Annotated in this window: 110 protein-coding genes (2 of these 110 cut by a window edge); 66 read left to right on the forward strand and 44 right to left on the reverse strand. The window is 64.4% G+C overall.

The window, feature by feature from the left end:
• The 5 genes from QQK95_RS02660 to QQK95_RS02680 form a co-directional block, all read right to left on the reverse strand.
• Positions 1-421: the start of a glycosyltransferase family 2 protein gene (locus tag QQK95_RS02660; protein WP_284268617.1), read on the reverse strand. 518 nt of this gene lie to the left of the window's left edge; 421 of the gene's 939 nt are visible here — the first part of the coding sequence; its start codon is at positions 419-421; its stop codon lies beyond the left edge, outside the window.
• A gap of 149 nt (positions 422-570) precedes the next feature.
• Positions 571-1,455 carry a transglutaminase family protein gene (locus QQK95_RS02665; RefSeq protein WP_284268618.1) on the reverse strand — a complete coding sequence of 295 codons (885 nt, stop codon included), beginning with the start codon at positions 1,453-1,455 and terminating at the stop codon, positions 571-573.
• A 67-nt stretch (positions 1,456-1,522) separates the two neighbouring features.
• Positions 1,523-3,934 carry a circularly permuted type 2 ATP-grasp protein gene (locus QQK95_RS02670; protein WP_284268620.1) on the reverse strand — a complete coding sequence of 804 codons (2,412 nt, stop codon included), beginning with the start codon at positions 3,932-3,934 and terminating at the stop codon, positions 1,523-1,525.
• A gap of 6 nt (positions 3,935-3,940) precedes the next feature.
• A complete protein-coding gene (locus tag QQK95_RS02675) occupies positions 3,941-7,300 on the reverse strand; it encodes a transglutaminase family protein (protein ID WP_284268622.1) in 3,360 nt (1,119 codons plus the stop codon).
• 112 nt (positions 7,301-7,412) lie between these two features.
• Positions 7,413-8,609: an acyl-CoA dehydrogenase gene (locus tag QQK95_RS02680; RefSeq protein WP_284268623.1), complete on the reverse strand. Its 1,197-nt coding sequence runs from the start codon at positions 8,607-8,609 to the stop codon at positions 7,413-7,415.
• A gap of 102 nt (positions 8,610-8,711) precedes the next feature.
• On the opposite strand from QQK95_RS02680, the gene QQK95_RS02685 reads away from it, so the two are divergent.
• Positions 8,712-9,623 carry a LysR family transcriptional regulator gene (locus QQK95_RS02685; protein WP_284268624.1) on the forward strand — a complete coding sequence of 304 codons (912 nt, stop codon included), beginning with the start codon at positions 8,712-8,714 and terminating at the stop codon, positions 9,621-9,623.
• On the opposite strand, the gene QQK95_RS02690 is transcribed toward QQK95_RS02685, so the two are convergent.
• The 8 genes from QQK95_RS02690 to QQK95_RS02725 all read right to left on the reverse strand — a co-directional run bounded on the left by QQK95_RS02690 (position 9,624) and on the right by QQK95_RS02725 (position 20,300).
• Positions 9,624-11,948: a Tex family protein gene (locus QQK95_RS02690; RefSeq protein WP_284268626.1), complete on the reverse strand. Its 2,325-nt coding sequence runs from the start codon at positions 11,946-11,948 to the stop codon at positions 9,624-9,626. It lies immediately after the preceding gene.
• Positions 11,949-12,076: 128 nt separating this feature from the next.
• On the reverse strand, positions 12,077-13,258 hold the full coding sequence (locus tag QQK95_RS02695; RefSeq protein ID WP_284268628.1) for a serine hydrolase domain-containing protein: 1,182 nt from the start codon (positions 13,256-13,258) through the stop codon (positions 12,077-12,079).
• A 33-nt stretch (positions 13,259-13,291) separates the two neighbouring features.
• Positions 13,292-14,488 (reverse strand): serine hydrolase domain-containing protein, encoded by a 1,197-nt coding sequence (locus tag QQK95_RS02700; RefSeq protein WP_284268629.1) that lies wholly within the window; start codon positions 14,486-14,488, stop codon positions 13,292-13,294.
• A gap of 127 nt (positions 14,489-14,615) precedes the next feature.
• Entirely contained in the window at positions 14,616-15,650 is a 1,035-nt protein-coding gene (locus QQK95_RS02705) for an ABC transporter substrate-binding protein (protein WP_284268631.1), read from the reverse strand.
• Between the two features lie 23 nt (positions 15,651-15,673).
• Positions 15,674-16,474: an ABC transporter permease gene (locus QQK95_RS02710; protein WP_284268632.1), complete on the reverse strand. Its 801-nt coding sequence runs from the start codon at positions 16,472-16,474 to the stop codon at positions 15,674-15,676.
• The gene (locus QQK95_RS02715) at positions 16,467-17,387 is read right to left on the reverse strand and encodes an ABC transporter permease (protein WP_010911255.1); all 921 of its coding nucleotides are present in this window, start codon (positions 17,385-17,387) and stop codon (positions 16,467-16,469) included. The genes QQK95_RS02710 and QQK95_RS02715 overlap by 8 nt, the downstream gene beginning before the upstream one ends.
• A complete protein-coding gene (locus QQK95_RS02720; protein WP_284268638.1) occupies positions 17,387-18,481 on the reverse strand; it encodes an ABC transporter ATP-binding protein in 1,095 nt (364 codons plus the stop codon). Before QQK95_RS02720 ends, QQK95_RS02715 begins: the two co-directional genes overlap by 1 nt.
• Positions 18,482-18,620: 139 nt before the next feature.
• The gene (locus tag QQK95_RS02725) at positions 18,621-20,300 is read right to left on the reverse strand and encodes an amidohydrolase (protein ID WP_284268640.1); all 1,680 of its coding nucleotides are present in this window, start codon (positions 20,298-20,300) and stop codon (positions 18,621-18,623) included.
• Positions 20,301-20,557: 257 nt separating this feature from the next.
• Here QQK95_RS02725 and QQK95_RS02730 point away from each other — a divergent pair, with 257 nt between their 5' ends.
• Together QQK95_RS02730 and QQK95_RS02735 are read left to right on the forward strand one after the other, a co-directional pair.
• The gene (locus QQK95_RS02730; protein WP_284268642.1) at positions 20,558-21,211 is read left to right on the forward strand and encodes a TetR/AcrR family transcriptional regulator; all 654 of its coding nucleotides are present in this window, start codon (positions 20,558-20,560) and stop codon (positions 21,209-21,211) included.
• 23 nt (positions 21,212-21,234) lie between these two features.
• Entirely contained in the window at positions 21,235-22,266 is a 1,032-nt protein-coding gene (locus QQK95_RS02735; RefSeq protein ID WP_284268644.1) for a histone deacetylase family protein, read from the forward strand.
• Positions 22,267-22,339: 73 nt separating this feature from the next.
• Here the strand turns inward: QQK95_RS02735 and QQK95_RS02740 are convergent, their stop codons facing one another.
• Positions 22,340-23,527: a TMEM43 family protein gene (locus QQK95_RS02740; protein WP_284268646.1), complete on the reverse strand. Its 1,188-nt coding sequence runs from the start codon at positions 23,525-23,527 to the stop codon at positions 22,340-22,342.
• A gap of 507 nt (positions 23,528-24,034) precedes the next feature.
• Here QQK95_RS02740 and QQK95_RS02745 point away from each other — a divergent pair.
• Both QQK95_RS02745 and QQK95_RS02750 read left to right on the forward strand, forming a co-directional pair.
• The gene (locus QQK95_RS02745; protein ID WP_284268648.1) at positions 24,035-24,745 is read left to right on the forward strand and encodes a helix-turn-helix transcriptional regulator; all 711 of its coding nucleotides are present in this window, start codon (positions 24,035-24,037) and stop codon (positions 24,743-24,745) included.
• Positions 24,742-25,512 carry a helix-turn-helix transcriptional regulator gene (locus QQK95_RS02750; RefSeq protein WP_284268649.1) on the forward strand — a complete coding sequence of 257 codons (771 nt, stop codon included), beginning with the start codon at positions 24,742-24,744 and terminating at the stop codon, positions 25,510-25,512. The genes QQK95_RS02745 and QQK95_RS02750 overlap by 4 nt, the downstream gene beginning before the upstream one ends.
• A 17-nt stretch (positions 25,513-25,529) precedes the next feature.
• On the opposite strand, the gene QQK95_RS02755 is transcribed toward QQK95_RS02750, so the two are convergent.
• The 6 genes from QQK95_RS02755 to motA are packed head-to-tail and all read right to left on the reverse strand — an operon-like array spanning position 25,530 to position 30,357.
• Positions 25,530-25,964 carry a hypothetical protein gene (locus QQK95_RS02755; protein ID WP_038649297.1) on the reverse strand — a complete coding sequence of 145 codons (435 nt, stop codon included), beginning with the start codon at positions 25,962-25,964 and terminating at the stop codon, positions 25,530-25,532.
• Positions 25,961-27,043, reverse strand: a complete 1,083-nt coding sequence (gene flhB, locus QQK95_RS02760) for a flagellar biosynthesis protein FlhB (RefSeq protein WP_284268654.1) — start codon at positions 27,041-27,043, stop codon at positions 25,961-25,963. Before flhB ends, QQK95_RS02755 begins: the two co-directional genes overlap by 4 nt.
• 3 nt (positions 27,044-27,046) lie before the next feature.
• Positions 27,047-28,057 (reverse strand): flagellar motor switch protein FliG, encoded by a 1,011-nt coding sequence (locus QQK95_RS02765; protein ID WP_284268656.1) that lies wholly within the window; start codon positions 28,055-28,057, stop codon positions 27,047-27,049.
• A 46-nt stretch (positions 28,058-28,103) separates the two neighbouring features.
• On the reverse strand, positions 28,104-28,490 hold the full coding sequence (fliN, locus tag QQK95_RS02770; protein ID WP_284268659.1) for a flagellar motor switch protein FliN: 387 nt from the start codon (positions 28,488-28,490) through the stop codon (positions 28,104-28,106).
• Between the two features lie 17 nt (positions 28,491-28,507).
• Positions 28,508-29,449: a FliM/FliN family flagellar motor switch protein gene (locus QQK95_RS02775; protein WP_322419373.1), complete on the reverse strand. Its 942-nt coding sequence runs from the start codon at positions 29,447-29,449 to the stop codon at positions 28,508-28,510.
• 32 nt (positions 29,450-29,481) lie between these two features.
• Positions 29,482-30,357, reverse strand: coding sequence for a flagellar motor stator protein MotA (motA, locus tag QQK95_RS02780; RefSeq protein WP_284268662.1), 876 nt, complete (start codon positions 30,355-30,357; stop codon positions 29,482-29,484).
• A 155-nt stretch (positions 30,358-30,512) separates the two neighbouring features.
• Between motA and QQK95_RS02785 the strand changes: the two genes are divergently transcribed.
• The 32 genes from QQK95_RS02785 to QQK95_RS02940 all read left to right on the forward strand — a co-directional run bounded on the left by QQK95_RS02785 (position 30,513) and on the right by QQK95_RS02940 (position 61,327).
• Positions 30,513-32,330, forward strand: coding sequence for a DUF1217 domain-containing protein (locus tag QQK95_RS02785; RefSeq protein ID WP_284268664.1), 1,818 nt, complete (start codon positions 30,513-30,515; stop codon positions 32,328-32,330).
• A gap of 2 nt (positions 32,331-32,332) precedes the next feature.
• A complete protein-coding gene (gene flgF, locus QQK95_RS02790; RefSeq protein ID WP_284268666.1) occupies positions 32,333-33,058 on the forward strand; it encodes a flagellar basal-body rod protein FlgF in 726 nt (241 codons plus the stop codon).
• 1 nt (position 33,059) lies between these two features.
• Positions 33,060-34,460: a flagellar protein export ATPase FliI gene (gene fliI / locus QQK95_RS02795; protein WP_284268668.1), complete on the forward strand. Its 1,401-nt coding sequence runs from the start codon at positions 33,060-33,062 to the stop codon at positions 34,458-34,460.
• On the forward strand, positions 34,441-35,274 hold the full coding sequence (locus tag QQK95_RS02800) for a hypothetical protein (protein WP_284268670.1): 834 nt from the start codon (positions 34,441-34,443) through the stop codon (positions 35,272-35,274). The genes fliI and QQK95_RS02800 overlap by 20 nt, the downstream gene beginning before the upstream one ends.
• 65 nt (positions 35,275-35,339) lie before the next feature.
• On the forward strand, positions 35,340-35,720 hold the full coding sequence (flgB, locus tag QQK95_RS02805) for a flagellar basal body rod protein FlgB (RefSeq protein WP_019860948.1): 381 nt from the start codon (positions 35,340-35,342) through the stop codon (positions 35,718-35,720).
• Between the two features lie 2 nt (positions 35,721-35,722).
• The gene (gene flgC, locus QQK95_RS02810; RefSeq protein ID WP_027045477.1) at positions 35,723-36,139 is read left to right on the forward strand and encodes a flagellar basal body rod protein FlgC; all 417 of its coding nucleotides are present in this window, start codon (positions 35,723-35,725) and stop codon (positions 36,137-36,139) included.
• On the forward strand, positions 36,136-36,459 hold the full coding sequence (locus QQK95_RS02815; RefSeq protein ID WP_284268680.1) for a flagellar hook-basal body complex protein FliE: 324 nt from the start codon (positions 36,136-36,138) through the stop codon (positions 36,457-36,459). Before flgC ends, QQK95_RS02815 begins: the two co-directional genes overlap by 4 nt.
• An 11-nt stretch (positions 36,460-36,470) precedes the next feature.
• Positions 36,471-37,259: a flagellar basal-body rod protein FlgG gene (flgG, locus tag QQK95_RS02820; RefSeq protein WP_284268682.1), complete on the forward strand. Its 789-nt coding sequence runs from the start codon at positions 36,471-36,473 to the stop codon at positions 37,257-37,259.
• Between the two features lie 6 nt (positions 37,260-37,265).
• On the forward strand, positions 37,266-37,802 hold the full coding sequence (gene flgA / locus QQK95_RS02825) for a flagellar basal body P-ring formation chaperone FlgA (protein WP_284268684.1): 537 nt from the start codon (positions 37,266-37,268) through the stop codon (positions 37,800-37,802).
• Complete coding sequence (locus tag QQK95_RS02830) at positions 37,799-39,040, forward strand: flagellar basal body P-ring protein FlgI (protein WP_407660560.1); 1,242 nt, start codon at positions 37,799-37,801, stop codon at positions 39,038-39,040. Before flgA ends, QQK95_RS02830 begins: the two co-directional genes overlap by 4 nt.
• Positions 39,041-39,043: 3 nt before the next feature.
• Positions 39,044-39,631 carry a MotE family protein gene (locus QQK95_RS02835; protein ID WP_284268686.1) on the forward strand — a complete coding sequence of 196 codons (588 nt, stop codon included), beginning with the start codon at positions 39,044-39,046 and terminating at the stop codon, positions 39,629-39,631.
• On the forward strand, positions 39,628-40,335 hold the full coding sequence (gene flgH, locus QQK95_RS02840; RefSeq protein WP_284268688.1) for a flagellar basal body L-ring protein FlgH: 708 nt from the start codon (positions 39,628-39,630) through the stop codon (positions 40,333-40,335). The genes QQK95_RS02835 and flgH overlap by 4 nt, the downstream gene beginning before the upstream one ends.
• Before the next feature lie 20 nt (positions 40,336-40,355).
• Positions 40,356-40,850, forward strand: coding sequence for a flagellar basal body-associated FliL family protein (locus QQK95_RS02845; protein ID WP_284268690.1), 495 nt, complete (start codon positions 40,356-40,358; stop codon positions 40,848-40,850).
• A complete protein-coding gene (gene fliP, locus QQK95_RS02850; RefSeq protein ID WP_019860957.1) occupies positions 40,847-41,578 on the forward strand; it encodes a flagellar type III secretion system pore protein FliP in 732 nt (243 codons plus the stop codon). Before QQK95_RS02845 ends, fliP begins: the two co-directional genes overlap by 4 nt.
• Positions 41,579-41,811: 233 nt before the next feature.
• Positions 41,812-42,798, forward strand: a complete 987-nt coding sequence (locus tag QQK95_RS02855; RefSeq protein ID WP_284268694.1) for a flagellin N-terminal helical domain-containing protein — start codon at positions 41,812-41,814, stop codon at positions 42,796-42,798.
• Between the two features lie 280 nt (positions 42,799-43,078).
• The gene (locus QQK95_RS02860) at positions 43,079-44,149 is read left to right on the forward strand and encodes a flagellin N-terminal helical domain-containing protein (RefSeq protein ID WP_284268697.1); all 1,071 of its coding nucleotides are present in this window, start codon (positions 43,079-43,081) and stop codon (positions 44,147-44,149) included.
• A 131-nt stretch (positions 44,150-44,280) separates the two neighbouring features.
• Entirely contained in the window at positions 44,281-45,930 is a 1,650-nt protein-coding gene (gene fliF / locus QQK95_RS02865) for a flagellar basal-body MS-ring/collar protein FliF (protein WP_284268699.1), read from the forward strand.
• Positions 45,931-45,933: 3 nt separating this feature from the next.
• Positions 45,934-46,554: a hypothetical protein gene (locus QQK95_RS02870; protein ID WP_284268701.1), complete on the forward strand. Its 621-nt coding sequence runs from the start codon at positions 45,934-45,936 to the stop codon at positions 46,552-46,554.
• Positions 46,551-47,960 (forward strand): MotB family protein, encoded by a 1,410-nt coding sequence (locus QQK95_RS02875; protein ID WP_284268703.1) that lies wholly within the window; start codon positions 46,551-46,553, stop codon positions 47,958-47,960. Before QQK95_RS02870 ends, QQK95_RS02875 begins: the two co-directional genes overlap by 4 nt.
• Positions 47,957-49,330: a chemotaxis protein MotC gene (locus tag QQK95_RS02880; protein WP_284268705.1), complete on the forward strand. Its 1,374-nt coding sequence runs from the start codon at positions 47,957-47,959 to the stop codon at positions 49,328-49,330. Before QQK95_RS02875 ends, QQK95_RS02880 begins: the two co-directional genes overlap by 4 nt.
• On the forward strand, positions 49,327-50,700 hold the full coding sequence (gene fliK, locus QQK95_RS02885; protein WP_284268707.1) for a flagellar hook-length control protein FliK: 1,374 nt from the start codon (positions 49,327-49,329) through the stop codon (positions 50,698-50,700). Before QQK95_RS02880 ends, fliK begins: the two co-directional genes overlap by 4 nt.
• A complete protein-coding gene (locus QQK95_RS02890) occupies positions 50,630-51,217 on the forward strand; it encodes a transglycosylase SLT domain-containing protein (protein WP_284268709.1) in 588 nt (195 codons plus the stop codon). The genes fliK and QQK95_RS02890 overlap by 71 nt, the downstream gene beginning before the upstream one ends.
• Before the next feature lie 223 nt (positions 51,218-51,440).
• The gene (locus QQK95_RS02895; protein ID WP_010911291.1) at positions 51,441-52,109 is read left to right on the forward strand and encodes a response regulator transcription factor; all 669 of its coding nucleotides are present in this window, start codon (positions 51,441-51,443) and stop codon (positions 52,107-52,109) included.
• A gap of 79 nt (positions 52,110-52,188) precedes the next feature.
• Positions 52,189-53,445, forward strand: coding sequence for a flagellar hook protein FlgE (locus QQK95_RS02900; RefSeq protein WP_284268713.1), 1,257 nt, complete (start codon positions 52,189-52,191; stop codon positions 53,443-53,445).
• A 27-nt stretch (positions 53,446-53,472) separates the two neighbouring features.
• Positions 53,473-54,927, forward strand: a complete 1,455-nt coding sequence (gene flgK / locus QQK95_RS02905) for a flagellar hook-associated protein FlgK (protein WP_284268715.1) — start codon at positions 53,473-53,475, stop codon at positions 54,925-54,927.
• Between the two features lie 3 nt (positions 54,928-54,930).
• Entirely contained in the window at positions 54,931-55,974 is a 1,044-nt protein-coding gene (locus tag QQK95_RS02910) for a flagellar hook-associated family protein (protein ID WP_284268717.1), read from the forward strand.
• 29 nt (positions 55,975-56,003) lie between these two features.
• A complete protein-coding gene (gene flaF / locus QQK95_RS02915; RefSeq protein ID WP_284268718.1) occupies positions 56,004-56,351 on the forward strand; it encodes a flagellar biosynthesis regulator FlaF in 348 nt (115 codons plus the stop codon).
• Positions 56,348-56,791 (forward strand): flagellar biosynthesis repressor FlbT, encoded by a 444-nt coding sequence (flbT, locus tag QQK95_RS02920; protein WP_010911296.1) that lies wholly within the window; start codon positions 56,348-56,350, stop codon positions 56,789-56,791. Before flaF ends, flbT begins: the two co-directional genes overlap by 4 nt.
• Positions 56,791-57,198: a flagellar hook assembly protein FlgD gene (gene flgD, locus QQK95_RS02925; RefSeq protein WP_010911297.1), complete on the forward strand. Its 408-nt coding sequence runs from the start codon at positions 56,791-56,793 to the stop codon at positions 57,196-57,198. The genes flbT and flgD overlap by 1 nt, the downstream gene beginning before the upstream one ends.
• A gap of 13 nt (positions 57,199-57,211) precedes the next feature.
• The gene (fliQ, locus tag QQK95_RS02930) at positions 57,212-57,478 is read left to right on the forward strand and encodes a flagellar biosynthesis protein FliQ (protein WP_010911298.1); all 267 of its coding nucleotides are present in this window, start codon (positions 57,212-57,214) and stop codon (positions 57,476-57,478) included.
• A 175-nt stretch (positions 57,479-57,653) separates the two neighbouring features.
• Entirely contained in the window at positions 57,654-59,522 is a 1,869-nt protein-coding gene (gene asnB, locus QQK95_RS02935; protein ID WP_284268726.1) for an asparagine synthase (glutamine-hydrolyzing), read from the forward strand.
• A gap of 161 nt (positions 59,523-59,683) precedes the next feature.
• A complete protein-coding gene (locus tag QQK95_RS02940) occupies positions 59,684-61,327 on the forward strand; it encodes an MFS transporter (protein WP_284268728.1) in 1,644 nt (547 codons plus the stop codon).
• Between the two features lie 24 nt (positions 61,328-61,351).
• On the opposite strand, the gene QQK95_RS02945 is transcribed toward QQK95_RS02940, so the two are convergent.
• The 10 genes from QQK95_RS02945 to QQK95_RS02990 form a co-directional block, all read right to left on the reverse strand.
• Positions 61,352-61,720 (reverse strand): cupin domain-containing protein, encoded by a 369-nt coding sequence (locus QQK95_RS02945; protein WP_284268730.1) that lies wholly within the window; start codon positions 61,718-61,720, stop codon positions 61,352-61,354.
• A gap of 3 nt (positions 61,721-61,723) precedes the next feature.
• Positions 61,724-63,109, reverse strand: a complete 1,386-nt coding sequence (locus QQK95_RS02950) for an NAD(P)/FAD-dependent oxidoreductase (protein ID WP_284268731.1) — start codon at positions 63,107-63,109, stop codon at positions 61,724-61,726.
• A 24-nt stretch (positions 63,110-63,133) separates the two neighbouring features.
• Positions 63,134-64,249, reverse strand: a complete 1,116-nt coding sequence (locus QQK95_RS02955) for an ABC transporter ATP-binding protein (RefSeq protein WP_284268733.1) — start codon at positions 64,247-64,249, stop codon at positions 63,134-63,136.
• A complete protein-coding gene (locus QQK95_RS02960) occupies positions 64,246-65,043 on the reverse strand; it encodes an ABC transporter permease (protein WP_284268735.1) in 798 nt (265 codons plus the stop codon). Before QQK95_RS02960 ends, QQK95_RS02955 begins: the two co-directional genes overlap by 4 nt.
• On the reverse strand, positions 65,043-65,927 hold the full coding sequence (locus QQK95_RS02965) for an ABC transporter permease (protein ID WP_284268737.1): 885 nt from the start codon (positions 65,925-65,927) through the stop codon (positions 65,043-65,045). Before QQK95_RS02965 ends, QQK95_RS02960 begins: the two co-directional genes overlap by 1 nt.
• Before the next feature lie 22 nt (positions 65,928-65,949).
• A complete protein-coding gene (locus QQK95_RS02970; RefSeq protein WP_284268739.1) occupies positions 65,950-67,026 on the reverse strand; it encodes a PotD/PotF family extracellular solute-binding protein in 1,077 nt (358 codons plus the stop codon).
• A 40-nt stretch (positions 67,027-67,066) separates the two neighbouring features.
• Positions 67,067-67,726 carry a helix-turn-helix domain-containing protein gene (locus tag QQK95_RS02975; RefSeq protein ID WP_284268741.1) on the reverse strand — a complete coding sequence of 220 codons (660 nt, stop codon included), beginning with the start codon at positions 67,724-67,726 and terminating at the stop codon, positions 67,067-67,069.
• A gap of 163 nt (positions 67,727-67,889) precedes the next feature.
• Positions 67,890-69,671: a chloride channel protein gene (locus QQK95_RS02980; protein WP_284268743.1), complete on the reverse strand. Its 1,782-nt coding sequence runs from the start codon at positions 69,669-69,671 to the stop codon at positions 67,890-67,892.
• 733 nt (positions 69,672-70,404) lie between these two features.
• Positions 70,405-70,917 carry a cupin domain-containing protein gene (locus QQK95_RS02985; protein WP_284268745.1) on the reverse strand — a complete coding sequence of 171 codons (513 nt, stop codon included), beginning with the start codon at positions 70,915-70,917 and terminating at the stop codon, positions 70,405-70,407.
• 16 nt (positions 70,918-70,933) lie between these two features.
• A complete protein-coding gene (locus QQK95_RS02990; RefSeq protein WP_284268747.1) occupies positions 70,934-71,662 on the reverse strand; it encodes an NAD-dependent epimerase/dehydratase family protein in 729 nt (242 codons plus the stop codon).
• Between the two features lie 62 nt (positions 71,663-71,724).
• On the opposite strand from QQK95_RS02990, the gene QQK95_RS02995 reads away from it, so the two are divergent.
• On the forward strand, positions 71,725-72,204 hold the full coding sequence (locus tag QQK95_RS02995) for a MarR family winged helix-turn-helix transcriptional regulator (RefSeq protein ID WP_284268749.1): 480 nt from the start codon (positions 71,725-71,727) through the stop codon (positions 72,202-72,204).
• Positions 72,205-72,243: 39 nt separating this feature from the next.
• Here QQK95_RS02995 and QQK95_RS03000 read toward each other — a convergent pair whose 3' ends face one another.
• A complete protein-coding gene (locus QQK95_RS03000) occupies positions 72,244-72,543 on the reverse strand; it encodes a putative quinol monooxygenase (protein ID WP_284268751.1) in 300 nt (99 codons plus the stop codon).
• Positions 72,544-72,660: 117 nt separating this feature from the next.
• On the opposite strand from QQK95_RS03000, the gene flhA reads away from it, so the two are divergent.
• The 5 genes from flhA (at position 72,661) to QQK95_RS03025 (ending at position 77,728) form a co-directional block, all read left to right on the forward strand.
• The gene (gene flhA / locus QQK95_RS03005; RefSeq protein ID WP_095199360.1) at positions 72,661-74,748 is read left to right on the forward strand and encodes a flagellar biosynthesis protein FlhA; all 2,088 of its coding nucleotides are present in this window, start codon (positions 72,661-72,663) and stop codon (positions 74,746-74,748) included.
• On the forward strand, positions 74,745-75,497 hold the full coding sequence (gene fliR, locus QQK95_RS03010; protein WP_010911311.1) for a flagellar biosynthetic protein FliR: 753 nt from the start codon (positions 74,745-74,747) through the stop codon (positions 75,495-75,497). Before flhA ends, fliR begins: the two co-directional genes overlap by 4 nt.
• 1 nt (position 75,498) lies before the next feature.
• Complete coding sequence (locus QQK95_RS03015) at positions 75,499-75,882, forward strand: hypothetical protein (RefSeq protein WP_284268755.1); 384 nt, start codon at positions 75,499-75,501, stop codon at positions 75,880-75,882.
• Between the two features lie 178 nt (positions 75,883-76,060).
• Positions 76,061-77,047 (forward strand): methyltransferase, encoded by a 987-nt coding sequence (locus QQK95_RS03020; protein WP_284268757.1) that lies wholly within the window; start codon positions 76,061-76,063, stop codon positions 77,045-77,047.
• 111 nt (positions 77,048-77,158) lie between these two features.
• On the forward strand, positions 77,159-77,728 hold the full coding sequence (locus tag QQK95_RS03025; protein ID WP_284268758.1) for a GNAT family N-acetyltransferase: 570 nt from the start codon (positions 77,159-77,161) through the stop codon (positions 77,726-77,728).
• Positions 77,729-77,804: 76 nt separating this feature from the next.
• Here QQK95_RS03025 and QQK95_RS03030 read toward each other — a convergent pair whose 3' ends face one another.
• Positions 77,805-78,845 (reverse strand): aminopeptidase, encoded by a 1,041-nt coding sequence (locus tag QQK95_RS03030; RefSeq protein ID WP_284268840.1) that lies wholly within the window; start codon positions 78,843-78,845, stop codon positions 77,805-77,807.
• Between the two features lie 263 nt (positions 78,846-79,108).
• On the opposite strand from QQK95_RS03030, the gene QQK95_RS03035 reads away from it, so the two are divergent.
• From QQK95_RS03035 to QQK95_RS03050, 4 genes are all read left to right on the forward strand, one after another.
• A complete protein-coding gene (locus tag QQK95_RS03035; protein ID WP_284268760.1) occupies positions 79,109-79,738 on the forward strand; it encodes a rod-binding protein in 630 nt (209 codons plus the stop codon).
• A 13-nt stretch (positions 79,739-79,751) separates the two neighbouring features.
• Positions 79,752-80,177, forward strand: a complete 426-nt coding sequence (locus QQK95_RS03040) for a hypothetical protein (protein WP_284268762.1) — start codon at positions 79,752-79,754, stop codon at positions 80,175-80,177.
• A 130-nt stretch (positions 80,178-80,307) separates the two neighbouring features.
• A complete protein-coding gene (locus QQK95_RS03045) occupies positions 80,308-80,844 on the forward strand; it encodes a hypothetical protein (protein WP_284268764.1) in 537 nt (178 codons plus the stop codon).
• Positions 80,845-81,021: 177 nt separating this feature from the next.
• Positions 81,022-81,306 (forward strand): SCP2 sterol-binding domain-containing protein, encoded by a 285-nt coding sequence (locus tag QQK95_RS03050; RefSeq protein ID WP_064980753.1) that lies wholly within the window; start codon positions 81,022-81,024, stop codon positions 81,304-81,306.
• 89 nt (positions 81,307-81,395) lie between these two features.
• Here QQK95_RS03050 and QQK95_RS03055 read toward each other — a convergent pair whose 3' ends face one another.
• Positions 81,396-81,965, reverse strand: coding sequence for a GNAT family N-acetyltransferase (locus QQK95_RS03055; protein ID WP_284268769.1), 570 nt, complete (start codon positions 81,963-81,965; stop codon positions 81,396-81,398).
• A gap of 140 nt (positions 81,966-82,105) precedes the next feature.
• Positions 82,106-83,239 (reverse strand): ornithine/lysine decarboxylase, encoded by a 1,134-nt coding sequence (gene odc2, locus QQK95_RS03060; protein WP_284268771.1) that lies wholly within the window; start codon positions 83,237-83,239, stop codon positions 82,106-82,108.
• A gap of 542 nt (positions 83,240-83,781) precedes the next feature.
• On the opposite strand from odc2, the gene QQK95_RS03065 reads away from it, so the two are divergent.
• The 4 genes from QQK95_RS03065 to QQK95_RS03080 all read left to right on the forward strand — a co-directional run bounded on the left by QQK95_RS03065 (position 83,782) and on the right by QQK95_RS03080 (position 87,975).
• Positions 83,782-84,978 carry an amidase gene (locus QQK95_RS03065; RefSeq protein WP_284268773.1) on the forward strand — a complete coding sequence of 399 codons (1,197 nt, stop codon included), beginning with the start codon at positions 83,782-83,784 and terminating at the stop codon, positions 84,976-84,978.
• Between the two features lie 3 nt (positions 84,979-84,981).
• Positions 84,982-85,881 carry a LysR family transcriptional regulator gene (locus QQK95_RS03070; RefSeq protein WP_284268776.1) on the forward strand — a complete coding sequence of 300 codons (900 nt, stop codon included), beginning with the start codon at positions 84,982-84,984 and terminating at the stop codon, positions 85,879-85,881.
• A gap of 232 nt (positions 85,882-86,113) precedes the next feature.
• Entirely contained in the window at positions 86,114-86,782 is a 669-nt protein-coding gene (locus tag QQK95_RS03075; RefSeq protein ID WP_284268841.1) for a DUF1007 family protein, read from the forward strand.
• Positions 86,779-87,975: a nickel/cobalt transporter gene (locus QQK95_RS03080; protein ID WP_284268778.1), complete on the forward strand. Its 1,197-nt coding sequence runs from the start codon at positions 86,779-86,781 to the stop codon at positions 87,973-87,975. The genes QQK95_RS03075 and QQK95_RS03080 overlap by 4 nt, the downstream gene beginning before the upstream one ends.
• Before the next feature lie 36 nt (positions 87,976-88,011).
• Here the strand turns inward: QQK95_RS03080 and denD are convergent, their stop codons facing one another.
• The 4 genes from denD to QQK95_RS03100 all read right to left on the reverse strand — a co-directional run bounded on the left by denD (position 88,012) and on the right by QQK95_RS03100 (position 90,988).
• The gene (gene denD, locus QQK95_RS03085; RefSeq protein WP_284268780.1) at positions 88,012-88,989 is read right to left on the reverse strand and encodes a D-erythronate dehydrogenase; all 978 of its coding nucleotides are present in this window, start codon (positions 88,987-88,989) and stop codon (positions 88,012-88,014) included.
• Positions 88,990-89,001: 12 nt separating this feature from the next.
• Positions 89,002-89,214: a hypothetical protein gene (locus QQK95_RS03090; RefSeq protein WP_284268842.1), complete on the reverse strand. Its 213-nt coding sequence runs from the start codon at positions 89,212-89,214 to the stop codon at positions 89,002-89,004.
• 87 nt (positions 89,215-89,301) lie between these two features.
• Positions 89,302-90,273, reverse strand: coding sequence for a cation diffusion facilitator family transporter (locus QQK95_RS03095; protein ID WP_284268782.1), 972 nt, complete (start codon positions 90,271-90,273; stop codon positions 89,302-89,304).
• Between the two features lie 28 nt (positions 90,274-90,301).
• Positions 90,302-90,988, reverse strand: a complete 687-nt coding sequence (locus tag QQK95_RS03100; protein WP_284268784.1) for a GNAT family N-acetyltransferase — start codon at positions 90,986-90,988, stop codon at positions 90,302-90,304.
• An 83-nt stretch (positions 90,989-91,071) separates the two neighbouring features.
• Here QQK95_RS03100 and QQK95_RS03105 point away from each other — a divergent pair, with 83 nt between their 5' ends.
• Positions 91,072-92,256 carry a pyridoxal phosphate-dependent aminotransferase gene (locus QQK95_RS03105; protein ID WP_284268786.1) on the forward strand — a complete coding sequence of 395 codons (1,185 nt, stop codon included), beginning with the start codon at positions 91,072-91,074 and terminating at the stop codon, positions 92,254-92,256.
• Between the two features lie 149 nt (positions 92,257-92,405).
• The gene (locus tag QQK95_RS03110; protein ID WP_284268788.1) at positions 92,406-92,780 is read left to right on the forward strand and encodes a YciI family protein; all 375 of its coding nucleotides are present in this window, start codon (positions 92,406-92,408) and stop codon (positions 92,778-92,780) included.
• 34 nt (positions 92,781-92,814) lie between these two features.
• Here QQK95_RS03110 and QQK95_RS03115 read toward each other — a convergent pair whose 3' ends face one another.
• The 3 genes from QQK95_RS03115 to trhO all read right to left on the reverse strand — a co-directional run bounded on the left by QQK95_RS03115 (position 92,815) and on the right by trhO (position 95,640).
• The gene (locus QQK95_RS03115; RefSeq protein ID WP_284268790.1) at positions 92,815-93,570 is read right to left on the reverse strand and encodes an SDR family oxidoreductase; all 756 of its coding nucleotides are present in this window, start codon (positions 93,568-93,570) and stop codon (positions 92,815-92,817) included.
• A gap of 282 nt (positions 93,571-93,852) precedes the next feature.
• Positions 93,853-94,593 carry a tellurite resistance TerB family protein gene (locus QQK95_RS03120; RefSeq protein ID WP_284268792.1) on the reverse strand — a complete coding sequence of 247 codons (741 nt, stop codon included), beginning with the start codon at positions 94,591-94,593 and terminating at the stop codon, positions 93,853-93,855.
• Between the two features lie 117 nt (positions 94,594-94,710).
• Entirely contained in the window at positions 94,711-95,640 is a 930-nt protein-coding gene (trhO, locus tag QQK95_RS03125; protein ID WP_284268794.1) for an oxygen-dependent tRNA uridine(34) hydroxylase TrhO, read from the reverse strand.
• Between the two features lie 268 nt (positions 95,641-95,908).
• Here trhO and QQK95_RS03130 point away from each other — a divergent pair, with 268 nt between their 5' ends.
• Positions 95,909-96,547, forward strand: coding sequence for a 2-dehydro-3-deoxy-phosphogluconate aldolase (locus QQK95_RS03130; protein WP_284268796.1), 639 nt, complete (start codon positions 95,909-95,911; stop codon positions 96,545-96,547).
• Between the two features lie 12 nt (positions 96,548-96,559).
• Here QQK95_RS03130 and QQK95_RS03135 read toward each other — a convergent pair whose 3' ends face one another.
• Positions 96,560-97,309, reverse strand: a complete 750-nt coding sequence (locus tag QQK95_RS03135; protein ID WP_284268798.1) for an SDR family NAD(P)-dependent oxidoreductase — start codon at positions 97,307-97,309, stop codon at positions 96,560-96,562.
• 131 nt (positions 97,310-97,440) lie between these two features.
• Between QQK95_RS03135 and QQK95_RS03140 the strand changes: the two genes are divergently transcribed.
• Entirely contained in the window at positions 97,441-98,334 is an 894-nt protein-coding gene (locus tag QQK95_RS03140) for an AraC family transcriptional regulator (RefSeq protein WP_284268801.1), read from the forward strand.
• A 317-nt stretch (positions 98,335-98,651) separates the two neighbouring features.
• Here the strand turns inward: QQK95_RS03140 and QQK95_RS03145 are convergent, their stop codons facing one another.
• Together QQK95_RS03145 and QQK95_RS03150 are read right to left on the reverse strand one after the other, a co-directional pair.
• Complete coding sequence (locus QQK95_RS03145) at positions 98,652-100,487, reverse strand: DUF882 domain-containing protein (protein ID WP_284268803.1); 1,836 nt, start codon at positions 100,485-100,487, stop codon at positions 98,652-98,654.
• Between the two features lie 576 nt (positions 100,488-101,063).
• Entirely contained in the window at positions 101,064-102,599 is a 1,536-nt protein-coding gene (locus tag QQK95_RS03150; protein ID WP_284268805.1) for a sigma-54-dependent transcriptional regulator, read from the reverse strand.
• Between the two features lie 172 nt (positions 102,600-102,771).
• On the opposite strand from QQK95_RS03150, the gene QQK95_RS03155 reads away from it, so the two are divergent.
• From QQK95_RS03155 to QQK95_RS03205, 11 genes are all read left to right on the forward strand, one after another.
• Positions 102,772-104,610 (forward strand): M3 family oligoendopeptidase, encoded by a 1,839-nt coding sequence (locus QQK95_RS03155; RefSeq protein WP_284268807.1) that lies wholly within the window; start codon positions 102,772-102,774, stop codon positions 104,608-104,610.
• A gap of 360 nt (positions 104,611-104,970) precedes the next feature.
• The gene (locus QQK95_RS03160; protein ID WP_284268809.1) at positions 104,971-105,774 is read left to right on the forward strand and encodes a proton-conducting membrane transporter; all 804 of its coding nucleotides are present in this window, start codon (positions 104,971-104,973) and stop codon (positions 105,772-105,774) included.
• Between the two features lie 156 nt (positions 105,775-105,930).
• Complete coding sequence (locus QQK95_RS03165; protein WP_407660624.1) at positions 105,931-107,088, forward strand: aminodeoxychorismate synthase component I; 1,158 nt, start codon at positions 105,931-105,933, stop codon at positions 107,086-107,088.
• Positions 107,037-107,699 (forward strand): aminotransferase class IV family protein, encoded by a 663-nt coding sequence (locus QQK95_RS03170; protein ID WP_284268813.1) that lies wholly within the window; start codon positions 107,037-107,039, stop codon positions 107,697-107,699. Before QQK95_RS03165 ends, QQK95_RS03170 begins: the two co-directional genes overlap by 52 nt.
• 13 nt (positions 107,700-107,712) lie before the next feature.
• The gene (locus tag QQK95_RS03175) at positions 107,713-108,000 is read left to right on the forward strand and encodes a YciI family protein (RefSeq protein ID WP_284268815.1); all 288 of its coding nucleotides are present in this window, start codon (positions 107,713-107,715) and stop codon (positions 107,998-108,000) included.
• Positions 107,997-108,935, forward strand: a complete 939-nt coding sequence (locus tag QQK95_RS03180) for a heme-dependent oxidative N-demethylase family protein (protein ID WP_284268817.1) — start codon at positions 107,997-107,999, stop codon at positions 108,933-108,935. Before QQK95_RS03175 ends, QQK95_RS03180 begins: the two co-directional genes overlap by 4 nt.
• 131 nt (positions 108,936-109,066) lie before the next feature.
• Complete coding sequence (locus tag QQK95_RS03185) at positions 109,067-110,512, forward strand: homospermidine synthase (protein WP_027047369.1); 1,446 nt, start codon at positions 109,067-109,069, stop codon at positions 110,510-110,512.
• A 182-nt stretch (positions 110,513-110,694) separates the two neighbouring features.
• The gene (locus QQK95_RS03190; RefSeq protein ID WP_202358008.1) at positions 110,695-111,072 is read left to right on the forward strand and encodes a hypothetical protein; all 378 of its coding nucleotides are present in this window, start codon (positions 110,695-110,697) and stop codon (positions 111,070-111,072) included.
• A gap of 189 nt (positions 111,073-111,261) precedes the next feature.
• Complete coding sequence (locus QQK95_RS03195; RefSeq protein WP_284268821.1) at positions 111,262-113,385, forward strand: 5'-nucleotidase C-terminal domain-containing protein; 2,124 nt, start codon at positions 111,262-111,264, stop codon at positions 113,383-113,385.
• A 145-nt stretch (positions 113,386-113,530) separates the two neighbouring features.
• Complete coding sequence (gene hemH / locus QQK95_RS03200) at positions 113,531-114,595, forward strand: ferrochelatase (RefSeq protein ID WP_284268823.1); 1,065 nt, start codon at positions 113,531-113,533, stop codon at positions 114,593-114,595.
• 52 nt (positions 114,596-114,647) lie between these two features.
• Positions 114,648-114,791: the 5' end (the start) of an NAD(P)/FAD-dependent oxidoreductase gene (locus QQK95_RS03205; RefSeq protein ID WP_284268824.1), read on the forward strand. It continues 1,068 nt past the right edge of the window; the window shows 144 of its 1,212 coding nt (coding positions 1-144); its start codon is at positions 114,648-114,650; its stop codon lies beyond the right edge, outside the window.

The raw sequence follows: 114,791 nt of genomic DNA on the forward strand, positions 1-114,791 counted from the left end.
ACGCGGCCTGATAGCCGTTCGGAATCTTGATCTGCCGATCCTGGCCGTTCACCCGCCGCCGGTAGGCGCCAACGATCATGCCGGCTTTCGGCTGGTTCTCCGCCTGCCGCAACAGCGCGCGCAATCCGCCCTGAAGATGCAAATCGTCGGCATCGATCAGGTACACCCAGGGATGGAGCACTTGCGCCAGCGCCACGTTGCGGGCGGCGCCGGCGTCGCGGCATTCGGCCGGCAGCACGCGCAGCGGCAAAGCCAATTGCGCCGCTGCCTGCCGTGCGACATCAGCCGTGTTATCGATCGATGCATCGTCGACCAGCAGGACTTCGCCGATCACCTCGGCCTCACCGGCGAGTGACGCCAGCGTCGTCGCGATAGTAGCCGCAGCATTGTGGGCAGGAATGACGACGCTGACCGCTTTCAACTACAATACCCCGCGCCCGCGCCCATTGGCAGTATAATGGCTGTCCCTCGAAACGGACGGAGATTAGCGGCCCCTTCGATGTTTGAGAAGTCGCTTCGTCCACCCACAATTGCAATAGCGGAACGCCTCGCGCTTTATCAACCCGCTTTTCATACCTTCTCGAGCACTACCGGAATGACGTCGACGGCCTGCTCGCCGACCTGTCCGCCAGTGGTCTTCAGCACGCCGACGATCGGCGCGACGTCGGAATAGTCGCGGCCGTAGCCGACGGTGATATGGTCGTTGCTGGCGCGCATGCCGTTGGTCGGGTCGAACTCCTGCCAGCCGGCGTCCCGCCCGCACCAGACCTTGACCCAGGCATGCATGGCGTCAGCGCCTTCCAGCCTGGGCTTGCCCTTGGGCGGTATGGTACGCAGGAAGCCGCTGACATAGCCGGCCGGAATGCCGAGCCCGCGCAAGCCCGCGATCATGATGTGTGAAAAATCCTGGCAGACGCCGCGCTTCAGCCGGAAGGCATCGCTTGCCCGGGTCCGCACCGTGGTCGCCTCGCCGTCATAGGTGAAATCGCGATGGATGCGGTTGCACAGATCCATTGCCGTGCCGGCGGCCGAGGTGCCGACACTGTCCTTCGCGTAGGTGGTGATCGCCGCATCGATACCGGAGTGGGCGCTTCCCGCCAGAAAATGGTGCGGCGAGGCAGACGCCAACGACCGCACCGCGGCCAGTTCCTGCCGCAGCCGCCCGATATCGGGCGACACGTCGAGCCCGGGCTCGGGCCGCGACACCGAAACGCGTGCACTCATCCTGATGTCGAGCGCGTCATGCGCGTCGCGAAAAGCGATCGAGGTGACGTTGTTGCCGAAGAAATCCGAGAAATCCGACCGCTCGTTGGGTGCCGGGGCAAAGGACAGCGACGCCGCAATGACGCGCTGCACGCCTGATATCGTCGATGGCAGCACGCGGATCTGGTGGCGGCCGCCGCCCGCCGCCGCTGCATAATCGTAATGGAGATGAAGCCTGATGTCGTAAAGCATGAGCTACTTTTCTTGTTTTGCCGCAGGTTCCTGCCGCAAAACCGTGAGACACTTTTGCAGAACCTGCTTAGCCGAAATAGGCCTTGGCGAGGCTGTTGTAGAGACCGCCGATTTCATAAGCGAGTTCGTCCAGCGCCTTTGCCGTCATGTCCGAAGGCTCCTTGATGGCGATGGCCGTGTTGAGCTGCAGGATCTCCTTGGCCGCTGGCGACATGTGCCCCTCGCCGCCGACCGATGGCAACAGGCCGATCTCGGCCTTCAGCCTTTCCAGCTGGAACAGGATCGAGCGCGGATTGAGCGGGTCGAGCGCCAGAAGATCGATTACCGTGCGCCGGCCGGCCTGCACCGGATATTGCCGGCGATGGGTCATGACGCTGTCGCCGATCTCCAGCATCATGTCGAGCGCGCCGTCCGGCGCCTTGGGGTTGGTCAGCCGGGACAGCGTACGGGCGATCTGGATGCCGCGCTCAAGCCGCCGGCCGATCTCGAGGAACCGCCAGCCGGCGAAGCGGTACATGTTCTCATGCAGCAGGCCGGAGAAACCGGCGAGCTTGCGCAGGATCACGGTCATGGCCCGCGTCGCGTCATCGCCCGGCGCCACCGTCGTCGCGAACTGGTGGATGGTCTTCGACAGGTCCTTGAGTGCCAGCCAGCCATCGGGGGAAAACCGGTCGCGGATCTGGCCCGCGCTGTAGACCGCGCTGTCGAGCGTGCCGATCAGCCCCGACGGGATCGCCGTCTCGACGTCGATGCCGAACGGTTCGAGATAGTCCCTGATGTCGGCCAGCAGCGGCATGTCCGGATCGGATGTCTCGGCCAGCCGCACATGGTAGGCGCGCAGGATGCGCACCGTGTCTTCCGAGCGCTCGATATAGCGGCCGAGCCAGGTCAGGTTCTCGGCCGCGCGGCTCGGCAGGCTGCCAGGCCTGGTACGCGTGAAGCTGTCACCCTCCTGCGGCAGCAGCGTCTCGCGCTCGACGGGCCTGTCGCTGACCACCCAGACGTCCGCCGCCTGGCCGCCGCGCTGCATGGCGATCGCCGTCGGGTCGAGCGACAGGCCGACACGGGCGAACCCGCCCGGCATCACCGTCCAGCCATCGGGCGTGCGCGCCAGGTAGACGCGCAGGCTCGCCGGCCGCGGCTCCAGCCAGCCGCCGACAAAGACCGGTGTCGTCGACAGCGTCACCGCCTCCTGGCCGACGAAGGCGCCGCCATCGCGTTCGATGCGCGCCACCAGTTCGGCCCGCTCGCCGGCCGACAGCGTCGAGCCGAGCGTGGTCTGGCCATCATCCTCGAAGGCAAGTCTCGTCGACAGCGCCGGGCCGACCACCATGCGGTCGATATTGGCAAGCACATGGGCGCGTTCGGTCGCTTGCCCGCACCACCATGTCGCGACGCTCGGCAAAAGCAGCTCCTCGCCGCGCAATTCGCGCGCGATCTTGGGCAGGAAGGCGAGCAGCGCCCGCGTTTCCATCAGCCCTGAGCCCAGCGCATTGACGGTGGCAACCGCGCCCCGGCGGATCGCTTCCACCAGCCCCGGCGTGCCGATCTGCGAATCCGAGCGCAATTCGAGCGGATCGGCAAAAGCCGCGTCGAGACGCCGCCACAGCACGCTGATCGGCATCAGGCCGGAGACGGTGCGCACCATCAGCCTGCCGCCGGAAACGGTCAGGTCCTCGCCTTCCAGCAGCATGATACCGAGATAGCGGGCGATATAGGCGTGTTCGTAGTAGGTTTCGTTGAGCGGCCCCGGCGTCAGAATAGCAACGCGGCCGTCGCTTTCCCTGGCCATGCCGATCAGCGCATCGCGGAAACGGCGGAAGAAGCCGGCCAGGCGATGCACATGCATCTCGCCATAGATGTCGGACAGCGCCCGCGTGGTGGCGACGCGGTTCTCCAGGGCAAAGCCGGCGCCCGACGGCGCCTGTGTGCGGTCGCCCAGCACCCACCACTGGCCGTTAGGCCCACGGCCGAGCTCGAAGGCACAGAAATGCAGGTAATGGCCGCCGGCCGGCGTGGTGCCCACGACAGGCCGCAAATATTCGGGGCTGGCGGCGATCAATCCCGCCGGCAGGATGCCTTTTTCGATCAGCCGGTTGCGCCCATAAATATCGGCGATGGTTTCCTCGAACAGCTCGGCGCGTTGCACGAGCCCAGCGCTGATCGCGGCCCATTCGGCGTCTTCGATGAGCAGCGGCACATGCGCCAGCGGCCATTCGCGTTCATTGGCGCCGGCCTTGTCGTAGACACGGTAGTAGACACCGGCGTCGCGCAGATACTGGTCGGCGCGGGCAAAGCGCTGGCCGAGCTTCTCGGCACCGAGATCGTCGAGCGCCTCGATGAAATGCTTCCACACCGGACGAGGATTGCCTGCGGCGTCGACCATCTCGTCGACCACACCGTCGATCGGCTGGTAGTGCTCCAGCAGGCTGTGGATCTGCGGCTTGCCGCGTACCCTCTTGTGATTCCCCTTTGCCATCGCTGATCAGAGTCTTGCCGGCCGCCTGAGGTCAAGGGTCATCGGGAAATCTTCCGCCGGTTGTTCCTCGCGCGGCACATAGGCCGATGGTGTATGGCCGCGCGGTTCGAAGCGGGCGAGCCGCCGCGCTTCCGCCTCATTGCCGTTGACCGGGAAGGTGTCGTAATTGCGGCCGCCGGGATGAGCGACATGGTAGACGCAGCCGCCGATCGCCCTTCCCGACCAGCGGTCATAGATGTCGAACACCAGCGGCGTGTTGACCGGCAGCGCCGGATGCAGGCCCGAAGCCGGCTGCCAGGCCTTGAAGCGCACGCCGGCCACCGCGACTTCACGGTTATCGGTCACCTTCATTGGCACGATGCGGCCGTTGCAGACGATGGCATGGCGTTCCGGGTTGAGGCCTTCGGTCTTGACCTGCAGCCGCTCGACCGAGGAATCGACGAAGCGCACGGTTCCGCCGATTGCGCCCTGCTCGCCCATGACATGCCATGGTTCCAGCGCCTGACGCAGTTCCAGCTTGATGCCGGCATGCTGGACCTCGCCGCAGAACGGGAAACGGAATTCGAGCTGGGCGTCGAACCATTCGGGACGGAATTCGAAGCCGTTGAGCTTGATATCGTCGAGCACATCGAGAAAGTCCGCCCAGACATGATGCGGCAGCATGAAACGGTCGTGCAGCGAAGTGCCCCAGCGTACGAAGCGGCCGTCGAGCGGGCTCTTCCACGCGCGGGCGATGATCGCCCTGACAAGCAATTGCTGCGCCAGGCTCATGCGCGCATTGGGCGGCATCTCGAAGCCGCGGAACTCGACCAGCCCCAGCCGGCCGGTCGGCCCGTCCGGCGAGAACAGCTTGTCGATGCAGATTTCCGAGCGGTGCGTGTTGCCGGTGACATCGGTCAACAGGTTGCGGAACAGCCGGTCGACCAGCCACGGCAGGGGTGCCGCGCCCTGGTCCGGATGCGGCACCTGCGCCATGGCGATCTCGAGTTCGTAGAGCGAATCGTGGCGCGCCTCGTCGAAGCGCGGCGCCTGGCTGGTCGGGCCGATGAACAGGCCGGAGAACAGGTAGGACAGCGAGGGATGCCGCTGCCATTGCAGCACCAGGCTCTTCAACAGATCGGGCCGGCGCAGGAACGGACTGTCATTGGGCGTAGCACCGCCGACCACGACATGGTTGCCGCCGCCCGTGCCGGTGTGGCGGCCGTCGATCATGAACTTGTCGGCGCCAAGCCGCGTCAGCCGCGCCTCCTCATAGATCGCCGTGGTCGTTGCCACGCAATCCTGCCAGTTGGAAGCCGGGTGGATGTTGACCTCGATGACGCCGGGATCGGGCGCGACACGGATGACGTTGAGGCGCGGATCGTGCGGCGGCCCGTAGCCCTCGATATGCACGGGCAGGCCGATGGCACGCGCCGCATTCTCGGCGGCGGCGACCAGTTCGAGATAATCCTCCAGCGCCTCGACCGGCGGCATGAACACGCACAGCCGGCCGTCGCGCGGCTCGACGGAGAGTGCGGTGCGCACCGCGCCGCCGATCTCGGTGATCTCCTGTTCGACCCGATCCTGCTGGCCGGTCGCCGCGGTGAACGACGCCGCCTGCTGGCGACGCGCCATCTCGTCGGCGCCTTCGAGCTCGGCCGGTGCCGCAGTGGGCAGGATCGCCTCGCGCGGGGGCAATGGGCCGCGCGGCAGCGAGGGATCGACCGGCACGATATAGGGGAACTGCGCCGGCGGCACGTAGGGCAGCGTGCCCAGGGGCAAGCGATAGCCGACCGGTGAATCGCCTGGCACCAGGAACAGCCGCCCGCGCCGCGTCTTCCATTTCTCCGAACGCCAGCGCGGTCCGGAAGCCTGGCTGTTCCAGCGCTGTACCGGCAGCACATAGCCGGACGGCTTGGTCAGCCCGCGCTCGAACACTCTTGCCATGCGGCTGCGCTCTTCCGGGTCTTCCAGCTTCGAATTCGACGGATCGACATTTTCCGGCAGCTTGCCTTCCTTGAGCAGCCATTCGGCCGGATCCTCATAGGCTTCGCTGACCATGGTCTTGTCGATGCCGAGCTCGCCGGCTATCGCCGTGAGCAGGCTTTCGGCCTGCTGCGGACCAACCTTGGCTTCGCTTTTCTCCCGCGCGATCAGCGACGGATCGCTCCACACCGGCTGGCCGTCGGCACGCCAGTAGAGCGAGAAGGTCCAGCGCGGCAGGCTTTCGCCCGGATACCATTTGCCCTGGCCGTAGTGGAGAAAGCCGCCCGGTGCGAAACGCTCGCGCAGCCTGCGGATCAGCGAATCGGCCTTTTCGCGCTTGGTCGGACCGACGGCGGCGGTGTTCCATTCGGCGGATTCGAAATCGTCGATCGACACGAAGGTCGGCTCGCCGCCCATCGTCAGCCGAACGTCGCCTTCGCCAAGTGCTGCATCGACCTTGTTGCCTAGCGCGTCGAGCGCCTGCCAGCTTTCGTCGGAGAATGGCTTGGTGATGCGCGGATGCTCGGCGATGCGGTCGACCCGCATGTCGAAGCCGAACTCGACATTGGCAAAGCTCGCCATGCCGGAAATCGGCACCGCGTTGCGGAAATGCGGGGTTGCGGCAAGCGGCACATGGCTCTCGCCTGTGAGCAGACCCGAGGTCGGGTCGAAGCCGATCCAGCCGGCGCCCGGCAGGTAGACCTCGCACCAGGCGTGCAGATCGGTGAAATCGACGGATGTGCCGGCCGGTCCGTCCAGCGCAATGAGATCAGGCTTCAGCTGGATCAGATAGCCGGACACGAAACGCGCGGCGATGCCGAGATTGCGCAGGATCTGGACCAGCAGCCAGCTCGAATCCCGGCATGAGCCCTTGCCGGCGGCGAGCGTTTCCTCCGGCGAGAACACGCCGGTCTCCATGCGCACGATATAGGCGATCTCGCGCTGCAGGCGCGCATTGAGGTCGACAAGAAAATTGACGGTGTTTTTCGCGCTGGTGTCGATGGTTCGCAGGAAGGCCGAAAGCAGCGGCCCCGACGGCTCCGGTGTCCGGTAGATGGCGAGATCATCCCTGATCTCTTCCGGATATTCGAACGGGAACGTCTCGGCCGACGGCTCGACGAAGAAATCGAACGGATTGTAGACCGTCATGTCGGCGACGAGATCGACCTCGATCTTCAGTTCGCTCACCGGCTCGGGGAAGACGAAGCGGGCGAGGAAGTTGCCGTAGGGATCCTGCTGCAAATTGACGAAATGGTTCGCCGGCTCGACCTTGAGCGAATGGCTCAACACCTTTGTCCGGGAATGCGGCGCCGGCTGCAGCCTGACGATCTGGGGACCGAGAACCACCGGCCGGTCGTATTTGTAATGGGTCAGATGGTAGACGGCTGCCAGAATTGCCATGGGGCCCCGGGGATCGGCGTTTCAAACGAATTCGCCGAACCCTGACACATCTGCTGGCCATTCTCCAAGCACAGATGTTGCGGTGCACCTAATTTAAGCAGCTGAAGCTGCCTCAGAAGAACGCCTGTATCCCGGTCTGCGCCCGTCCCAGGATCAGCGCATGCACGTCATGCGTGCCTTCATAGGTGTTGACCGTCTCCAAATTCTGCGCGTGGCGCATGACGTGGTAGCCGATCTGGATGCCGTTGCCGCCGTGCATGTCGCGGGCCTGGCGGGCGATATCGAGCGCCTTGCCGCAATTGTTGCGCTTGACGATCGAGATCATCTCCGGCGCCATCTTGCCTGCATCGAGCAGCCGCCCGACGCGCAGGGATGCCTGCAGCCCGAGCGCGATCTCGGTCTGCATGTCGGCAAGCTTCTTCTGGTAAAGCTGCGTACCGGCCAGCGGCTTGCCGAACTGCTTGCGGTCCAAGCCATACTGGCGGGCGCGGTGCCAGCAATCTTCCGCAGCGCCCATCGAACCCCACGAGATGCCGTAGCGGGCCCGGTTGAGGCAGCCGAACGGGCCGCCAAGGCCCTTGGCGTTGGGCAGCAGCGCGTCCTCGCCGACCTCGACCCCTTCCATCACCACCTCGCCGGTGATCGACGCGCGCAGCGACAGCTTGCCGCCGATCTTCGGCGCCGACAGCCCCTTCATGCCCTTTTCCAGCACGAAACCACGGATCTCGTCCTTGCCGTTCTCGCCCTTCAGCTTCGCCCAGACGACGAACACATCGGCGATCGGCGCGTTGGAAATCCACATCTTCGAGCCGCTGAGCTTGTAGCCGTTCGCCGTCTTCTCGGCGCGCGTCTTCATGCCGCCAGGGTCCGAGCCTGCATCCGGCTCGGTCAGGCCGAAGCAGCCGATCCACTCGCCGCTGGCGAGCTTGGGCAAGTACTTCTTGCGCTGCTCTTCGGAACCATAGGCGTGGATCGGATACATCACCAGCGACGACTGCACCGACATCATCGAGCGATAGCCGGAATCGACGCGTTCGACCTCCCGCGCGACCAGCCCGTAGGTCACATAGTTGGCGCCGAGGCCGCCATACTCTTCCGGGATGGTAATGCCGAGCAGGCCGGCCTCGCCCATCTCGCGAAAGATGCCGGCATCCGTCTTTTCGTTGAGATAGGCGTCCTCGATGCGTGGCGCCAGCTTGTCGGCGGCGAAGGCAGCCGCGCCGTCGCGCACCATGCGCTCTTCCTCCGAAAGCTGGTCCTCGATCAGGAACGGGTCTTCCCAGACGAATGCATTCTTCTCGGCGGCCATGGCTCTTGGTCCTCAAACGGGATGAAGCCCGGCTTATCGGCTTGCAGCCTGAAAAAATCAAACGAAATTGCTTCACGGATCAATGAGCATTAGGAATGGATCATGAGTGTCCAACGCCGCCTGCTACCCAATATCGGTGCGCTTGCCGCCTTCGAGGCGGTGGCCAGGCTCGGGTCCTTCACCGCCGCCGCGCAGGAGCTGGATCTCACCCAGGGGGCGGTCAGTCGGCAGGTCAAGCTGCTGGAGGAGCAGTTCGGCCGCCGGTTGTTCGAACGCGACAGCCGCAATGTCCGGCTGTCAGCGGCGGGCGAAATCTATGCCGAAGCGGTGCGTTCAGCACTCGGCCAGTTGCGCGACGCAGCCCTTGGACTGATGAGCAATCGGCATAGTGGTATGCTGAACCTCGCCATTTTGCCGACCTTCGGCACGCGCTGGCTGATGCCGATGATCCCCGATTTCGTCGAGAACAATCCAGATATCACCATCAACTTCGTCACCCGCGTCGGCCGCTTCGACTTCGCCCGGGAAAGGCTGGATGCCGCCATCCATTACGGCTTGCCGGACTGGCCGGAGGCGGACTCCACTCTTCTGGTGCGCGAAACGGTGACGCCGGTGGTGTCGCCGGAATTCCTCGCCGGCCGCGCCATCGCCACGCCGACCGATATCGGCCGCCTGCCGCTGCTGCACATGGCGACGCGCCCCGGCGCCTGGACCGAATGGTTCGAGCATCAGGGCTTGAGCGCGCCGGCCGGACCGGGCATGCAGTTCGAACAATTCGGCACCGCCGCCCAGGCCTGCATGGCGGGGCTTGGGGTGGCGCTGTTGCCGCTGCTCCTCATCGCAGGCGAATTGCAGCGCGGCCAGTTGGTGCCGGCGCCCGGCCAGCCCATGCAAAGCCGCAGCGCCTATTACCTCGTCGTCCCGCACGACAAGCGCGACCATCCCCCTGTGGCCAGCTTTCGCGACTGGCTGCTGGAGCAGGTTGAGAAGGAGCCGGCTGTTCTGGCCTGGTAGCTACTTCCGCTTCAGCGCATCCGCCAGCGCCGCGCCGAAGGCCCCTTGCTGGGCCGGCCGTTCCGGCTGGCGTTGCGGCGCTGGCGAGCGCGGCGCCGGCCTGCCGCCGCCATTGTCGCGCGGCCCGCCTTTCGATGCGCCGCCCTCGCCGCTGTCCTTGCGCATGGAGAGCGCAATGCGCTTGCGCTTGATGTCGACGTCGACCACACGCACCTTGACCACATCGCCGGCCTTGACCACCTCATGCGCGTCCTTGATGAAACGGTCGGCCAGTTGCGAGACATGCACCAGCCCGTCCTGGTGCACGCCGATATCGACGAAGGCGCCGAAGGCGGCGACATTGGTCACGGTGCCTTCCAGCAGCATGCCGGGCTTCAGATCCTTGATGTCGTCGACGCCGTCGGCGAAGGTCGCCGTCTTGAAGCCGGGGCGCGGGTCGCGGCCGGGCTTTTCCAGCTCGGCAAGGATGTCGCGCACCGTCGGCAGGCCGAAACGCTCGTCGACGAAGACGCGCGGGTCAAGCGCCTTGAGCGCGGCACTGTCGCCCATCAGCGAGCGCACGTCGCGGCCGCAGGCGGCGACGATCTTCTTGGCCACGCCATAGGCTTCCGGATGCACTGACGAGGCATCGAGCGGCTCGCTGCCATTGGCGACGCGCAGGAAGCCCGCGGATTGTTCGAACGCGCGAGGTCCGAGCCGCGGCACCTTGAGCAGGTCCTTGCGGCTGCCAAAGGGACCGGTCGCATCGCGGTGCGCGACGATGGCGTCGGCGAGCGATGCGCCAAGTCCGGAAACGCGGGCCAGCAGTGGTGCCGAGGCGGTGTTGAGGTCGACGCCAACCGCGTTGACCGCGTCCTCGACCACCGCTTCCAGCGAGCGGCCGAGCCGGTACTGGTCGACATCGTGCTGGTACTGGCCGACGCCGATCGACTTGGGTTCGATCTTGACCAGTTCGGCCAGCGGATCCTGCAGGCGCCGCGCGATCGACACCGCGCCGCGCAACGACACGTCGAGGCCGGGAAATTCCGCCGCCGCCGTCGCCGATGCCGAATAGACCGAGGCGCCCGCCTCGCTGACGATCACCTTCAGCGGCTTCGGCCCACCATCCGAAGGCATGTCGGACAGCATGTCCGCCACCAGCTTCTCCGTCTCGCGGCTGCCTGTGCCGTTGCCGATCGAAATCAGCTCGACCTTGTGCAAGCGGATGAGCTTGGCGAGTTCGGCCTGCGTGCCGCGCACATCGTTCTTCGGCGGGAAGGGATAGACCGTCGTCGTTGCCACCAGCTTGCCGGTGCCGTCGACCACCGCCACCTTGACGCCGGTGCGGATGCCGGGGTCGAGCCCCATGGTCGGCCGCGAACCGGCCGGCGCGGCCAGCAGCAGATCCTTCAGATTGCGGGCGAAGACATGGATCGCCTCTTCCTCGGCCCGCTCGCGCAGATCGCGCATCAGGTCGAGCGTCAGGTGCAGCGACAGCTTGATGCGCCAGGTCCAGCCGGCGACCTCCATCAGCCAGCGGTCGCCGGGCAGGCTGGCACCGATCGCATAGGCGTTGGCGATCATCCGCTCCACCGGTTTCACCGGCGACGCATCGTCGGCATCGACCTCGATGTCGAGCGACAGCACCTCTTCGTTACGGCCGCGCAGCATGGCCAGCGCGCGATGGCTCGGCACGTTGGCCCAGCGCTCGACATGGTCGAAATAGTCGGAGAACTTGGCGCCGGCCTCCTGCTTGCCGTCGACGACCCGGGCGCGCATGAAGGCGCGGTCCTTCATGTAGGTGCGCAGCTTGCCGACCAGATCGGCATTCTCGGCGAACTGTTCCGACAGGATGTCGCGCGCGCCTTCAAGCGCTGCTTTGGTATCGGCCACCTCCTCGGTGACATAGGCCAGTGCCGCCTCGGCGGGCACGAGCGAACGGTTGGCAAGGATGGCCTCCGCCAGCGGCCCCAGCCCACGCTCTCGGGCGATCTCGGCCTTGGTGCGGCGCTTCGGCTTGTAGGGCAGATAGATGTCTTCGAGTTCCGCCTTGGTGGCCGCCGCCGCGATCTTGGCTTCCAGTTCCTCGGTCAGCTTGCCCTGCTCGCGGATCGACCCGAGGATGGTGTCGCGGCGGGCGTCGAGTTCGCGCAGATAAGCCAGCCGCTCGGCAAGGTCGCGCAGCTGCGTGTCATCGAGCCCGCCGGTCACCTCCTTGCGGTAGCGCGCCACGAACGGCACTGTCGCGCCCTCGTCGAGCAATTCGATCGCCGCCGCCGCCTGTTCGGGCCGCGCCTTGATCTCGGCCGCGATGATGGCTGCGATGCGCTTGATGTCGGATGCCATGTCGTTCCTGCTCTCGTCAAAAGAGCGGCGACCATAGGCGCAGACGCCTGTCTCGCCAACCGCGACGTTTTCAACCGTCGCGGGCGGTCCACAGGAAAGCATGCGGCAACGAAGCCGCGCCCGACAGGTCAGACCAGTTGGGTCAGCGCCTCGAAGAAGGCGACGATTTCGAGATCAAGCGGGTCATCGACCGGCTCCGGCTGCGACGACATCTTGGCGATGACCACTTCCGCCTTCGGATCGACATAGAGCCACTGGCCGTGAATGCCGATGCCGCAATAGGCGCCACTCGGCTTGCCTGACTGGTACCATTTGTTGCGGTAGCGGCCTTGCGGGAACAACGGCAGCATGGTGCCGCGCTGCCAGGCTTCGGCGCTGCCGCCAGTGCTGACCGTATCGCGCACCCAGGCCTCCGGCACGATGCGGCGGCCATTGGCGGTCCCGCCTTGCCGCATCATTTCGCCGACCCGCGCCAGGTCGCGCGGCGTCACCGAAATGCCGCCTGCGGTGCGTGCCGTGCCTTCCATGTCGACACCGATCGAAGCTTCGCTCACGGCGCCGAGCGGCAGCCACAATTTCTCGCGCATCAGGTCACTGAAGCGCTGGCCGGATGCGCGCTCCAGCAACAGGCCGAGCAGGTCGGAATTGGGCGAGCGGTAGCGGAAGGTCTGGCCGTGCGGCTCGGCAAGCCGCTGCAGGGACAGGATGAATTCGCGCAGGCTTTCCGTGCCGCCACCCGGGTTCCACAGCGTGGCGCGGCGATAGCGGGCAAAGGCGCTTTCCGGATCGAGATAGGCCTCCTCGAAATCGAGGCTGACACTCATGTCGAGCACATGGCGCGCACTCGCGTCGCCATAGGCCGACCCGGCGGCTTCCGGAATGTAGGCCGTGACCGGCGCTTCCGGATCGAACACCTCCTCGCCTTCCAATATGCCGGCGACGATGGCGGTCGCCGACTTGCTGATCGAGAAGATGATGTGGCGGGCGCCGAAATCCATGTGCGGCGCGAACCAGTCGCCGATTACCTTGCCGCCCTTCATTACCGTCAGCGCGTCGGTGCTGGAGCGCGCGAGGAATTCGGCGACCGTCTCCGGCGCGTTGGCCACCGAAACCTTTTCGCCGAGCAAACCACCGAAATCCTTCGCTTGTGCCTCGGCGCCAGCGGATGCCGTGGCTACGCGTGCCGTCGGCACCAGTTCGCCAAGGTTCTGGAATGACCATCGGTTGAACGGGCTTTCGCGCCAGTTGGAAAGCAGCACCTCGTTGCGGGCGAAGCCGTAGCGGGTCTCGAACGCGGTCTTGCCGGTCATGGCGTTTCCTTCCAGCTCGTTTCTTGTGGGGGCTTAGAGCAGTGCGGCGGCGATGGCGTGCACGGCCTTCAGCGTCGCCGTGGAGTAGGCGAGGTTGCTGAAATCCGGCCAGGTCGAAAGCTTCACCACGACCATTCCCGTGTTCCAGTCGATATGGATCATCTGCCCGAACACGCCCCGGCACATCAGCGCGCGCGAGGCGGGATTCTCGATCCAGAACTGGTTGCGGTAGCTGCCCTGCGGCAGGCTGGGGGAGAAATCCGGCCCGTGCCTGCCATTGCGTGTCGCCTCGATCCATGCGGCCGGCACGATCCCGCCGCCATTGTCGAGGATCATCTGGCCAAAGCGGCCATAGTCACGCAAGGTCGCGTTGAAGCCGCCATCGGCCAGCGCATAGCCGGCGCTGTCGACGGTGAAGCAGGCGCTTTCGTCGGCCCCGAGCTTTTGCCAGAGTTCTTCCGAGACCAGCTGCGCCAGCCGCTTGCCTGTCACCCGCTCCATGACGAAGGCGAGCACATCGGTCTCGATCGAGCGATACTCGAACGCCGCGCCGTGCGGCCGGACCGTGTCCCTCAAACCCAGGATCAGCTCGAACATATGCGAGGGCCAGCGGAAGTTCGGATCGCTGCCCGGCGGCACCGGCTTCCAGCCGGTGGCGACATCGACCTGGCCGATATCGGAATAGCGGTCGGTATACTCTTCGGAAAAACGCACGCCCGTCGTCATGTCGAGCACATGCTGAACGCTGGCGCCGGCCCAGCCGGTGGCGCCGAGTTCCGGCAGGTAATCGGTCACAGGCCTGGCCGGATCGATCAGGCCGCGCCCGGCCAATATGCCGAACACCGAACCGGTGATAGACTTGGCCATCGACTGCGACAGATGCAGCGTGCGCTCGTCCATGCCGTTGAAGTAGCGCTCATAGGCGATCCGGCCGTGCTTGAGCACGAGGAAGCCATCCGTATAGGTCTCGTCGAGCAATCCGGCGAGCGTCGAGGGCCTGCCCTCGCTGTCCGCGACCGGCAGCCCGTCGAGATCGACCTCGGCGCGTTCGAGACGATGGCGGTGGCCATTGCCGCGCCAGACTTCGGCGGTCGGCAGGATTTCCCTGATGTGCTGGAACGCCCAGCGGTTCCATGGCGGCCGGTCCCAGTCGAGCTTCGGTGGCATCATGGCGGGCGGCGAGCCCTGCATGATCGGCGGCCGCGGATCGCTGTTGCGATAGGAGTCCATGAAAGGCATTCCCGGAAAAGAAAAGACCCGGCGGCCCAGGGACGGATGATTTCAGGTCGGTTCGACCTGAAATCTGAATCCGTCTCTAAGTCAGAGAGACAGGACCGCCGGGTCCGTCATGCAGCGATTACTTCTGCAGTTCGGTCCAGATCTTGGTGTAGAGTTCCTGCGTTTCCGGTGCGCACATCTTCTGGAATTCGCCTTTCGGCTTGGCATCGGCCGGAATGACGACTTCCGGCGCGTCCTTCATGTCGGCCGGCATGTATTTATCCGAGCCGGTGATGGCGTTGGCATAGCGGTGGAAGGCCGAGAGGCCAGCCGCGTTTTCCGGATCCATGATGAAGTTCTGGAACAGCTTGGCGTTCTCGACGTTCTTGGCTTCCTTCAGGACGACGACGTTGTCGCTCCACAGGCCAAAGCCTTCCTTCGGATAGTTGTAGTGGATGGCCGCATTGGCCAGACGCTGGCGCAGCGCCGAGCCGTTCCAGTCGCTGGTTGCCTTGAAGTCGCCGGCGCCCATCTTCTCGATGGTGTTGTATTCCATCGCGATCCAGTTCGGCTTGGCCGCCACCAAAAGGTCGCGCACCTTCTTCAGCACCGCCTTGTCGTCGGTGCATTGCTGGCCGCCGACATATTTGATCGCCGCGAAGATGACGTCATTCATCTCGGGAACGACGTTGACCTTGCCCTTCAGCTCGTCGGGCGTGTTGAAGACGATGCCCCACGTATCGGCCGGCCCCTTGTAGGCATCGGTGTTGACGACGACGCCGATCGTGCCCCAGGCCCACGGCACGGAATATTTGCGGCCCGGATCGAATTCGGGATTGGCCCATTCCGGCGCGACGTTCTTGAAGTTCTCCATCTTGCCCGGATCGGTCTCGAGCAGGAGGCCTTCCTTGATCCAAATCGGCACGTAGGTCTGCGACGGCACGGCGATGTCGAAGCCGGTGCCGCCCTGCCGGACCTTGGCGAGCGCGGTGTCGTTGGAATCGTAATCGGTGATCGACACCTTGATGTTGTATTTGGCTTCGAACTTCTTGATCACGTCGGGGCTGGTGTAGTTGCCCCAATTGTAGATGTTGAGCACGCCATCGGCGCGGGCCAGGCCCGTCGAAGCGAGCAGCGCCAACCCCATGGCGGTCGCTGTTGTCTTCCAGTTCATCGTTCTAGCTCCCATTTCAGGTTTCAGTCTCGTTTCCTGCTGACGAAGAAAAACAACGTGACGATCGCGACCGAAAGCAGCAGGAAGGCGGTCGATATCGCGTTGATCTCGGGTGTGACGCCACGGCGGATCTGGCCGAGCATGTAAGTGGGCAGCGTGTCCTGGCCGCCCGATTTGACGAACTCGGTGATGACGACGTCATCGAGCGAGATGACGAAGGCCAGCATCAGGCCGGCCAGGATACCGGGCCACAAAAGCGGCAGCGTGATGCGGCGGAAGGTCTTCCACGGCGTCGCGTAGAGATCGGCCGCGGCGCGTTCCAGCGTCAGGTCCATATTCTCCAGCCGCGCCCGGATCGGCAGATAGGCGAATGGAATGCAGAACGCCGTATGCGCGGCGATCAAATAGCCGAGGCCGGAATAGCCGGTGAAGATCTTGATGCGCGAGAAGAAGATCAGCAGCGCCACGCCGGTGACGATCTCGGGCACCATCAGCGGCTGGTTGATCGCCGCATATTTGAAGGTGAGGCCGGGATAGGCAGCGGTGCGCGTGGTGGCAAGTGCCGCCATGGTGGCGAAGATGGTCGACAGCACCGCCGCGATGGCACCGATCTGGAACGAGCGCAGCGTTGCGTCGATGACCTGCGTGTTCTGGTATGCCGACTGGAACCATCGCAGCGAAAAGCCACCCCATTCCGATGTCGAGCTCGCCGCGTTGAAGGCATAGGCGACCAGCACGATGATGGGCAGATAGAGCACAATGAAGCAGGTCGCCGCGATCGCCGTGAAGCCCGGCTGGTGCTTGATGGAGAAATTGCTAGCCATGACGCACCCCTGACTTGCCGGCGTTGCGCACATAGGCAAGCAGCGCCAGCATGACGATGACCATCACAGTGATCGACAATGCCGAGCCAAGCGGCCAGTTGCGGCCTTGTCCGAACTGCAATTCGATCAGGTTGGACAGCATCATGTTCTTGCCGCCGCCAAGCACGACCGGCGTCACATAGGCGCCGAGAGCCGGGATGAAGACCAGGATCGAGCCGGCAATGACGCCGGGTTTGACCAGCGGGAAAATGATCTTCCGCAACACCTTGAAGCGTGTCGCGTAGAGATCATAACCGGCCTCGACCAGGCGGAAATCGAGCTTCTCCATGCTGGCATAGATCGGCAGCACCATCAGCGGCAGGTAGACATAGGCCATGCCGATCAGGATCGCGGTGTCGGTGTAGAGGATCTGGATCGGCGCCGAGATAATGCCGAGCTTGAGCAGGATCGTATTGATGATGCCTTCGTTGCGGATGATCTGCAGCACCGCGAAGGTGCGGATCAGGAGGTTTGTCCAGAACGGGATGGTGATCAGGAACAGCCAGAGATCCCTGGTCTTCTCGCTGCGCGTGGCCATGAAATAGGCGGTCGGGAACCCGAGCGCCAAAGTGGCCAGCGTCGTCACCACCGCAAGCTTGATCGAGCGCCAGAAGATGGTGACATGCGCCGCCGCGAGCGAAAGCGTATCGTCGAAAATATCCCGTTCCATGAACACCGATATCCAGGCATCGGGCGAAAACTGCCATTTCACGTCGCCATAGGCGCCGGGCGTCAGGAACGAGTAGACGAGCACGATCAGCAACGGGCCGGTCGCGGCGAGCAGGATGACCAGCAGCGCCGGCGCTGACAAAAGCCAGCGGTCACGGACATCACGTCGTTCCGCTGCCTTGGCGACTTCTTCAGCGGTGGCCATCAGTCCCTCAGCACTTGCGCGGCGTCATTGCCGATCAGGATGCCGACCTTGTCGCCGCGCTCGAAACCGCAGCCTGCGCTGCGCGTGTTCTGCTGGCGCACGGTGAAGGCCTCGCCACTGTCGAGCTGGACATGGATATGCGTGTCGGTGCCGAAATAGACGATGTTTTCGACCGTGCCCGACAGGTCGCCCTTGTCCTTGGTCAGCTTGGCATGCTCGGGCCGCACCACCACGGTCGCGTTGTCCTTCGGCTGGAACCCTTCGGCAACGGTCGCCTCGATGGTCGTGCCGGATTTGAGCGTCGCGCGTGTCTTGCCGTTGCTGGTGCCCGATATGGCGGCGGTGAGGAAGTTGGTCTCGCCGATGAAATCGGCGACGAAGCGCTCCGCCGGCTTGTCGTAGATATCCCAGGGCGAGCCGACCTGCAGGATCTTGCCCGACGACATCACCGCGATGCGGTCCGACATGGTCAGCGCTTCTTCCTGGTCATGGGTGACAAAGATGAAGGTGATGCCGGTCTCGTGCTGCAGCCGCTTCAACTCGATCTGCATCTCCTTGCGCAGCTTGTAGTCGAGTGCCGAGAGCGGTTCGTCGAGCAGCAGCACTTTCGGCTGCGGCGCCAGCGCCCTGGCCAGCGCCACACGCTGCTGCTGGCCGCCGGAAATCTGGGCCGTGCGGCGACCGGCCAGCGCTTCCATCTTGACCAGCTTGAGCATCTCGGCGACGCGCGCCTTGATCTCGGCCTTGGGCTTGCCGAGCATCTCCAGGCCGAAGCCGATATTGTCGGCCACCGTCATGTGCGGGAACAGAGCGTAGGACTGGAAGACGGTGTTGACCGGCCGCTTGAAGGGCGGCAGCGGCGCGATGTCCTGGCCGTAGAGCAGGATTTCACCGGCGGTTGGAAAATCGAAGCCGGCGATCAGCCGCAGAAGGGTGGTCTTGCCGCAGCCGGACGGTCCCAGCAGCGTGAAGAACTCGTTCTCGCGAATGGATACAGAGACCTTGTCGAGAGCAGCGACCTGCCCCTCACCCGATCCGAAAATTTTACTGACGTTTACTACTTCAATCGCATTCCGATCCGGTTTGTCCGGCACGATTACGCCTCACTGTTGACCCCGCTCTTGCTGGCGGAGCTGTTCCCCTGTTCGATGTGACCACACGCCCGGTAGGTTGGCAAGCCCGGCATTGAATCACAGTTCAGTCCGTCTTTAGCCAGCAAGCCTCATGCCATTGTCAGGCCTTATAGGTGATCTTGCCGCCGCAAATCGTCGTCACCGGGCGCACCTTGTGCAGGTCGGCCGGGGCCGTCTTCTCGATATCGGCCGACAGAACCACCAGATCGGCCATATAGCCTGATTTCAGTGTACCTTTGCGGTGTTCGGCGAATTCGGCATAGGCGCCCTCGACCGTGTAGGCGGCCAGTGATTCCTGCAGCGAGAAACTTTGGTCCGGGTCGCTGTCTGCCCATGGTTTGCGCATCACTGCCGCCTGAATGCCCAGGATCGGGTCGATCGGCGACACCGGCCAGTCCGAGGCGAAGACGACATGCGCGCCGGCATTCTTCAGGGTTCGCCAGGCATAGCTCAGCGGCCAGCGGGCCGGCCCGATACGCGACACGGTCGGCTCCAGCGGGAAATCCATGGCGCCGGGCGGATGCGGCGGCTGCATTGAGGCGATGACGCCGAGTTCGGCGAAGCGCGGCACGTCCGATGTGGTGGTGACCTCGATGTGTTCGATGCGATGGCGGCTGTCGCGCTTGCCATTGGCCTTTTGCGCCGCCTCGTAGCCGTCGAGCACCGCACGCACCGCGCCATCGCCGATCGAGTGCACCGCGATCTGCAGCCCGCGCCTGTCGACGGCAACGGCCAGATCGATGAACTGCTGCGGCGTGAACAGCGGCTCGCCCACCCAGTCGGGGCGATCGGCATAGGGCTCGACCATGACAGCCGTCCAGGAATCGAGCACGCCGTCATAGAACACCTTGACCATGCCCGATGACAGCCACTCGCTGTTGTAGCGCTCGGCCATGACGGATGCCTTGTCGAGCATGTCGAGCGTCATGAAATTCTTGTAGTGGAACGGGATCTGCACGCGGCAGGGCAAGCCCTCCTCGGCGTCGATCTCGGCCAGCAGTTCGAGCTGGTAGAGATTGCCGTCCATGTTCTGGATAGAGGTGATGCCGTGGCGCGCGCACCAGGCGAGGCCGCGCCGCATGATGTCGCGGTCGGCGGCGCGTTCGGCCGCGGACGGCATCGGATCCGGCTCGCCCCCGGTCGCCAGCCCCAGCCGCACCCGGCCCTCGCCGGCAAGATCGAGCACCGGGCCGAAAGCCTCGCCCTCGCGCAACTCGCCGGCCGCCAGGCCATCCTCGCCCATGACGATTTCATTGCCCGGACCAAGCGCGCGGCCATGCAGGATGCCTGCCATCTCCAGCGCCTTGGTGTTGGCCCACATCGTGTGGTGGTCGGGCGCGGCCATGCAGAACGGGCGATCCGGCAGGATTTGATCGAGATGGTGGCGCGTCACCCGCTCGTCGCCGAGCACGGTGTAGTCGACGCCTTGCCCGACCAGCATTTTCGCCTCGGGCTTGGTCGACGCATAGTCGCGGATCGCCTTTTGCAGCGCCTCGAAGCCATGGACACCGCCAAGCTGAAGATGCGCGAGCTCGGCCCCTCCCGAGAACAGATGCATGTGGGCTTCGATGAAACCGGGCAGGACCGAACCGCCCTTGGCGTCGATCACCTGTGTGGCCGCTCCCTTGAGCTCTTCGATGGCGGCGCGGCTGCCAACGGCGATGATGGCGCCGTCCTTGACGGCAACGGCCTCGGCGACGGGATTGCCACCGTCCATGGTCAGCACACGACCATTGATGACGATCAGATCCGCACTGTGACCCGCACCCGTAACAGACATCGCGACTCCGCGCTTTTGATGACCGAATGAGACCGACAGCCCTGAGCTCAACGAACTGCCACCCACCGGAGCGGCGCCACGGAACAAAAACGATGCCAGTCCGCTGTCTTCGAAATTCCCCTTGTTATCCCTAGGGACAGCGTGGATAAAGAATGCGACTGATTATTCGCGTTTGTCAACATGCGGAATTTAGAATGTATTGGGGGCAGCACCCTGCGCTTGTGTTGGGACCAGGCGGGGAACGAGGACATCGAGCAGTGAAGCGCAGTCTCGACCGCAAAACCAGGATAGCGCTCGAGCCGCGCAAGCAGCCGCGGCAGCAACGGTCGAGCAAGGTGGTCGACCGCATTCTCGACGCGGCGCTGATCTTGACACGGGAGCAAGGAACCAGGACGCCGACGACGCTCGCCATAGCGCAGCGCGCGGGCCTGTCGGTCGGTTCGGTCTACCAGTACTTCCCCAACAAGGAAGCCATTCTTCTGGACCTCGCCCGGCGTTGGCTGTCCTCCTTTCCCGAGGTGATCGAGAAGCGCATCAAGGTCCCCCGGCCCACCAACCGCGAAGAATTCCGGCGCGAAGTGCGCAAGCTCTTCATCGACACGTCCAGTATCTATCTCGAAAACGCGACCCTGATGCCGGTGATCGAGGCCATTTCCGGCAACGCCGATCTCAGGCCTATCCAGGACGAATATGATCAGCAGATCATCGCGCTTTACGCCGCCTGGCTGCGGCACGTGAATCCGGCTCTCGAAGACAAGATAGCCAAACGGCTCGGCCTGGTGATGATGGAGGTCGGGCACGCCTGCCGGCTGGTCGGACTGAAGAGAGATCGCAGGACATACGACCTCATCGAGGACGATGTCGAAACCATGTGGCTCGCTTTGGTGAGCCCCTATCTCAACCTGGACTGATTTCGCATTTCGAGAGGAATTTCATGAAGACTGTCTATTCGCCGCTTCATGCTGGCCATGCCGGCCAGATGGAACTGGTCACCTCAGCCATCGTGCCGGGTTTTGAAAAACCCTCGCGGGCCGAGTTCATCAAGGCGCGGGTCGAAAGCGAGAAGCTCGGTCCGATCGTCCTGCCGCTCGAGCATGACCTTGCCGCCGCCAAGCGCATCCACAAATCAGACTATATCGACTTCCTGCCGACGGTCTGGCCGCAATGGGTAGCCTCCGGTCACGAGGGCACGGCCATGCCCTTCACCTGGCCGACGCGCGGCCTGCGCGGCGACGTGCCGCCAAAGCGTGTCGATGCGCTGCTCGGCTATTATTCCTTCGATGCCGGCGCCACCTTCGTCGAAGGCACCTGGGCCGCGATCAAATCGTCCTATGAGGTGGCGCTGACCGCTGCCGGCCTGCTCAAGGGCGGCGAGAGGTCGGCCTTCGCGCTCTGCCGCCCGCCGGGCCACCATGCCGGCGCCGGCTTCATGGGCGGCTATTGTTACATCAACAACGCCGCGGTCGCCGCGCAGTGGTTCCTCGACCAGGGCGCCAAACGCATCTCCATCCTCGACGTCGACTACCACCACGGCAACGGCACGCAGGAGATATTCTACGACCGCGCCGACGTGCAGGTCCTCAACCTGCATGGTGATCCCATGGTCGAATACCCGTTCTTCCTCGGCCATGCCGATGAACGCGGCGCGGGCGCCGGCGAAGGCTTCAACATCAACTATCCCATGCCGTTCGGCACCGACTGGGACGCCTGGAATGCCTCGCTGGAGGATGCCTGCGCCAGGCTCGCCGCCTACGCGCCCGATATCGTCATCGTCTCGCTCGGCGTCGACACGTTCGAGAAGGACCCGATCAGCCAATTCAAGCTGAAAAGCCTCGACTATCCCAAGATCGGCCGCCGCATCGCCAAGCTCGGCCTGCCGACGCTGTTCGTCATGGAAGGCGGCTATGCGGTCGAAGAGATCGGCATCAACGCCGTCGGCGTGCTGACCGGCTTCGAGGACCGGTAAACCGGCCCGCAAAAGCAAGGACTGATAGCAACAGGCACGACGGAAAAGGGCGGCATATCAGCCCTTTTCCAAGCTACGCAACCGTGCTCGGCGTGGCCATCGTTGCGGCTGCCTTGCGTGAGTGGCCGAGATAATAGACCGCCGCCGCCGCGATGACACCGGCTGCCAGGATGGCCATCGCCAGAACCGGCCGGTACCAGAACCAGGCAATCGCGATCGTCGTCGCGCCGACCAGGATCGCCAGGAAGAAGGCGATGATGCCGGTTCCCATCCGCGCCATGCTGCCGAGGAACGGGATGACGTCGAGGATCACGCCGATCGGGCTGAGGAACAGGGCAAAGCCGATGGTCAGCAGCAAAAGGCCGGCGGCGCGCAGCAGCCAGGTGATCAGCGTGTTGGCGCTCACCGCCTCGGCGAACATCTTGTCGGCCGGCACGTTGCCGGTATCGACCATCAGCAGCGCATCGCCCGCTTGCGTCTGGTAGGGCTCGAAGCGGCTGCCGGCCTGCCGCGCGACGATGCTGACCACGCCGAGCGGCGCCAGTTCGTAGCCGATGCGGTAGTCGCCCAATGCCGGCGTCGTGTTGTCGTTGCCGAGATAGATCTTGCCGTCGACGATGCTGAGCGGCTTCGTCCCGGCATAGGCGGCCTTGATCGCCGCCGACTGATTAGCCGACAGTGAATAGTTCTTGTCGCCGTCGATGCGATCCAGCACCGGCGTGTCCAGATCGAAGGCGACGAGCTTGCCTTCAGGGATCTGGAAGGCGTGGCTGTGGATCGCCATCGGCGGGTTCTGATGGCCGTCCGGCTTCTTGAAGTCCGAAGAGTCGATCTGGCTGTCGTCCCACACTTTCGAATAGCTGTAGGTGGTCTCCGTCTCCTCGCCGCCGCCAAGCTTCTTGGTGGTCTCGGATTTGGACTCCTCCTTCCACTGGTACATCTCGACGCTGCGCGACAGGCGCAGTCCTTGCGCGGCGATGCCGAAATCCGGATCCGACAGGCCGCTATCGGCCGTCACCGGCCCGCTGACATGCACCAGCTTGCCGTCATTACCGGAATCGACGCTGTCGGCGTTGATCGAGACCACGGCGCCGGCGCCTTCGGCCAGCGAGCGCGCCGTCTGCACGGCGCGGCCCTCGTTCCAGAAAAGCCCGATGACCATCAGCACGATCAAGAGCAGGCCGAAGATGACCCCACCGACTGTGCGCTTGATCCGTCCGAACCACGAGACGGAAGTAACTTCCCGAAATGAATCGCTCATCGTTTCCCCCCGAAACAAAAGATGCCAGGAGCCCGCATGGCACTGCCGCGGACGACCGCGGCTGCAATGCAACTACGAACTCCATTGCCGAAGGTGCCCACCCCTCCGACACTTGCGAAACTATCGCATCGGGCAGAGCGCGGATATGGCCGGCTTGCGCAGTCCCGGCATTTTCACACGCTCGAAGGCCGCGAAAATCGGCCTCTGAGTCGCGTGCGAGTCCGCCGGATTCGATTTTGTCAAATCGCGTTTGATGTCGGATTCATCTGCGGGTAGATTAGACCCGAATCAGCCGGTCCTCGGGGGGCGCGGCGACCACCCAAAGTCTCACGTTCCGGAGTTTTCCGGCGCCAGACGCGGATGTTCTTCGCGTTCCCTGAATGGATTCCGTCTGGTTGGGCGCGGCCCCGCGCCTCGTGTGTGTCTCGTAAAAGTAACGCGTTTTCGGGTTCGGCGGCTGGCTTCCAGCATCCGGACGGCAGAAACGATTCCGGCCAAAAGCAGCAAATGAGCAGTCCCGCCGCGCTTCTTCAATCCGACACATTGGGCTCGCGCCTGACGTCGCGCGGTGATCTGACCAGCTTTTTCATGGAGCTGACCGCCGAGATCGGCGCCGACAGCTACATGCTGGTTGCCATCGTCCACGACCAGGACCGCAACGATGCGCGCATCGTCTCCTCGAACTGGATCTTCGACGCCATCGAACTGATCGGCAAGCGGCTGATCGCCAGCCTTGCCCAGGGACCCCTCACGGTCGCGCCCGGTATCCGTCCGAGGCCACTGGTGGCAGCAGAGGCGCCTGATGCCGACGGGCTGGTCTCCGGCGAAGAGGCCCGCCTTCTCGACGTGCTCGGCCATGCCGAGATCTACTCCCTGCGGCTGAATGTCGGCCGCCAGCGCCTGTTCGCCCTGTTCTCGGCGGCGACATCAGGCCATATCGACCAGCCGGCGCTGATGAAGGCGCAGTTGAAATGCTGCTACGCGCTCTCGCATATCCCGCAGCTGATCGCCGCCGCCGCCATGCAGGATCCGCTGTCCGACCGCGAGCGCGAATGCCTGTTCTGGGTCTCGGAAGGCAAGACCACCGATGAGGTGGCGGTCATCCTTGGAGTCTCCTCCAATACCGTCAACAGCTACATCACCCACGCCATCCAGAAGTTCGCTGCCAGCAACCGTGCGATGGCCATCGCCACGGCGATCAGGAGTGGCATCATTTGAAACACGCCGACATCAAGGACGCCGCGGAGGCCCTTTTCAACGAACAGCGCAGCCCCTTCGGCGCCTTCTCACTCAGCTCCGAAACACATCACGCCGTCACCATTCCCGACGCCGTGCGCCGCTGCCGCTGGATTTCGGTCGACATCAATGCCTCGGCCTTCGGCCTGTACTTCGTCAGTCCGTCGCCGGAACGGGCCAGGCTGGTCCCATGCTTCGATTCCGACTATCCCGGCATCGCCGTGGCGACGAAGTTCATCTCGGGCGCCAATGGCGAGGAGATCGTGCGCCACACCCACAACTCGACGGAGCCACGCTGGTGGACCGATGACGGCGTCGCGGCCATGGCCGAGATGTTCGGCACCCTTGCCTGGACCGCGCAGATATCCCCCCTGGCGCCCGGCACCAGTGGCATTGCCTTTCCCGTCCACGCCGATCGCGGTCAGTGCGGCCTTGTCGTCTTCCTGGGATCGGAGATCGCGCTGCCGCAGGATGTGCTCTACGAAATCCACGCACGCTGCTTTTCCCTGTTCGCCGCCGTGGCGCGTATCCGCCCCGGCGATGCCGGCAGGATGCGCGCCATCTCCAAGCGCGAACTCGAATGCCTGAAGCTGACCGCCAACGGCAACACCAGCGAGGAGATCGCGCGGCTCCTGAAGCTGTCGGTGCATACCGCCAACCAGTACCTGACCCAGTCGACCCAGAAGCTCAACGCCGTCAACCGCAACCAGGCGGTCGCCAAGGCGCTGCGGTTGGGCCTGATCGAGTGATAAAACGATGAGGCGCCTCAGAAGGCCAAAGGCTCGACCTTGCGGATCCGGGCCTGTTCGATCACCGCCTCCAGCAGCGCCGTATTGTGCTCGGGGTCCTCGCCGGGCTTTTCGAACGACACGTAGTTGACCGCGACCGAATTGCCGGCCTCGCTCAGCGTCAGCTGGAAATAGACGGTCACCCCTGGTGGCCTGAGTTCCAGGTCGAGCACGATGCGCGGACTGCCACTCCAGTCGACATGCGCCTCGCCGCCATGGCCGAGCTTGAGCGTGCCCGGCATGAAGAACAGCTCCACCGCTGAATCGACCAGATCCGAAAGGCAGGCGAAATGCTCCAGCCGGATGAAGGCGATGTAGTCGGCGACATCGATCAATCTCAGTTCGCCGACCACCTGCTCGATGGCGCTGGCGACGATGATCTCGCGGGATTTTGCGTGCGGTTGGCGGTTCATGAAATCTGTCTGCGCTCAGCCTTTTTCGAGTAGACGATCCGCACCAGTTCGGCGACGGCCTGGTAGAATTGCGACGGGATCACATTATCGACCGAAACTTGCTTGTACATGGAGCGGGCGAGCGTCACGTCCTCGAAGATCGGAATGTTGTGCTCCTTTGCGATCTCGCGGATTTTCAACGCCACCAGATCCTGCCCCTTGGCCACCACGAGCGGCGCCGAATCCTCGTCGCGCACATATTTCAGCGCGATCGAGAAGTGGGTCGGGTTGGCGATGATCAGCGTCGCGCGCGGCACCGCCGTCATCATCCGCTTGCGGGCGCGGTCGCGTGCCAGCGAGCGCAGCCGCGACTTGACGATCGGGTCGCCCTCGGACTGCTTGAACTCGTCCTTCACCTCCTGCTTGGTCATGCGCAGGTCCTGCTTCCAGTGGAAGCGCGACCAGACGATGTCGATCGCCGCGATCAGCCCCATGACGAAGACGATCGCCACCAATATGTCGACCGCGATGCCGCGGATGACGAGGCCGAAAGCGACCGGATTGGTGATCATCCCGGCAAGCAGCTTGCGGTGATCCTCCGACAGCGTGAAGGTGAGCACGGCAATGGCGAAGCCGACCTTTGCCAGGGATTTCAGGAACTCGACCCAGCCCTGCGCGCCGAACATCCGGTTCCAGCCCTTGGTGATCGAAATGCGCGAAAGCTGTGGCCTGATCCGCTCGCCGACGAATTGCGGCATGTTCTGGAGCACCGAGGCGCCGATGCCGGCGACAGTCAAAAGCACCAGCAGGCTGACGAAGGCGCGGCCCACCTCCAGCATGACGATCTTGTAGAGATCGATGACATCGGTCTCGGTGTTCATCGGCCAGGCCTCGGGCTTCTCGAGGAACATCGACAGGAACATGCCGAGATTGATGACCGCGTCCTTGGCATAGAAGACGGTGAACACCAGTATGGCGACGAAGGAGGCGAGGATCGCGGTTTCCCTCGAATGGGGCAGCTTGCCCTGTTCGATCGTGTCGCGGACTTTCTTTTCCGTCGCCTCTTCGGTTTTCGAGTCCTTGTCGGCGGCGTCGGACATGCCTTAGGCAGCGTTCTGCGTCGCGGGAAGTTCGAATGCGCCCTCGCGCGACAGCCGGATGGTCGTCGTCACGATGGTCTTGCGCGCCGCCAGTATGTCGGCGGCAGGCACACCCTCCGACCCCTGGCCGAGTTCGGCTTCGATCATGCGCCGCGACCGTGCGCCGATCGCCGAGAGCACCGCTTCGGCAAGTGCGGCCGACGTGCCGCGCAATGCCAGCGTGACGAGTTCGGTCGACAGTCCGTCGAACAGGAGCACACGCGCCTTCTGGGTGAGCAGCGGCAAGTCGTCGAAAGCAAAAAGCCTTGCCCGCACACCGTCGAGGTCGGGCGTGCCGGCGGCCTCCAGATCCTGCATGACCTCCTCGAGCAGCGGCTTGTCCAGCTCGTTGAGCACGCTGGCGACACGCGCCTGCCCGGCCGACGTGTCCTTGGTCGAGGTTTCCGCCAGCACGCTCGTGCGCAACCGGTTCTCGACGATCCTGGTGGCGGCGGCCGGAACATTGGCCATCGTCACCATGCGCTTGATGATTTCGCCGCGCATCGGCTTCGTCAGCGTCAAAAGCACGCTCGCCGCCGCCTGCGGCGCCAGCTTCGACAGCACCATGGCCGACGTCTGCGGATGTTCGCCGGCCAGGAAGGTGCCCAGCCGCGAAGGTTCGAGTTTTTCGAGATCGGGCCAGATCGGCGGCGGCCCTTCGGGCGCGGCCTCCGGCTTCTTGTTTCCCATGATGGCGTTCATCTCTTCGGGCGACAGCGATTCGTTGAGGATGGTGTCCATCCTGTCGGCGGAATCGAGCAGGCCGGCACCCTCGGTGAACTCGGCCTCGAACTCGGCGACGATGCGCTCGAGATCGCTTTGCGGAATGGTCCTGAGCAGCCGGGCGCCCTCGATCAGCGCCTTCAGCTCTTCCTGCTTGAAGAATTTCAACAGGCGGCTGGCGGACGGCTTGCCCATCGCCACCAATATGGCGGCCGCCTTCTGCGCGCGCGTCAGGGTCGTCAGCGGCGTCATGCTGCCTCTCGCCTCCGCTGCAACCGGCAAGCCCCACCAGCCATGTCTAGGCGTCCTTCGTGCCGGCGATGATTTCGGTCAGCCTGATGCCGAAACGTGAGGGATCGCTTTCGAGCACCGTGATCTCGCCGCGAGCGATCTTGCGGCCGTTGACGACGACGTCGACCGGTTCGCCGATGCGGCGGTTGAGCGCCACCGTCGAGCCCTTCTGCAGCGCCATCAGATCGGCCACCGCCATCTCGGTGCTGCCGAGGATGATCTGGACATCGACGGGGATGTTCATGATGACGTTCGAATTGGCGCCCGCGGCAGCCCTGAACGCCGCGTCTGGGCGTTGCTCCTCTTCATGCAGGACCCCGCGCAATTCCTCGATGGCGCGGTCGAGTTGCTCGTCCGGCTGGTCGAGTTCTGCTTCCACTTTGGTCTTGGCCATGAATCGTCTCCAAAAGCTCAGGCGCGCCCGGCACCAGCCGGCATGAGCCCATCGATGAAATCCTGCCCGGCATCGAAAGGATGCTTGATTCGGACGGTGTAATTCTGCCCCAGTTTGCCGAAGTCGCATACGAACAGCGTCTGGCCGCGCGCGCTGAGGCGGGCCCGTGATTGCGCCGTTTCGTCGAAGTCGATGACCTGGCCCACTTCGAGATTGGCGAGGGCGCCAAGCGTCAGCCGCGTCAGCGGCATGGTGGCTTCGAGCGCCACTGTCGAGCGCATCACCTCTTCCGAAAAGCGTGCGCGCCAACGGGTGCCATGATCGTCCTCGCCGGCGGTGCCGTCGCGGCCGACCAGGACGACGCGCTGTGGCAGCGTCACCGTGATGGAGCCGCTGTCGACCGGCGTCGAGATGCCAAGGACGATGCGGATGGCGGCACCGTCACGCAGCACATGCCGTTTCGCCTCGGTACCCGACATCGCTCGCGGCACGGGCAGCCGCAGGTCGAGCGAGCGGTGTCCCGATCCGTTGAACGCCTGCGCCACCTCCTGGAACACCATGGTCGAGACATCGGCCTCGATCGGCGACAGGTCGCGCTCGATCGGTGACGCCGGCATATCCGGATCGCCGCCAAACAGCGTCGAGACCATGATCGCGATCGCGGCGGCATCGATGACGAGCGTCATCGCATCCGAGGATGCCGGCGAGCCGACGATTGTCATGGCGAAATTGTCGCCGGCGCGCGAGCGCGCCTCGGGAACGCGGCTGACCTCGACGGCCTTGAGGTCGACGATGACGGGAACGCCGAGCTCGCCCGAAAGGCCCTTCTGCAGCAGCGGCACGGCGCGTTCGGCCATGGCGCGGCCGGCGTCGATGACCTGATCGGCCTCGCCGCTGTCGCCGACCAGGCGCTCGATGATCAGCGAGCGCGCTTGCGCGGGGCTGCCTGGGCTGGTCATGACCGTGTCGGCACCGATCTGTCGTGCATCGCTCAAGCGGCCTTCTTCTCGGCGCTGCCGCTGTTCATCGTGCTCTGCTCGACGGCGTCGATGGTCGGCCGCTCATAGGACGAGATGGTCTTGCGGCCGAATTCGATCGCCACCTGCGGCAGCGCGCCGTTCATGTAGGCGAGCAGCGTCTGCTTGACGATGATGTAGAGGCGGTTCTTCTTCTCGCGCACCGTCTTGATCTTGGTGGCGACAGGCCCGACCACGGCATAGGACAGGAAGATGCCGAGGAAGGTGCCGACAAGCGCCGCGCCGATCAGGCCGCCGAGGATTTCCGGCGACTGGTCGAGTGCGCCCATCGCCTTGACCACGCCGAGCACGGCGGCGACGATGCCCAGCGCCGGCAGGCCGTCGCCGACCGCGACCAGCGCGTGATAGGCCTTCATCTTGTCGGACTTGATGGTCTGGATCTCCTCGTCCATCAGCGCCTCGATCTCGTGCGAGCGGGCATTGCCGATGATGATGATGCGGCAGTAGTCGCAGATGAAATTCATCAGATCGTGGTTCTTGAGCACCGTCGGAAAGGCCTGAAAGATGGCTGATTCTTCCGGATTGTCGATATGCGCCTCGACCTCGCTGCGCGACTTCGAGCGCAATTCGCGCATCAGGCTGTGCAGGACGCCGAGTGTTTCCAGATAATCCTGTTCCTTCGGCACCGCCTGCTTGAAGGCCTCGAGAATGCCCCTGCCGGTATCCTTGACCGTCTTCATCGGGTTGGCGACCAGGAAGGTGCCCAGTGCGGCGCCACAGATGACCACGGCTTCCCACGGCTGGACCAGCACGTGCAGATGCCCGCCCATGGCCATGAAGCCGCCAAGGACGCAGCCGAGCGTCACCACAAGTCCAATCAGAATGCCCACGACAGGTCCTTCCGCATTTCACAACAGACGCAAGGGATAGTCCCCGTGCCTTGTGTGAGGCTTGAATCCGGCTGCCACGGAACCGAATGTTGGGCGATTCAGTTTCGCGCAAGGAAGTGAGGTTATTGTCGCGACATTAGGCTTCGGCCGGAGGCATGACGTTGCTCAATACCTTTACCAGCTATCAGTTGATTACCAAAGACATCAACAAGTCGATCGACCGCATCGAGCAGCAGCCGACGGTCGATCGCGATACCAAATATTACCTTGCCAACATAACCAAGGTGAAATCGATCGACGATTTCGTCAACAATGACCGGCTGTTCAAATATGCCATGAAGGCCTACGGGCTGGAGGACATGGCCTACGCCAAGGCCTTCATGGTCAAGGCGCTCAAGGAAGGCGTCACCAATCCTAGCAGTTTCGCCAACAAGCTGACCGACAAGCGCTATGCCCAGTTCGTCAGCGCCTTCAACTTCGCCGCCAATGGCGCCAACACGACCGTCTACAACAAGGCGCAGCAGCTGGTGACCAGCAACTATGCGCTGCAAGTCCAGATCGGCGCATCGCAATCGGGGTTCTCCTACTACCAGAGCGAAACCGCCTACTACGTCACCAATATTTCCAAGGTGAAGTCGATCGACGATCTGATGGGCGACTCTCGCCTGCTGACATACGCAATGGCGGCATTCGGGCTCGACGCCACGACCGAACCGGCCGCCACCGTCAGGGCGATGCTCGAAGGTGGCGTCAGCGACCCGAACAGTCCCGCCAACAAACTGACCGACAAGAGCTATGCCAACTTCGTCTCGGCATTCAACTTCGTCCAGTATGGGGACCAGACGACCACGCGCACCGATGTCCAGCAGGCGGTTCCGAGCGGATACATGTCCGGAGCCGGACTGACGCTGGTCAAGCCGAGCGCGCAGTACATCAAGGGCGAGGCCGACTACTACGCGGCAAACATCTCCAAGGTGAAGTCGATCGACGACCTCATGGCGGACAAGCGCCTGCTAACCTTCGCCATGGCTTCCTACGGATTGGATGCGTCGACCGAAACGCCCCAGCAGATCCGCACCATGCTCTCGGGCGGCGTCAGCGACCCGAACAGCCCCGCCAACAAGCTGACCGACAAGCGGTACGCCAATTTCGTCACCGCCTTCAACTTTGCCCAGTATGGCGACCAGACGACGTCCCGCGACGCGGTGCAGAAGGACACGCCGAAGATCTACACCACGGAGTCGGCGCTTGGCCTGATCAAGCCGAATGCGGACTACATCAAGTCGGAGACCGCATATTATCTGGCCAACGTCACCAACGTGAAATCCATCGACGACCTGATGGCCGACAGCCGGCTGTACAACTATGCGCTCTCGTCCTTCGGGCTCGATCCGGCCAAGGTGAGCAAGGACCTGATCCGCAGCGTGCTCACCGGTGGTATTCGCGACCCCAACAGCGTCGCCAACAAGATGACCAACAAGGCCTACGCCGCGCTCGCCGGCGCCTTCAACTTCGAACAATATGGCGAAGCCGCCACCACCATCAATCCGGCGCAGCAACCGACCGTCGACAAGTATATGCGTCAGTCGCTTGAAGAGGATGCCGGCAAGAGCAATGAGGGCGTGCGGCTGGCGCTCTATTTCCAGCGCAAGGCGCCCGACATCACCAGCTGGTACGACGTGCTGGCCGATACGGCCCTTGCGAGCGTCGTGCGCACCGCGCTGGGGCTCCCCGATTCCTTCGCCACCGCCGACATCGACAAGCAGGCGCAGCTCTTCGAACAGAAGCTGGACCTCTCGGATTTCACCGACCCCGTGAAGCTCGGCAAGTTCCTGACCCGCTTCACCAGCATGTACGAGATGAACAACCCGACCTCGAGCACCGTGTCGTCGATCAGCGTGCTCTTCGCCAAGCCGGTCACCTCGGGCATTTCCACCGACCTGATGATGGCCATGCAGAAGTTGAAGTTCTGATCATGCAGGATAGTCTCTACGTCGCCCTTTCCGCGCAGATGGCGCTCGAGCGCCGGCTCGACACGATCGCCGACAATGTCGCCAACGCCAACACTATCGGCTTTCGCGCCACCGGCGTGAAATTCGAGGATATGGTGTCTGGCACCGGGCAGAAATCGGTGTCCTTCGCCTCGTCGGGCAAGACCTATCTTTCCGGCGCCCATGGGTCCCTGACCGAGACCGGCAATCCGTTCGATTTCGCCATCCAGGGCGACGCCTGGTTCGCCATCGACACACCGGCCGGCACCGTCATGACGCGCGACGGCCGCTTCTCGATGAACGAGAATGGCGAGCTGATGTCGATCGAAGGCCATCCGGTGCTCGACGCCGGCGGCGCGCCGATCCAGCTCGACCCCCGCAACGGTCCGCCCAAGGCCGGCGCCGATGGCTCGCTGCGTCAGAACGATCAGCTTGTCGGCTCGATCGGCCTCTACAATTTCGACCCGGGCGAGAATTTCGTGCGCTACGGCAATTCCGGCATCGTGCCGGCGCGCACCCCCGAGCCGGTCACCGATCGTTCCGATGTCGGCATCGCCCAGGGTTTCGTCGAGGAATCCAACGTCAATCCGGTGCTGGAGATGACCCGGCTGATCATGGTCCAGCGCGCCTTCGAGAACACCGCGGCACTGATGCGGCAGACGGCGTCCTCCTCCGACGAGGCGATCAAGACGCTCGGCTCGAAGTCGTAGCATGTCATCAGGCCGATCCTCCATCCGTGCACCCGAAAGGCAGCTGCAGCCGGCGCCCGAGGATCGGCTCGCCGCGTTGGAACGGACAATTCGGCGTTTCAGCAACACCGACGGGCTGGTCAAGCGTGGCGGTCTCGTCACCGAAGTCACGTCCACCCACTACAAGGTGCGCGGCCTTTCCGATTTCGCCAGGCTGGGCGACATGGTCGAGCAGCGCGGCCAGTCCGGCGTGCGTCGCGGCGAGATCATCAAGATCAGCCGCGACGAGGTCGTCGTCGCGCCTTTCGAACGCAGCGCCGATGCCGGCATCGGCGACGCCGTGTTCCGCAGGGGTCCGCTCGCGGTGGCGCCGCACGATTCATGGCGCGGCCGCACCGTCGACGCGCTGACCCGGGCAATCGATGGTGGTCCGCCGCTGATCAGGGGTGAAGACCTGTCGGGCAACGCCACGACGCCCGGCGCCATGGCGCGGCAGCGCGTCGGCACCGCCTTCATGACCGGCGTCTGGGTCATCGACATCTTCACGCCGCTGTGCTTCGGCCAGCGCATGGGCGTCTTTGCTGGTTCGGGCGTCGGCAAATCGACGCTGCTCGCCATGCTCGCCGGCGCGGACGCGTTCGACACCGTCGTCGTGGCGCTGATCGGCGAACGCGGCCGCGAGGTCCGCGAATTCCTCGAGGACACGATCGGCGACAGCATGGCCAAGACGGTGGCCGTCGTCGCCACAAGCGACGAGAGCGCCATGATGCGCCGGCGCGCGCCCGATACCGCCATGCGCGTCGCCGAGCACTTTCGCGACCAGGGCCACCGCGTGCTCCTGGTGCTGGACTCGATCACCCGCTTCGCCCATGCCTTGCGCGAGGTGGCGACGGGAACAGGCGAGCCGCCAGTCGCCCGCGGCTATCCCGCCTCGGTTTTCACCGAACTGCCCAAATTGCTCGAGCGCGCCGGACCGGGGGCCGAAGGCAAGGGGTCGATCACCGCCATCATTTCCGTGCTGGTCGACGGCGACGACCACAATGATCCGGTCGCCGATTCCGTGCGCGGCATCCTCGACGGCCATGTCGTGCTCGACCGCGCGATCGCCGAACAGGGCCGCTATCCGCCGGTCAATCCGCTGTCGTCCATATCGCGCTTGGCCGGCAAGGCCTGGAGCGCCGAACAGCGCGCCTTGGTGACGCGGCTGAAATCGATGATCTCCCGCTTCGAGGACACGCGCGACATCCGCCTGCTCGGCGCCTATCAGGGCGGCGCCGACGCCGAGCTCGATATCGCCGTGCGCCAGGTGCCGCTGATCTACGAGGCGCTGACGCAATCGCCCAGGGACCGCCCCTCAGCCGATCCGTTCTCCGATCTCGCCCGCCATCTCAAGGGAAAGCTGAATGCCGAATCAGGAGACTGAACGCCAGTACACCGAGCGCATCCTGAACGAGATGATCGCCGCGGCGAATGCCGCCGAGGAAGCTCGGGCCAAGGAGGAGAAGGTGGCCAAGGCAAAGGCCGCCAGCGCCATCGCTGCCAAGACCGCGGCTGTTCTGGCCAGAGCCGTCAAGCCGGCCCTACCCCGAACCGAACCTGTGGCCCGGGCTGCCGTGCCGGCCATGCCCGTGGTTCCTCGCGTCGAGGCTGCCGAGATGGCCGAGGTCAGCCGCGAATCGCTGATCGACGGCCTGTTCCCCGTCACCGAATGGCCGCAACCGCCAAAGGCGCAATTTCCAAAATTGAGCAAGAAGACGGACCGGCGCAGCGACTTCGTCATCGCCGCGCTCGGCGTCACACTCGGCCTGATCTGCGCGCTGTTCCCCTGGTATATCTTCTTCAACCAGGAGCAGTTCGGCGTTCAGGCGATCAAGTTTGGCGGCACCGGCACCAATTCGGGACGCGCGGGCGGCGGCGTGGTGACCTCGCGCAGCGCGCCGCTGACGGCCAAGGACCTTCCCAACACCAGCATCGACCTGCTCGCCACCGGAACGGTGCAGGATGACGCCACCCCGGCGCAGCCGCCCGGCGACCAGCCCTTCCCGGCCGATGTCGCGAAATTCCGCATGGTCCATGTCGCCAACGGCCGCGCCATGATCGAGGACGATACCGGCCTGTGGATCGTTCAGCGCGGTTCGCTGCTGCCGGACTCCAGCACGGTCTCGTCGATCGAGCAGCGCAACGGCAAATGGGTCATGCTGACCAGCGCCAACCAGGTGATCCAGCTTTCCAGGTAGCCGCTGCCCGCAAGGTCCGCGCAAGACTGGCGGCCTAGTCTTTGGGCACATGCCCGGAGATTCCCATGGAGCCCGTTTCCCTTTTCGATCTCGCCGCCAAGCAAGCGCAGTGGCTTTCCGTGCGCCAGTCGGCGATCGCCGGCAACATCGCCAACGCCAACACGCCCGGCTACACGGCAAACGATGTCGAACCCTTCGAGAAGGTGCTCGACCGCACGGCTGTGTCACTGCAGACCACCGAGGCCGGCCATCTCGGCAGCGCGGCGACCAATGCCGGCTTCACCATCAAGCCGCAGGAAGATGACGGCGTGGTCATGCCGTCCAAGAACACCGTCGTGCTTGAGGATCAGCTTCTCAAGGCCGGCGAGGTGCGCCGCTCCTTCGAGCTCAACACGGCGATCGTCAAGGCTTTCCACTCGATGATGATGATGGCGGTGAAGAGCTGACCATGGACGCGCTCACCGCAGCCCTGAAAGTCGCAGCATCGGGCCTCGGCGCCCAGTCCGAGCGCCTGCGCGTGGTTTCGGAAAACCTCGCCAATGCCCAATCGACCGGCACCACCCCCGGCGCCGACCCCTATCGCCGCAAGACCATAAGCTTCGTCTCCGAGCTCGACCGCGCCTCGGGCAGCTCGACGGTTGAAGTGAACTCGATCGACCGCGATCCGAGTGACTTCCCCATCGAATTCCAGCCCGGCAACGAGGCCGCCGACGAGAAGGGCTACGTCAAGATGCCCAACGTCAACGTGCTGATCGAAATGGCCGACATGACCGAGGCCAATCGCTCCTACGAGGCCAACCTGCAAGTCGTGAAGCAGGCGCGCGACCTCATTTCAATGACCATCGACCTGATGAGGAACCAATGATCGTGAACGGCATCGGCGCGCTTAACCTGAAGCCCGGGCTGGGCGATACGGCGACCGACCTGCTTCAGGGCGGTGTCGGGCCGGCGACATCGGGCAACCTCGGCACCTCCTTCGCCGAAGCGGTGAGCCAGGCAGCCTCCAAGACCGTCAACACGCTGCAGAATGCCGAACAGGTGTCGCTCCAGGCACTCAAGGGCGATGCCGACACCCGCCAGGTCGTCGATGCCGTGATGAGCGCCCAGCAGGCGCTTCAGACCGCCGTCGCCATCCGCGACAAGGTTGTTTCGGCCTATCTCGAAGTCAGTCGAATGGGCATTTGAGGAGTTAGGGCATGAAAGCACTTGCCATCGCCGCCACCGGGATGAATGCCCAGCAGACAAATCTGGAAGTCATCGCCAACAACATCGCCAACATCAACACCACCGGCTACAAGCGGGCGCGTGCCGAATTCTCCGACCTGCTCTACCAGGTCGACCGCACGCAAGGCGTACCCAACCGCTCCAACGCCTCGCTGGTGCCGGAAGGCGTTTCGATCGGTCTCGGCGTCAAGACGACGGCCGTGCGCAACGTGCACACCCAGGGCGAACTGACCAGCACCGGCAACAGTTTCGACATGGCGCTGACCGGCAGGGGCTGGTTCCAGATCGAGGGCGCCGATGGTGGCACGCTCTACACCCGGGCCGGCGCCTTCAACACCAACGCCACCGGCCAGCTGGTGACGGTGGACGGCGCCAACGTCATTCCGGCCATCACCGTGCCGACCGATGCTGTCGAGGTGATCGTCAACAAGACCGGTCAGGTCTTTGCCCGCATCGGCGGCCAGACCAACCTGCAGACTCTCGGCCAGCTCCAGATCGTCAACTTCGCCAACGAGGCCGGGCTGGCACCACTCGGCGACAATCTGTTCCAGGAAACGACGGCCTCTGGCCCGGCCAATGCCGGCGTACCGGGCGATCCCGGCTTCGCCACCATCCAGCAGGGCTATCTCGAGGCCTCCAATGTCGACCCGGTCAAGGAAATCACCGAGCTGATCTCGGCGCAGCGCGCCTATGAGATGAATTCCAAGGTGATCCAGGCCGCCGACGACATGGCCTCGGTCGTCTCCAAGAACATCAGGTAAGGGATGATGGCCATGCCGATCTCCTGCTCCGCATTCCGCCGCACCGCGCTAATCCTTGCGCTGGTGGCCGGCGGCATGCCGGCTTTCGCCCAGGAATCGACAAATCAATCGACAAATCAATCGGCGACGCAGATCGCCAGCAATCAGCCTGCCGGCGAGGTCGTGCTGATCCCCAACCGCGTCATCTATCCCGGCGAGACCATCGAGTTCGCCGCCCTGAAACAGGTGACCCTCATCGCTGGCAAACACAAGCCCGATGCGATGGCGACCCGCGCCGAAGAACTCCAGGGCAAGATCGCCAAGCGCACGCTGCTGCCCGGACGCTACATCCCGACCGCCGCCATCCGCGAAGCCTGGCTGGTCGAACAGGGTGCCGCCGTGCAGGTGTTCTTCATCGCCGGCGGATTGACGATAACAGCCACCGCGGTGACCTTGCAGCCAGGTTCGGCCGGCGACCTCATCAAGGTTCGCAACAGCGACAGCGGCAAGATCCTCTCCGGCACGGTGATGGCCGACGGAACCATCCAGGTCAGCGCTTCATGATGCGCCTGCTTGCCCTTCTGCTCGCGGCCACGCTCGGCCTGCAGCCGGCCCTGGCCGACGGCTTGACACCCAAGGCCAAGCGCGAGCTCGCCGCGAAGAATGGCGGCGTCGACAATGATCCGGAATATGATCCGGCCACCACGACCCGCATGTTCCGCGTTTCGCCCGGACCAAGCTCGCTGCCGCCCGGCCAGGTCGCCTCGCGCATCAAGGATATCGCTCAGCTGCAGAGTTCGCGCGACAATCAGCTGGTCGGCTACGGCCTGGTCATCGGCCTCGCCGGCTCGGGCGATAGCCTGCGCAATTCGCCGTTCACCGAGCAGTCGATCCGCGCCATGCTGGAAAATCTCGGCATCGCCACCGAAGGCGGCAGCGCGCGCGCCAAGAACGTCGCCGCCGTCATCGTCACCGCCAACATGCCACCCTATGTGCAGTCGGGCGCCCGCATCGACATCGACGTCTCCTCGATGGGTGACGCCACCTCGCTTGCCGGCGGCACGCTGATCATGACGCCGCTGAAGGCGGCGGATGGCGAGATCTACGCCGTCGGCCAGGGCGCGGTCATCGTTTCCGGCTTCACCGCCAAGGGCCAGGCCGAGCAATTGACACAAGGCGTGCCGACCGCCGGCCGGGTGCCGAACGGCGCCATCGTCGAGCGTTCGGTGAAGGCCGAATTCGACGACCAGTCGACGCTGACGCTGCAATTGCGCAATCCCGATTTTTCGACCGCCATCCGCATCGCCGACGCGATCAACGACTATACCAGCCAGCGCTTCGGCATGCGCGTGGCGGGCGAGCGCGATTCCCGCACCGTGCAGATCAGGAGGCCAAAGGGCGTTTCGGCCGCGCGCTTCTATGCGGAAATCGAAAACCTGGTGGTCGAATCCGATACGCCGGCCCGCGTCGTCATCGACGAGCGCACCGGCACCATCGTCATCGGCAACGACGTCAAGATCTCGCGTGTCGCCATCAGCCACGGCACGCTGACGGTGCGCATCACCGAAGCGCCCCGCGTCGTGCAGCCCGAACCCTTCTCCAAGGGCGAAACCGCCGTCGAGCCGTTCACCGCCATCGACGCCAGCCGGCCCGATGCCCGCGTCGCGGTGCTCGACGGACCCGACCTGCAAACCCTCGTTTCAGGCCTCAACCGCCTCGGCGTCAAGCCGGACGGCATCATTGCCATCCTGCAAGGCATCAAGTCGGCCGGCGCCCTGCAAGCCGATCTGGTTCTCCAATAGGCGATGCCGATGATCACCTCCCTCCCATCCCCCGAAAGATGTCCCTCCCGCGCAATCCTGTTGGCGGCCGCGGCTCTCGCGGCCATGGCCGTTGCCAGTGGCGGCGCACATGGTGAAGATGCCGTTCGCCAGGTTCTGCCCGGAGCACAGCCGCCGGTGGCGCCCCAGCAATTGGCGCGGGAAAAGGCGCCGGATCAGAGCGAGATCGAGCGCTTCTGCTCCAACATCGCCGACGCCGCCCGCGACCGCCGCTATGCCTTGCAGGCCGAGGAACTGAAGCAGCTGCAGGCCGGCATCGACGAGCGCATGAAAGCGCTGGACGCGAAAAAAGCCGAATACGAGACCTGGCTGAAGCGGCGCGAAGTGTTCCTGGCACGGGCCGAGGACGGCGTCGTCAAGATCTATGCCGGCATGAAGCCCGATGCGGCGGCCGAACGCCTGGCGATCGTCAACGCCGACCTGGCTGCGGCCATCCTGATGAAGCTCGATTCGCGCAAGGCCAGCGTCATTCTCAACGAAATGGACCAGAAGGCGGCGGCAACGCTCACCGGCATCATGGCCAGCGCAGCCCGAAGGGTAGATCCGTCATGATCCGCAGAATGCTCATCCTGTGCGCGGTCGCTGCGCTGTCCGGCTGCGGCACCAACCTCAGGGAAGTCGGCAAGGAGCCGTCGCTGTCGCCGGTCGGCTCAGGCATTGACGGCGGCAACACGTCTTCGCTGTACAAATACCCCGAGCCGCCTCGGGCGCCTGTGAAGAAGTTCTCGCTGTGGGACGATCGCCAGAGCCGCCTCTTCACCGATCCCCGGGCGCTCTCGCAGGGCGACATCCTGACCGTCAGGATCAAGATCAACGACCGCGCCAATTTCAAGAACCAGAACGACAGGAGCCGCACCGCCAACCGCAAGCTCGGCTTCGACCTCAGCGCGCAGTGGGACAAATGGAGCACCGCCGGCAAGGGTGCGGGCGCGCTCAACTCCGCCACGGACACCACGGCCGACGGTGAGATCAAGCGATCGGAAACGCTTGAGCTCAATGTCGCGGCGATCGTCACCGACGTCTTGCCGAACGGCAATCTGATGATCACCGGATCGCAGGAAGTGCGCGTCAACGCCGAGTTGAGGGTGCTGACCATCGCCGGCATTGTGCGGCCCGCCGATATCGGCGCCGAGAACACGATCCCCTACGAACGCATCGCCGAGGCGCGCATTTCTTATGGCGGGCGCGGCCGCATCACCGAGATCCAGCAGCCGGCCTACGGCCAGCAGGTTCTCGACCAGGTTCTTCCGTTCTAGGGATTGGAGAACAAAGCGCCGTGGCCAATGTCGAACAACTCCAGCCTCGCAAGGGTCCATCCCTTGTGGTTCAGGGCGCCATGCTGCTGGTGGTGACGGCCGCCGCCATCGGCATGGGCTGGATGTCCGGCGGCTATCTCAAGGGCGCCGGGGCACCGTCATCGGTGCCGGCTGCACCTGAAAATGAGGGCAAGGTCGCCGAACCCGCTGCCGCGCAACAGCCTGGCGCGGGGCCGACGCTTGTCGCGCTGGCGCCGATCACCACCAACATCGCCTCACCCGCCGACACCTGGATCAGGATGGAAGTATCCGTGGTCTACGACGCGCCACAGCCGCCGGCGATGACGGAGGACATCCATCAGGACCTTCTGGCCTTCGTGCGTACGCTGAAGATGCATCAGATCGAGGGCGCCAGCGGTTACCAGCACCTGAAAGCCGATATCGAGGAACGCGCCTCGATCCGCAGCCAGGGGCACGCCAAACAGGTTCTCATCAGGACATTGCTGCTCGAATGAAGAAGTTCCTTCTCGCCGCGGCGCTGATCGGCGCCGCCACCTCCGTCGCGGCGGCGCAGCAGCTGGACCTGGGGGGCATCGGCAAGGCCGACGGCACCACCGTCGGCTACATCATCCAGATGTTCGGCCTGCTGACCGTGCTGTCGGTGGCGCCCGGGCTGCTGATCATGGTGACGAGCTTCACCCGTTTCGTCATCGCCTTCTCGATCCTGCGCGCCGGCATCGGCCTGCAGTCGACACCGGCGAACCTCATCCTCATTTCGCTGTCGCTGTTCATGACCTTCTATGTCATGGCGCCGACCTTCGATCAGGCCTGGAACACCGGCGTCAAGCCGTTGATGGACAACCAGATCAGCCAGACCGAGGCCTTCGAGAAGATCTCGGATCCGTTCCGCACTTTCATGCTGCACAATGTGCGCGACAAGGATTTCGACCTTTTCGCCGACCTCGCCCGCGAGCGCGGCCAGGTCGTCGCCAAGGAGACGGTCGACCTGCGCATCCTGGTGCCCGCCTTCATGATCTCCGAGATCCGCCGCGGTTTCGAGATCGGCTTCCTGATCGTGCTGCCATTCCTGGTCATCGATCTGATCGTCGCCACCATCACCATGGCGATGGGCATGATGATGCTGCCGCCCACCGTTGTCTCGCTGCCGTTCAAGATCCTGTTCTTTGTCCTGATCGATGGCTGGAACCTGCTCGTCGGCAGCCTGGTGCGCTCCTTCACCTGACCCCGCCATCCCACGCCTGCCCGATAGGGCCGGCAGTGCGCCGGACGTCGTCGATTTTTTCTCGAATTATTTTCGATTAACCGTCCGATTTAGTCCTTTGGTAGGAACTCGCCGCCATAGTCGCTCGCAGATGGCGGGTGATCTCTCGACGATCATTGGCATGATGCCGCTCCGTCATACCGGAAAAGCCGGTATGTCAAAAAAACACCTGTAAAAACAAGGTACGAGTAGCCATGGCCAGTATCATGACGAACAGCGCCGCATTGACGGCCCTGCAGAGCCTCAACGCCACCCAGAACAGCCTCTCCACCACCCAGTCCCGCATCTCGACGGGCTACCGCGTCTCCCAGGCTTCGGACAACGCCGCCTACTGGTCGATCGCCACCACGATGCGCTCCGACAACCAGGCCATGTCCACCGTTTCGGACTCGCTCGGCCTCGGCGCCTCGAAGGTCGACACCGCCTACACCGGCATGAACAGCGCGATCACCACCATCAACACGATCCAGCAGAAGCTGACCGCGTCCTACGGTCAGACCGATGCCGCCAAGGAAAAGACCCAGGTCGAAATCGCCGCTCTTCAGCAGCAGCTGAAGGGTTACGCTGACTCCGCCACCTTCTCCGGCACCAACATGCTGTCGGTGTCCACCGCCACGGGCACGGCCGCCGACGTCCAGATCGTCTCGGCCTTCAACCGCAGTTCCACCGGCGCGGTTTCGCTTTCGACGATCGATGTCAACGTGGAGAGCATCAAGCTCTATGACTCCGGCGCCGCGCCGACCGCCAAGGGCCTTCTGGATACGGCCCGCCTCGGCACCACTGGCGCTGCAACCACCACGGCACAGAACCCGACCCTTGGTGCCGCTCCCGTTGCCGGCGATACCTATTCGGTCGCCTCGCTGAAAATCTTCTCGGGTACCACGGCCGCCAGCGACGCTCAGATCTCGCAGATGATGACCGTCGTCGACGCCGCGCTCAAGGACATGACGACCGCAGCCACCAAGCTCGGCGCCGCCAAGAGCTCCATCGACCTGCAGAAGACCTTCACGCAGAGCTTGATGGACTCCATCGACCGCGGCGTTGGCCAGCTCGTCGATGCCGATATGAACAAGGAATCGACCCGCCTCCAGGCCCTGCAGGTCCAGCAGCAGCTGGGCGTCCAGGCGCTGTCGATCGCCAACGGCTCGTCGCAGTCGATCCTGTCGCTCTTCCGCGGCTGATCGCTCTAGCAGCAGACCAAACCAGACAGACGGGCCGCGCCAAAAAGCGCGGCCCGTTTTGCGTTTGCTCCAGCCCCGCGCAACCCTCGTTCCTTAACCCTCGAAAGCGAGCCTTTAACAGGCCGTTAACCATAACGCGCTAGTCATGGTTAACCATAGCTTACAACGGATTGGCGAATCGGCCCGGTCGGGGCGACGGCAATCGATGGGCGGGCCAGCGGCTCGCGAGGCCAATGCCGGCTTTTGAGAAAGACCGGCCTGGGAAAAAGGAGCGAGTTTCTTGGCGAGCATCATGACGAACGCTGCGGCGTTGACTGCACTTCAAAGCCTCAACGCCACCAACAAATCGCTTGAGCATACACAGTCGCGAATCTCGACGGGCTACAGGGTCTCCGAGGCCTCCGACAACGCCGCCTACTGGTCGATCGCCACGACGATGCGCTCGGACAACCAGGCGCTCTCGACGGTGCAGGATGCGCTCGGCCTCGGCGCCTCGAAGGTCGACACCGCCTATACCGGCATGAACAATGTTCTGACGTCGATCGGCCAGCTCAAGACCAAGCTGCTTTCCACCATCGGCCAGACGGCTGCCGCGAAGGCAAAGACGCAGACGGAAATCACCACGCTTCAGGCGCAGATGAAGTCCTTTGCCGATGCCGCCACCTTCTCGGGCTCGAACTACCTTTCGGTGACGTCAACGCAGGTCGCTGCCCCCAATGACGGCGTCCAGGCCAACGCCAAGATCGTCGCGTCCTTCAATCGCTCCTCCTCCGGCGCCATCTCGCTCGGAACGATCGACATCAATGTCGAGAGCACGAAACTGTTCGACAACGGACTTTCCACCGCCGTCAAGAACCAGGGCACGCTCGACCGCACGACCTCCGTATATGCGACAGCGGCCGCCCAGAACCTTTACGACACCGCCTATGCGGCTGCGATCGCTGGCGGTGGCACGGACATCGCCGCCAACACCGCTGGCCAGACGGCTGCGGGTGCGGTGGTCCCCAGGATCGACAACGTTTCGGCCTTCAATCTCGACATCACGGCAGCGGGCGTGACCGACGACATCATCACCCAGATGATCGGCAAGATCGACAAGGTCATGAGCCAGCTGACCGACCAGGCCACCATCCTCGGCGCCGCCAAGAGCTCCATCGACCTTCAGAAGACCTTCACCCAGAGCCTGATGGACTCCATCGACCGCGGCGTCGGCCAGCTCGTCGATGCCGACATGAACAAGGAATCGACCCGCCTGCAGGCACTGCAGGTCCAGCAGCAGCTCGGCATCCAGTCGCTGTCGATCGCCAACAGCTCCTCGCAGTCGATACTGTCGCTGTTCAAGAACGGCTGATCCGGCCGTAGCTGGCAGACACTGCTTCCTCCAATTCACGGGCCGCGCCGCAAGCGCGGCCCGATTTCATTTTCGCACAAGCTTCGAGGGCTAGTGTTCCGGCGGACAATCATGCTGGGAGTCGCTCTATCGTGCCGGAACAGATCCAGAGCATCATCTCGAATCTCCGCGGTTTTGGCGTGAAGCGCCTCGCCATGCTGGCGGGCATCGCCGTTCTGGTGATGGGCGTCATCGGAATCGCCTCGGTCTATCTCAACCGCCCGGCCTACGACACGCTCTATGTCGGGCTCGACCGCTCCGACGTGAACCAGATCGGCCTGGTGCTGGGCGAGGCCGGCATCGGCTTCGACGTCGGCGCCGACGGAACCTCGGTTCTGGTGCCGGCCGGCACCACGGCGCAGGCGCGCATGCTGCTTGCCGAAAAGGGCCTGCCGACCAGCGCCAATGCCGGCTACGAGCTATTCGACAATGTCGGCGCGATGGGCCTGACCTCGTTCATGCAGCAGATCACCCGCGTGCGTGCGCTCGAAGGCGAGATCGCCCGCACCATCCAGTCCATATCGGGCATCAAGGCGGCACGCGTCCACATCGTCATGTCCGAGCGCGCCAATTTCCGCCGCGACGAACAGCAGCCCTCGGCATCGGTGGTCATCCGCTATGCCGGCATCGACGCCGAGAAAAGCGCCCAGTCGATCCGCCATCTCGTCGCCGCCGCCGTGCCCGGCCTGTCGGCCGACAAGGTGACGGTGCTTGATTCCAACGGCAACCTGCTGGCCGCCGGCGATGATCCCTCCAACACCAGTGCTGCCCGCACGCTCGGCGTCGAGCAGACCGTGGAGGCGCAGATCGGCGACAACATCCGCCGCGCGCTCACCCCCTATCTCGGGCCCGACAATTTCCGCGCCAGCGTCAAGGCCGAGGTCAATACGGACACCCGCCAGACCGAAGAGACGATCTTCGATCCGAATTCACGCGTCGAGCGCTCGGTGCAGTCGGTGCGCGCCAATGAGAACAGCAACCAGAAGCAGGCCTCGACCCCGGCCAGCGTCGAACAGAACCTGCCGGAGACCCAGGCGACCAGCACCGAGGGTCCGCAAACCACCTCGGCGAACGACCGCAAGGAAGAGATCACCAATTACGAGATCAACTCCAAGAAGATCGCCACCGTCTCCAACGGCTACACCGTCACCAAGATGTCGATCGCCGTCGTCGTCAACCAGGACCGGCTGAAGGCGATCCTGGGCAAGGACGCAACACCGGAGCAGATCGCCAAGCGCGTCGCCGAGATCCAGAAGATGGTCACGTCGGCCACCGGCCTCGACGACAAGCGCGGCGACGTCATCGACGTCTCGGCGGTCGAGTTCATCGACGGGCTGGACGGCGAAGCGATCCCGCAGGCTGGAATGCTGGATTCCATCGGCCAGCACGCCGGCACGCTGATCAACGCCGGCGCCTTCATCGTCGTGGTGTTCCTGGTGGCCTTCTTCGGCCTGCGGCCGATGGCGGCCGCGCTGACGGCAAGAGCGACGCCCGCTTTGTCGGGCCCGAACTTCGATGAAGTCCAGCGGTCGCTGCCGACCCCTGAGGCTGCTGCTTCCGCCGATGCGGGCGCCGCCGTCGGCACCTTGCCCGGCTCGCGGCCGGGCACCAATCCGCTCGATGATCTTCGCCAGAAGATCAGGCCAGCGCCACAGGAGCGCCTTGCCCGCATGGTCGACCTCAACGAGGAGCGCACAGCGCAGATCCTGCGCAAATGGGCGGCCCAGGAAGTCGCGGCGTAAACCATGGCCTCCGCAGCCCTTTTCGATCTTCTCCCTGATTTCGGTACGCGCGCGCCGCGCGTGAGCCAGCCCCAGGCCGCGTCCGACCACAAGCCGGAAGCATCCGCACCGCAGGCCGATATCGGCACGCTGATCGCCGAGGCGGTTGCCCAGGCGGAGGCAGCGCTGGCGGAACGGCTTGTCGCTGCCCATGACGCGGCGCTGGAAGCGGAGCGCCAGGCGAATGCCGAGGAAGCCAGGGTTTTCCTGGAAAGCTTCGGCGGCGATATCGGCAAGGCGGTCTCGCTGCGCGTCGACGCCATGGAGACGCGCGTCACGGACCTTGTCACCGCCACGGTCGCCCGCATCATCGGCGGCATTGTCAGCGACGACCTGCAGAAGCGCTCGATCGAAGCGCTTGCCGGCGCGGTTCGCGAAGCCGTCGGCGATGAAGAAGCGGTGCGTATAGCCGTCCGCGGGCCGCTGTCGCTGTTCGAGACGCTCAAGGCATCGCTTGGGCCACGCGCTGCAAATCTCGACTTCGTCGAGGCGCCAGGCTTCGACCTGACCGTGACCATTGACGAGGCCGTGTTCGAGACACGCATCGCCGAATGGTCGGCGACCCTTTCCGAGGTCTTGTCATGAGTGTCGTCGACGCCGATCACGGCAGGCACGAGATCATCATCGTGCGGCGGGCACATGACGACCACGACGAGGGCCATCACGGCGGCGTCTGGAAGATCGCCTTCGCCGACTTCATGACCGCCATGATGTGCTTCTTCCTGGTCATGTGGCTGATCAACGCCGCCAATGAACAGACCAAGGCGGCCGTCGCCAGCTACTTCAACCCGGTCAAGCTCGTCGACCGCGAGTCGAGCCGCAAGGGCCTTGAGGATCTCGGCAATGGGCCGCGCGCGGTCGGGATGACGACCGACGACCCTCAGGAGGCGACAAAAAAGTCTGGACAGGACGGCATCGGCGCGGCGGGCTCATCCAACCGCAAGCAGGACAAGCAGGAGCCGAACAAGGCAGAGCAGTCGGATGAGCATCTGTTCGCCGACCCCTACGCCGTGCTCTCCGAAATCGCCACCGACACCGGCGTCATGCAGAATGTCAGCCAGAAGGGCGATGGCGGCGCGCAAAGCGCCGGGCCGGCGACGGGCGCCTCGGGCGGCGCGTCCTACCGCGATCCCTTCGAGCCGGACTTCTGGTCGCAGCAGGTGGCTACGCCCGCCGCCGAGGCGAGTGCCCAGCGCCCCAAGATCGAGGGCGATCCACTCAAGCCAGGCGACAAGGCCGCCGAGACGCAGGTCGCCAAGGTCAAGGCCGTGCCGCCGGCGCCACCCGTCAAGGATGCCCCGCTCGAGCCCCTGGCCGGGGACGGCAAGGACGCCGCCGCGACGATGGCCAAGGCCGGCGAAGTCAAGGCCGGCGAAACCAGGGCCGGCGAAACCAAGGCCAGTGGAGCCAAGGCCGGCGATGCCAAGGCCGGAGACAGCAAGGCCATAGCTGCCGCCAAGGCGGATGCCGCGGCCGCCGCGCAAGAGACGACCGCGCCTGAAGCCGGGGAGAAGCCGCCGACTGCTGCTGCCGTGCAGGCGGCCGCCGATGTCAAGCAACAGCTGGCCGAAGCCTTCAAGCCCGGCGACAAGCTGCACGACGGCGTCTCGGTCGAAGCCACCGACAAGGGCGTCGTCATCTCGATCACCGACCAGCTCGATTTCGGCATGTTCGAAGTCGGATCGGCGGTGCCGAGCCGCGAACTGGTGCTGGCGATGGAAAAGATCGGCCGCATCGTCAACAGCCAGAAGGGCACCATCAGCATCAACGGCCACACCGATGCGCGCCCCTTCCGGAGCGCCAGCTACGACAATTGGCGGCTGTCGACGGCGCGCGCGCATTCCGCCTACTACATGCTCGTGCGCGGCGGCGTCGACGAACGCCGCATCACCGAGGTCGCCGGCTTCGCCGACCGCCAGCCGAAGGATCCGGCCGATCCCCTGTCGGCGGCCAACCGCCGCATCGAGATCCTGATGGCGACCGGCGGATGAAGCGGGCGGCCGTCACCAGCCGGCTGATGGGCCTGTTGCTGCTGGCAGCCGGATATCCTTCGGCCGGCTTCGCCCAGGACACGCTGCAGCCCTACCAGCTGGTGCGTTCGCTGCAGCTGGTCCAGGACCGCATCGCCGCCGGCGATCACGCCGCGATGCCGATGCAGGCCAAGCTGCTCGAGATGATCGATACTCGGCTGCGCGAAGCGAATGCGGAGGACTTCAAGGACCCCAAGAATTTTCGCGCGCTCCTGGTCTACGGCATGAGCGGCGGCAATCCGGTGACCGTCGAGGCGGCGGTTTCTCGTGCCAAGTCCGTGGATGCCCAGGACCTCTCAATCGCCAAGGGCGTCATAAACTATCTGGTTGGCCGGCCCACTGGCGCAATTGAAGTCTTGAAGCCAATCGATCCTATGACGCTGCCCAGCGACCTCGGCGCTTTTCTTGCCTTGGTCAAAGGATCGCTGATGGCGACGGACGACCCGGTGATGGCGCTCACACTGCTCGATGAGGCCAAGCTGCTCAGCCCTGGCACACTGGTCGAGGAAGCGGCCCTGCGGCGCTCGGTCGGCATCGCCGTGACCCGAGGCGATGCGGCACGGTTCGCACGTGCCTCCACCCAATATGTCGAGCGCTATCTCTACTCGCCCTATGCCAGTCAGTTCGCCGATTCATTCGTCTCCGGCGTCATCACGCTGCACATGTCGATCAGCCAGGACAAGCTCGCCGATATCACCTCGATGATGGATCCCGAGCGCGAGAAAGTAATCTATCTGCGCATCGCCCGCCGCGCCGCGATCGACGGCCTCAGCGAATTGTCGGCCTTCGCGTCTGCGCGGGCCGAGCAGGGCCGCGACGGCAACACCAATCAGGGCGATCCGCGCGCCCAGCTGTACTCGAGCCTGTCCACGGTGACTTCCGGTACGATCGAAGACGTGCGCACCAAGCTCGGCAAGATCGACCGCAGCAAGCTGTCGGACGGTGACCGTGCCCTGCTCGACGCCGCTCAGGCGATTGCGGGTGAAGTGGTGGCGCCGCCTGCTTCCCTTCCGGCCGCGGCTCCGGCGCCTGCGTCCCTTGTACCACAGCCCAAATCCGAGATCGCCGCCACGCAGGCCGCCGACGCGGCCGGCTTGCCACCCGTCGAGGGTGCCGTCTCCGAACAGCCCGCCATTGCGCCATCCGGCGGGACAGTGGCCGCTGCGCCGAACGCGCCGGCGCCTTCAGCCGAGGCGGCAACGGTCCTGCCGGCATCGGCGCCTGCAACCGCTGCGGGTCCCGACACGACCGATCCGACCGACGCCGCCATGATGAAAACCCGTCGACAGCTCGACCTGATCGACCAGATGCTTGGAGCCGCCCCGAAATGACCCCCAGCCTCGGTCCGGCCTTGCCAGGATTTACCGCCGCGCGCACGGCGGAGCAGCCGGCCGCGCCCGGCAAGAAGGATGATGCCGGTTTCGGCAAGATGGTGCATGGCCGCGCAGGCCAGTCGGACAAGCAGCCGGCCACCGAGGCCGGCGGGCGCGATCCGCGCTGGAGCAAGCTCGCCGCCGGCCTTGCGGCACAGGCAGGCGAGGACGAGCCGATGCCGACCGGCGAGGTGAGGACCGCGCCCACCAGATCGACGGCAGCAAAATCCATGAAGGACGGCAAGGACGTCGGGGCGGACAAGGACGCCGATAACGAAACAGCCGCGACCGACACCGGCGCAATGCCGCTCGACGATCATCTGCCTTTGCTGATGGCGTTTCATGACCTGCGCCATTTCTCGACATCGGCCAAGTCAGCCGACGCCAGCGTGGCCGGACAGGAACCGACGCCTGACGGGCAGCTCCTGTCGAAAGCCTATCGCGCGACATCCGCCGCCGGGCACGACGACCTCGAACCAATGCCGAAGCCTGAGCGGGTCTCACTCGTCGACGGGCCGCTGACAAAGCTCGAGTCCGTCCGCAACGCAAGCGCCGGCACTGGCGCGCCACGGCGTGACAATGCAATCGCCGCTGGCCCGCTGCCCGAGACGACAACCGCCGATGGGCCGGGCGTCGAACCGAAGCAGGCGGCGCCGCAGCTGAAGTCCATCGCCGACGTTCAGTCCTCGTTGCGGTCGGAGCCAGGAAAACAGCTCTCGGCCCAGGCGCGCGTCGACGTGGTTTCCGAGCGCAGCTTCCCTGCCCCGCCGCAGGCGCCGATGAGCCAGGCAGCACTCAACGTAATCAACGCCGTAGCGGCCGATGTTGGCACGAAGCAGGCGTTTTCGGCAGCCTCCGCGACCACCCAGATGGCTGGCTCTGTTGCCGTTCCGACACATGTGTTGAAGATCGAACTTCACCCGGCCGAACTGGGCATGGTCACCGCCCATCTTCGCCTCTCGGGAGAACAACTCTCGATTGAATTGAAGCCCGAAACACACGACGCCTACCGCCGGCTTTCCAGCGACAGCGAGGCAATCGTCAAGTCGCTGCGCGGGCTGGGCTTCGAGGTTGATAAGGTCACCATCATGCAACCTTCGGTAGCCGTTCCGGCTGCAACCCGGGCGGATGCAACCGCCTCGCTCACTACCGCGCCTGGCCGCGACCAGTCCGCCTTTCAGCCCGGAAACTCCAGCGGCGGCAACAATGGAGCCGGCGGCCAGCAACCGGGCCAGCAGCCCGCAAGGGGTAATCATGATGACGCGCAAGCCCACGGCCGCGCCGCTTCGCCATCTCGCGAGCGCGCTGGCGGCGATATGTTTATCTAGCCTCGCCAACGCCGCCCTCGCCGCCACCAATCCCTGCGAGCCCGAGATCCTGCGCGCCGCCGACCGCTATGGCGTGCCCGCCGGTATCCTCTATGCCGTCGGCCTGACCGAGACGGGCAACAAAGGCAGCCTTCAGCCCAACGCATTGAATATAGAAGGAAAAGCGGTCTTCCCGAGAAGCCGCGCCGAAGCGCTTGCCGCCTTCGCCAATGCGCAGCGCGAGGGCAAGACGCTGATCGATCTCGGCTGCATGCAGATCAACCACCACTATCATTCCTCGCACTTCCGCAGCGTCGAGGACATGCTCGACCCGCGCCAGAACGTCGACTACGCGGCGCGCTTCCTGGCCAGTCTCCATGCCCGCCACGAGACCTGGTCGATGGCCGTCGCCCGCTACCATGCCGGCCCCGACAACGACCCGGCACAGAAGGTCTATGTCTGCAGGGTGATCGCCAACATGGTTGCCACCGGTTTCGGCAAATGGACAACCAACGCCCGCGCCTTCTGCAACCCGTAAGCGTATCTTCTGCTCCTGATACGCCCGTCGCGCCGCTCCGGGGTTGCCGTTTTGACTTACCCGGAACTTCCCCTCGCAAGCATATCTGGCTGCACGCTAATGCAACCGGCACGATTCCAGACTCCCAAGAAACTAGTTACAAGAAATGACGGTTGTTCAGGATTCCCACCAGCGGTTACGCCTTTCCCCACGGGGCAAATGTGCTGATTCGGAGGCGGGGCCGATGATCGTGATCGTTGACGAGCGAGAGCTCGTAACTGAGGGATACAATTCACTTTTTGATCGCGAGGGCGTCGCCTGCGCGGGCTTCGCGCCCGGCGAATTCGGCGAGTGGGTCAACTCGGCCGCCGACACCGACCTGCGATCGGTGCGGGCATTCCTCATCGGCGACTGCCGCGACGGCGCCATCTCTCCGCGCCAGATCCGCGACCGCACCGGCGCTCCGGTCATTGCGCTCAGCGAGCAGCATTCACTGGAAAACACGCTGCGGTTGTTCGAGAGCGGCGTCGACGATGTCATCCGCAAGCCCGTCCACATCAGAGAGATCCTGGCCCGCATCACCGCCATCCGCCGCCGCGCCCATGAGGATGTCGCCTACACCGAGATCGGCGCCATGCGCATCTTCATGGACGGCCGCGACCCCGAGATCGACGGCCAGCCGCTGCCCTTGCCGCGCCGCGAACGCCGCATCCTCGAATATCTGGCGAGCAACCGCGGCCGGCGCGTCACCAAGACCCAGGTCTTCAACGCCATCTACGGCATCTTCGACGAAGAGGTCGAGGAGAACGTGGTGGAGAGCCACATCAGCAAATTGCGCAAGAAGCTGCGCGAGAAGCTGGGCACCGACCCGATCGATTCCAAACGCTTCCTCGGCTACCGGCTCGTCTTCTGATGCCGCGTCGCGCCAGCCTCGCGCAAGACAGGACGCGTAGCCTCGCCGCCAGTGGCATGGATATTGCGGAGACATCTCGATGAGCCTCTACGGAATGATGCGGACCGGCGTTTCCGGCATGAACGCCCAGGCCAACCGCCTGTCGACAACAGCCGACAACATCGCGAACTCCGACACCACCGGCTACAAGCGGTCCTCGGCCGAGTTCTCGACCCTGATCATGCCGTCGACTGGCGGCGCCTATAATTCCGGCGGTGTCACCACCACGATCCGGCAGGCTGTCAGCGATCCGGGCGTGCTGCAGTACACGACCTCGGTCTCCGACCTTGCCGTCAGCGGCGATGGTTTCTTCGTCGTCCAGGATCCGAGCGGCACGCCGTTCCTGACCCGCGCCGGCGCCTTCGTTCCCGATGCACAGGGCAGGCTGGTCAACGCGGCAGGCTTCCAGCTGATGGCCTACAGCTACGCCAATGGCACACCGGCGGCGACGGTGAACGGCTTCGAAGGCCTCGAGCCGGTCATCATCTCCGACCAGGGATTGACCGCAACGCCGAGCACCCAGGGTACTTACAGCGGTAATCTGCCGGCAGGTGCGACGCCGGTCGTCGCCGCCAACCTGCCCGGTGCCAATGCCGCCACCGCGCAGTACACCTCGAAATCGTCGATGGTCGCCTATGACAACCTCGGCAACAAGAAGCTGCTCGACGTCTATTTCACCAACACCGGTGCCGGCACCTGGCAGGTCGCGGTTTTCGATCAGTCGAAGGCGACGCCAGGAACATCGTTCCCCTACACCGGCGGCGCGCTCGGCACGGCCAACCTGACCTTCGACACCACCACCGGCAAGCTCACCGGCGCGACCACGGGCGTTTCATTCACCGTGCCGGGCGGCGCGAGCCTCAATCTCGATCTGTCCAAGCTGACGCAGCTCGGCACGGGCTTCACGGTCTCCGACGCCCAGGTCAACGGCAACGCACCCAGCACCATCGACAAGGTGCAGATCAGCAAGGACGGCACCATCTACGCCCAGTACAAGGACGGCTCCACCAAGCCGCTCTACAAGATTCCTTTGGCCGACGTGCAGAGCCCCGACCAGCTCAAGGCCCTGCCCGGCAACGTCTACGCGCAAGGCACCGACTCCGGCGCGATCCGCGTCGGCTTCGCCAATGAAGGCAAGGCCGGTTCGATCATCTCCGGCGCGCTCGAAAATTCCAACGTCGATATCGCCGAGGAATTGACCGACATGATCGCGGCGCAGCGCAGCTACACCGCCAATTCGAAAGTCTTCCAGACCGGTTCCGACCTGATGGACGTCCTTGTCAACCTGAAGAGATAAACCGGGCGTGGCCCGTGAAAGACCAGCATGTCGTTATCTTCCGCATTGAGCATCGCCCAATCGGCGCTTATGAGTACCGCGCGTCAGACCAGCGTTGTCACGCGCAACGTCTCGGACGCATCCAACCCGGACTACACGCGCCGTATCGCCGTCGTCACCAGCACGGCGCCCGGCGCGCGTTCGGTTGATATCCAGCGCGTCGCCAACGACCTGCTCTTCCGGCAGAATCTCAGCGCCTTGTCGGCCTACAGCGGTCAGAATGCGCTCTACAGCGGCATGGATCAGCTGGACGTTTCGGTCAATGGCGTCGACAATGCGTCCTCGCCCTCGACCGCCATCGCCAATCTGCAGCAGGCGCTGCAGCTCTACGCCACCTCGCCGTCCAACCAGAATCTCGGCTCCAGCGTCATCGACGCGGCCAAGCAGGTCGTGCGCTCCCTGAATGAAGGTTCCAAGGCCATTCAGGATTTCCGCACCCAGACCGACGGCCAGATCGACACGGCGGTCAAGGACCTCAACTCGCTGCTTGGCCAGTTCCAGAACGCCAACCAGGCGGTCATTTCCGGAACCCGTTCCGGCACCGATGTTTCCGATGCGCTCGACCAGCGCGACGCGCTGCTGAAGAAGATCGCGGACTATGTTCCGATATCAACCTTCACGCGCGGCGACAACGACATGGTCATCACCACGGGCGACGGCACCACGCTGTTCGAGACGATACCGCGTACGGTCAGCTTCACGCCGTCGGCCGGCTATGCCGCCGGAGCCTCCGGCAACACCATCTATATCGACAACGTGCCGGTCTCGGCGGGAAGCGGCGGCAACACCACCGCCAGCGGCAAGCTTGCCGGCCTGCTGCAACTGCGCGACGGCGTCGCCTCGACCATGCAGAGCCAGCTCGACGAGACCGCGCGCGGCCTGATCACGGCCTTTGCCGAGACCGCGCCCTCGATGCCCAACGCCGCTGGCCTGTTCACCTGGTCCGGCGCGCCGGCGGTGCCGGCAGCGGGTACGCTGGTCAACGGCCTGGCCGGCACGATCAGCATCAATGCGGCGATGAATCCGAGCACTGGCGGCAATCCGACATTGCTGCGCGACGGCGGCGCCAACGGTGCCGCCTATGTCGCCAACACCAGCGGCGGCGCTTCCTACTCCAGCCTCCTGGTCACCTATGGCGACCGGCTCGACCAGCCGATGACGTTCGACCCCGCCGCCGGCATTTCGGCAACATCCAGCGTTTCCAACTACGCCGCCAATTCGATCGGCTGGCTCCAGGCCATGCGCCAGCAGGCTTCGACCGCCGCCGACGCGAAGGAAGCGCTGGCACAGCGCGGCTCCGAGGCGCTATCCAATGCGACCGGCGTCAATGTCGACCAGGAAATGTCGCTGATGCTCGACCTCGAACATACCTATCAGGCATCGGCCCGGATGATGAAGACCGTCGACGACATGCTGACGGCCCTGTTGAACGCGGTGGGATAATCCATGACTTCAGTCTCTTCGGCCGCCCTCACCAACGCCATGCGCTATCAACAGATGCGCATGCAGGCCGACCTGGTCAAAGCCACGAAGGAATCCTCGACCGGCAGGGTCGCCGATGTCGGCCTGGCACTGGGCGGACGCACCGCGCAGTCCGTCACCTTCTCGCGCGACCTCGACCGGCTGAACGTGATCGTCGATTCCAACGGGCTGGTCACCGCAAGGCTTGCGTCGACGCAGACGTCGCTCGGCCAGCTCTCCGGCGTGGCGCAGACCTTCCTGTCCGCCCTGACCACCGCGTCGTCGGGCGACAACTCCAACAGCCTGACCCAATCGACCGGCCAGACGACCCTTCAGCAGCTTACCTCGATCCTCAACACCAGCGTCAACGGCGAATATCTGTTTGCCGGCACCAATACAGACGTCAAGCCGATCAACGATTTCACGGCCGCCGGCTCACCGGCCAAGGCCGCCTTCGACGCCTCCTTCGTCGCCAAATTCGGCTTCACGCCCAACGATCCGGCCGCAGCCAACATCACCGCCGCCCAGATGGACGATTTCATCACCAACGACGTTGCACCGCAGTTCCTCGGCGCCGGCTGGCAGACCAACATGTCGAACGCCACCGACCAGCAGATCGTCAGCCGCATCGCGCTCAACGAAACCACCGAGACCTCGACCAGCGCCAACAGCGACGGCATCAGGAAGCTCGCCATGGCCGCGGCAATGGTTTCCAGCCTGATGTCCAGCAACATCAGCCGGGCAGCCAAGGACAGCATCGTCAGCCACTCGCAGACACTGGTCGGCGAGGCGCTGAGCGGCATCGCACAAGTCCAGTCGGAGACCGGCATCGTGCAGAAGCGCGTCTCCGATGCCAGCGACCGCATGAAGACGCAGATCGATCTGTTCGAACGCCATATCCTCGATCTCGAAGCCGTCGACCCGGCCACGGCCGCCACCAGGGTCGCGGATCTGACGCAGCATATCGAGACGTCCTTCGCTCTGACAGCGCGCCTGCAGCAGCTCAGCCTGTTGAAATACCTGACCTGATAACTTCCAGCGGAACGGTAGAGCCGACGATGTACCAATTCTCCTACGCCGACGTCCAAAGCACCTCCGTCTCGGACGCCAAGGACCGTGAGCGCGAACTCCTGACCCGCTCGATCGACATGCTGTCGGCAGCCGCCGCGGCCGGCCAGGATTCGATGCAAGCGATCGAGGCGCTGAATTTCACCAACCGCGTCTGGACCATCTTCGTCGAGGATCTTGGCTCCAGCGACAATGCGCTTCCCAAGGAATTGCGTGCCAACCTGATTTCCATCGGCCTTTGGCTGCTGCGCGAGGCGGAGGACATCCGCCAGGGCCGCACCAACAATTTCGAAGGGCTGATCGAAGTGTCCCAGATCATCCGCGACGGCATTCAATGACCAACACGCTGAAGATATCGCTGAAGCCCAACGAGAAGATCTACATCAACGGCGCCGTCATCCGCGTCGACCGCAAGGTCACCATCGAACTGATGAACGACGTGCAATTCCTGCTCGAAAGCCATGTGATCCAGGCCGACCAGGCGTCGACGCCGCTCAGGCAGCTCTATTTCATCGTGCAGGTCATGCTGATCAACCCGGCCGGCGCTGATGACGCCCGCGAGATGTTCCGCCGCTCGCTGCCGTTGCTCATCGCAAGTTTCGAGGACGCCGAGATCTGCAGCGCACTGAAGCAGATCGACCGCATGGTCGGCGAGGACCATATTTACGAGGCCTTGAAGGCGATCCGTTCGCTCTACCCTCTCGAACGCCGCGCGCTTGGCGGCAATGACGATGTTCCGGGCGCACCGCGCCCGCTGGCCGTGGGAGCACGCTACTGATGACCGTGGACATGACGACGACGATACCGGTTGGCGCCAATTCGACCACCAAGTCGACCTCCAAGACAGCGGTCGACTACCAGTCCTTCCTGAAGCTTCTGATCGCCGAGATGAAGAATCAGGATCCGACCAAGCCGATGGATTCGACGCAGTACGTCGCCCAGCTCGCCACCTTCTCGCAGGTCGAACAGTCGGTGCAAAGCAACACCAAGCTCGACCAGATCATGCAGTCCTCGGCGCTGTCGCAGGCCGATGCGATCATCGGCCGCTCGATCACGTCGGCCGACGGCAAGACCACCGGAATAGTGGCCTCGGTGACGCTCGCCAGCAGCGGGCTGATCGCGGTGCTGCAGGATGGCACCAAGGTCCCCGTCGGCCCGGGCGTCTCGATCAAGCCGGCAAGCTAGGCCAAGCGCCCGCATGAACGAGGCCGACGCCCTCGACATCGTCCAGTACGCGGTGTGGACGGTGCTGACCGCGTCCGCTCCGGTGGTGCTGGTCGCCATGGCGGTCGGCATCGGCATCGCCCTCATCCAGGCGCTGACGCAGATCCAGGAAATCACCCTGACCTTCGTGCCGAAGATCGTCGCCATCATGCTGGTGGTGGCGCTCACGGGCCCGTTCATCGGCGGCCAGATATCGGCCTTCACCAACGTCATCTTCCAGCGCATCCAGAACGGGTTCTGAAACCTGCGAGGGAGGATGCCGCGGCTTCCATCCGGAATTGCCCCAAACCAGCCGCCCGCTTGCGGCTGGCCCGGTTCCGGCTAGATTGCCATCCAGGCCGCTCCCGGCCAGGCGATCGTTCTGTTCCAATGCCCCCTAGACGTTCCCTGAACCAACGCAGACAGACCGGCGGACCATGTGCGGCATAGCCGGCGTCTGGCGCAAGCGGAACCCGATCGCGGCCGGCGATCTCGCCGATGTCGGCCGCATGACGCAGGCGCTGGCGCATCGCGGTCCCGACGACCATGCCAGCTGGAACGACAGCCGGCTGGCGCTGGGGCATCGGCGACTCTCGATCATCGATCTCTCGACGCAGGCGCGCGAGCCGATGCTGACCGCCTGTGGCCGGGGTGTGCTGGTCTACAATGGTGAGGTCTATAATTACAAATCCCTGCGCGAGACACTCGAGGCAGAAGGCAGGCGGTTCCGGACGGTTTCAGATGCCGAAGTGGTCCTCGAAGCTTTGCACCACTGGGGGCCGGACAAGGCCATCCCGCTGTTCGACGGTATGTTTTCCCTGGGCTATTTCGACATGCGGTCCAGCGCGCTCTGGCTTGCGCGCGATCGCCTCGGCATCAAGCCGATGTCGGTGGCCGAGACGAGTGAGCGAATCCTCTTCGCTTCCGAGGACAAGGCGATCCTTGCCTGTGACGGCGTCGCACGCACCATCGATCCGCGCGAGATCACCTTGCGCCTCGCGTGGCAAAGCCGCGACTCCAGCGCCAGCCTGTTCGAAGGCATAGAGCGGCTGCCGCCGGCCGGCCTGTGGAAGATCACCGACGCCGGCATCGAGAAGCGCTGCTTCTGGCATGTCCTCGACGTGCTCGACGCCTCTCGCATCGCCGGCGACACCGCCAGCGACACGGAGCACATGGCCTCGCTGGAAGCGCTGATCGAAGACAGCGTCGGGCTGCACTGCATTGCCGATACCGGGCTGGCCGCGGCCTGCAGCGGCGGCGTCGATTCCGGTCTCGTCACGACGCTGGCGAAGCGGTTCAGGCCGGAGGTGACAGCCTATGTCGTCGACCCGCGTCTGGGTCACAGCGAAGCGCAAGATGCCGAACGCACCGCCCGCCATGCCGGCGTGCCGCTGAACAGGGTGCCCGTCGACAAGGACCGGTTCCTCGAACTCTGGCCAAGAACCATCTGGCATCTGGAAAGCGACGGCTGGCATGCAAGCCATGTCTGTCTGCTGGCGCTTGCCGAGCAATGCCGGGCCGACGGCATCAAGGTGCTGTTGACCGGTGAAGGCGCCGACGAGCTCTTTGGCGGCTACGACTGGCAGGAAGCCAGCATGCGGCCATGGCGGCCATGGGCATGGCCGCAACGCCTGTTTCGCTCCAGGGCCCGGCTCGCCCGCAGGTTCGAGCGCCAGCGTCATGCCCCCTTCCGGACATCGATCGCCGGTGGCCATGGCTGGGACCGCAACATCGTGCTCAGGGCGCTCTCGCCAGAACTGAATTTCCTCCAGACCAAGATCTTCGACCGGCTCGAGCCGGTGGCATCACTCAGCGACCGTGCCTTCCTGGGATGCTGCCTGCACGACATGTATGCGCATCTGCAGGATTTGCTGAACAGGCACGACCGGCTCAGCATGGCGGCTTCGGTGGAGCTCAGGGTGCCGTTCCTCGAGAACCGGCTGATCGACTTCGCGATCCATCTGCCGAGGCGGCACAAATACCGTCACAAGCAGGGAAAATGGCTTTTGAAGAAAGTCGCGGAAAAGCACATTCCGCTTCAGAACGTGAACGCCCGCAAGAACGGCTTCCAGGTCTCGAACAATTTCACCACGGGCACGGAGGGCCTGCTGCGCGGCGGCTTGCTGCGTGACGCGATGAAGTGGCCGACCGCTTCGGTCGAAGACCTGATCGACCTGGCAAAGCGCGACCAGCCATCGCGGCTGCGGCTGGTCGGCATGGAGCTTTTCCTTCGCCTGCACGCCGGCGGTCAGGCCACGAGTGAGCTCACCGAGGCGCTCCAAGCCTCGGTGAGGGACGCGCGCTAGACAGGCGCGGGGTCCGCAGCCAAAGGCTGGCCCTTCGCTATCCCGTTGTTGGACCATGATCTTCCACGCATGACGTTCGCCCTTTGCGGCGCCATGCCATAGTTTCGGCAAACGATGCGGAGAAACCGCAAGGGTCAGCACGCTGAGGCAGGAATCCATCCATGATTGACGAGAAACCGGACAGCGAAGGCGTTTCGGCGCTGGCGCCGTTCCGGCATGGCATTTTCCGCGCCGTCTGGTCGGCAAGTCTCGTTTCGAATTTCGGTGGCCTGATCCAGGGCGTCGGCGCCGCCTGGATGATGACCACGATCGCCACCTCGCCCTACCAGGTCGCCCTGGTCCAGGCCTCGACGACCTTGCCGATCATGCTGTTCGCGCTTGTCGCCGGCGCCATCGCCGACAGCTTCGACCGACGCAAGGTGATGCTGGTCGCGCAGACCTTCATGCTGGTCGTTTCGGTGCTTCTGACGGTGTTCACCTACTACAATTTGCTGACGCCCTGGACGCTGCTAGCCTTCACCTTCCTGATCGACAGCGGCACGGCGCTCAACAGCCCGTCCTGGCAGGCGTCCGTCGGCGACATGGTTCCCCGCAACAAGGTGCCCGCGGCCGTTGCGCTGAACTCCATGGGCTTCAACCTGACACGCAGCGTCGGCCCGGCGATCGGTGGCATCATCGTCGCGGCCGCCGGTGCCGCGGCCGCCTTCGCGGCGAACGCGGTGAGCTATATCGGCCTCATCATCGTGATGGCCCGCTGGAAGCCGGATGTGCCGGTGTCGACCTTGCCGCGCGAGTCGCTGGGTGCCGCCATGGGCGCCGGCCTGCGCTATGTCGCCATGTCGCCCAATATCGGCAAGGTGCTGGTCAGGGGCGCGGCCTTCGGCTTCAGCGCCGGCGCCGTCCTGGCGCTCTTGCCGCTGGTCGCGCGCGACGTCGTCAAGGGCGATGCCTTGACCTACGGCATCATGCTTGGCTCCTTCGGCATCGGCGCCGTCGGCGGCGCGCTGATCAGCGTGCGGCTGCGGCAACTGCTTTCCAGCGAGACGATGGTGCGCTGTGCCTTCGCCGGCTTCGCCGTCTGCGCCTTCAATGCCGCGCTCAGCCATCACGCCTGGCAGACGTCGCTCGGCCTGCTGGTCGGCGGCGCCTGCTGGGTGATCGCGCTCTCGCACTTCAACGTCACCGTGCAGATGGCGACGCCGCGCTGGGTGGTCGGCCGGGTGCTGTCGGTCTACCAGACCGCGACCTTCGGCGGCATCGCGCTGGGCAGCTGGATATGGGGCGTCGTCGCCGATGCGCATGGCGCCGAGACGGCGCTGATCGCCGCCGCCATCGCCATGCTGGCCGGCGGCGCCATCGGCCTCGTCCTGCCCCTGCCCCAGCAGCAGGTGCTGAACCTCGACCCGCTCAACCGCTTCAAGGAGCCGCATCTGGCACTCGACCTGAAGCCGCGCAGCGGTCCCATCGCCATCATGATCGAATACATCATCCGCCACGAGGACGAGGCGGAGTTCCTTGCCACCATGGCCGAACGCGGCCGCATCCGCCGCCGTGACGGCGCCCGCAACTGGACACTGGCGCGCGATCTCGAAAATCCCTCGATATGGATCGAGCACTATCACACGCCGACCTGGCTCGAATATGTCAGGCACAATGGCCGCATCACCCATGCCGACGCCATGGTCGGCGAGCGCTTGCGGGCGTTGCACAGCGGCGACGAGCCGCCGCGCGTGCGTCGCGTCATCGAACGTCCGACCACCGCCGGCACTGCGCTGGTGATGGCCAAGGGGCCGATCGAGCACTGACCCCGTCTAACTGATATCAGCCGATCAGCCGGCCGACTGGATCATGTAGAGCTTGCGCGTGGTCTCGCGGATGCGCCATTCGCCCTTCCATCCCCGCGGCAGCACGAGAAGGTCGCCCGGCCCCAGTTCACGCACCTCGCCATCGGCACGGCTCAGTTCCACGCTGCCCGAGATGATGTGGCAGATCTCCGACGAGTCCGAACGATCGGCGGTGAAGCGGCCGGGCGTGCACTCCCAGATGCCGATATCGACGGTTCCGTCCGGCGATTGAAAGAACGAGCGCACCGCCTCGACCTGATCCCCCTCGATGGAGGTGGGCTTGGGTGAGAACGCGCCGATATCGGCCTTGGCGAGATCGTGGAAGGTCGAAAGGTCGATCAAACTGGTCTCCATCAGTCAGTGGCCCGTGATGCTGTCGGCGAGTGCGGCCAGTCTCGACGTATGCGCAAGCCCGGCGGCCTCGCGCCCGTCAGCGATGCGATAAAGCTGGTACATCGAATGCACGCCGAGCCAGCGGAACGGCTCCGGCTCCCAAGGCCTGACCTTGCGGTTGACCCAGGGCAGCTTCGTCAGCTCCGTCTCCTGGTCGAGGATCAGGTCGGCCAGAGTGCGCCCCGAAAGATTGGAGCTCGACACGCCAAGCCCGACATAGCCGCCGGCCCAGCCGATGCGGGTCGCGGGATCGAGCCCGACGGTCGTGCACCAGTCGCGCGGCACGCCGAGCACGCCGCACCAGGCATGCTCGATGCGGCAGTTCGCCGTCTGCGGCAACAGCGTCGTCAGGATCTGATGCAGCTGGTCGATCGTGGCCTGCTGCGTCTGCCCATTGACGTCGGTACGCGAGCCATAGCGATAGGGCACGCCGCGCCCGCCCATGGTGATGCGCCCCTCGCGCGTGCGCTGCGCATAGCAATAGGCGTGGGCGGCGTTGCCGAGAAGCTCATGCCCTTCCCACCCGATCTGGCGCCAAAGCTCCTCCGACAGCGGCTCGGTGACGATCTGCGCGCTGTTGAGCGCTAGCCAGGTCCGTTCCTCGCCGGGAATGCCTGATGTGAAACCCTCCGTCGCCCGGATGATGGTTTCGGCCCGCACCCTGCCGCGGTTCGTCGTCACGCTGCCCTTGGCGATGGCCGTCACCGTCGTCTGTTCGTAGATCGGCACGCCCAGACGTTCTACGGCGGCGGCAAGCCCGCGTACCAGCTTGGCCGGCTGCACCCGCGCCTGGCCGTGGACGACGAAACCGCCCATGACATTGCGGATGTTGATGCGCGCCCGCGTCGCCGCTTGATCCAGCATCTCGACGCGGGTCGGGTCGATGTCCCAGGCGCGGATCGTTTCGCACTCCTCGCGCGCGCGTTCCAGTTGCGCTTGGTTGGTGGCCACCGTCAGATTGTCGACGCGGCGGATATCGGCATCGATGCCTTCCGCGCTCGCCACCCGGATCACCTCGTCGACGCAGCCCGCCATGGCCGCCTGCATGGCGCTGACACCTTGCCGGGTCGAGGTCTTGAGATATTTTTCGCGCGACCAGGAGAAACCGCCCGACAGCCAGCCGCCATTGCGGCCCGACGCGCCGAAACCGGCAAACTCGCGTTCGATCACCGCGACACGCAGCGAGGGCCTGGCCTTCTTCAGATAGTAGGCGGTCCACAGGCCGGTATAGCCGGCGCCGACGATCGCGACATCGGCCTCGATATCGCCGGGCAAAGGTGGCCGAGGCGCGGGGACCCCTCCCAGATCCGCATACCAGAACGATATGTCGCCGTTGCGCTTGGCTTGCATGGGATGACTTTCGAATTGATTGGATCAGGTCAGCGTCGCGTCGGCCGAGCTGTCTTCGGCCAGAAGCTTGGCGTCGGCGCCGTCGAAGCAAAGCTCCACCTTGTCGCCAAGGCCAAAGCTGTCGCCGGTCAGCGGCGAGCGCACGATCGCCGTGGAGCCATCGTCGAGCCTGACCTCATATTTCGATCCTGAGCCGAGATAGATGGCTTCCGCGATCGTCCCCGGCAGCCGGTTGGTGGTGCCTGCCGCGTCCTGGCCGGGCCGGCGGATGGCGAGCTTTTCGGGGCGCAGCAACATGACCGGGCTGGTTTCGCCGGCGATCCGGCGCGGTGCCGTCACCGTCTCGCCGGCAATGGTCAGCGCCGTGCTTGCGCCGTCGCTTCGCACCTCTCCGCGCAGCACCGTGGAGTCACCGATGAAGCGGCCGACGAACAGCGTCGCCGGTTCGTCATAGAGCTCGCGGCCGGTGCCGACCTGCTCGATCCGCCCGCGATTGAACACGGCGATGCGATCCGACAGGACCAGTGCCTCTTCCTGGTCGTGCGTCACATAGACGAAGGTGGTGCCGAGCTCGCGATGGATGCGCTTGATCTCGAGCTGCAGCCATTCGCGCAGCTTCTTGTCGAGCGCGCCGAGCGGCTCGTCCATCAGCAACAGCGGCGGGTCGAAGACGATGGCGCGGGCCAGCGCCACGCGCTGCTGCTGGCCGCCCGACAATTCGCTGGGATAGCGATGCGCGAAGTCGCCCATCTTGACCATGTCGAGCGCCCTTGCCACGCGCGCCTTCCGCTCTGCCTGATCGACGCCGCGCAGCGTCAGCGGATAGGCGACGTTGCGGCCGACGCTCATATGCGTGAACAGCGCGTAATGCTGGAAGACGACGCCGATATTGCGCTTGTGCGCCGGCACGCCGACGACGTTCCTGCCGCCGACCAGCAGCTTGCCGCTGGTCACGTCGGTGAAGCCGGCCACGACATTCAGCGTCGTGGTTTTGCCGGAGCCGCTCGGGCCGAGCAGCGTCATGAACTCGCCGGGCTCGATGCGCAGCGAAACGCCGTCCAGCGCCTTGAAGCCGCCATAGGCCTTGCTGATCGATTCGAGATCGATCGCCGCGCCCTTGCTCTCCTGTGCCGGCTTCATTGGCGTCCTTTCCGCTCGCGACCGAGAAGAAGCATGCCGCCGCCGATCAGCAGCGTGGTGGCCAAAAGCAGGATCGTGCCGACGGCGGCAACGGTCGGGTCGGCGTCGCGGGTGATGGAGGAGAAGATCTGCACGGGCAAGGTCTTGAGATAGGGGTTGGTGATGAACAGCGACACGACGATCTCGTCGAAGGAGGTGGCGAAGGCAAAGAGCAGGCCGGACAGGATGCCGGGCAGGATCAGCGGCAGCGTCACCGTGCGGAACGCGGTCAGCGCTCCCGCGCCGAGGCTCGCCGCCGCCGTCTCGAGGCGCCTGTCGAACACTTCGAGGCTGGCCGAGACCGCGATCAGCACGAAGGGAAGCGCAAGGATGGTGTGGGCAAGCACGAAGCCCAGCATCGTGCCGACGAGGTGGGTGTCGAGATAGACGGCATAGATGCCTATGGCCAGCACCACGCCCGGCACCACCATCGGCGTCAGCATCAGCATCCGCAACAGGCCAGCCGGCCCGGCCTTCATGCGGTCGAGGCCGAAGGCGGCGAGCGTGCCAAGCACCGTCGCCAGCACCGCCACCACGGAGGCGACCTTGAGCGAATTAAGGAAGCTCGCCGACCATTCCGGGCTGGTGGCGAAATTCTGATACCATTGCCAGGAGAAGCCCTGCGGCGGAAACGCCAGCGACTTGTTCTCGTTGAACGACATCGGCACGACGACCAGCGTCGGCGCCACCAGCCATATCGCCACCAGCAGGCAGACCAGGCCCAAAAGCAGGCGCGTGAGCGGCTTCATTTCCATCAGTGCCGCCCCGCTTCTCGGTACCTGGACCGCATCACCGGCGCCGCAAGTGCCAGCAGCACGAAGGTTGCGACGAGCAGCACCACGCCCATCGCGCCGCCCCTACCCCATTGCAGCAGGCTGAGCACCTGGGTCTGCACCAGCGTCGACAGCATGGTCGAGCGCGGGCCGCCGAGCAGTGCCGGGGTGATGTAGAAGCCCAGCGCCAGGATGAACACGATGATCGCGCCGGCATAGACCCCCGGCAAGGACAGCGGCAGATAGACGGTGAAGAAGGCGCGGGACGGCCGTGCGCCAAGGCTTTGCGCCGCCCGCATCAGCCTGAGGTCGATGCCTTTCATGACCGAATAGAGCGGCAGGATCATGAACGGCAACAACACCTGCGCCATGCCGATCACCACGCCGGTCTGGGTTCGGATCAGCTTGATGCCGTCGAACCCGGCCGCGCGCAGCAGCGAATTGATAACCCCCGAATCCTGCAGCAGGATCACCCAGGAGAGCGTGCGAACCACCCCGCTCACCCAGAACGGGATCAGCACGCAAAGCACCAGCGCCAGCCGGACGCGCGGCCCGACCGCGGTCATCAGATAGGCATAGGGGTAGGCCGCGATCACGCACACCAGCGTGACCCAGGCCGAGATGGCGAAGGTCCGCTGGAGCACGGTGAGGTTGACCGGCGCGCCGAAGAACCAGACGTAGTTCTGCACACCCCATTGCGGCTCAGAGAGGCTGCGCAGCACGATGATGAACAGCGGATAGCCAATCACCGCGACGAGCAGGATCAGCGCTGGCGCCGCGAGCGCGAACGGCCGCCACGCCCAGCCCGGCCGCCCTTCGGCGGCGGGTTGGGCAACGGGTGCGTTTGTCGGGTCGGACGCGCTCACGGCCTGCCTCTGCGACGCTCGCTCAGTTGCCGGCCATCAGCGCCGACCACTTCTCCTGAGCCACCGCGAAGTTCGGCACCCAGAACTTGAAGTTCTGCTTGTAGCCCTGCTTCTGGCGGTCAGGCGTGTTGGTCAGGAAGGCGGCGACGGAAGCGTCGACCTTGGGCTGCGCCTCGCTGTTGATCGGCGTGTAGGATGTCTTCTCCGCCAGAACCTCCTGTGCGTGCTTGCCGAGATAGGCATTGATCAGCGCGTAGGACGCGTCCGTATCCTTGACGCCGACAGGGATCGTCATCTGGTCCATCACCACCAGCCAATCCTGCCAGGCCGGCGCGTATTTGGCGCCGTTCTTGACCGCGGTCATGGCGCGACCCGTCCACATCATCAGCATATCGGCTTCGCCGGATTCAGCCAGCTGCTGCGATTCAGCACCCGTCTTCCAGAAAATCGTATCGGGGCCGAGTTTGCGGACCACATCGATAGCCTTGTCGATATCGGCCACCGTCATCGCCTTCGGATCGCCGCCGGCTACCTTGAACGCCTGTTCCAGCAAGCCGCCCGTCGGGCTGCCGGAGCCGTCGATCCCGCGTACGCCCGGGAACTTTGCCGTATCGAAGAAGTCTGCCCAGTTCTTGGGCGGATTATCCCCATACTTCTCCTTGTTGTACATCAGCACGACGCCATAGTTCATCGCCGGCACCGAGCACTCGCCGACCTGGCCTTCGGGGATTTTCGAGACGTCGAGCTTCGTCAGATCCAGCTTCTGGAACAGCTTGCCGCAATAGACGTAAGGCGGCAGGTCGTCGGTGTCGACGACGTCCCAGGCTACGTTGCCTGACTCCACCTGCGCCTGCAGCTTGGCAATCTCGGTCGGTCCGTCATTGAGCAGCTTGACGCCGGACTTGTCGACAAACTCCTTCAGCGCGGCCGCCTGGCCATCCTGGTAGATGCCGCCATAGGAGACGAACGTCAGCGTCTTGCCCTTCAGCGAACCTTCCTTCACCTCGCCGGCGACCGGCTTCTCCTGCGCCATCGCGGTGGTGCCCAGAAGGCCAAGCACCATCACCGCGCCAAGCGCCAGACATTTCGATTTCAGCATGACGTCATTCTCCCATTACTGCCCGCGTTTTGGATAGGGCCTACCTGGCCGCGAGCGGTTTCCAGGCCGTGTATTGTTCGAGTTCGGCGCGCACCGAGGTCGGCGGCGCGATGATCCACATCACTTCGGCCCGGCCACTGCCGATGTTTTCTGAGCGATGCGGTGTAGAGGTCGTGTATTCGATGCTGTCGCCCTCCTCGAGCACGTGGCGCGCCTCGCCGAGCGAGACCTCGACGACCCCGCGCAGCACGACGAGCATCTCGTGCGCGTCGCCATGGGTGTAGCGATCGGGACCGGTCGAGCCGCCAATGTCGAATTCTCCGACATAGACTTCCATGTCGCTCAGCGGCGGGCGCGACAACAGCATCTTGCGGCAGCCGTCGCTGGGCGGCAGGCTCGGCCGCTCGCTTCGTCTCAGAACGCCATGGTTTTGCGCGGTGCTTTCCTCGAACAGCATGGCGACGCTGACGCCGAGCGCCGACGCCATCTGATTGAGCGAGGCGGTGCTGGCGCCGGTCAGGCCGCGTTCGAGCTGGCTGATGAAACTGGCGCTCGTCCCGGTCGCCTCCGCAAGCTCCCGCAAGGACAGCCTGCGGGCGAGGCGAAGGCTCTTGAGGCGCATGCCGAGCACCTGATGGGCATGCGTCGCCGCCGGTGCGCCGCCCGTCTTCACCGAAGCCTTGTCGGACCCCTTGCTCATGCCGTCTCCTCACCGCACTTAACAAGACGTACAGTACCACTGTACAGTTGGCAAGCCGCACATGGGCGCCAGCACAGCGCCAACAGCTGGGCCAGCCTGCAGTCGGAAGTGCCACGGGAATACGCCGCACCGGCCGATCGACAGGAGGATGCGCAGGCGCGCTTTACCCCTCGCCCGACAGGTCCCGGCGCGCCTTTTCGAGTTCCTCGGCATAGCGCCGCATCAGATGGCCCTCGGTCAGCAGGCCGAGCACGATGTGGTCGGTGAAATCCTCCACGACCGCCAGTTCCTCGGCGCCGGCGCGCTGGAACGTCTCGGCGGCGGCCTGCACGTTCATGCTGGGCACCAGGACGGCATCCTTGTACTGGGCGAGATCGCGCACCGGCACCTCGCCGCCGGCGGGGTCGCTGTGCAGTTCGGCCACGATCAGCACGCCGACATATTGATCGCCCGGGTCGACGGCGATGACGCGCTGGGCCGAGCCGAGCGGGATCTGCTTGCGGAAGTCCGCCAGCGTCGTCGAGGCATCGATTGTCTTGATGTCCTTGCGCATCATCGAGCCGACGGTCAGGCTGCGCATCCAGCCGACATCGTGGGCGCTGCGGATCGTCTCGCCGCGCAGATGGAAGCGCCAAGTCGAGAACGAATAGCCGAAGGTTTCGCGCACCAGGATCGCCGCCATGATCGAGGCGGCCAGCACGACGCCGGTAAGCGTCAGGTCACGGGTCGATTCCAGCGCCAGAAAGGTCATCGTCAGCGGGCCGCCGACGACACCGACGGCAAGCGATGTCATGCCGACGACGGCTGCGACCGAGGGGTCGATGCCGGTCGCAGGCGAGACCAGCGCCATCACGCCGGCGAATGCCTTGCCGAGCAGCGCGCCGAGGAACAGCGAGGCGAAGAACAGGCCCCCGCGAAAGCCGGAGCCCAGCGAGATGGCTGAAGCCGCCAATTTCAGCACGAAGACGCTGGCCACCACGGTCAGCCCATAGTTCATCGCGAATTCGCGGTGCAGCGCGCCATGGCCGCTGGACAGCACCTGCGGCGTGATCAGCCCCAAGAGGCCGACGATGACGCCGCCGACGACGGGGCGCAGCGAGGCATCGACCGACAGCCGGTTGAAACCGCGTTCGATCAGCGTCACCAGTTGCATGATGGCGATCGAGGCCGCGCCGCCCAGCAGCCCGAGCAGCAGGAACGGCACATACTGGCTGGGGGTCAGCTGCGGCAGCCCCGAAAGCTCCAACGGAAACGGCACGCCGCCGAACACTTCCGCCGTCAGCGAGGCTGAAATCGCGGCCGTCATGACGGGCGCGACATTGGCGACCGAGTAGATGCCGATGACCAGTTCGAAACCGTAGAAGGCGCCGGTCAGCGGCGCGTCGAAAGCGGCGGCGATGGCGCCGGCCGCGCCGCAGCCGACAAGGATGCGGACATCGTTGCGACGCAGCCGGAAGATGCGCGCCAGCCGCGATGCCAAGCCGGATCCGACCTGCGTGTAGCCGGCTTCGAGGCCGACCGAGGCGCCGAAGCCGCTGGAGATCATCGTCTGACCGGCGATGATGAAGGTATCGGTCAGCGACATGCGCCCGCCATAAAGTGCGTTGGCCTCGATCGGATCGACCGGAATGCGGAACTTACGCAGCCGCAGCCAAATCACCGTCAACCCAAGCAGGGCGCCGCCGATCGCCGGTATCAGCGCCTGCATGGGATTGGCGAGCGAGAACATGCCGGAAAGCCGGCCGCCGGGCTGGACGCCGAACAACAGCCCGTGCAGATCCTGCACCATCTGGCTCATCGCCGTGACCAGTATGCCCGCCATGATGCCGACGACGCCCGCCAGCACGACCACGGCGATGCCGCGCGCCTCGAGCAGCGGAATGGACCTCAGAAGCACCGCGCGCAGCCGGCGGGCATAGACTTGTGGCTGGTTTCTGGAAAGCACTCGGGCGGCTCGCCGATATCAAAGGAACGTGGAAGGCTGATACGCCCAGGGATACCGCATGGCAACCGCGATGCCGGCTCCTATGCAAGGATCGTTTTCGAACGGTCTAGCAGTGTCCTTTGATCACCCCCAGAGCCCGAAAGGCCTAAGACCGTCGGTCATCGGAAATCGGACAGCGGATTTGCAGCGATATCCTCCTCCGCTTCGCCCGCGAAATCTACGCAAAGCCTGAAAAAGTGGTACTTTAGCCCGTCTCTATGTACCTCAAGGAGGGGAACATGATTGCGCGGGGGTTCTTTTCGTTGGCTGCTTGCACGATTTTCTTGAGCTCGTCTGCAATGAGCAGCTCAAGCGTGGACATGCCGGTTAGGCAGAATATTTCACACTCCATGTCTCTTTTGTCGGGAGGCAATACGGAAAAACAGAGCCGGTCGGCAGAAGAATTTCTTCAGCTTGCGCAGCAGGACGTCTGCTGTCCCGGCGGTTATCCCTGGTACCGCAATTCAACGAACATGTGTTACGGCAGCTATGAAGATTGCCACGACACCGATGGTGGAGGTTGGTCCTGCAGACAGGTCAACGCCTGCTGATGCATGTCGTCCAAAAGCGATCTCGGTTTTGGGAAGACGACGTGCATAAAAACAAGAACCTGAAGCGCGTCGCATGAATCCGTTTCAACGCGACGCGCTTTAGGCCTTCTTGGCCTTCCATCCGGAGATGCACTGCTTCTACCTCAGTCCGGTATGGTCAGCGGCCCGCAGCCGTTGTCGGCGATGAAGGTCGCGAGGACTTCGGCCGGCTCGGTGGTGCTGGCGTTCTCGGCGAAGAGATGGACCGTGCCGGGCGGTTCGAACCATGTCTGCCCCTTTGTATAGGTGCCGGCGGCACCACCTTCGAGTTGCGAGCGCAGCGTGCCCCTCAGGACGAAGGCGCTGACCGAGCCCGGATGCCGGTGGCGCGGCGTGAACCCGTTGGGCGGAAATGTCACGATCACCGTGGTGACCGACTTGCCCGGTACGTTCGGCAGTTTTTCGCAGGAGATCGGCGTGACGACCGTCTTCGGCCGCGCTCCCGCGGCGGCGTCCGTATCGGCATTTGCCATGTGCATGTGCGTTTCCATGCCGTCAGGCACGACGCCTGTGAAACCGGGGCCAGCCCACTTTGCCGTCAGCGCGAACAGAACCGCTACGGCGCTGATGGCGATGAGGGATTGGCCGGTGCGCAAGCGAGCTTGATTGCCGATCATATCGATGTCTCCGCATTCAGGCAGGCAAACGGAAATCGGCGCGCCAACCCAGTTCCTCGACCGCCTTTTGCGTCGACACCGCCCGATTGGGCTCAGCCACGTTGAAGATGCCGGGCGCGCCCTTGTCGAGCGCGAGCAGCGCGGCATAGGCGGCCGCATCGACATGCAACGGCGACGCGCCGGTGGCCATGTCGGTTCCCGTACCCGGCCCATAAAGCTGGCCATATCGCAACACGACGCCGGCGAATGGCGCGTTGAGAACGGCTTTTTCCAAGGCGATGACACCGCCGACGCTGATGCCCCGGTTGCCGCTCGCGTCGCCATCCAGCGGGTCGGCCTCGCCATGCGGTTCCGGACCCGGCGCATAGGCCCAGGCGATGCTTTGCGCCACTATGCGCCGCACACCGGACGCGACGGCGGCCGCGACCAGATTGCGCGTGCCTTCGTCGCGGATCCGGGCATTGCGCACGATCGCCTCGCCCATCCGGCTCGGATCCAGCCCCGGCGGCAGGTCGGTGAGCTGATGGACGACGATATCAGGCCGGGCGGCAAGCATGGCACGCGACAGCGCCTCGGCATCGAAGACGTCCACGACCATCGGCTCGGCGCCGAGGGCGCGCAAGGTCGCGGCCTTGGCCGTATTGCGCGTGGTGCCCGTCACTTGATGGCCGGCGGCCAGAAGTTGCGGGATCAACCGCTGGCCGATGGCGCCGGAGGCGCCGGCAAGAAAGATTCGATGACCCATCGTCATGGACTCCGTATTGTCTTAATATCAGTGCACGAACAACATATAAGAGCTCTTACATTATGCGCAAGCCGAATCCACACTCATCGATACCGGCTCCCGGAGAAGGCAAACGCGGCGAGGAAGGCTATCTCGGCTATCTCCTGCGCCAGGCCGCTGGCGCTCATCGGCTCAGAATGGACCGCGCGCTGGGCGATCTCGGCGTGACGCAGCCGCAATTTGCGACGCTGACCATGCTTGCGGCCTATCCCGGCCTCTCCAATGCCGATCTGGCCCGGCTGGCGCTGCTCACACCGCAAACGCTCAGCGTCATCGTCGCCAATCTCGAGCGGGCCGGCTCACTGGTGCGCAAGCCGCATGCCGTCCATGGCCGCATCCAGCACATCGATCTCAGCGACAGCGGCCGCGCACTGCTGCGCGCCTGCCGCGAGCGCGTGAACAGACTGGAAGGCGAGCTGACCGCCGGGCTTTCCGCCGAGGATGAGCGCATTGTCCGGCGCTGGCTGGTCGGCGTCGCAACGACGGACACAGCCGGGGACTGATTGCCTGCTGGCGGTTAAAGACGACCGAGCGGTCGCCGATCAGGTCGGCGTGGGCTCACCGGCCTCGTAGAGGACGAGATTGCGCTCGCCGATACCAAGCGCCGGCCAGCTTGAGCGCCACTCAGCGATGTGCGGCGAACGGAAATGCGCATCGAGCGCGGCCCTGTCGCGCCACACCTCGGTGACCCGGATCAGCCCCGCATCGAGCACGTCGCGCGCATAGGAATATTCGAGGCAGCCATCCTCGGCGCGGCTGCCCGAGATCATGCGCTCCATCACCGGCCTTGCCTCCTCCAGTTTTCCGGCAGGCAAGCGGATCGTGCCAATGATCAGGAGCATGCATTTCCCTTCCTTCGCGACAATCAGGTCCAGCCACTCTCCCACCCTCGCGCAAGCTTGGCCAGCTACCCTCGCCGGGCTGTCCTATGCGCGGCAACCTATTGTTCGAGGAAGAGAATGGCGATCAGCGAAAGCATCCAGCCCGGCGCGGTGGCCAAGAATGGCCGCGACGTCTTCTTCGCGCTTGGCATCGTCATCATCCTGGCCGTGCTGTTCCTGCCGATCCCGGCCTTCCTCATCGACATCGGCCTCGCCTTCTCGATCGCGCTTTCGGTGCTGATCCTGATGGTCGCGCTGTGGATCCAGCGGCCGCTCGATTTCTCCTCGTTCCCGACCGTGCTGCTCATCGCCACGATGCTGCGGCTATCCCTCAACATCGCCACCACGCGCATGATCCTGTCGCATGGCAATGAGGGCACGCACGCCGCCGGCTACGTCATCGCCGGCTTCTCCAAGCTGGTGATGGCCAGCGACTTCGTCATCGGCCTGATCGTCTTCATGATCCTGATCGTGGTGAACTTCATCGTCATCACCAAGGGCGCCACCCGTATCGCCGAAGTCGGCGCCCGCTTCACCCTCGACGCCATCCCCGGCAAGCAGATGTCGATCGACGCCGACCTTTCTGCCGGCATGATCGACGACAAGACCGCACAATTGCGTCGCCGCGAACTGGAGGAAGAATCCTCCTTCTTCGGCTCGATGGACGGCGCCTCGAAATTCGTGCGCGGCGACGCCATCGCCGGCCTCATCATCACCGCCATCAACATCGTCGGCGGCATCGCCATCGGCTACATCAGGCACGGCATGGGCATGGGCGAGGCCGCCGACGTGTTCATCAAGCTGTCGGTCGGCGACGGTCTGGTCACCCAGATCCCGGCGCTGATCGTCTCGCTCGCCGCCGGCCTGCTGGTTTCCAAGGGCGGTACGCGGGGCTCGACCAACCAGGCCGTGTTCGGTCAGCTCGGCGCCCATCCGCGCGCGCTCTACGTGGCGGCGGCGCTGCTGGTGCTGCTCGGCCTGATGCCCGGCCTGCCGCTGTTCCCCTTCTTTGCATTGGCCGGCGGCATGGCCGGCCTCGGCTACATCATCCCGATGCGCGCCAACCGCGTCCTCGCCGCGGCCGAGGCGCTGAAGACCCAGGAGAAGGCGACCAAGGCCGAGGAAGAGAAGAACTCGGTCAAGGCCTCGCTCGCCACCGCCGAGATCGAACTGCTGATCGGCAAGCAGCTGTCGACCCGGCTGCTGGTCTCGCATCAGGAGCTGGTCTTTCGCATGGGCAAGATGCGCAAGAAATTCGCGCAGCAATACGGTTTCGTCGTGCCGGAAGTGCGCGTCGCCGACGATTTCGCCATTCCGCCGAAAAGCTACCAGATCAAGGTGCATGGCACGGTGGTCGCCGAATATTCGATGCGCGTCGGCGAGATCATGGTGCTGCTCGGCAACCGTGAGGTACCCGAAATTCCCGGCGAAGAGATCCGCGAGCCGGCCTTCGGCATGCGCGCCTATTCCGTCATGGAAACTTTCGCCGAGGATTTGAAGCGCGAGAACTACACCTTCGCCGACAACATGTCGGTGCTGCTCACTCATCTTTCCGAGGTGATCCGCAACAACCTGCCGCAGCTTCTGTCCTACAAGGACATGAAGGCGCTGCTGGAACGCCAGGACCAGGAATACCGCAAGCTCGCCGACGAGATATGCACCACGCACATCTCCTATCCCGGCCTGCAGGCGGTGCTGAAGCTGCTGCTCGCCGAGCGCGTCTCGATCCGCAACCTGCACCTGATCATCGAGGCCATCGCCGAGATCGCGCCGCATGTGCGTCGTACCGAGCAGATCGTCGAGCATGTCCGCATCCGCATGGCCCAGCAGATCTGCGGCGACCTCTCGGAAGGCGGCGTGCTCAAGGTGCTGCGCCTCGGCAACCGCTGGGACCTCGCCTTCCATCAGAGCCTCAAGCGCGACGCCAAGGGCGAGGTGCGCGAATTCGACATCGATCCGCGCCAGCTCGAGGAATTCGGCCAGGACGCCACCAAGGCGATCAAGAAATTCCTCGAGGCCGGCGAGCGCTTCGTCCTCGTCACCGCGCCCGACGCCCGCCCCTACGTGCGCATGATCATCGAGCGGCTGTTCACCACGCTGCCGGTGCTCTCCCATGTCGAAATCGCCAAGGGCGTCGAGATCAGGGTGCTCGGGACCATATCGTGAGCGTTCTCTCGCAGAGCGTCGTCATCGCGGCGTTCCTCGCCTTCTGCCGCATCGGCGCCTGCTTCATGCTGATGCCGGGCCTGTCCAGCGCCCGTGTGCCGGTGCAGGTCAGGCTGTTCGTGGCGGTCGCCGCCACCGGCGGCCTGCTTGCCTTCCTGTGGGACCGCATCATTCCCTTCGTCGATCCGCGCCCGCAGATCCTGGTGCCGATGATCATCTCGGAGTTGCTGATCGGCGGGCTGATCGGCGCCATGACCAGGCTCTACATGGAAGCACTGCGCTTCATGGGCTCGGCCATCGCCATGCTGATCGGCTATGGCGGCTCGGGCGGGCCGGCGATCGAGGAGCCGGAACCGCAGGCGGCCCTTGCCGCCATCATCTCGTTCTCGGCGCTGCTGATGCTGTTCGTCTTCGATTTCGACCACGAGATCGTCCGCGCTCTGGTGGCGTCCTACACGGTCGCGCCGGTCAACGTCTTTTTCAACCCGCAGGCCGCCCTGGTCGATATCACCGACACCGTGTCGGACACCTTCTTCCTGGTCATCCGCCTCGGCAGCCCGTTTGTCGCCTATGCCATTCTGGTCAATCTGACGATCGGCTTCGTCAACAAGCTGACCCCGCAGATCCCGATCTATTTCATCTCCCAGCCCTTCGTCATCGCCGGCGGCATGATCATCTTCTATTTCGCTATCGGCACCATGCTGTCGCTGTTCGTCGACGGCTTCGTCGACCTGACTTTGGCGAGGTGAGATGAGCACACGCAAGGAACGCCTGAAGAAACTGGTCAAGGTGCAGGAACAGCTGAAGGCACTGCACGAGACCCGCCACGCCACCTTCCTGGCCGCGGCAAACGCGGCGGAAGCCGAGGCCAGGGAATTGATCGGCCATTTCGACCAGGACAATTCTCTCTCCGGCCTGTTCCCCGACCTCTATCACCGCCGCATCGCCCAGGCGGTGGTGCGCCAGGAGAAGAGCCTGGAAAGCGCCAGGCAGGAGGCCGGCCTCATCGCCACGGCAAACGCCCGCACCAACATGGTCGAGCGCGCCTACAAGGACGTGCGCAACCGCGACGAGCGCGAACGCTCCGACCGCGAACGGCTGGATTTGATCGCGCAGAAGCGGAACGAGGAATAGCTGCGGGAACTTGGATATGGCCCGTTGCGGACGCACGTCCTGACGACGCGAAAGGCGGCTTTGCGCCTGACGTCGGTCGCTCGGAATAATGATTCCGTCTTCACTTTCCGGAGAACGGAAGCTCTACTCTTATGGGGGCTGCACCAAGGTCGGTCCAGGATCGCGGAAGGGATGCGACATGGTGGATTCTGACCGGATCGACAGACTGATCGCAGCTGTGCCCCCCGCCTTGGCGCTTCGAGCCGGGCTGGACCTTGGCATCTTTACCCGGCTCGGTGGCGACGCTGCGACGGCTGACAGCCTTGGAGCCGCGCTCAAAGTCGAGCCCGATCGTCTGTCGCGGCTCCTTTACGCACTCGCCAGCATTGGTCTCCTCGAGGTCAAGGATGGCCAGTTTCGCAACGGGGCCGAAGCGTCGTCCTTCCTCGACGCGTCCAAGCCGACCTATCGCGGCGGCGATCATGCGCTCCTGCGCGAACTCTGGGGAGCCGACCTGTTGACCGCGGAGTCGCTGCGCCAGAACCGGCCTGCTGCGCTGCACGACTTTTCCGAAGCGGGACCCGAGGCCGCGGCGGCCTTCAGCCGCATGCTCGCACCGGGCGGGGTGATTTTCGGCCGACATCTGGCCCGGGAGATCGACCTCTCCGCGATCGGTTCGGTGATCGACATCGGTGGGGGACCAGGGACCATTCTGGTCGGACTTCGCGAGCAGCGGCCACAGATTGCGGCGACGCTGATGGAACTCCCGACGGTCGCGGCGGTCGCGCCAGCTATCCTGGCGGAGTACGGTGCCGACGACGTGGTTGTCGAGGAGGGAGACATTACCGTCGCGCCATCGATCGGCCGGCACGACTTGGCGATCCTGAAGGCCGTCGTCCAGGTCCTTCCGCCGGATCAGGCACGCAGTTCGATCCTGAACGCGGCGCGTTGCCTGACACCAGGAGGCGAGATTGCAATTGCGGGGTGGGGTGTCGTCGATGACGATCGCCTCGGCCCGTCCGAGGGTGTCTTTCTCAATCTCAGCTTCCTGAACCTCTATCGCCATGGCGAATCCTACACTGAAGGTCAGTATCGGGCGTGGATGACCGAGGCTGGATTCCGCGATATCTTCAGGTCGCGCCTGACGGACGGCACCGCCTTGTTTCGTGGGCGCCTCACGGGCTGAACGCCGCTGAATGGCTGGTTCCCGGACGCAAGAGAGGCCGTCATTGGTGGTTGGCGGAAGCAGCCTGCCGGCGTGATTGCGTTGGCGCCGCCTCGGGTCGAAAATGCATGCATGGAAGCAGTCCGATTTCCCAGGCTCACGACACCAAGGCTCGTGCTTCGGGCGCCGAGCGAACGGGATATCCCGGCATGGTTTGCGCGCGCGACGGATGTCGAATCCGCGTCCCTTGCCGGCGATCCCGTTCCCGACGACATAGGAGCGGGCGAGCGATGGTTGGCCCGCTCGCGTCAGCGGTTCGCCGACGGCAAGGCGATCCAGTGGTCCATCGACCAGGCTGGAGTATCGGACGCGATCGGGACGATAACCCTGACCTTCGGCGCAACCGACGCCAAGGCAGCCGCATTGGGATTTGTGCTGGCGCGGGCGCATTGGGGGCACGGACTGGGCAGCGAGGCGGCGCGCGAAGTGCTGCGCTACGCCTTTGAAACCGTGGCGCTTGAACAGGTGAGCGCCGAGGCGGCGGCGCGCAATTTCGCGTCGCTGCGGATATTGGCGAAGTTCGGCTTCAAACATATCGAGAGTTTCATCGATGAGTCCGACGGCGAGCGCTGCGAGCGTTTCGCGCTCGACGCAGATATCGGATCCTCACTCCTGGCGAGCAACGCGACGCCAGGCTGCTAATGCATGTCGCCCAAAAGTGACCTCGGTTTTGGGAGAACGACATGCGCGACGCGCTTTAGGTGCCGTGCTTGTTCAATCAACCACACGTATCCGCAGCCTTGAGCGCTTCGGCACGGGAAGGTTCGTGCAAATCCGCGATCCGGCGAACAGCAGCGTAGAACCTTGGATAATCACCTGAACACAAATCGTACAGATGAAGAAACGCCGGAACCTGTTCGCCGTAGACGGCGGTCGCGGCGAGCTTTGCGTTGTTGATCGGGGCATCGAACCAGGCGTCGTATCCACGGTATCCGGCCCAGCGCTTGTCGCGCATCTGCCGGTAGCGCATCCGCAGCCTGTCGATCGTGGCTGCTTTGGCAGCCGCCATCTGCTCGGGGGCGCGGGGACTTCCATAGACCTGCCGCAACTCATCGCGCGTTTTCGCTATCAGTCCGAGAAAATCCGCCCGGCGGTTGCGATCGGCTTCGTAGCGGCGCAATCCGGCGCGATTGCCGGTGGCTCGGAGCCATTTCCTCACACCGCTGGTTTCGACGGCGACCGCGAAAGCCTCGTTAAACGCGGAGTCGTTGTTCACATAGATTTTCTGATGCCCCAGCTCATGAAAGATAAGGCTGGCGATATAGGTGTCGTCCTGACGCAGCATGGTGCTGAGCAGCGGGTCGCTGAACCAGCCCAGCGTGGAGTAGGCGGTGACGCCCGATACGTAGACGTCCAGTCCCCGTCGCTGCAGTTCGGCGGCGCTTTCAGCCGCTGATTTCCGGGAAAAGTAACCCCGGTACGGAACGCAGCCGAAGACCGGAAAGCACCACGTTATCGGCGTAAGCGAGAATTGCGGCGCGGCAAAAACGGCAAGCGTCACATCGGCCCGACCGATGTCGACATAGCTGCGATAGCTGCTGTTGTCGGGCAGCGCCAGTTCTTCCGTGGCAAAGCGGCGTATGGCGCTGGCCGAGGTCAATTTGGCGCGCAATGCCTCGGGCGTCGAGGGATCACGGATGAGCCTTCCGACACTTTTCCGCGCGGCCATGATCTGGACGTGGCCCTCCACCGACTGCGCGTAGTAGGAAATGCTGGTGCAGCCGGCCAGGCCGGCCGCCACGATCACCGCGGCAAGCATTCGAAGAGCGCGCTTCACTGTCTGCCCACCGCTTGCCCATCTCCCGTGCAGCAAATGTCTCGATCCCCGTTCTCAACAGGCGCACCAATTCCCGTCAAGACCTGGAGAGGCAGCGGGGCGGCTTTCGACGTTGGCGGGGTTCGCAATGCGGTCATTCGAGAAAGGGCGACGGATGCCCGCTTCCGGTCCGAAGCGGACACCTCATCTCCACCCCACATTCCGCCCCCTCCCCTCGCGCAAGCCTGCCACAAGCTTGTTGAGGCATGGTCTGGCTAAGGAAAACCGGTAAAAGGCGGACTTTCTTGGCGATTTCTCCACCCAGCGACATCGTTATGGATGTCGCCCGAGCTGCCGATCCGATGGATATCGAGGCTGCCCGTGCCGCGCTGACCAAGCGCGCGGGTGGCGTCGCCGGTGCCTTTTCGATCGACACCCCCGGCTCACTGGATACCGCGGCGTCCGTCGACGCCGGCTCGATCCTGTCGCGCGCCACGGCTGACAAGGCGGCCGCGACAGCCGATCCGGCCAAGAAATTCAAGAAGTTCGAGGCAATGGTCCTGCAGACCTTCATCCAGAACATGCTGCCCAAGGACACGGAGGGCGTCTACGGCACGGGTCTGGCCGGCGACATGTGGAAGTCGCAGCTCGCCGAGCGCGTCGCCGACGTCATGGCCGAGCGCGGCGGCATCGGCATCGCCAAGTCGCTGGTTGCCGACCACTATATGGACGGCAAGCGCAAGGTGCCGATCGGCCCGGTTTCAAACGGACCGGAAAAGACCGAGATCGATCAGCAGGCCCGTCTGTCCACCTCACTCGTCCAGGAATTGCAGCGCAAGGCCGCCAGGTCGATGACCGGCGACGAGACAACCATAAAAACAGACATCAAGATCTAGACTGGGAAACACCATGGCCGATTCTTCCGAATTCACTGCCAACCTGCCGGCGCGCACAAGTGCGTCGGAGGCTCCGATCCCGTTCGCGCGGCCCGGAAACCTTGCCGCCATCATCGGCCGCATCGAGGAGGTGGTCGAGGAAGAGACCGCCGGCATCCGCAGCGATACCAGCTATGACCTCAAGGCGTCGAACGCCCGCAAGAGCCGCTATCTCTATGAGCTGACCCGCGCCATGAAGGGCGGCAGCGAAGCCGAGTTCCTCGAACAGCACCGCGAGGGCCTGACCCGGCTGCGCCAGAAACTGGCAAAGAACGAGGCGGCGATCCTGGCGCATCTGAGCGCCGTCAACGAGGTCGCTGGCCTGCTGCGCAGCGCCATCCAGCGCGCCGAAACCGACGGCACCTACTCCGCCGGCGAGTTCGGCCGGATGAAGGGCTAGAGCATGATCCCGAAAAGTGGATGCCGGCTTTTGGAAAAGATCATGCTCAAACAAAGAGATAGAGCCCCATCCCGATTGAATCGGGATGGAACGGGCTTTAGAGCGCGATGATGTCGGGCTCGGGCTCTGAATGATCAAGATCATCGCCATCGCGGTCTGGGTCTGCGCCGCCACGCTCGGCGCCGTCTTCTATTCGTTCCAGGCAGCCGGCGAACGCGGCGTCGGCGAGAAACCCAAGCCGATGCTGGGCGGGCTGGATTACGTCAAGACCGACGTCATTTCGGTGCCGCTGATCCGCGACTCCAAGATCGGCGGCTATTTCCTGGCCAAGCTCGTCTACACCGTCGAACCGGAGCAGATAAAGAAACTGTCGATTCCGGCCGAGGCGCTCATCACCGACCAGGTCTACAGCTACCTCTACGCCAATCCCCAGATCGACTTCACCAAGAAGGCGACGATCGACCTCGATGCCTTTCGCGCCGCCATCCGCGACACCGTCAACGCCCGCGTGGGCTCAAACCTGGTGCACGAGGTTCTGGTCGATCAGGTCAATTTCCTGAGCAAGGATGAGATCCGCGACAACTGGCTGCGCCGCCGGCAGGATTCCGACACGGCGGCTGCCGCGGCCGCCAAGCCTGCCGAAGCGGACGCGCCGCCGGCCCACTGACGGGTGCCCAACAGGTTACTGGTGCGGCGATAGGAACCAGCCTCCAGGATTCGCGTTGACGTAAACGTCAACCCAAAGCTATATGCGGCAGCGACCTTGATCGCCAGAGATGCCGCATGGGCTTCGGCCAGACCGAAATGCCCTGCGCGACAGATGCAACCAGACAGGGAGAACAGCGTGAGCGTTCAGGAGATTGCCGAGAAGATCAAGTCGCGCGTGGCCAGCAGCGGGTTTGATCGTTCCGTGAAGTTCGACACCGGCGGCGACGGCGTCATCGTCATCGACGGCGCAACCGTCTCGAACACCGATGCCCCCACCGACTGCACCATCAAGCTCTCGCTCGACGATCTCGAATCGCTGATCGCTGGCGACCTGAACCCGACCATGGCGTTCATGACCGGCAAGATCAAAGTCGAAGGCGACATGACGGTGGCCATGGCGCTCAGCCAGCTGATCGGCTGAACACCCTCGGCCCGAAGTAACAAAAAACGCCGCCTTCGGGGCGGCGTTTTCGTTTGAATGGTCAAATGGCCAACAGTGGTTTCAAACCCTCAGGCAGCCAGCGTCGGCGCCTGGGCCTTCAGCTTGCGGCCGCAAGCCTTCAGCGTGCCGTGCACGCCATCGAGCGCACCGTCCACCAGTTCCAGCGCCAGCAGGCGATGCCGCTCGTAGGGGCCAGGCATCGCCAGCCTGCCGGTCTTGTCGGCCGAGAAGCCGAAGCGTCCGTAATAGGGCGCATCACCGACCAGCAGGATCGCCGCGTGGCCGAGACGCGCCGCCTCGGCGACGGCGTGGCGCATCAGCGCCGAGCCGATGCCGGCATTCTTGAGCGACGGATCGACGGCAAGCGGGCCAAGCAGCAGCGCCGCGGGACCGCCCTCGCCCAGCCTGACGTCCCACAGCCGCACCGTGCCGGCGACGCCGCCCGACGCATCGCGCGCGACGAAGGCCAGGCCTTCCGAAGGCCGGCGGCCACGCCGTAGCTTCTCCGACGATTTTTTCCGCCGCATCGGCCCCATGGCACGATCGAGCAGGGCTTCGCGTGCCGCGACGTCTGCGATGGTTTCGGCGACCATTGCGAAGGCCGGCGCGTGAGCTACGATTTCAACTGACATTTCCATTTCCGCAATCCCTGGCAAGCGGAGATCTGTTCCACAAGCGAAGCCGGGCGGGCGGCAAGCGCCCGCGCCGGATGATCTGATCGGTTCTCAGCGCATTTTCAGGCGAAGTGTTGGCCGGAAAGGCGCGAAATAAAGAACCGTCAGATCACGTAGGATCGGAGAGGCTCGAAGCCGTTGAAGGCGACCGCCGAGTAGGTGGTCGTGTAGGCACCGGTGCCTTCGATCAGCACCTCGTCGCCTATGGTCAGCGACAGAGGCAGCGGATACGGCGTCTTCTCGTACATCACGTCGGCCGAATCGCAGGTCGGGCCGGCGAGCACGCAAGGCGCGGTCTCCGAGCCGTCATGGCGAGTGACGAGAGGGTAGCGGATCGCCTCGTCCATCGTCTCGGCCAGGCCGCCGAACTTGCCGATGTCCAGGAACACCCAGCGCACATTGTCATTGTCCGCCTTCTTCGAGATCAGCACGACTTCCGACTTGATGACACCGGCATTACCGACCATGCCGCGGCCCGGCTCGATGATGGTTTCGGGAATGGCATTGCCGAAATGCTTGCGCAGCGCCGAGAAGATCGCCTGGCCGTAGGCCTGGGCCGCCGGCACGTCACGCAGATAGCGCGTCGGGAAACCGCCGCCCATATTGACCATCTTCAAGACGATGCCTTCCTCGGCGAGCGTGGCGAACACCTTCTTGGCGTCGGCCAGCGCACGGTCCCAGGCGGTCAGGTCGGTCTGCTGCGAGCCGACATGGAACGACACGCCATAGGCGTCGAGGCCGAGGCCCTTGGCATGGCGCAGCACGTCGACGGCCATGGCCGGCACGCAGCCGAACTTGCGCGACAGCGGCCACTCGGCGCCTTCGCCATCGGTCAGCACGCGGCAGAACACGCGCGCGCCGAGAGCGACGCGGGCGATCTTCTCGACCTCCTCGACGCAATCGACCGCGAACAGCCGGATGCCGAGCTGGTAGGCGCGTGCGATGTCACGCTCCTTCTTGATGGTGTTGCCGAAGGAGATGCGGTCCGCGGGCGCACCCGCGTCCATCGCCATCTCGACTTCGGCAACGGAAGCGGTGTCGAAGGACGAGCCCATCGCAGCAAGGAGGCGCAGGATTTCCGGCGCCGGGTTTGCTTTCACCGCATAGTAGATCTTGGAATCGGGCAGCGCCTTCTCGAAGGCGCGGAAATTGTCGCGCACGACATCGAGGTCGACGACGAGGCAAGGGCCGGACGGACGTCGGGTGGCGAGGAAGTCGAGGATGCGCTGGGTAGCCATCGGGTTTCTCCAAACACGCCTTTCGGCGCGCACAAGGGTGCGGACGCGGGCTGTCGGCCTCGCGAACACGCGGTGGACAAAGGCGGGACGGAAAATCCATGGAACCAGCCGGTGGAGACCCCGGAACCATGAAACGCCGTCTCGCGGCGATGAACCTCGGCCTTGCCCGGCTTCGGTCCGCTTTGTCTGCCTTGGCTTGGATTGGGAGAAACCCGTTCCGCACTGCCGGCAATGAAGGTGTGCCTCTTCAGTAACCCCGGTCTTTGGACAACCGGCAGAGAACCAGAAAGGCCCGCACCGTCGTTGCTTCAAGGTGTCCTCGGTCTGGCGGTTGGCCGCTAAACCGACTGGAGGGGTTGGCTCCAGTTACCTTACCGATTTCCCTCACCATTCGAGGATCGGCGGACACCCACAGGCACGTGCGACTTTGGGCAAGCGCGATATAGGGGCGAAGGATTTCACAATCAATAAAAATCGTATCGCAGGTTGTAAAATTTCCGGCATCGAACAATGTAGGTGCAACCGTATCCGGATATCGAACGATGACAGGCACGCATGGCCCCTACAACGCCTTCCTCGATCTTCGCCAGATGCCTGTGGCCCATGCCGAACTCGGCCCGCTCGCCGGCCTGCGGCTGGCCGTCAAGGACATCTACGACGTCGCCGGCTACCGCACCGGCTGTGGCAATTCCAGGAAATTCGCCGAAAGCAATGCCGCCTCGCGCACGGCGCCGGCCGTGCAGACGATTCTCGATGCCGGTGCGCGCTTCGTCGGCAAGACGCAGACCGACGAACTGGCCTTCGCGCTGTTCGGCCAGAACGCGCATTTTCCGTTTCCGGTGAACCCGGCGGCTCCCGACCGCGTCACCGGCGGCTCGTCTTCCGGATCGGCATCGGCGGTGGCTGGCAGGCTTGCCGACATCGCCACCGGCTCCGACACCGGCGGCTCGATTCGCGCGCCGGCGAGTTTTTGCGGCCTGATCGGACTGCGCACCACGCATGGCCGCATCGCCCTCGATGGCACCATGAAGCTGGCGCCGAGCTTCGACACGTTCGGCTGGTTTGCCGACGACATCGAGACCTACGAGACCGTCGGCAAGCTGCTGCTTGGCCGCGACCCGCATCAGCATTCGCTGGACCGCCCGATATCGCTCCCCTGGCTGGACGAGATGGTCGCTCGCCCCGCACTTGCCGAATATGCCGGAATGAAGGCCCTGGCGGGCGCGGTTTTCGGTACGCCGGCGACCTCGACCACGCGCTTCAGTTCTTCCCCGGATGAACTCTACTGGTGCTTTCGCCGGCTGCAGGCCAAGGAAGCCTGGGGCGTGCATGGCGAATGGATCACCAGCGGCGAGCGCGACCTTGGTCCCGGCGTCGAGGAGCGTTTCGGCTTTGGCCGCGCCGTCGATGACCGCACGGCGCAGGCCGAGAAGGTGCGCCGCCTGACCTTCCGCGGTGAACTCAGCGCCCTGCTCGGCAAGGACGGCTTCCTTGTCCTGCCGACGGTGCCGGGCCCGGCGCCCTATGTCGACTCGACGCCGGAGCAGTTCCAGGCCTATCGCGAGCGGGCCCTGCATCTTCTATGCCTCGCCGGCCTGTCGGGCTTTCCACAGATCACCTTGCCCATCGGCTCGGTCGCCGGCGCACCGTTCGGCCTTTCGCTGCTAGGCCCTTCCGGCAGCGACATTGCCCTGATACGGCTCGGCCGAAAACTTCTCGACGCAGCACAAAGGGCCTGAGCCATGGACACACTGACCCGCATGCGCGCCTTCATCGACGTCGTCGAGGCCGAGGGCTTTTCGGCGGCGGCGCGCAAGATCGGCCGCTCCAAGGCGCTGCTGTCGAAATATGTGCGCGAACTGGAGGACGAACTGGGCGCGCTGCTGCTGAACCGCACCACGCGCCAGTTCTCGATGACCGAGGCCGGCCACACCTATTACCGGCGCGCCTCGGAGATCGTGCGCGAGGTCGACAGCCTGGCGGACGCCGTGCGCGAATCCTCCGGCGACGTGCGCGGCAGGATCAAGGTGTCGGCGCCGCGCACCTTCGCCGACGCGCCGATCGGCCAGTCGCTGATCGACTTCGCCAAGCAGCACCCCGACATCGTGCTCGACATTCAGCTCGACGACCGCTTCGTCGATCTGGTCGAGGAAGGTTTCGACCTCGCCGTGCGCATCTCGCGCCTGGAGAATTCGTCCCTGATCGCCAGGCGCCTGGCGCCGTTTTCGATAAAACTCTGCGCTTCTCCCGAACTGATCGCCAAGCATGGCATGCCGACGAGGCCGCAGGATCTCGGCCACATGCCCTGCATCGTCGACACCAATGGCCGCGGGTTGAACAACTGGCCGTTCAAGGGCGACAACAACGATCAGCTGAGCGTCGCCGTGTCGGGCCCGATCGAGGTCAACAGCCCGATGGCGGCGCGCGCTGCCGCCGTGTCGGGCCTCGGATTTTGCATCCTGCCGGACTTCATCGCCGGGCCCGATCTTGCCAGCGGCCGGTTGGTGACGGTGCTCGATGACCGCATCCTGTCCGGGGGCGGCATCTTCGCCGTCTACCCGCACCGCCGCTATCTGCCGGCCAAGGTCCGCGTCTTCGTCGACTTCCTGGTGCAGTGGTTCAGGACGCGTGAGGCGGCTTGACCTGTTTCCAGTCATCAAAGCGCGTCGCCGCGACGCGCTTGAGTTCTGCTTACGGGCTTATCATTGCCCCAAAACCGCGGCGCACCTTTGGGTGATAGGCCTTGGGTTTTGTGCGTGTCCTGATCCCAAAACCGCCGCACACTTTTGGGTGACACGCACTGGCGGTCCCAATTTCGCCCCCTTTCTGGTAACCTTCGGTCTCTCTCCAAAGCCAAGGGAATCGCGACCGGGAATGCACCTCAAACGGCACGCAATCATATTGGCTTCGGCCCTGACGGCGACCTTTGCCGCGACGGGACCGGCTTACGTGCATCCGCACGTGTTCGCCGAGGCACGCCTCGACGTCATCCTCTCCCCGGATCACCAAAGTGTGAAAGCGCTGCGCCATCTCTGGCGCTTCGACGACCTGTTTTCGAGTACGGTGATGATGGAGTTCGACAAGAACTCCGACCTGAAGCTTGACGACAAGGAGCTGAAGGAGGTTGCCGACACCGTTCATGCCTCGCTGGCCGAATTCAACTATTTCCAGCTCGTCACGCAGAACGGCAAGGACGTGACGATGGTGCCGCCTCCACATCTCATGGCCAATTTCGACAACGACCAGCTGATCATCCTATTCGAGTCGGAACCCAAGGAGCCGATCAAGCTGACCGGCACGATCGACATCGGCGTCTACGATCCAACCTTCTACACGGCGATTGACTTCACCGAGGATTCCAACATCACCGTTGCTGGCCTGCCGTCGAATTGCACCAGCAAGGTGATCCGCCCGGACCCAGATGAAGCCATCAAGGAAAACCAGAAGACCTTGACGGATGCCTTCTTCAACGACCCCACAGGCACCAACATGAGCAAGATCTTTGCCACCAAGCTCGAACTGACCTGTCAGCCAGAAGGATGAAGCCGGTGACGAAACCGTCCCTGCGTTTGGCATTCGGCCTGTTGGCCCTCACCTTTGCCGCGATGCACTTCGCCAACGCAGCGCATGCCCAGTCCTCGCTCGGCATCGGCGTCAATGACGGCATGGCGCCCACCACCGGTCCGTTCGCCCACATCCTGATGTGGATCAACCTGCGGCAGCAGGAATTCTACCGCGCGCTGGCGACGGCCATGAAGGCGATGCGCGAGGACAATAGCAAAATCTGGATCCTCATCGGCCTGTCCTTCGCCTATGGCATTTTCCATGCCGCCGGCCCCGGCCACGGCAAGGCGGTGATCTCGTCCTATATGGTGGCCAATGAAGTGGCGCTTAAGCGCGGCATCCTGTTGTCCTTCGTCTCGGCCCTGCTCCAGGGCCTGACGGCGATCGCCGTCATGCTGCTCGCCTATTTCGTCCTGCGCGGCACCACTATCTCGATGACGGACGCGGCCTGGTTCATGGAGATCATGAGCTTTGCCCTCGTCACCCTGTTCGGCGCCTGGCTGCTGTGGCGCAAGCTCGGCCCGTCCATCCTGCGCCTGTTCGGCAGGGCGCCCGCCTACAGCCTGTCGGCGGCGCACGCCGGCCATTCGCATGCGGGGCACTCTCATGCGGGTCATTCCCACTCCGGCCATTCGCATGCCGCGCACAGCCTTTCGGCGCATGCCCATTCGCACGCGCTGCATGGGCATGGCGACCACGACCATGACCATTCGCACGACCATCACGACCACGCCGCGCACGATCATGACCATCATGACCACGCGCATCACGATCACGCGGCGGGCGAGGTCTGCGAAACCTGCGGCCACTCGCATGCGCCCGATCCGGCGCTGCTGTCGGGCGATCGTTTCGACTGGCGCACCGCCTGGTCGGCGGTGGCCGCCGTCGGTATACGCCCCTGCTCCGGCGCGTTGATCGTGCTGAGCTTCGCGCTGCTCAACGGGCTCTGGCTCGGCGGCCTGCTGTCGGTGCTGGCGATGTCGCTGGGCACCGCCATCACCGTTTCGGCGCTGGCAACGCTTGCCGTGACCGCCAAGAACTGGGCGGTGTATTTCGCCGGCGACGGCCGCATGGGCAACCGCATCCATTCGATCGTCGAGATCGGCGGCGCCGCCTTCGTCTTCCTGTTCGGATTGCTGCTGCTGTCGGCTAGCCTGACGGGCAGCGTCTAGGCCTTCCCCATCCCATCGAAATGGGATGGCAAACTCCTAACCAGGAACCTGACCATCCAATTCATCCTCGATATGGGCGCGGATGATCTCGTCAAAACTCTTCTCGGCGCTGAAGCCGAGCTCCCGCGACCGTTTCGCCTCGAAGCGGGTCGGCCAGCCCTTGACGATCGCCCAGATCGTCTCGTCCGGCACCTCGCGGATCAGGCTTGCCGTCTTCGACCCGGCGATACGCTCCAGCGCCTCGATCTGCTCGCCGACGGTGACGGCCACGCCGGGCATCGTCAGATTGCGGCGCGGCCCGACAGCAGCGCCGTCGATCCCGGCCGCATGGATCAGGAAGTTCACCGCCGAGCGCGGGCTGGCATGGGTATGCACGACCGAGCGCGGCACTGGCAGGATCGCCTCTTGCCCGTTCAAGGGCTCGCGGATGATGCCGGAGAAGAAGCCCGAGGCTGCCTTGTTCGGCTTGCCGGGCCGCACGCAGATCGTCGGCAGGCGGATGCCGATGCCGTCGAAGAAGCCGCGCCTGGAATAGTCGGCGAGCAGCGCTTCGCTCATCTGCTTCTGTGTGCCGTAGGAGGTCAGCGGCGTCGGATGGAAGTCATCGGGGATGACATCCGGGAACGGTGCGCCGAACACCGCGATCGACGAGGTGAAGACGACGCGCGGCGCAAAGCCCGCAAGCCGAATGGCATCGAACAAAGCGCGCGTGCCGTCGAGGTTGACGCGGTAGCCGAGCTCGAAATTGGCTTCCGCCTCGCCCGACACGATGCCCGCGAGATGAAAGACGACGTCGGGGCGCGACGCGACCAGGCTTTCGGCGGCGCCCGCCTCCGCAAGGTCGCCGGTATGGGTGTTGATGCTGACGCCATCCATCGCTGGGGCCTGCGGCGGCACGATGTCGTGCAGGTCGAGCGCGGTGATCGTCTTGCCGCGCAGCGTGCCGTCTTTGGCCAGCCGGGCGATGAGCTTGCGGCCGACCATGCCCGCGGCGCCAGTGATCAGAATGCGCATGTCAAAATTCCCTTACTTGCCCTGATTTTTGCGCTGGCTGCGCGCGCGCAGCCAGAACACGAGGAAAAACGCCAGCACGAAGGCAATGCCGAATATACCGGCGAGCACCGTCGAAAGACTGCCGAGTGCCAACATGACGGTCGGCAGGTAGAAGGCGGCAATGCCGAACAGCAGCATGATCCACAGCGCCGCGATGGCGGCATTCCTGGTGTCGCGGTCCATCACGCCGCACCAGCGCGGCAAGCGTTCGTCGGGCTGGTTTTCAAAGCTGGAACTCCTGGGACAAGGTTGGTCGATATCAATGGACCGAACCTAATGGTAGTGACCGTGATGCGCGGCCGCATCATGCTCGTGGTCGTGGTCATCGGCCTCGTCGGCGCATTGGCCGAATTCCGGCTCCACCGTGGCATGGCTGATGCCGTGCTCGCTGGCAAGCCGCTTCTTGATGGCGCTGACGGCCCGATGCGCATCGACACCCTCGTCAAGGCAGGCATGCAGCGTCGCCATGTTGCTTGCGCCATCGATCGACCAGACATGCATATGGTGCACTTCGCGCACGCCTTGGATCGCGGTCTCCAGGTCCCTTGCGATGAGGTCGCGGTCGAGGGTCGGCGGCACGCCTTCGAGCAGCACATGGGCTGCGGCGCGCATCAGCGACCAGGCCGTCGACAGGATCAGCAGCGAGACCAGCACCGACAGGATCGGGTCGATCGGCGTCCAGCCGGTCACAAGGATCACCACTGCCGCCACGATCGCCGCCGCCGAGCCGAGCAGGTCGCCAAGCACATGCAGGATGGCGCCGCGCATGTTGAGGCTCTCGCGATCGCCGCCATGCAGCACCAGGAAGGAGCCTATATTGACCAGCAGGCCAAGGATCGCCACCACCAGCATCGGCCCGCCCAGCACCGGCGCCGGCGTTTGCAGCCGCCCCCATGCCTCGTAGACGATCCACAGCGCAATGACGAAGATGGCGATGCCGTTGGTGTAGGCCACCAGCGTCTTGACCCGGCCAAAACCATAGGTGAGTTGGCCGGTCGCCGGCCGGCCGGCAAGATGGAAGGCATACCAGGCAAGGCCGAGCGCGATGGCGTCGGCGAGCATGTGGCCGGCATCCGCCAGCAGCGCCAGCGACCCGGTGAACAAGCCGCCAAGCGCTTCCGCCACCATGAAGCCCGCCGTCAGGCAGGCGGCGATCAGCACGCGCTTCTTGTCGGCCGCGCCATGCACATGACCGGCACCACCGTGATCATGCCCGGCATGGTCGTGGGAATGGGTATGCGCCAAATGGCAAACTCCCGTTACGAGCCGAAACTCACGCCCCGAATTCCGCGCGAAAATCCTCGAGCCGTCGCTTCTGCTGGCCGGCGCCGTCGAAATTGGCCGGGTCGAGCCACGCAACATAGGCTTTGCGCAGGGCCGGCCATTCCTTGTCGATGATCGAATACCATGCGGTATCGCGGTTTTCACCCTTGACGATGAGGTGCTGGCGGAAAATGCCCTCGAACTTGAAGCCGAACCGTTCCGCCGCCCGCTTCGACGGCTCGTTGCGGTTGTTGCACTTCCATTCGTAGCGGCGGTAGCCGAGTTCGTCGAAAATGTATTTCATGAACAGGAACTGCGCTTCGGTCGCTCCGGGCTTGCGCGAGATCAACGGCCCCCAATAGATGTTTCCGATCTCGATGACGCCGTAAGCGGGATCGATGCGCATCAGGGTCTGACGACCGGCGACCTTGCCGCTGGCCTTGTCGATGACGGCAAAGAACAGCGGATCCTCGCTCGCCTCGACCTTGTCCAGCCAGGGCTGGAAAGCGGCGCGGGTTTCCGGCGGATAGTCGGGCAGCCAGGCGAAGCGGCCGTCGACATCGGACACGGAAGACGCTTCATAGAGCCCGTCACCGTGCCTTGCGGCGCTCAGCGGTTCGAGCCTGACATAGCGGCCGTCGATCGCCTTGCGCTCCGGCCGCGGACGCGGTTGCCAATCTTTGAGATTTTCCGACACCGAAGACTCCAATCCGTTTGACTTTTGCGGGCCGAAGCTCACAAAAACGCAACCCCACAGTAAGAACCACACGGACGGGAAAAATGCTCCACACGATTTCGGCCTTCGACCGTCTCGGCGAGGAAAATGCCTTCGCGGTGCTCGCGAGGGCGACGGCGCTCGCCCAACAGGGCCGCGACATCGTCAATCTCGGCATCGGCCAGCCCGACTTCAAGACGCCGCAGCACATCGTCGAGGCGGCGATCAAGGCGCTGCGCGACGGCCACCACGGTTACACGCCCGCCAACGGGCTTCTGGCGACCCGCGAGGCGGTGGTGCGGCGCACGCTGACCACCACCGGCGTCGAGGTTTCGCCCGAGACGGTGATGATCCTGCCGGGCGGCAAGCCGACCATGTTCGCCGCCATCCTGATGTTCGGCGAACCCGGCGCCGAGATCCTCTATCCGGACCCCGGCTTTCCCATCTACCGCTCGATGATCGAGTTCACCGGTGCGGCCCCCATTCCCGTGCCGATGCGCGAGGAAAACGGCTTTGCCTTCTCGGCGGAAGAAACGCTGGCGCTGATCACCTCCAAGACCAGGCTCCTGATCCTCAACTCGCCGGCCAACCCGACCGGCGGTGTGACGCCGCGCGCCGAGATCGAGAAGCTGGTCAAGGGACTTGAGAAGCACCCGGATGTCGCCATCCTCTCCGACGAGATCTACGATGTGATGACCTATGACGGCGAGACGCATTGCTCGCTGCTCGGCTATCCCGAAATCCGCGACCGCCTGATCGTGCTCAACGGCTGGTCCAAGACCTGGGCGATGACCGGCTGGCGCATGGGCTGGTCGATCTGGCCGAACGGCGACAAGGGCGCCCATCTCTACGACAAGGTTCGCAAGCTGGCGGTCAATTGCTGGTCCTGCGTCAACGCGCCGAGCCAGTTCGCCGGCATCGCCGCCATCGATGGCCCGCAGGACGATGTCGACACCATGATGCGCGCCTTCGACCGCCGCAGGAAGGTCGTGGTCGAAGGGCTGAACGCCTTGCCCAACATTTCCTGCATCACGCCCAAGGGCGCGTTCTACGCCTTCCCCAATGTCTCGAAGACCGGCTGGAAGGCAAAGAAGCTCGCCTCCGCACTGCTCGACGACGCCGGCGTGGCGCTGATCGGCGGCCCCGATTTCGGCATTCTCGGCGAAGGCTATGTCAGGCTCTCCTACGCCAACTCCGAGGAGAACATCTTGCGCGCGCTGGAACGGATCGGGGCATTCCTCGCCAAGTAAGGCTTTGCGTCTGCCGCGCGGGTCGGGATGGCTTGTGGCCGGCTGCCGTGGCGGTGTCATGAGCCGTCCGGAGGCAAGCGGCCAAGGCTGGGCCTGCATCTCGAGAACGGCTACGGTCCTCAGATGTAGATCGACGTGAGAATCCTCGAATGTTCTATGCAATCCTTGCCTATCACGTGGAAGATGCGATCAAGGCGCTGACGCCGCAGGAAGATGCCGCACTGATGGCCGACCTGCTGAAGATCAACACAAGGCTTCATGCGGAAGGCACGCTTGGTCCGTCCGCGCGTCTGGGGGCCACCCAGGATGCCATCACCTTGCGCGGCCCGGGCGACGGCGTGGTCATCGACGGCCCTTTCGCCGAGACCAAGGAACAGTTGCTCGGCCTCTATGTCGTCGACTGCGCCACGCGGGACGAGGCCATTGCGATCGCCCGCGACCTTCGCCGCGTCAATCCGACCGCGGTTTACGAGATCAGGCCCATTCTGCTGTTCAAGCCCGGTGTGCCGCTGGCGGGCAAATGAGTCGGCAGCGGAGGCCCTGCCGGCGTCCGCTAACTCACCCACGCCCCACGAACGGCATCTTGGTTGCCATCACGGTCATGAACAGCACGTTCGCCTCGAGCGGCAGGCTGGCCATGTGCACGACGGCATCGGCGACGTGCTGGACATCCATCACCGCTTCGGCGGCGATGGAGCCATTGGCCTGCGGCACGCCGACGGTCATCGGCTGCGCCATGTCGGTCAGCGCATTGCCGATGTCGATCTGGCCGCAGGCGATGTCGTAGGGACGGCCGTCGAGCGCCAGCGTCTTGGTCAGTCCGGTGATGGCATGCTTGGTCGCCGTATAGGGCACCGAGCCCGGGCGCGGCGCATAGGCCGACACCGAGCCGTTGTTGATGATGCGCCCACCCATCGGCCGCTGCTTGCGCATGGCGCCAAAGGCGGCGCGGGCGCACAGGAACGAACCGGTGAGATTGACGCCGACGATATCGTTCCACACCTCGACCGGGATCTCGTCGATTGGCGTCGACTTGTAACCCATGCCGGCATTGTTGAAGAGCAGGTCGACGCGGCCGAAGGCTTCCGCCACCGTCTCGAACAGATCGTCGACCTCGCCGGCCTTGCTGATGTCGCAGGCGACCGCCAATGCCTTGGCTTCGGTCGGGCCGGCCTCGGCGACCGCTGCATCCAGCACCGCTTTGCGGCGGCCGCAAAATACCGTGTTCCAGCCGGCCTTGAGCAGCGCCGTGGCAACGCTCTTGCCGATGCCCGTGCCGGCGCCCGTAACGATGGCGGTTCTTTGCTCGGTCATGGCGGATGTCTCCGACTGATTTTCAGGATTTGGCTTGGGCAAGAGGCATCGCAAATGACGGCAGCGATGGCAAGCGGACCTGCACGAGCATGTCCTCGAAAAATCGGGCCCAGTTTTCGGAGAAAGCCCCGGCATGGGCCGACAAAAAGGGCGGTCATTGGCGACCGCCCTGATCTGAACCGGGCTTGGGAGGAGGAAAAGCCGATCCGACTGTGTAGAATCATGCGCTTCCTGAGTTAACGAAAGGTTAACGCCGGAAAGACGGCCTGTCCCGATCTGACCCTACCAGCGTGGATTGGGCGAAGTTCCGGTCTTTGTTGCGGGAACCTTGGCTGCCGAAACCGTCGCCTCGACATGGTCGACCAGCGCGTCCGGCAGGCCAAGCCGGCCGGCAAGCAGGTCGAGATAGCCGCGCTCGGCGCGCGTGTCGGGATCGATGGTGAGGCGCGATGCCGTATAGAGTTCGAGCTTTTGCGCGTCGGTCTTGGCCTCCGCCACCAGCGTGTCGAGGTCGAGCGGGCGTTCCAGCTCCGCCATCAGGAATTTCTCGGCATCGGAGCCGATCCCCGCAAGGCTGAGCTTGCCTGCAATCATCTTGCGCTCCTCGTCGTCGACATGGCCGTCGGCCTTGGCCGCCGAGATCATCGCCCGCACCAGGGTCAGCGTGAACTCGTCCTCGCCTTGCGGCGCCTGCGAAGGATGGAAGGCGGTGTCCTTGGGCGGCGGCAGCAATTCCGGTTCGCCGGCGGCCGGCGCCTGCTCCGGGGCGTTGCCGGCCTTGTAGTTCTGGTAGGCCTTGTAGGCGAGGCCGCCGATCGCGGCCAGGCCACCGAGCTTCACCGCCGCACCTGTCACCTCGCGGCCGGCCCCTGTTCCAAGCAGCACCGCTGCCAAGGCACCGGCGGCCAGCGGGTTGTCCTTGGCCATCTGCACGGCCTGGCCCGCCTTGTCGCGGACGGTGCCGCTGGTGCCGGGAATTTGCGAGCCGAGCAGATCGTCGAGAAGCTTCTTGGGATCGAACATTCAGTGCCTCCAGCTTTTGCCCGGCCGAACGGGCAGGTTTCGAACGCCGAAGACGTAGGTCCCGAAACCTGACATTGCAATGACAGGCCGCCGCTTTGCCGGACTCGCCCGCCCGGATCAGGACCCGATATGCGGCCCCTTGCCCCGCGCCTGCGCAAGCTCGACCTGCCGCTGGCGCTCGGCGTAGCGCTGACGGTCCTCGTCGGTACGGGCGTCGAAGCAATGCGGGCAAGAAATGCCTGCGGCATATCTGGGCGACGCCAACTCACTTGCCGTCAGCGGATGGCGGCAGGCGCGGCAGAGTTCCGCGTCACCCTCGGCGAGGCCATGCGACACCGAAACCCGCTCGTCGAAGACGAAGCATTCGCCTTGCCACAGGCTCTGCTCGGCCGGAACCTCCTCGAGATATTTGAGGATGCCGCCCTTGAGGTGGAACACATCCTCGAAGCCGAGCGACTTGACGTAGGCGGTCGCCTTTTCGCAGCGAATGCCGCCGGTGCAGAACATCGCCACCTTGCGGCCCTCGAGCTCCGCCCTGTGCGCTTCCACCCAGGCGGGGAATTCGCGAAAGCTCGCGGTCGCTGGATCGACCGCGCCCTTGAAGGTGCCGATCGAGACCTCGTAGGCGTTGCGTGTGTCGATGACGATCGTGCCGGGCTCGGAAATCAGCGCGTTCCAGTCGGCGGGGGCGACATAGGTGCCGGCGCTTGTCGCAGGGTCGATGTCCTCGACGCCCATGGTGACGATCTCGCGCTTCAGCCGCACCTTCATGCGGTGGAAAGGCATTTCCGTGGCTGCGCTGTATTTGATCTCGAGCCCCGCCAGCCCATCGATGGCTTCGATGTGGTCGATGAGCTCGGCGATCGCTGCTTCGCTGCCGGCGACGGTGCCATTGATGCCTTCATGCGCAAGAAGCAGCGTGCCCTTGATGCCGCGCCCGCAGCAGAAGGCGGCGAGCGGCGCGCGCAGCGTCTCGAAGGCGTCGAGCCTGGCAAACCGGTAGAGCGCGGCGACGCGGACAGGCTGGGATGGAGCGGACAGTGTCATTGCCAGAGCAACTAGACGCTCGTAAATGCCGATTCAAGGCGAAACCGGCTTCGGCGCCTGTCATGGCCTTGTCGGGAAAGAGCCCGTAAGCTGTCCGCCAGCGCGTGACATCGCGACGCGACCGGTTTCATGGACAGGCAAACACCCGTCTGCTAATCGGTTGAAATTCCCTAAGGCGCGTCGCGCTTTGGATCTTTGTTTCATGCATGCCGTAGTCCCAAAACCGAGATCACTTTTGGGCGGCACGCATCAGGCCATGGAGAGACAGATGCCCAGCAAGACCGAAAAACTCCTGTCGCTCCTCAACGGCCAGCCGGTCATCCCGGTGCTGAAGATCACTGATGTCGCCAATGCCGTGCCGCTGGCCCGCGCCCTGGCGCGCGGCGGCCTGCCGGCGATCGAGATCACGCTGCGGACCGCAGACGCACTCGAAGCGATCCGGCGGGTGGCGGCCGAGGCCGAGGAAGCCATTGTCGGCGCCGGCACCATTCTGGACAGCAGGCAGTTCGACGAGGCGGCCAGCGCCGGCTCGCGCTTCATCGTCAGCCCCGGCATCACGCGCGAACTCCTGTCGGCCGCCGCCGACAGCGAGGTTCCGCTGTTGCCCGGCGCCATCACGCCCGGCGAGATCATGGCCGCGCGCGAGGCCGGCTTGCGCTTCCTGAAGTTCTTCCCGGCCGAGCAGTCCGGCGGCATAGCCTCGCTGAAGGCCTTCGCCTCGCCGCTGGCCGACGTCAAATTCTGCCCGACCGGCGGCATCACCGGCAAGAACGCCGCCGACTACCTCAGCCTGCCCAACGTCATCTGCGTCGGCGGCTCCTGGGTCGCGCCCGACGACATGGTCAAGGCCGGCAAGTGGGACGAGATCGAAGCGCTCGCACGTGCTGCCAGCCAGCTCAGGAAATAATGGGCCCTTCGCTCACCAGGGCAACGGACCGTTCTCGTCGAAATAGCCGCCGGTAGGCCCGCCGGCCTTCAGCGTCGCCAGCTGCACGATGACCCCGGCGGCCTGCTGCACCGTACGGCCGCCTCTGTGCGCATTGAGGTCCGTCGCGGTGTAACCGGGTGCGGCGGCGTTGACCATGATGCCGCGCGGCGACAGCTCCCGGGCGAAGGCCACGGTGATGGCATTGAGCGCTGTCTTCGAGCTGCCATAGCCCATGACATTGGGCGACTGGCTGTTGCCGGCGGCGCGCGCGATCGAGCCGAGATAGCTGCTGAGCATGACGATGCGGGCAGCGGGCGCTGCCAGCAGCAGTGGCAGGAAGGCCTGGCTGACGCGAACCGGACCGAAGACGTTGACCTCATAGGTGGCCTTCATGTCGGCGACATCCTCGCGGCTTGGCGGCCGTTCGTAGCGGCCGTCAGGTCCGAGCGCATCGACATAGCCTGGGGCAATGCCGGCATTGTTGACCAGCACGTCGAGGCTGGAGACCTGCGCCGTCAGGGTTCTGGCCGCCGCCGCCACGCTGTCGTCACTGGCGACGTCGAGCGCGAGCCATTCGACGTCGAGCCCTTCATTGCGCAACGCCTTTGCCGCCACCTCCCCGCGCTCGGCATCGCGGGCGCCGAGCCAGACCTTGAAGCCTTTTGTCCCCAGCCGGCGAGCGGTTTCGAGGCCGATGCCCTTGTTGGCGCCGGTGATCAGCGCATTCGCTTTAATCGTCATGTCCATGTCTCCTTGTTTTGAAACCCAGACATGACGTGCATCGGCCGATTTCGCGCGCCGGATACTCGCTTCCTCTTGCCTAATCCTCTCAACTGGTTGCGCGACCCGCTTGGATCAGCAATGCTGAAGACATGGAATCAGCCCTGCAGGAACTGATCACGATCGCCAGCCGCCATGCGCATGGGCGGCGCACAAAGACGGCGATCCCGCGCGTCACGATCGGCCGCAGCGAGGTTCCGACCCCGCCGCTGCCCGAGCTTTGCCAGCCGACGGTGCTGTTCGTGCTGCAGGGGACCAAAACAGTGCTGATCGGCGACCGCACGCTTCGCTACGGCGCCGGCAGCTATTTCGTCTATGCGGTGGAGACGCCTGCCACCAGCCAGTTGATCGAGGCGAGCAGCGCCCGTCCTTACATGGCCATCGCCTTCGCCCTCGATGTCGAGCTGATCGCCAGCCTGCTTATAGACCACAAGCCTGCGGTCGACGGCGACAGCTTCGTGACCAACCGGCTGGATGACGAACTGCTCGATGCCTGGCGCCGCATGCTGCGGCTGCTCGACCGTCCGGCCGAAATTCCGGTGCTCGCGCCCATGCTCGAACGCGAGATCGCATTCCGCCTGCTGCAAGGCCCGCAAGGCGCGAAGCTGCGCCAGCTTGCACACGCTGACGGTCGCCTGTCACAGATCCGCCGCGCCACCGCTTGGATACGATCGCACTATAACGAGCCTATCGATGTGACGGAGCTGGCCGCGCTGGCACATATGAGCAACGCCTCGTTTCACCGCCACTTCAAAGCGGCAACCGCCATGAGCCCGATCCAGTACCAGAAGCAGGTCCGTCTGCTGGAGGCGCGTCATCTGCTGATCGCGGAACCGGGCAGCGCCACGCGTGTCGCCTTTGCCGTCGGCTATGAAAGCCCATCCCAGTTCAGCCGGGAATATGCGCGCCATTTCGGACTGCCGCCGGCGCGTGACGCGGCGCGGCTCCTGGCCAGGGGCGAAGCAGCCACGCTGGAAGTCGACTAGAGCAATTCCAGGAAAAGTGTGAAGCGGTTTTCCCGGGAAAAGCGCGTAGCGCTTTCCCTAGGGAATTGCGTCAAAACAAAGAGTTAGAGCGGTTCGCCGTTTCCATGAAACGGTAAACGCTCTAGGCCTCGGAACCAGGACATACGCGCGGCGTCAGCTGGCACATAAAGCCCGGCCGACTCTCGCCGACCGGGCCAATTCTCCCGGATCCAGCCGCCTGTGATCTACAGCATCGCGGCATCGCATCTGGCGTACACTGGAATGCAAAAAGCCGCGCCGGTTGCCCTGCGCGGCTTCTGTTATCTTTGGCCAGCCGCCTACTTGGTCTGGAAGCGCGCGACCGACAGGAACTTGACGGCGTTGCCGGTGAAGCGGCTGGGGTCCGGCGCCTGGGCATCGGTCTGGAAGCCGGCGGTATAAACCTCGCTCGGCGGCGTGTGCACGATGTTGTAGGCGTAGCCCGGCGCCGTCGTGGCGCTCGAAACGGTAGCGACGTTGTCGCCGCTGGTCAGCGCCCAGCGGGCGGCCTGGGGCGCGGCGGCGACCACCATGGCCCTGGGTCCCGGCTTTTGGTCGCGGGCGGTGGCCCTGGCTTCCTTGCGGGTCGTCTTCACGCCGGCGCCGATCGCGGCGGCCGGATCGGAACCGGCCGGACGGGCGGCAACAGCCTGGCGCGGAGATGCGGCATCGACACCCGACGGGTCGTTGAAGGCCGAGCGCGGCTCTTCGGCCAGCGACGCAACCTTGTATTCGTCAGCATTGCCGACCTGCTTGTATTCGACGGCATTGCCGGCCTGCGCGTTGGCCTCGTCGAGCACGGCCTTGACGGCATCCGGCTTGGCCGGCTCGGGCCGTGCCGAGGGCAGCACCGAGAACGCATCCGTCGCGGTCTTGCCCTGTTCGGCCGTATCCGCCAGCGCCATCAGCACATCCTTGCTGGGCGGCGGCGCGAGATCCGCCGGGAGCGTGCGTTCGGGACGCCATGTCGGCAAGGGGATGTTGTTGACGGCAACCTGCGCCGGATCAGCGGCAGCCGCCGCCGCGAGCGCTGCTGGGTCAGCCTTGCCGAACGGCATGTTCGCCGGCGCCTGCGCGGTCGCCACCGCCTGTTCCGTTGTGGCCGACGCATCCGCTGTGGCGAATGGAACATTCTCAGGCTGCGCGCCGACATCGACCTTGGGCCGCGGCGCGAAATCGGGCAGCGGAATCTCCTTGGCAGGCAGCGCGGCAATGATCGTTTCCGGCGTATCCTTCTCCGGTTCCGGAGCCTGCTCGTCGGCAATCTGCGGAACGTTGGCGCGCTGTGCATTCTCCGGCGCGACGATGGCGATGCCCGGCAGGTTACTGCTCTTGGCGGTCGCGGCCGGCTTCAGGTTTCTGGGCTTGGGCGCAGGGGCGGCCGAAGCCGTCTCGACATCCGCGCTGTCATCGGCTTCATCGGAGCCGCCGCCAAACAAGGCAGACAGGAACCCACCGGACTTCTTGCCGCTGCCGCCGGCACTCGCAAGCTCGACATTGGGCGTACCAGCGCCCTTGCGTGCCTTGTAGGCGGCCATCGCCTGTTCATAGCCGGGCAGCGGCCGGCCGTCGCTCGGCACATGCAGCGTCTTGCCGTTGGGGAACAGGCTGACCAGTTCCTGGCGGCTGATGCCGGGCCAGTGGCGCACATTGCCGACATCCATATGGACGAACGGCGAACCGGAGGTCGGATAGTAACCGACACCACCGCCCTGCATCTTGAGGCCGATGTTGCGCAGCTTCTTCAGCGGCACGCCGGGAATGTAGAAGTCCATCGCCTTGCCGAGCATATGCTGGCTCTTCTCGGCGACGCCCCGGCTGCGGCTGCGCAGCATCGAATTGGTCGCAGGCGAACGGTAGCCGCACACGACCTGGATATAGTCGGAGGAGCCGCTTTCGCGATAGGCCTCCCAGACAAGGTCCAGCAGGCGCGGATCCATCTTGGTCGGCTCGTTGCGGCGCCAGTCGCGCAGGATGATGTTGATCTTGCGCAGGCCTTCGGGAAGGTAGCGGCCGTTGCGCTTGTAGACGATCTCGGCCTTTTCGTGCGTGTGCAGGTGATAAAGCTTCAGCGAACGCGTCTCTGCGCTGGCGCCAGTGGCCGCCGCGCCAACAAAACCAAAAGCGACAATCACCGCTGCCAGCCATCTCGGCCAGACGCTCAGATGATGATGACGCCCGTTTGTGAGTCGTTCGATTCTGTTCAAATCAAAAGGCCTTGCAGGCTGCCGTTTGTCCCCGGATTTGCCCAAACGGATGTGTCGTTTTCACATCCGAATATCGATCCTAATGGTTAATCATCGCTTATTGAAGCCGAAATGCGGTAACACCATGGCGATATCCCGTCAAAAATTGTTCACAAGATTTCTTGGTAAACCGCTGGTTTAGATCAGGTTTCCGGCTTTGGCCGAACACGATCTGTTACCGTTAGCCTTAATGCGTGAACAGAGCTGTCCACAGCCATGCCATATTCCAGCCGAAACCCCGATACAGTGGCAATCCTGTCATAGCAAGCTGGTCCCGGCCTTGCGCCGGGGGCGTGGTCCTGGTTCTGAAAGAGATCAAGCGCTCCCAAGGTGGGTTGAGATTCAGGTCGGGCCGCGACGAAAACAGTGGGCTCCGAGAACCGGAGCGGAGCGTACTTTCGTAGGTGGGCACCGGAAGCAGGAAGCGCCGCTTGCAGGCCGGCCTCACCTGAATATCAACACACCTCAGGAAGCAAGACGCTCGACACGGCCCGTCTCCGGGTCGATGCCGTATTCCTTGAGCTTGCGGTAGAGCGTCGAGCGGCCGATGCCGAGCCGGCGCGCGACTTCGCTCATCTGGCCGTTGTAGTGATCGATGGCGAGCTTGATCATCTCGAGTTCGACATCGGCGAGCGCGCGCACATTGCCGCGTTCGTCGAGCGCCCGCAGCGTGCCGAATCTGGGCTGAAGCACGGCCGGCCGATCCGGCTCGGCGGCTGGCGCGGCATCGCCGCCCACGTCTCCCTCGTCGCGGAGTTCCGGAGGCGATGAGAGGCGAGGTGCCGTGTCGTCCGTTTCGAGATTGACGGTGCCTTCCACCTGCGCGCGGATCTGCGGAAAATCATCGACATCGAGCACGTCGCCTTCACACAGCACGGAGGCGCGGAAGACGGCGTTTTCGAGCTGCCTTATGTTGCCGGGCCAGTCATAGGCCTCCAGCACGGCAAGCGCTGCCGGCGAAATGCCTTGCAGGCGATGGCGCGGGTCGGCGGGCGCCACCTTCTCCATGAAATGCGTGACCAGATGCGGAATGTCGTCGCGGCGGTCGCGCAGCGGCGGCACGAAGATCGGGTAGACGTTGAGCCGGTAGAACAGGTCCTCGCGGAACTTGCCGTCCTTGACCTGCTGCAGGAGGTTGCGATGCGTCGCCGAGATCAGCCTGATGTCGACCTTGACGGTCGAACGGCCGCCGACCGGATCGACCTCGCCCTCCTGTACGGCACGCAACAGCTTGACCTGCACGTCGAGCGGGAGGTCGCCGATCTCGTCGAGGAACAGCGTGCCGGAATGCGCTTCGACGAATTTGCCGGTGTGCTTGTCGGTGGCGCCGGTGAACGAGCCCTTCTCGTGGCCGAACAGGATCGATTCGACCAGATTGTCGGGGATGGCGCCGCAATTGACGGTGACGAAAGGTTTCGAGCGGCGGTCGCCGCTGCCCTGGATGGCGCGCGCCACCAGTTCCTTGCCGACGCCGGATTCGCCTTCGATCAGGATCGGGATGTTGGACGCTGCCGCCTTCTGTCCGAGGCGTATCACCCTGTCCATGGCCGGGCTGTGGGTGATCATGTCCCTGAACGTCAGCAACCCGCCGCGCTTGCGCGACGTGCGCTTGACCTCGCCTTCGACCGCCTCGACCTTGAGCGCATTGGCGATCGAGGCCTGCAGCCTGTCGGGTGACGCCGGCTTGACGACGAAATCGAAGGCGCCGTGGCGCATCGCCGACACCACGGTTTCGATGCCGCCCTGGGCGGTCTGCACGATGACCGGGACGGTGATGTCGCGTTCGCGCATCGCTTTCAGCACGCCGATGCCGTCGAGACCGGGCATGACCAGGTCGAGGATGACCACGCAGATGTCGCGGTCGCGAGGCCCGTCGAGCGCGTCGAGGCCGGCCTCACCGCCGTCGACGACGATTGCCGTGTGGCCGAACCGCGTCACCGCCGCCTCGAGCAGCCGGCGCTGCACGGGATCGTCATCGACTATGAGAATGGAACCTGTCATGACTGTCTTGAACTGCCCGCGCCCGAAATCCCCATGGATCATCTTGGCACAGGGTTCTAAATAAGGTTTCAAAAAACCCGGTGAACGAATTCCTTAGGATTTGACCGGCTTGCCTGTTCCCCCTGATTCTGCTGCTTGATTCTGACCCCATAATTCACAGAAGGTATTGTCGATGCGCATGATGTTTGGTCGGCGGCTTGCGGCACCGGCGTCCGGTCAGGGCGCGGCCGAGCTTGGCGATCTGCCGGAATGGAACCTTGCCGACCTCTATGCCGGCATGGAAGCCCCGGAACTGAAGCGTGACATCGCAAAAGCCGCCGCTGACGCAATCGCTTTCGAGAGCCGCTGGAAGGGCACGCTCGCCGCCGAGGCCGGGCGTGGCGCGGCCGGCAGACTGGGCGAGGCGCTGGTCGCCTACGAGGCGCTGGAGGAACTGATCGGCCGCATCGTCTCCTATGCCGGCCTGGTCTATGCCGGCAACACCGCCGATCCGCAGCGCGCCAAGCTCTATGGCGACATTCAGGAGAAGATGACCGACGCCAGCGCGCATCTGCTGTTCTTCGCGCTCGAACTGAACCTGATCGACGACGCCGCGATCGAAAGCGCGCTTACCAGCGATCGGGCTTTCGGCCACTACCGGCCCTGGGTGCTCGACCTCAGAATGGACAAGCCATACCAGCTCGAGGACCGCGTCGAGCAGCTTTTCCACGAGAAGTCGATCACCGGACGCGGCGCCTGGAACCGCCTTTTCGACGAGACGATGACCGACCTCCGCTTCGACGTCGACGGCGAGGAACTGACGCTGGAGCCGGCCCTCAATCGCCTGCAGGATGCCGATGGTGAGGTGCGTCGCCGTGCCTCCGAGGCGCTGGCCGCCACCTTCCGCAAGAATTTGCGCACCTTCACCCTGATCACCAACACGCTGGCCAAGGACAAGGAAATCTCGGACCGCTGGCGCGGCTTCGAGGACATTGCCGATTCCCGCCATCTCGCCAACCGCGTCGAGCGCGGCGTGGTCGATGCGCTCGCCACCGCGGTGCGCGAGGCCTATCCGCGCCTGTCGCATCGCTACTACGCGATGAAGGCCCGCTGGCTCGGCATGGACGTGATGAACCACTGGGACCGCAACGCGCCGTTGCCGGAGACGCCGCAGTCGGTGATCGGCTGGGACGAAGCCAGGAACACCGTGCTGTCGGCCTATCAGCGCTTCTCGCCCGAGATGGCCGAGATCGCGCGCACCTTCTTCGACCGCAACTGGATCGACGCGCCGGTGCGCCCGGGCAAGTCGCCAGGCGCCTTTGCCCATCCGACCGTGCCGTCGGCCCACCCCTATGTGCTGCTCAACTACATGGGCAAGCCGCGCGACGTGATGACGCTGGCGCATGAACTCGGCCACGGCGTGCACCAGGTGCTGGCCGCCGGCCAGGGCGCGCTGATGGCTTCGACACCGCTGACCCTGGCCGAGACGGCGTCCGTATTCGGCGAGATGCTGACCTTCCGCTCGCTGCTCGAGCAGACCACCGACCGGCGCGAGCGCAAGGCCATGCTCGCCCAGAAGGTCGAGGACATGATCAACACGGTGGTGCGCCAGATCGCCTTCTACGAATTCGAGCGCAAGGTGCATGCCGAGCGCCGCAACGGCGAACTGACATCCGACAGGCTCGGCCAGTTCTGGCTGGAAGTGCAGGCCGAAAGCCTCGGCCCGGCGATCAAGCTGCGCGAAGGCTACGAGGTGTTCTGGACCTACATCCCGCACTTCATCCACTCGCCGTTCTACGTCTACGCCTATGCGTTCGGCGACTGCCTGGTGAACTCGCTCTACGCCGTCTACCAGAACGCCGAGCGCGGTTTTCAGGACAAGTATTTCGAGATGCTGCGCGCTGGCGGCACCAAGCATCATTCGCAGCTTCTGGCGCCCTTCGGCCTCGACGCTACCGACCCCGCCTTCTGGCAGATCGGGCTCGGCGTCGTCAGCGGCCTGATCGATGAACTGGAAACGCTCGACGGCTGAGATGCCTCTCGCTTGCAAAGAACAGTTTAGCCGGAATGCATGTTGGGACGGCTCTGTTCTTTCCCTAAATATTTGTTCTTGAAGAACTCTAGGCGGGAGTTTTTCCCATAGCTTTCCACAAGCTCTATGATAGCCTTCGCCACAAGCTCAGCCGGAGCCTATGCGGATCGGCGAGGGAAAATCTCAGCCGGCCGTGACGCTCAGGCGAACGCGACAACGGCCGTTGGCCATGGGCTGGAAAAGCCGATCGCCGACAGCTCGAACCGAAGCCGGCTGTTCTGCGAACCCGCGGAACCATCACGAGTAGTCCATCGCCGAAGGTCATGACCCACGGCAGACGGATCTGACTGGAGAGAGACAATGGGCACTTTTTTCTACGTGGTCCTGGCGTTCCTTGTAGGCGTTCTGGTTGGCTGGTTCTTCTGGGGTCGCCTGCGTGGTGAGCTCGACAGTCTGCGCGGCGACCTCGACCGCACCCGCAGCGAGCGCGACAGGCTGCGTGCCGACAGCGACCGCCTGACCGGCGAACTCAATGCATGCGGCAAGACCCGGGCCGACCTCGAGCGCCAGTTGCGCGACGCGCAGGCATCCACGGGCGGCGGAGCAAAGGCCGCCAGTCAGGCGCCGGCAGCCCTGATGTCGACGCCGGCCGCCGCCAAATCCGCACCTGCCCCGGCCAAGACTGCGCCTGCCAAACCGGCCGCGAAGGCAGCGCCGGCGAAAGCCGCCACCGCCAAGTCGGCACCGAAGCCAGCGGCCGCCAAGCCCGCCGCGAGCAAACCCGCAGCCTCCGCTGCTTCGACAGCCAAAAGCGCGGCCGCGCCCAAGCCGGCAGCCGCCAAGAAAGCTGCGCCGGCCACAGCCAAACCAGCGGCGGCCAAACCAGCAGCAGCCAAGCCTGCGGCGGGCAAATCAGACAATCTGCGCCGGCTGATCGGTATCGGCCCGGTCAACGAGAAGCTGCTCAAGGCGCAGGGCGTCACCACCTTCGCCCAGATCGCCGCCTGGACGGCAGCCGACATCAAGCGGATCGAGGACGTGATGAACTTCGACGGCCGCATCGCGCGCGAACGCTGGATCGAGCAGGCCAAGCTGCTCGCCGCCGGCGACGAGAAGGAATTCGCCAAGCAGTTTCCGACAGCCGGAACCGCCAGCAACACCTGAGCGGCGGAGGCAGATCATCAAGCCGGCGGGGCCACAGGCCCCGCCGGCTTCTTCTCGGGGGCAATGCCGCCAGGAGGTCGGCTTTGAGGGGCAAGGTGCCGTTCCCTCGATTGCACGCGAGCGGCCCCCCATATAGAGCGATCGACGGCTTCATCGATCCTGGTCCCCATGTCCCTGCCCGCCGCCATTTTCCGCAACGACGAAAGCGCGCGTCAGCTCGTGTTCGACCGGCCGGCCGACATCATCGTGGCGCATGAGGCCCGGGATTTCCCGCAGGCGCTGGAAGCGGCGCAGGCAGCGCATGACGCCGGCAAATGGTTGGCCGGCTATTTCTCCTACGAGGCCGGTTATCTGCTCGAACCGAAACTCGTTCCCTTGCTGCCGGGCCGGCGCCGCGCTCCGCTGATCTGCCTCGGCGTGTTCGATGCACCCATCGAGGAAGCAGTGCCGCCGCGCAACACGGCAGCCCCGAACGGCCCGATCTTCGATGCGCGGGCGACGTGGTCCTTCGAGGACTACGAAAAACGCTTCTCGCGGCTGCACCAGCACATCAGGCAAGGCGATTGCTACCAGGGCAATTTGACCTTTCCGGTGCAGGCGCAATGGTCCGGCGATCCGCTTGCCGCCTTCGATGCGCTGACCGAACGCCAGCCGGTGAAGTACGGCGCGCTGGTGGCGCTGGGCGATCCCATCGTGCTGTCGCGCTCGCCCGAACTGTTCTTCGAGATCAATGCGGCCGGGATGATCGAGACGCATCCGATGAAAGGCACGGCCCCGCGCGGCGCGACGAAGACCGAGGACGAGCGGCAGAAAGACTTTCTGCGCAATGACGAGAAGAACCAGGCCGAGAACCGGATGATCGTCGACCTCCTGCGCAACGACATCTCGCTGATCAGCGAGGTCGGCACGCTGGAGGTGCCGGAACTGTTCCGCATCGAGAGCTACCCGACCGTCCATCAGATGGTGAGCGACGTCAGGGCGAAGCTGCTGCCTGGCCTCACCATCCGCCAGGTCTTCGCGGCACTCTTCCCTTGCGGCTCTATCACCGGCGCGCCAAAGATCCGCGCCATGGAGATCCTGCACGATCTGGAGGGCACGCCGCGCGACGTTTATTGCGGCGCCATCGGCTGGATCGCACCCGGCGGAACGATGCGCTTTTCCGTGGCGATCCGCACCATCTCGCTCTTTGCCAGCGGCGAGGCGGTCTACAATGTCGGCGGCGGCATCGTCTTCGATTCGACGCCCGAGGAGGAGTATCAGGAGTGTCTGCTCAAAGCCCGCTTCGCGACGGGGACACCGCCGATTTCGAGCTGATCGAGACCATGCGCTGGCAGCCCGAGACAGGCTTCCTGCGCTTCGATCGCCACCTTGCGCGCCTCTATGGCTCGGCGGCGGAACTTGGCTTTGCCTGTGATCCGCAGAAGATCGGCGCCGTGCTGGGCAAGGCGGTCGACGGCTCCCGAACCGCCATGCGCACGCGGCTCGCCTTGGCGCGCAACGGCGATGCGACGGCCTCGGCACAGCCCTACGAACCTCTCGCTGCCGACAAGGTCTGGATATTGCGGCTGGCGCGGACGCGGCTTGATTCACAAAACACGCTGCTGCGCCACAAGACCAGCCGGCGCCAGCTCTACACGCATGCCCGTTCCGAATATCTCGTCACCCAGGCCGACGAGGTGCTGCTGGCCAATGAGCGCGGCGAAATCTGCGAAGGCACCATCACCAATGTCTTCGCCGATCTCGGCGGCGGCGCACTGGCAACGCCCCGGCTCGATTGCGGCCTGCTGCCTGGCGTATTGCGCGCCGAGCTTCTGGATGAAGGCCGGGCGGAAGAAGCAATCTACAGCTACGACGATCTGAAGTCGGCCAAGGCACTCTTTGTCGGCAATTCGCTGCGCGGCTTGATACCCGCAAGGCTGGCGTGACCAGGAGAATGCCATGTTCGTCGTTTCGCTGAACTACAAAGTGCCTCTGACCGAGATCGACCGGCTGCAGGCGGCGCATGTCGAATGGCTGAAGGCATGCTACGCGGAGGGCGTCTTCATCGCTTCCGGGCCAAAGAAACCGCGGACCGGCGGCATCATCATCGCGCAATGCCCGCGCGAGATCCTCGACGCCAGGCTGGCTGCCGACCCCTTCGCCAAGGCGGGCGCCGCGGACTACGAGGTCACCGAATTCCTGGCCAGGATGACCGCCGCCGGTCTCGACGCTTTCAAGGAAGCATGAGCTTGGTCGAGGCCCTGCCCACCCACACCCCTTATGACGGCTCGTCGAAGCTGTTCAACATCGGGCTGAAGCCGCTCGACCCGGCAAACTGGATCGAGGTCGACGGCCATCTTCTGCCCTATCTCGCCGAGAAGCGCCGGCTTTATGCCGAAATCCCCGAGCGGGTTTTCGTCGAGGAGGACGGCACGCGGGACGCGCAACGAGAAGTGCTCGACTTGCTCGGCGCCTATCTGCCGGAGCGATTTCCGCGCACCCATCGCCGCACCGATGCGGACATCGAGGTGGTGGGTGCGGCGGACCACCCTGCTTTGCCTTCGGGTCTCGCCGACGCACCGCTGGTCGCGGCCTCGCTGCTGGTCCAGGAGGACCTGATCCTGATGCGCCGCGACGCCGCCGGCTGGCGGCTCGCCGCCGGCTCGCTGTGCTTTCCTTCGTCCTGGTCGCTCACCGAAAAATTCGGCAAGCCGCTGCAGCAGATCCATGAGCCCGTGCCCGGCTTCGGTCCGGGAACACGGCCGGCCGAATTGATCAACCGCATGTTCGACGGCCTGCAGGGCCAGGCGGTCGAGCGCTTCAACTGGTCGATCCAGGCCGACAATGCGCTCTATCATCCGCTGTCCAACGTCGAGCGCATCGACCGTGCCACCAACCGGCCGACACGCTTCCCCGACGGTGACGTCAAGGCGCACGCCTTCATCCGCGTCGAGCGACAGACGCTGCGCAAGCTGCCGGCCTCGCGCGACATCCTGTTCACCATCCGCATCCATCTCGATCCGCTCGCCGTGCTGGAGCGGCACCCGGACCGGGCGACGCTGGCACTATCCTTTGCCGCCCAGCTCGAAGCGCTCGATCTCGCCCAGCTCGACTACAAGGGCCTGACATCGGACCGCGACCGGCTGATCGCAGTCCTTAACCACATGGCTAGGGACCGCTAGCCACGGGTTGGCGCTTTTCGCTGGTTTATGACAATGATCTGTGATGTAGCGCATGACCGTCGGGCGAAAATGCCCGGGTTTTGCGGGTGTTTGCCCGGCTTTTGCATGTGTCTGAAGGAGTGCTCGATAAAATGGCGAATGAAAACTGGCCCGTTTACGGTGAGATCACCGGCCCCGTGGTGATGATCGGCTTCGGCTCGATCGGACGGGGGACGCTGCCGCTCATCGAACGCCATTTCAAGTTCGACAAGTCGCGCATGACGGTCCTCGACCCGCGCGATACCGACCGCAAGCTGCTCGACGAGCGCGGCATCGCCTTCGTCCAGGAAGCGGTGACCGAGAAGAACTACAAGAAGCTTCTGACGCCGCTTTTGACCAATGGCGGCGGCCAGGGCTTTTGCGTCAATTTGTCGGTCGACACCGGCTCGGTCGACCTGATGCGTCTCTGCCGCAAGCTCGGCGTGCTCTACATCGACACCGTCGTCGAGCCGTGGCTCGGCTTCTATTTCGACGCCAAGGCCGACAATGCCAGCCGCACCAACTATGCGCTGCGCGAGGCGATGATCCAGGAAAAGCAGGACAAGCCCGGCGGCGCCACCGCCGTCTCCACCTGCGGTGCCAATCCCGGCATGGTCTCGTGGTTCGTCAAGCAGGCGCTGGTCAACCTCGCCACCGATCTTGGCCTGGAGTTCTCCGAGCCGGCACAGGAAGACCGCGAGGGCTGGGCCAAGCTGATGAAGAAGGCCGGCGTCAAGGGCATCCACATCGCCGAGCGCGACACCCAGCGCACCAAGAAGCCAAAGCCGATGGATGTGTTCTGGAACACCTGGTCGGTCGAGGGCTTCATCTCCGAAGGCTTGCAGCCCGCCGAGCTCGGCTGGGGCACGCATGAGAAGTGGATGCCGAAGAACGCCAAGAAGCACAAGCACGGCTCCAAGGCCGCGATCTATCTGGAGCAGCCCGGCGCCAACACGCGCGTGCGCTCGTGGTGCCCGACGCCGGGCGCGCAATACGGCCTCCTGGTGACGCACAACGAATCGATCTCGATCGCCGATTTCTTCACCGTTCGCTCAAAGAAGGGCAAGGTCCAGTACCGGCCGACCTGCCATTACGCCTACCATCCCTGCAACGACGCGATCCTGTCGCTGGACGAGATGTTCGGTGCCGCCGGCAAGCCTCAGCCGGTGCACCACGTGCTCGACGAGAACGAGCTGGTCGACGGCGTCGACGAACTCGGTGTCCTGCTCTACGGCCACGACAAGAACGCCTACTGGTATGGCTCGCACCTGTCGCTGGCCGAGGCGCGCAAGCTGGCGCCCTATCAGAACGCCACCGGCCTTCAGGTCACCTCGGCGGTTCTGGCCGGCATGGTCTGGGCCCTGGAAAATCCCGATGCCGGCATCGTCGAGGCCGACGAGATGGACTACAAGCGCTGCCTGGAAGTGCAGTCGCCCTATCTCGGACCGGTCGAAGGCCATTACACCGACTGGACGCCGCTCGACCGACGCCCGGGCCTCTTCCCTGAGGACCTCGACCGCAGCGATCCGTGGCAATTCCGCAACATCCTCGTCCGATAGCACCCTGCGCACCATGCGCCATTGCCTTGCAATCGCCCGGAAATCGGGCGATTGAAGAGATGCGGCCTGGGGCAGCGCGCGTCTTGCAGGACGCACGCCCGCACCAGCACTTTGGACGTTCGCGTCGTGCCTGCCAAAATCGAAACCGATTTTTGGGCCGATGCGTTTGGAGAGGATTTCAGATGACTATTGCGCGCAAAGTTCTTTCGATGGGCGTGGCGGGTTCCTTTGCCATGATGCTCGCTGCCTGCACCACAAGCGGTCCCGACGCACCGCCGATGGCCGCCGCGCCGAAAGGTGTCGAGGGCTCGTGGATCGATGCAAAGGGCACTGGCCTGTCGACCTTCACCGGCGGCAAGTTCACGACCGTCGCCACCGACACCGGCCAGAAGCTGGCCGATGGCAGCTATACGATGACCGGCGCCACATCGGTCGAGATCAACGGGACGTCGCTGATCCGCCAGACGCCGGTCAGCTTCAACTGCCTGCTGATCTCCACCAGCCAGTTGAACTGCACCAGCTCGTCCGGCCAGAACTTCGTGCTGACGCGACGCGTCTGACCGGCCAACGCTGGACAGATCGGGGACGGCGGCCGATTGGCGGCCGTCCTTTTTTGCGCCTGCAAAGAGTGGCGGCATTTCCGCTTGCGTCAGCCGGAACGCGATGGGAACATGGTCAAAACGCTGGCTGTTATACCCCAGTCAAGCAAGGGCGTTAAACGCCTCCGATCAGCCCACCGGGAGACGAAGATGAGAAAGCTTGCCGCCATTGCCGCCCTGTCCGCATCGACGCTTGGCCTGTCGGCCGGCGCATCCTTTGCCGACTACACATTGAACATTCTGCATTTCAATGACTGGCACAGCCGCATCGAAGGCAACAACAAATATGAGTCGACCTGTTCGGCTGACGAGGAGACCAAGGGCGAATGCATCGGCGGCGCCGGCCGGTTGATCACGGCGATCGCCCAGGAACGCAAGAAGCTCGAAGGGCAGAACGTGCTGCTGCTCAATGCGGGCGACAGCTTCCAGGGATCGCTGTTCTACACCACCTACAAGGGCACCGTGGAGGAGGAATTCCTCAATCAGATGAAGCCCGACGCCGTGACGCTCGGCAACCATGAATTCGACGACGGCGAGAGCGCGCTGGTGCCTTACCTCGACAAGGCGAAGTTCCCGATCGTCAGCGCCAATGTCGTGCCCAACGACAAGTCCGGCGCGGCCGGCAAGATCAAGCCGTCGATCGTCGTCGAGGTCGGCGGCCAGAAGATCGGCATTGTCGGCGCCGTCACCAACGACACGCCCGAACTCGCCTCCCCCGGCCCCAACATCGCGATCGCGGACGACGTCAAGTCGATCACCGCGGAAGTCGAGAAGCTGAAGGCACAAGGCGTCAACAAGATCATCGCCGTGACCCATATCGGCTACAACAGGGAACGCGACATCATCGCCAAGATCCCGGGCATCGACATCGTCGTCGGAGGCCACAGCCATACGCTTTTGTCCAACACCGATCCCAAGGCGGCCGGCCCCTACCCGACGATGGTCGACAACCCCGGCGGCTACAAGGTGCCGGTGGTGCAGGCGGCCTCCTATTCGAAATATCTTGGCGAGTTCAAGGTGGTGTTCGACGACAATGGCGTCGTCAAGTCGGCGAGCGGCGATCCGATCTTTCTCGACAAGTCGATCACGCCCGATCCCGCCGTGCTCGCCCGCATCAAGGAACTCGGTGCGCCGATCGAGGCGCTGAAGAACAAGGAAGTCGCCGAGACCACGGACGTGATCGACGGCAGCCGCGAGAATTGCCGCGCCAAGGAATGCGCGATGGGCAACCTCGTCTCCGACGCCATCCTCGACCGCGTCAAGGGACAGGGCGTCGAGATCGTCATCTCCAATGGCGGCGGCCTGCGCGCCTCGATCGACAAGGGCACCGTCACTATGGGTGAAGTGCTGACCGTGCTGCCCTTCCAGAACACGCTGGCGACCTTCCAGATTTCGGGCAAGGACCTGGTCGCCGGTCTGGAAAGCGGCCTCAGCCAGATCGAGGACGGCGCCGGCCGCTTCCCGCAGGTGGCGGGTCTCAAATACGCCTTCGACAAGTCGGTCGCGCCCAATGCCGGCCGCGTCAAATCCGTCGAGGTCATGGAAAACGGCGGATGGACGCCGATCAAGCCCGACAAGGACTATCTCGTCGCCACCAACAATTACGTGCGCCAGGGCGGCGACGGCTACAAGGTTTTCGCCGAAAAGGCCAAGAACGCTTACGACTACGGCCCCGGTCTCGAACAGGTCGTGGCCGACTATCTCGGCGCCCACCGGCCCTATACGCCCAAGCTCGACGGCCGCATCACCGAGATCGCCGCCACTGTCGCGGCGGCACCGGCAGCGGAACCAGCCAAGCCTGCTGAGCCGGCAAAGCCAGCCGAGGCGACCCCTGCCCCTGCGCCAGCAGAAGCTGCCAAACCGGCCGAGGCAGCGAAACCCGCTGAACCGGCAAAGCCCGCGGAAGCGGCGCCGGCAATGCCTGAGCTGCCCGCCAACTCAGGCGATATCGCCAACACGCCGCCGGCCATAACGAGCGAGGGGGCACCTCCGCCACCGGCCCCGCCCGCTCCCGCTGCCCCGGCAAAACCGGCAGAGGCCGCGCCGGCACCAGCGGCGCCGGCGGAACCCGCCAAGCCGGCAGTACCGGCAAAGCCTGCTGAAGCCGCACCAGCCACGGGCAGCCATGTCATCGTTATCGGCGACACCTACTGGGATCTGGCCAAGAAGGCTTATGGCGACGCCACCAAGTGGAAACTCATCTACGAGGCCAACAAGGGTCAAAGGCCGCATCGGCTCATGCCTGGCGCGACGCTGACCATTCCGGCCAAGTAACCTAACTTCGCCTCTTCCATCCAACACCCGCCAGGGAAACCGGGCGGGTGTTCTGTTTTCGGCTGGACAAGCGTTAAGGTGCGGCCAGACGCGGCATTGAAAGCCCGCGCAGGATGATTAGGTTCGCGCCTCCTGGAGAATCCCTATGACGCTCACAACCGCTGTCGATCCCAAAGCCGCGAAGGCCCTCGGCCCACTGCCGGCCGGGCATCCGCCGGTCAAGACCGGCAAGGTCGGTGTCATGCTGATCAATCTCGGCACGCCTGACGGCACCGACTTCAAGCCGATGTGGCGGTATCTCAGGGAATTCCTGTCCGATCCGCGCGTCATCGAGCTCAACAAGGCGATCTGGTATCCGATCCTCTATGGCCTGGTACTCACCATGCGGCCGAAGAAGTCCGGCGCCAACTACGCCCGGATATGGAACCAGGAAAAGAACGAGTCGCCGCTGCGCACCTACACCCGCGCCCAGGGCGAAAAGCTGGCCGAGGCATTGCGCGACCTGCCCGATGTCGTCGTCGACTGGGCGATGCGCTACGGCAATCCTTCGACCGCGAGTGTCGCCGAGAGATTGGTCGCGCAGGGCTGCGACCGCATTCTTTCGTTCCCGCTCTACCCGCAATACTCCGCGACGACGACGGCAACCGCCAATGATCAGCTGTTTCGCGCCTTGATGAAGATGCGCGCGGCCCCCGCCATCCGCAGCGTGCCGCCTTACTATGACGAGCCCGTCTATATCGAGGCGCTTGCGCGTTCGATCGAGCAGAATCTCGCTACGCTGGATTTCGAGCCCGAAGTGGTCATTGCCTCATACCACGGCATTCCAAGGCCCTATTTCGAAAAGGGTGACCCCTACCATTGCCACTGCCTCAAGACGACGCGGCTGTTACGCGACAGGCTCGGCTGGGATGAGAAGAAGCTGATCACCACCTTCCAGTCCCGCTTCGGCGCCCAGGAATGGCTGCAGCCCTACACCGACAAGACGGTGGAGAAGCTGGCCAAGGACGGCGTCAAATCCATCGCCATCGTCAATCCCGGCTTTTCCGTCGACTGCATCGAGACGCTGGACGAGATTGGCCGGGAGGCCGCCGAGACTTTCCATCACGCCGGCGGCAAGAATTTCGCGCATATCCCTTGCCTCAACGACAGCGCCGAGGGGATGGCGGTGATCGAGGCGATGGTGCGGCGCGAACTGTCCGGCTGGGTCTAACACCGGAACAAGGGCCACTCCGGAGCGTTGAGCAGTTCCTCCGGAGAATTCGATGTCCCGCAAACTCGACCTCAGAACTGGCCGGCCCGTCTGGTCCGCCTATCGGGCGCCGGCCGTGCCGACGTCGGCGCTGACCCGCGACGTCAAAACCGATGTCCTGATCATCGGCATGGGTATCAGCGGCGCCATGATGGCC

The sequence above is a fragment of the Mesorhizobium huakuii genome, from assembly GCF_030160235.1.
Classification (GTDB): Bacteria; Pseudomonadota; Alphaproteobacteria; order Rhizobiales; family Rhizobiaceae; genus Mesorhizobium; species Mesorhizobium huakuii.

Bases quoted from the DNA above. Each gene is read 5' to 3' on its own strand.
- QQK95_RS03185 (WP_027047369.1), top strand. From the start codon at position 109,067: ATGGCGAATGAAAACTGGCCCGTTTACGGTGAGATCACCGGCCCCGTG.
- QQK95_RS03030 (WP_284268840.1), bottom strand. From the start codon at position 78,845: ATGCTTGCCGCGGTGATCGTGGCGGCCGGCCTGGCCGGCTGCACCAGC.
- QQK95_RS02680 (WP_284268623.1), bottom strand. From the start codon at position 8,609: ATGGCCGCCGAGAAGAATGCATTCGTCTGGGAAGACCCGTTCCTGATC.
- QQK95_RS03020 (WP_284268757.1), top strand. From the start codon at position 76,061: ATGGTGGATTCTGACCGGATCGACAGACTGATCGCAGCTGTGCCCCCC.
- flgG (WP_284268682.1), top strand. From the start codon at position 36,471: ATGAAAGCACTTGCCATCGCCGCCACCGGGATGAATGCCCAGCAGACA.
- QQK95_RS02735 (WP_284268644.1), top strand. From the start codon at position 21,235: ATGAAGACTGTCTATTCGCCGCTTCATGCTGGCCATGCCGGCCAGATG.
- QQK95_RS03055 (WP_284268769.1), bottom strand. From the start codon at position 81,965: ATGGAAATGTCAGTTGAAATCGTAGCTCACGCGCCGGCCTTCGCAATG.
- QQK95_RS02855 (WP_284268694.1), top strand. From the start codon at position 41,812: ATGGCCAGTATCATGACGAACAGCGCCGCATTGACGGCCCTGCAGAGC.
- QQK95_RS02875 (WP_284268703.1), top strand. From the start codon at position 46,551: ATGAGTGTCGTCGACGCCGATCACGGCAGGCACGAGATCATCATCGTG.
- QQK95_RS02870 (WP_284268701.1), top strand. From the start codon at position 45,934: ATGGCCTCCGCAGCCCTTTTCGATCTTCTCCCTGATTTCGGTACGCGC.
- QQK95_RS03025 (WP_284268758.1), top strand. From the start codon at position 77,159: ATGGAAGCAGTCCGATTTCCCAGGCTCACGACACCAAGGCTCGTGCTT.
- hemH (WP_284268823.1), top strand. From the start codon at position 113,531: ATGACGCTCACAACCGCTGTCGATCCCAAAGCCGCGAAGGCCCTCGGC.
- QQK95_RS02785 (WP_284268664.1), top strand. From the start codon at position 30,513: ATGACGTTGCTCAATACCTTTACCAGCTATCAGTTGATTACCAAAGAC.
- QQK95_RS03115 (WP_284268790.1), bottom strand. From the start codon at position 93,570: ATGACCGAGCAAAGAACCGCCATCGTTACGGGCGCCGGCACGGGCATC.
- QQK95_RS03040 (WP_284268762.1), top strand. From the start codon at position 79,752: ATGGCCGATTCTTCCGAATTCACTGCCAACCTGCCGGCGCGCACAAGT.
- QQK95_RS03130 (WP_284268796.1), top strand. From the start codon at position 95,909: ATGCCCAGCAAGACCGAAAAACTCCTGTCGCTCCTCAACGGCCAGCCG.
- flbT (WP_010911296.1), top strand. From the start codon at position 56,348: ATGACCAACACGCTGAAGATATCGCTGAAGCCCAACGAGAAGATCTAC.
- QQK95_RS02995 (WP_284268749.1), top strand. From the start codon at position 71,725: ATGCGCAAGCCGAATCCACACTCATCGATACCGGCTCCCGGAGAAGGC.
- fliQ (WP_010911298.1), top strand. From the start codon at position 57,212: ATGAACGAGGCCGACGCCCTCGACATCGTCCAGTACGCGGTGTGGACG.
- QQK95_RS03140 (WP_284268801.1), top strand. From the start codon at position 97,441: ATGGAATCAGCCCTGCAGGAACTGATCACGATCGCCAGCCGCCATGCG.
- QQK95_RS02765 (WP_284268656.1), bottom strand. From the start codon at position 28,057: ATGACGCCGCTGACGACCCTGACGCGCGCGCAGAAGGCGGCCGCCATA.
- QQK95_RS02945 (WP_284268730.1), bottom strand. From the start codon at position 61,720: ATGGAGACCAGTTTGATCGACCTTTCGACCTTCCACGATCTCGCCAAG.
- asnB (WP_284268726.1), top strand. From the start codon at position 57,654: ATGTGCGGCATAGCCGGCGTCTGGCGCAAGCGGAACCCGATCGCGGCC.
- fliP (WP_019860957.1), top strand. From the start codon at position 40,847: ATGAAGAAGTTCCTTCTCGCCGCGGCGCTGATCGGCGCCGCCACCTCC.
- QQK95_RS03110 (WP_284268788.1), top strand. From the start codon at position 92,406: ATGTTCTATGCAATCCTTGCCTATCACGTGGAAGATGCGATCAAGGCG.
- flaF (WP_284268718.1), top strand. From the start codon at position 56,004: ATGTACCAATTCTCCTACGCCGACGTCCAAAGCACCTCCGTCTCGGAC.
- flgH (WP_284268688.1), top strand. From the start codon at position 39,628: ATGATCCGCAGAATGCTCATCCTGTGCGCGGTCGCTGCGCTGTCCGGC.
- flgA (WP_284268684.1), top strand. From the start codon at position 37,266: ATGGCCATGCCGATCTCCTGCTCCGCATTCCGCCGCACCGCGCTAATC.
- QQK95_RS03000 (WP_284268751.1), bottom strand. From the start codon at position 72,543: ATGCTCCTGATCATTGGCACGATCCGCTTGCCTGCCGGAAAACTGGAG.
- QQK95_RS02970 (WP_284268739.1), bottom strand. From the start codon at position 67,026: ATGCTGAAATCGAAATGTCTGGCGCTTGGCGCGGTGATGGTGCTTGGC.
- QQK95_RS03160 (WP_284268809.1), top strand. From the start codon at position 104,971: ATGGGCACTTTTTTCTACGTGGTCCTGGCGTTCCTTGTAGGCGTTCTG.
- QQK95_RS02950 (WP_284268731.1), bottom strand. From the start codon at position 63,109: ATGCAAGCCAAGCGCAACGGCGACATATCGTTCTGGTATGCGGATCTG.
- QQK95_RS03150 (WP_284268805.1), bottom strand. From the start codon at position 102,599: ATGACAGGTTCCATTCTCATAGTCGATGACGATCCCGTGCAGCGCCGG.
- QQK95_RS02755 (WP_038649297.1), bottom strand. From the start codon at position 25,964: ATGAACCGCCAACCGCACGCAAAATCCCGCGAGATCATCGTCGCCAGC.
- QQK95_RS03195 (WP_284268821.1), top strand. From the start codon at position 111,262: ATGAGAAAGCTTGCCGCCATTGCCGCCCTGTCCGCATCGACGCTTGGC.
- QQK95_RS03065 (WP_284268773.1), top strand. From the start codon at position 83,782: ATGACAGGCACGCATGGCCCCTACAACGCCTTCCTCGATCTTCGCCAG.
- QQK95_RS02900 (WP_284268713.1), top strand. From the start codon at position 52,189: ATGAGCCTCTACGGAATGATGCGGACCGGCGTTTCCGGCATGAACGCC.
- QQK95_RS02705 (WP_284268631.1), bottom strand. From the start codon at position 15,650: ATGAACTGGAAGACAACAGCGACCGCCATGGGGTTGGCGCTGCTCGCT.
- QQK95_RS02675 (WP_284268622.1), bottom strand. From the start codon at position 7,300: ATGGCAATTCTGGCAGCCGTCTACCATCTGACCCATTACAAATACGAC.
- flgD (WP_010911297.1), top strand. From the start codon at position 56,791: ATGACCGTGGACATGACGACGACGATACCGGTTGGCGCCAATTCGACC.
- QQK95_RS02880 (WP_284268705.1), top strand. From the start codon at position 47,957: ATGAAGCGGGCGGCCGTCACCAGCCGGCTGATGGGCCTGTTGCTGCTG.
- QQK95_RS02985 (WP_284268745.1), bottom strand. From the start codon at position 70,917: ATGATCGGCAATCAAGCTCGCTTGCGCACCGGCCAATCCCTCATCGCC.
- QQK95_RS03015 (WP_284268755.1), top strand. From the start codon at position 75,499: ATGAGCACACGCAAGGAACGCCTGAAGAAACTGGTCAAGGTGCAGGAA.
- QQK95_RS03075 (WP_284268841.1), top strand. From the start codon at position 86,114: ATGCACCTCAAACGGCACGCAATCATATTGGCTTCGGCCCTGACGGCG.
- QQK95_RS03080 (WP_284268778.1), top strand. From the start codon at position 86,779: ATGAAGCCGGTGACGAAACCGTCCCTGCGTTTGGCATTCGGCCTGTTG.
- QQK95_RS03070 (WP_284268776.1), top strand. From the start codon at position 84,982: ATGGACACACTGACCCGCATGCGCGCCTTCATCGACGTCGTCGAGGCC.
- fliI (WP_284268668.1), top strand. From the start codon at position 33,060: ATGTCATCAGGCCGATCCTCCATCCGTGCACCCGAAAGGCAGCTGCAG.
- QQK95_RS02815 (WP_284268680.1), top strand. From the start codon at position 36,136: ATGATCGTGAACGGCATCGGCGCGCTTAACCTGAAGCCCGGGCTGGGC.
- trhO (WP_284268794.1), bottom strand. From the start codon at position 95,640: ATGACACTGTCCGCTCCATCCCAGCCTGTCCGCGTCGCCGCGCTCTAC.
- QQK95_RS02670 (WP_284268620.1), bottom strand. From the start codon at position 3,934: ATGGCAAAGGGGAATCACAAGAGGGTACGCGGCAAGCCGCAGATCCAC.
- flgC (WP_027045477.1), top strand. From the start codon at position 35,723: ATGGACGCGCTCACCGCAGCCCTGAAAGTCGCAGCATCGGGCCTCGGC.
- QQK95_RS02890 (WP_284268709.1), top strand. From the start codon at position 50,630: ATGACGCGCAAGCCCACGGCCGCGCCGCTTCGCCATCTCGCGAGCGCG.
- QQK95_RS02975 (WP_284268741.1), bottom strand. From the start codon at position 67,726: ATGAGCAAGGGGTCCGACAAGGCTTCGGTGAAGACGGGCGGCGCACCG.
- QQK95_RS02775 (WP_322419373.1), bottom strand. From the start codon at position 29,449: ATGACCAGCCCAGGCAGCCCCGCGCAAGCGCGCTCGCTGATCATCGAG.
- QQK95_RS03120 (WP_284268792.1), bottom strand. From the start codon at position 94,593: ATGTTCGATCCCAAGAAGCTTCTCGACGATCTGCTCGGCTCGCAAATT.
- QQK95_RS03045 (WP_284268764.1), top strand. From the start codon at position 80,308: ATGATCAAGATCATCGCCATCGCGGTCTGGGTCTGCGCCGCCACGCTC.
- QQK95_RS02960 (WP_284268735.1), bottom strand. From the start codon at position 65,043: ATGGAAATGAAGCCGCTCACGCGCCTGCTTTTGGGCCTGGTCTGCCTG.
- QQK95_RS03155 (WP_284268807.1), top strand. From the start codon at position 102,772: ATGCGCATGATGTTTGGTCGGCGGCTTGCGGCACCGGCGTCCGGTCAG.
- QQK95_RS02725 (WP_284268640.1), bottom strand. From the start codon at position 20,300: ATGTCTGTTACGGGTGCGGGTCACAGTGCGGATCTGATCGTCATCAAT.
- flgB (WP_019860948.1), top strand. From the start codon at position 35,340: ATGGAGCCCGTTTCCCTTTTCGATCTCGCCGCCAAGCAAGCGCAGTGG.
- QQK95_RS02715 (WP_010911255.1), bottom strand. From the start codon at position 17,387: ATGGCCACCGCTGAAGAAGTCGCCAAGGCAGCGGAACGACGTGATGTC.
- flgF (WP_284268666.1), top strand. From the start codon at position 32,333: ATGCAGGATAGTCTCTACGTCGCCCTTTCCGCGCAGATGGCGCTCGAG.
- QQK95_RS02700 (WP_284268629.1), bottom strand. From the start codon at position 14,488: ATGGACTCCTATCGCAACAGCGATCCGCGGCCGCCGATCATGCAGGGC.
- flhA (WP_095199360.1), top strand. From the start codon at position 72,661: ATGGCGATCAGCGAAAGCATCCAGCCCGGCGCGGTGGCCAAGAATGGC.
- flhB (WP_284268654.1), bottom strand. From the start codon at position 27,043: ATGTCCGACGCCGCCGACAAGGACTCGAAAACCGAAGAGGCGACGGAA.
- QQK95_RS02895 (WP_010911291.1), top strand. From the start codon at position 51,441: ATGATCGTGATCGTTGACGAGCGAGAGCTCGTAACTGAGGGATACAAT.
- QQK95_RS02740 (WP_284268646.1), bottom strand. From the start codon at position 23,527: ATGAGCGATTCATTTCGGGAAGTTACTTCCGTCTCGTGGTTCGGACGG.
- QQK95_RS02990 (WP_284268747.1), bottom strand. From the start codon at position 71,662: ATGGGTCATCGAATCTTTCTTGCCGGCGCCTCCGGCGCCATCGGCCAG.
- QQK95_RS02745 (WP_284268648.1), top strand. From the start codon at position 24,035: ATGAGCAGTCCCGCCGCGCTTCTTCAATCCGACACATTGGGCTCGCGC.
- flgK (WP_284268715.1), top strand. From the start codon at position 53,473: ATGTCGTTATCTTCCGCATTGAGCATCGCCCAATCGGCGCTTATGAGT.
- QQK95_RS02690 (WP_284268626.1), bottom strand. From the start codon at position 11,948: ATGGCATCCGACATCAAGCGCATCGCAGCCATCATCGCGGCCGAGATC.
- fliK (WP_284268707.1), top strand. From the start codon at position 49,327: ATGACCCCCAGCCTCGGTCCGGCCTTGCCAGGATTTACCGCCGCGCGC.
- QQK95_RS02695 (WP_284268628.1), bottom strand. From the start codon at position 13,258: ATGACCGGCAAGACCGCGTTCGAGACCCGCTACGGCTTCGCCCGCAAC.
- QQK95_RS03190 (WP_202358008.1), top strand. From the start codon at position 110,695: ATGACTATTGCGCGCAAAGTTCTTTCGATGGGCGTGGCGGGTTCCTTT.
- QQK95_RS02685 (WP_284268624.1), top strand. From the start codon at position 8,712: ATGAGTGTCCAACGCCGCCTGCTACCCAATATCGGTGCGCTTGCCGCC.
- QQK95_RS02665 (WP_284268618.1), bottom strand. From the start codon at position 1,455: ATGCTTTACGACATCAGGCTTCATCTCCATTACGATTATGCAGCGGCG.
- QQK95_RS03035 (WP_284268760.1), top strand. From the start codon at position 79,109: ATGGTCTGGCTAAGGAAAACCGGTAAAAGGCGGACTTTCTTGGCGATT.
- fliN (WP_284268659.1), bottom strand. From the start codon at position 28,490: ATGGCCAAGACCAAAGTGGAAGCAGAACTCGACCAGCCGGACGAGCAA.
- QQK95_RS03105 (WP_284268786.1), top strand. From the start codon at position 91,072: ATGCTCCACACGATTTCGGCCTTCGACCGTCTCGGCGAGGAAAATGCC.
- denD (WP_284268780.1), bottom strand. From the start codon at position 88,989: ATGCGCATTCTGATCACTGGCGCCGCGGGCATGGTCGGCCGCAAGCTC.
- QQK95_RS02710 (WP_284268632.1), bottom strand. From the start codon at position 16,474: ATGGCTAGCAATTTCTCCATCAAGCACCAGCCGGGCTTCACGGCGATC.
- QQK95_RS03175 (WP_284268815.1), top strand. From the start codon at position 107,713: ATGTTCGTCGTTTCGCTGAACTACAAAGTGCCTCTGACCGAGATCGAC.
- QQK95_RS03180 (WP_284268817.1), top strand. From the start codon at position 107,997: ATGAGCTTGGTCGAGGCCCTGCCCACCCACACCCCTTATGACGGCTCG.
- QQK95_RS02955 (WP_284268733.1), bottom strand. From the start codon at position 64,249: ATGAAGCCGGCACAGGAGAGCAAGGGCGCGGCGATCGATCTCGAATCG.
- QQK95_RS02940 (WP_284268728.1), top strand. From the start codon at position 59,684: ATGATTGACGAGAAACCGGACAGCGAAGGCGTTTCGGCGCTGGCGCCG.
- QQK95_RS02830 (WP_407660560.1), top strand. From the start codon at position 37,799: ATGATGCGCCTGCTTGCCCTTCTGCTCGCGGCCACGCTCGGCCTGCAG.
- QQK95_RS02835 (WP_284268686.1), top strand. From the start codon at position 39,044: ATGCCGATGATCACCTCCCTCCCATCCCCCGAAAGATGTCCCTCCCGC.
- odc2 (WP_284268771.1), bottom strand. From the start codon at position 83,239: ATGGCTACCCAGCGCATCCTCGACTTCCTCGCCACCCGACGTCCGTCC.
- QQK95_RS03135 (WP_284268798.1), bottom strand. From the start codon at position 97,309: ATGACGATTAAAGCGAATGCGCTGATCACCGGCGCCAACAAGGGCATC.
- QQK95_RS02800 (WP_284268670.1), top strand. From the start codon at position 34,441: ATGCCGAATCAGGAGACTGAACGCCAGTACACCGAGCGCATCCTGAAC.
- QQK95_RS02910 (WP_284268717.1), top strand. From the start codon at position 54,931: ATGACTTCAGTCTCTTCGGCCGCCCTCACCAACGCCATGCGCTATCAA.